Annotated in this window: 117 protein-coding genes and 1 riboswitch (2 of these 118 only partly in view); of the genes, 55 read left to right on the forward strand and 62 right to left on the reverse strand. The window is 69.6% G+C overall.

Features of this window, described 5'->3' with window-relative positions:
* Positions 1-716, forward strand: the 3' portion of a protein-coding gene (locus AB0I43_RS27210; protein ID WP_356974886.1) for a crotonase/enoyl-CoA hydratase family protein. Its footprint begins 61 nt before the window's first position; 716 of the gene's 777 nt are visible here — the last part of the coding sequence; the start codon falls outside the window, past its left edge; the stop codon is at positions 714-716.
* Between the two features lie 66 nt (positions 717-782).
* On the opposite strand, the gene AB0I43_RS27215 is transcribed toward AB0I43_RS27210, so the two are convergent.
* The gene (locus AB0I43_RS27215) at positions 783-1,199 is read right to left on the reverse strand and encodes a VOC family protein (RefSeq protein ID WP_356974884.1); all 417 of its coding nucleotides are present in this window, start codon (positions 1,197-1,199) and stop codon (positions 783-785) included.
* Positions 1,200-1,376: 177 nt separating this feature from the next.
* On the opposite strand from AB0I43_RS27215, the gene AB0I43_RS27220 reads away from it, so the two are divergent.
* Entirely contained in the window at positions 1,377-2,372 is a 996-nt protein-coding gene (locus AB0I43_RS27220; protein ID WP_356974883.1) for a sigma-70 family RNA polymerase sigma factor, read from the forward strand.
* A 135-nt stretch (positions 2,373-2,507) separates the two neighbouring features.
* Here the strand turns inward: AB0I43_RS27220 and fadD8 are convergent, their stop codons facing one another.
* The gene (gene fadD8, locus AB0I43_RS27225; RefSeq protein ID WP_356975271.1) at positions 2,508-4,115 is read right to left on the reverse strand and encodes a fatty-acid--CoA ligase FadD8; all 1,608 of its coding nucleotides are present in this window, start codon (positions 4,113-4,115) and stop codon (positions 2,508-2,510) included.
* 49 nt (positions 4,116-4,164) lie between these two features.
* Entirely contained in the window at positions 4,165-5,199 is a 1,035-nt protein-coding gene (locus tag AB0I43_RS27230; protein ID WP_357432800.1) for an LLM class F420-dependent oxidoreductase, read from the reverse strand.
* 180 nt (positions 5,200-5,379) lie between these two features.
* On the opposite strand from AB0I43_RS27230, the gene AB0I43_RS27235 reads away from it, so the two are divergent.
* The 4 genes from AB0I43_RS27235 to AB0I43_RS27250 are packed head-to-tail and all read left to right on the forward strand — an operon-like array spanning position 5,380 to position 8,927.
* Entirely contained in the window at positions 5,380-6,303 is a 924-nt protein-coding gene (locus AB0I43_RS27235) for an OB-fold domain-containing protein (RefSeq protein ID WP_357432881.1), read from the forward strand.
* A gap of 13 nt (positions 6,304-6,316) precedes the next feature.
* A complete protein-coding gene (locus tag AB0I43_RS27240; RefSeq protein WP_356974881.1) occupies positions 6,317-7,351 on the forward strand; it encodes a thiolase domain-containing protein in 1,035 nt (344 codons plus the stop codon).
* Positions 7,348-8,514 carry a thiolase domain-containing protein gene (locus tag AB0I43_RS27245; protein ID WP_357432801.1) on the forward strand — a complete coding sequence of 389 codons (1,167 nt, stop codon included), beginning with the start codon at positions 7,348-7,350 and terminating at the stop codon, positions 8,512-8,514. Before AB0I43_RS27240 ends, AB0I43_RS27245 begins: the two co-directional genes overlap by 4 nt.
* Positions 8,511-8,927: a nuclear transport factor 2 family protein gene (locus AB0I43_RS27250; protein ID WP_356974878.1), complete on the forward strand. Its 417-nt coding sequence runs from the start codon at positions 8,511-8,513 to the stop codon at positions 8,925-8,927. Before AB0I43_RS27245 ends, AB0I43_RS27250 begins: the two co-directional genes overlap by 4 nt.
* Positions 8,928-8,976: 49 nt before the next feature.
* Here the strand turns inward: AB0I43_RS27250 and AB0I43_RS27255 are convergent, their stop codons facing one another.
* Positions 8,977-10,242: a cytochrome P450 gene (locus tag AB0I43_RS27255; protein ID WP_357432802.1), complete on the reverse strand. Its 1,266-nt coding sequence runs from the start codon at positions 10,240-10,242 to the stop codon at positions 8,977-8,979.
* Positions 10,243-10,450: 208 nt separating this feature from the next.
* Between AB0I43_RS27255 and AB0I43_RS27260 the strand changes: the two genes are divergently transcribed.
* Together AB0I43_RS27260 and AB0I43_RS27265 are read left to right on the forward strand one after the other, a co-directional pair.
* Positions 10,451-11,614: a steroid 3-ketoacyl-CoA thiolase gene (locus tag AB0I43_RS27260; protein WP_356974876.1), complete on the forward strand. Its 1,164-nt coding sequence runs from the start codon at positions 10,451-10,453 to the stop codon at positions 11,612-11,614.
* A 361-nt stretch (positions 11,615-11,975) separates the two neighbouring features.
* Positions 11,976-12,392, forward strand: a complete 417-nt coding sequence (locus AB0I43_RS27265) for a helix-turn-helix domain-containing protein (protein WP_011207048.1) — start codon at positions 11,976-11,978, stop codon at positions 12,390-12,392.
* 361 nt (positions 12,393-12,753) lie between these two features.
* Here the strand turns inward: AB0I43_RS27265 and AB0I43_RS27270 are convergent, their stop codons facing one another.
* The 5 genes from AB0I43_RS27270 to AB0I43_RS27290 form a co-directional block, all read right to left on the reverse strand.
* A complete protein-coding gene (locus AB0I43_RS27270; RefSeq protein WP_357432803.1) occupies positions 12,754-13,785 on the reverse strand; it encodes a hypothetical protein in 1,032 nt (343 codons plus the stop codon).
* Positions 13,782-14,297 carry an ImmA/IrrE family metallo-endopeptidase gene (locus AB0I43_RS27275; RefSeq protein WP_356974873.1) on the reverse strand — a complete coding sequence of 172 codons (516 nt, stop codon included), beginning with the start codon at positions 14,295-14,297 and terminating at the stop codon, positions 13,782-13,784. Before AB0I43_RS27275 ends, AB0I43_RS27270 begins: the two co-directional genes overlap by 4 nt.
* 11 nt (positions 14,298-14,308) lie before the next feature.
* On the reverse strand, positions 14,309-15,625 hold the full coding sequence (locus tag AB0I43_RS27280) for a hypothetical protein (RefSeq protein WP_357432804.1): 1,317 nt from the start codon (positions 15,623-15,625) through the stop codon (positions 14,309-14,311).
* A 193-nt stretch (positions 15,626-15,818) separates the two neighbouring features.
* The gene (locus tag AB0I43_RS27285; RefSeq protein ID WP_356974870.1) at positions 15,819-16,739 is read right to left on the reverse strand and encodes an SDR family oxidoreductase; all 921 of its coding nucleotides are present in this window, start codon (positions 16,737-16,739) and stop codon (positions 15,819-15,821) included.
* Positions 16,740-16,768: 29 nt separating this feature from the next.
* Positions 16,769-17,548, reverse strand: coding sequence for an SDR family oxidoreductase (locus AB0I43_RS27290; protein ID WP_356974868.1), 780 nt, complete (start codon positions 17,546-17,548; stop codon positions 16,769-16,771).
* Between the two features lie 66 nt (positions 17,549-17,614).
* Between AB0I43_RS27290 and AB0I43_RS27295 the strand changes: the two genes are divergently transcribed.
* The 6 genes from AB0I43_RS27295 (at position 17,615) to AB0I43_RS27320 (ending at position 21,765) form a co-directional block, all read left to right on the forward strand.
* On the forward strand, positions 17,615-18,379 hold the full coding sequence (locus AB0I43_RS27295) for an enoyl-CoA hydratase family protein (RefSeq protein WP_356974866.1): 765 nt from the start codon (positions 17,615-17,617) through the stop codon (positions 18,377-18,379).
* 5 nt (positions 18,380-18,384) lie between these two features.
* Complete coding sequence (locus AB0I43_RS27300) at positions 18,385-19,260, forward strand: CoA-transferase (RefSeq protein ID WP_357432805.1); 876 nt, start codon at positions 18,385-18,387, stop codon at positions 19,258-19,260.
* The gene (locus AB0I43_RS27305) at positions 19,257-20,015 is read left to right on the forward strand and encodes a CoA-transferase (protein WP_356974863.1); all 759 of its coding nucleotides are present in this window, start codon (positions 19,257-19,259) and stop codon (positions 20,013-20,015) included. Before AB0I43_RS27300 ends, AB0I43_RS27305 begins: the two co-directional genes overlap by 4 nt.
* On the forward strand, positions 20,012-21,097 hold the full coding sequence (locus AB0I43_RS27310; protein ID WP_357432806.1) for a nitronate monooxygenase: 1,086 nt from the start codon (positions 20,012-20,014) through the stop codon (positions 21,095-21,097). The genes AB0I43_RS27305 and AB0I43_RS27310 overlap by 4 nt, the downstream gene beginning before the upstream one ends.
* Before the next feature lie 123 nt (positions 21,098-21,220).
* Positions 21,221-21,502 carry a type II toxin-antitoxin system prevent-host-death family antitoxin gene (locus tag AB0I43_RS27315; RefSeq protein ID WP_357432807.1) on the forward strand — a complete coding sequence of 94 codons (282 nt, stop codon included), beginning with the start codon at positions 21,221-21,223 and terminating at the stop codon, positions 21,500-21,502.
* A 17-nt stretch (positions 21,503-21,519) separates the two neighbouring features.
* Positions 21,520-21,765, forward strand: coding sequence for a Txe/YoeB family addiction module toxin (locus AB0I43_RS27320; RefSeq protein ID WP_357432808.1), 246 nt, complete (start codon positions 21,520-21,522; stop codon positions 21,763-21,765).
* Positions 21,766-21,774: 9 nt separating this feature from the next.
* Here the strand turns inward: AB0I43_RS27320 and AB0I43_RS27325 are convergent, their stop codons facing one another.
* Positions 21,775-22,530, reverse strand: a complete 756-nt coding sequence (locus AB0I43_RS27325; protein WP_357432809.1) for an SDR family oxidoreductase — start codon at positions 22,528-22,530, stop codon at positions 21,775-21,777.
* A 101-nt stretch (positions 22,531-22,631) separates the two neighbouring features.
* On the opposite strand from AB0I43_RS27325, the gene AB0I43_RS27330 reads away from it, so the two are divergent.
* Positions 22,632-23,615, forward strand: coding sequence for a helix-turn-helix transcriptional regulator (locus AB0I43_RS27330; RefSeq protein WP_357432810.1), 984 nt, complete (start codon positions 22,632-22,634; stop codon positions 23,613-23,615).
* Here the strand turns inward: AB0I43_RS27330 and AB0I43_RS27335 are convergent.
* The 5 genes from AB0I43_RS27335 to AB0I43_RS27355 all read right to left on the reverse strand — a co-directional run bounded on the left by AB0I43_RS27335 (position 23,599) and on the right by AB0I43_RS27355 (position 28,448).
* On the reverse strand, positions 23,599-24,780 hold the full coding sequence (locus AB0I43_RS27335) for an acetyl-CoA C-acetyltransferase (RefSeq protein ID WP_356974856.1): 1,182 nt from the start codon (positions 24,778-24,780) through the stop codon (positions 23,599-23,601). The genes AB0I43_RS27330 and AB0I43_RS27335 overlap by 17 nt on opposite strands.
* 18 nt (positions 24,781-24,798) lie before the next feature.
* Positions 24,799-25,437, reverse strand: a complete 639-nt coding sequence (locus tag AB0I43_RS27340; protein ID WP_356974855.1) for a TetR/AcrR family transcriptional regulator — start codon at positions 25,435-25,437, stop codon at positions 24,799-24,801.
* A 51-nt stretch (positions 25,438-25,488) separates the two neighbouring features.
* On the reverse strand, positions 25,489-26,211 hold the full coding sequence (locus AB0I43_RS27345) for a hypothetical protein (RefSeq protein WP_357432811.1): 723 nt from the start codon (positions 26,209-26,211) through the stop codon (positions 25,489-25,491).
* Positions 26,212-26,463: 252 nt separating this feature from the next.
* Entirely contained in the window at positions 26,464-27,258 is a 795-nt protein-coding gene (locus AB0I43_RS27350) for an SDR family oxidoreductase (protein ID WP_356974853.1), read from the reverse strand.
* Positions 27,258-28,448, reverse strand: a complete 1,191-nt coding sequence (locus AB0I43_RS27355) for an acyl-CoA dehydrogenase family protein (protein WP_357432812.1) — start codon at positions 28,446-28,448, stop codon at positions 27,258-27,260. The genes AB0I43_RS27350 and AB0I43_RS27355 overlap by 1 nt, the downstream gene beginning before the upstream one ends.
* Positions 28,449-28,557: 109 nt before the next feature.
* Here AB0I43_RS27355 and AB0I43_RS27360 point away from each other — a divergent pair, with 109 nt between their 5' ends.
* The 6 genes from AB0I43_RS27360 (at position 28,558) to AB0I43_RS27385 (ending at position 35,162) form a co-directional block, all read left to right on the forward strand.
* On the forward strand, positions 28,558-30,138 hold the full coding sequence (locus tag AB0I43_RS27360) for a FadD3 family acyl-CoA ligase (RefSeq protein WP_357432813.1): 1,581 nt from the start codon (positions 28,558-28,560) through the stop codon (positions 30,136-30,138).
* Between the two features lie 49 nt (positions 30,139-30,187).
* Positions 30,188-31,114, forward strand: a complete 927-nt coding sequence (locus tag AB0I43_RS27365; protein ID WP_356974849.1) for an enoyl-CoA hydratase — start codon at positions 30,188-30,190, stop codon at positions 31,112-31,114.
* Complete coding sequence (locus tag AB0I43_RS27370; RefSeq protein ID WP_357432814.1) at positions 31,115-32,257, forward strand: acyl-CoA dehydrogenase family protein; 1,143 nt, start codon at positions 31,115-31,117, stop codon at positions 32,255-32,257.
* Positions 32,254-33,285, forward strand: coding sequence for an acyl-CoA dehydrogenase family protein (locus tag AB0I43_RS27375; protein ID WP_356974845.1), 1,032 nt, complete (start codon positions 32,254-32,256; stop codon positions 33,283-33,285). The genes AB0I43_RS27370 and AB0I43_RS27375 overlap by 4 nt, the downstream gene beginning before the upstream one ends.
* Positions 33,282-34,334 carry an acyl-CoA dehydrogenase family protein gene (locus AB0I43_RS27380; RefSeq protein WP_357432815.1) on the forward strand — a complete coding sequence of 351 codons (1,053 nt, stop codon included), beginning with the start codon at positions 33,282-33,284 and terminating at the stop codon, positions 34,332-34,334. The genes AB0I43_RS27375 and AB0I43_RS27380 overlap by 4 nt, the downstream gene beginning before the upstream one ends.
* Positions 34,335-34,412: 78 nt before the next feature.
* Positions 34,413-35,162, forward strand: a complete 750-nt coding sequence (locus AB0I43_RS27385; RefSeq protein WP_356974841.1) for a DUF427 domain-containing protein — start codon at positions 34,413-34,415, stop codon at positions 35,160-35,162.
* Positions 35,163-35,279: 117 nt separating this feature from the next.
* On the opposite strand, the gene AB0I43_RS27390 is transcribed toward AB0I43_RS27385, so the two are convergent.
* Together AB0I43_RS27390 and AB0I43_RS27395 are read right to left on the reverse strand one after the other, a co-directional pair.
* Positions 35,280-36,611, reverse strand: coding sequence for a hypothetical protein (locus AB0I43_RS27390; RefSeq protein ID WP_357432816.1), 1,332 nt, complete (start codon positions 36,609-36,611; stop codon positions 35,280-35,282).
* A gap of 153 nt (positions 36,612-36,764) precedes the next feature.
* Positions 36,765-37,676, reverse strand: coding sequence for an AraC family transcriptional regulator (locus AB0I43_RS27395; protein ID WP_357432817.1), 912 nt, complete (start codon positions 37,674-37,676; stop codon positions 36,765-36,767).
* 96 nt (positions 37,677-37,772) lie between these two features.
* Between AB0I43_RS27395 and AB0I43_RS27400 the strand changes: the two genes are divergently transcribed.
* Both AB0I43_RS27400 and AB0I43_RS27405 read left to right on the forward strand, forming a co-directional pair.
* The gene (locus tag AB0I43_RS27400; RefSeq protein ID WP_357432818.1) at positions 37,773-38,819 is read left to right on the forward strand and encodes a saccharopine dehydrogenase NADP-binding domain-containing protein; all 1,047 of its coding nucleotides are present in this window, start codon (positions 37,773-37,775) and stop codon (positions 38,817-38,819) included.
* Between the two features lie 82 nt (positions 38,820-38,901).
* Positions 38,902-39,432 (forward strand): hypothetical protein, encoded by a 531-nt coding sequence (locus AB0I43_RS27405; protein ID WP_357432819.1) that lies wholly within the window; start codon positions 38,902-38,904, stop codon positions 39,430-39,432.
* A 57-nt stretch (positions 39,433-39,489) separates the two neighbouring features.
* Here AB0I43_RS27405 and AB0I43_RS27410 read toward each other — a convergent pair whose 3' ends face one another.
* Together AB0I43_RS27410 and AB0I43_RS27415 are read right to left on the reverse strand one after the other, a co-directional pair.
* On the reverse strand, positions 39,490-39,819 hold the full coding sequence (locus AB0I43_RS27410) for a hypothetical protein (RefSeq protein ID WP_356974833.1): 330 nt from the start codon (positions 39,817-39,819) through the stop codon (positions 39,490-39,492).
* Positions 39,819-41,024, reverse strand: a complete 1,206-nt coding sequence (locus AB0I43_RS27415; protein WP_356974831.1) for a Rieske 2Fe-2S domain-containing protein — start codon at positions 41,022-41,024, stop codon at positions 39,819-39,821. The genes AB0I43_RS27410 and AB0I43_RS27415 overlap by 1 nt, the downstream gene beginning before the upstream one ends.
* 198 nt (positions 41,025-41,222) lie before the next feature.
* On the opposite strand from AB0I43_RS27415, the gene hsaA reads away from it, so the two are divergent.
* From hsaA to hsaB, 4 genes are read left to right on the forward strand one after another with little or no spacing between them, the layout of a single operon-like run.
* Positions 41,223-42,392, forward strand: coding sequence for a 3-hydroxy-9,10-secoandrosta-1,3,5(10)-triene-9,17-dione monooxygenase oxygenase subunit (hsaA, locus tag AB0I43_RS27420; RefSeq protein WP_356974829.1), 1,170 nt, complete (start codon positions 41,223-41,225; stop codon positions 42,390-42,392).
* 11 nt (positions 42,393-42,403) lie between these two features.
* Positions 42,404-43,315, forward strand: a complete 912-nt coding sequence (gene hsaD / locus AB0I43_RS27425) for a 4,5:9,10-diseco-3-hydroxy-5,9,17-trioxoandrosta-1(10),2-diene-4-oate hydrolase (RefSeq protein WP_357432820.1) — start codon at positions 42,404-42,406, stop codon at positions 43,313-43,315.
* Between the two features lie 46 nt (positions 43,316-43,361).
* Positions 43,362-44,273, forward strand: a complete 912-nt coding sequence (gene hsaC, locus AB0I43_RS27430) for an iron-dependent extradiol dioxygenase HsaC (protein WP_357432821.1) — start codon at positions 43,362-43,364, stop codon at positions 44,271-44,273.
* Positions 44,270-44,842, forward strand: a complete 573-nt coding sequence (hsaB, locus tag AB0I43_RS27435) for a 3-hydroxy-9,10-secoandrosta-1,3,5(10)-triene-9,17-dione monooxygenase reductase subunit (RefSeq protein WP_357432822.1) — start codon at positions 44,270-44,272, stop codon at positions 44,840-44,842. Before hsaC ends, hsaB begins: the two co-directional genes overlap by 4 nt.
* A 40-nt stretch (positions 44,843-44,882) precedes the next feature.
* Here hsaB and AB0I43_RS27440 read toward each other — a convergent pair whose 3' ends face one another.
* Positions 44,883-45,122, reverse strand: coding sequence for an acyl carrier protein (locus AB0I43_RS27440; RefSeq protein ID WP_357432823.1), 240 nt, complete (start codon positions 45,120-45,122; stop codon positions 44,883-44,885).
* A 90-nt stretch (positions 45,123-45,212) separates the two neighbouring features.
* Here AB0I43_RS27440 and AB0I43_RS27445 point away from each other — a divergent pair, with 90 nt between their 5' ends.
* Positions 45,213-45,623 carry a hypothetical protein gene (locus tag AB0I43_RS27445; protein WP_357432824.1) on the forward strand — a complete coding sequence of 137 codons (411 nt, stop codon included), beginning with the start codon at positions 45,213-45,215 and terminating at the stop codon, positions 45,621-45,623.
* Positions 45,624-45,632: 9 nt separating this feature from the next.
* Here AB0I43_RS27445 and AB0I43_RS27450 read toward each other — a convergent pair whose 3' ends face one another.
* A complete protein-coding gene (locus tag AB0I43_RS27450) occupies positions 45,633-46,358 on the reverse strand; it encodes a Sir2 family NAD-dependent protein deacetylase (RefSeq protein ID WP_356974819.1) in 726 nt (241 codons plus the stop codon).
* Between the two features lie 116 nt (positions 46,359-46,474).
* Here AB0I43_RS27450 and AB0I43_RS27455 point away from each other — a divergent pair, with 116 nt between their 5' ends.
* Both AB0I43_RS27455 and AB0I43_RS27460 read left to right on the forward strand, forming a co-directional pair.
* Positions 46,475-46,708 (forward strand): DUF433 domain-containing protein, encoded by a 234-nt coding sequence (locus AB0I43_RS27455; protein ID WP_356974817.1) that lies wholly within the window; start codon positions 46,475-46,477, stop codon positions 46,706-46,708.
* The gene (locus AB0I43_RS27460) at positions 46,705-47,070 is read left to right on the forward strand and encodes a DUF5615 family PIN-like protein (RefSeq protein ID WP_357432825.1); all 366 of its coding nucleotides are present in this window, start codon (positions 46,705-46,707) and stop codon (positions 47,068-47,070) included. The genes AB0I43_RS27455 and AB0I43_RS27460 overlap by 4 nt, the downstream gene beginning before the upstream one ends.
* Here the strand turns inward: AB0I43_RS27460 and AB0I43_RS27465 are convergent.
* From AB0I43_RS27465 to AB0I43_RS27485, 5 genes are all read right to left on the reverse strand, one after another.
* Positions 47,067-47,570: a hypothetical protein gene (locus tag AB0I43_RS27465; RefSeq protein WP_357432826.1), complete on the reverse strand. Its 504-nt coding sequence runs from the start codon at positions 47,568-47,570 to the stop codon at positions 47,067-47,069. The two genes, AB0I43_RS27460 and AB0I43_RS27465, sit on opposite strands and share 4 nt — an antisense overlap.
* 103 nt (positions 47,571-47,673) lie before the next feature.
* Positions 47,674-48,720, reverse strand: coding sequence for a 4-hydroxy-2-oxovalerate aldolase (dmpG, locus tag AB0I43_RS27470; RefSeq protein WP_356974813.1), 1,047 nt, complete (start codon positions 48,718-48,720; stop codon positions 47,674-47,676).
* Between the two features lie 12 nt (positions 48,721-48,732).
* Complete coding sequence (locus AB0I43_RS27475; protein WP_356974811.1) at positions 48,733-49,638, reverse strand: acetaldehyde dehydrogenase (acetylating); 906 nt, start codon at positions 49,636-49,638, stop codon at positions 48,733-48,735.
* Between the two features lie 22 nt (positions 49,639-49,660).
* Positions 49,661-50,446 (reverse strand): 2-keto-4-pentenoate hydratase, encoded by a 786-nt coding sequence (locus AB0I43_RS27480; RefSeq protein ID WP_356974809.1) that lies wholly within the window; start codon positions 50,444-50,446, stop codon positions 49,661-49,663.
* 1 nt (position 50,447) lies between these two features.
* Positions 50,448-52,055, reverse strand: a complete 1,608-nt coding sequence (locus AB0I43_RS27485; protein ID WP_357432827.1) for an FAD-binding protein — start codon at positions 52,053-52,055, stop codon at positions 50,448-50,450.
* A 105-nt stretch (positions 52,056-52,160) separates the two neighbouring features.
* Between AB0I43_RS27485 and kstD the strand changes: the two genes are divergently transcribed.
* Positions 52,161-53,843, forward strand: coding sequence for a 3-oxosteroid 1-dehydrogenase (gene kstD, locus AB0I43_RS27490; protein WP_357432828.1), 1,683 nt, complete (start codon positions 52,161-52,163; stop codon positions 53,841-53,843).
* 80 nt (positions 53,844-53,923) lie between these two features.
* Positions 53,924-54,784, forward strand: a complete 861-nt coding sequence (locus tag AB0I43_RS27495; protein ID WP_357432829.1) for a MaoC/PaaZ C-terminal domain-containing protein — start codon at positions 53,924-53,926, stop codon at positions 54,782-54,784.
* 46 nt (positions 54,785-54,830) lie between these two features.
* Here the strand turns inward: AB0I43_RS27495 and AB0I43_RS27500 are convergent, their stop codons facing one another.
* Together AB0I43_RS27500 and AB0I43_RS27505 are read right to left on the reverse strand one after the other, a co-directional pair.
* Positions 54,831-55,613 (reverse strand): hypothetical protein, encoded by a 783-nt coding sequence (locus AB0I43_RS27500; protein ID WP_357432830.1) that lies wholly within the window; start codon positions 55,611-55,613, stop codon positions 54,831-54,833.
* Between the two features lie 35 nt (positions 55,614-55,648).
* Positions 55,649-56,449 (reverse strand): hypothetical protein, encoded by an 801-nt coding sequence (locus AB0I43_RS27505; protein WP_357432831.1) that lies wholly within the window; start codon positions 56,447-56,449, stop codon positions 55,649-55,651.
* 79 nt (positions 56,450-56,528) lie between these two features.
* Between AB0I43_RS27505 and AB0I43_RS27510 the strand changes: the two genes are divergently transcribed.
* The gene (locus tag AB0I43_RS27510) at positions 56,529-57,320 is read left to right on the forward strand and encodes a hypothetical protein (RefSeq protein ID WP_357432832.1); all 792 of its coding nucleotides are present in this window, start codon (positions 56,529-56,531) and stop codon (positions 57,318-57,320) included.
* Here AB0I43_RS27510 and AB0I43_RS27515 read toward each other — a convergent pair.
* From AB0I43_RS27515 to AB0I43_RS27545, 7 genes are all read right to left on the reverse strand, one after another.
* Positions 57,304-57,765, reverse strand: coding sequence for a hypothetical protein (locus AB0I43_RS27515; RefSeq protein WP_357432833.1), 462 nt, complete (start codon positions 57,763-57,765; stop codon positions 57,304-57,306). The two genes, AB0I43_RS27510 and AB0I43_RS27515, sit on opposite strands and share 17 nt — an antisense overlap.
* Positions 57,762-59,036 carry a DUF58 domain-containing protein gene (locus tag AB0I43_RS27520; RefSeq protein WP_357432834.1) on the reverse strand — a complete coding sequence of 425 codons (1,275 nt, stop codon included), beginning with the start codon at positions 59,034-59,036 and terminating at the stop codon, positions 57,762-57,764. Before AB0I43_RS27520 ends, AB0I43_RS27515 begins: the two co-directional genes overlap by 4 nt.
* On the reverse strand, positions 59,033-60,028 hold the full coding sequence (locus AB0I43_RS27525) for a MoxR family ATPase (protein ID WP_356974792.1): 996 nt from the start codon (positions 60,026-60,028) through the stop codon (positions 59,033-59,035). The genes AB0I43_RS27520 and AB0I43_RS27525 overlap by 4 nt, the downstream gene beginning before the upstream one ends.
* Positions 60,029-60,038: 10 nt before the next feature.
* Positions 60,039-60,533, reverse strand: coding sequence for a hypothetical protein (locus AB0I43_RS27530; RefSeq protein ID WP_356974790.1), 495 nt, complete (start codon positions 60,531-60,533; stop codon positions 60,039-60,041).
* Complete coding sequence (locus AB0I43_RS27535) at positions 60,530-61,444, reverse strand: DUF4129 domain-containing protein (protein WP_356974788.1); 915 nt, start codon at positions 61,442-61,444, stop codon at positions 60,530-60,532. Before AB0I43_RS27535 ends, AB0I43_RS27530 begins: the two co-directional genes overlap by 4 nt.
* 160 nt (positions 61,445-61,604) lie before the next feature.
* On the reverse strand, positions 61,605-62,558 hold the full coding sequence (zapE, locus tag AB0I43_RS27540) for a cell division protein ZapE (protein WP_357432835.1): 954 nt from the start codon (positions 62,556-62,558) through the stop codon (positions 61,605-61,607).
* Between the two features lie 74 nt (positions 62,559-62,632).
* Positions 62,633-63,070, reverse strand: a complete 438-nt coding sequence (locus tag AB0I43_RS27545) for an NUDIX domain-containing protein (protein WP_357432836.1) — start codon at positions 63,068-63,070, stop codon at positions 62,633-62,635.
* Between the two features lie 118 nt (positions 63,071-63,188).
* Here AB0I43_RS27545 and AB0I43_RS27550 point away from each other — a divergent pair, with 118 nt between their 5' ends.
* Positions 63,189-64,292, forward strand: a complete 1,104-nt coding sequence (locus AB0I43_RS27550) for an agmatine deiminase family protein (protein ID WP_357432882.1) — start codon at positions 63,189-63,191, stop codon at positions 64,290-64,292.
* Between the two features lie 115 nt (positions 64,293-64,407).
* On the opposite strand, the gene AB0I43_RS27555 is transcribed toward AB0I43_RS27550, so the two are convergent.
* The 6 genes from AB0I43_RS27555 to AB0I43_RS27580 all read right to left on the reverse strand — a co-directional run bounded on the left by AB0I43_RS27555 (position 64,408) and on the right by AB0I43_RS27580 (position 71,330).
* Positions 64,408-65,583: a lipid-transfer protein gene (locus tag AB0I43_RS27555; RefSeq protein WP_357432837.1), complete on the reverse strand. Its 1,176-nt coding sequence runs from the start codon at positions 65,581-65,583 to the stop codon at positions 64,408-64,410.
* Positions 65,580-65,990 carry a MaoC family dehydratase gene (locus tag AB0I43_RS27560; RefSeq protein ID WP_356974780.1) on the reverse strand — a complete coding sequence of 137 codons (411 nt, stop codon included), beginning with the start codon at positions 65,988-65,990 and terminating at the stop codon, positions 65,580-65,582. Before AB0I43_RS27560 ends, AB0I43_RS27555 begins: the two co-directional genes overlap by 4 nt.
* Positions 65,987-66,898, reverse strand: a complete 912-nt coding sequence (locus AB0I43_RS27565; protein WP_357432883.1) for an OB-fold domain-containing protein — start codon at positions 66,896-66,898, stop codon at positions 65,987-65,989. The genes AB0I43_RS27560 and AB0I43_RS27565 overlap by 4 nt, the downstream gene beginning before the upstream one ends.
* A 67-nt stretch (positions 66,899-66,965) precedes the next feature.
* Positions 66,966-68,135 carry an acyl-CoA dehydrogenase family protein gene (locus AB0I43_RS27570; protein WP_357432838.1) on the reverse strand — a complete coding sequence of 390 codons (1,170 nt, stop codon included), beginning with the start codon at positions 68,133-68,135 and terminating at the stop codon, positions 66,966-66,968.
* Positions 68,120-69,184 (reverse strand): acyl-CoA dehydrogenase family protein, encoded by a 1,065-nt coding sequence (locus AB0I43_RS27575; RefSeq protein ID WP_357432839.1) that lies wholly within the window; start codon positions 69,182-69,184, stop codon positions 68,120-68,122. The genes AB0I43_RS27570 and AB0I43_RS27575 overlap by 16 nt, the downstream gene beginning before the upstream one ends.
* Positions 69,185-69,200: 16 nt before the next feature.
* The gene (locus AB0I43_RS27580; RefSeq protein ID WP_357432840.1) at positions 69,201-71,330 is read right to left on the reverse strand and encodes an acyl-CoA dehydrogenase family protein; all 2,130 of its coding nucleotides are present in this window, start codon (positions 71,328-71,330) and stop codon (positions 69,201-69,203) included.
* A gap of 142 nt (positions 71,331-71,472) precedes the next feature.
* Here AB0I43_RS27580 and kstR point away from each other — a divergent pair, with 142 nt between their 5' ends.
* From kstR to AB0I43_RS27610, 6 genes are all read left to right on the forward strand, one after another.
* Positions 71,473-72,120 (forward strand): cholesterol catabolism transcriptional regulator KstR, encoded by a 648-nt coding sequence (kstR, locus tag AB0I43_RS27585; RefSeq protein ID WP_356974776.1) that lies wholly within the window; start codon positions 71,473-71,475, stop codon positions 72,118-72,120.
* 390 nt (positions 72,121-72,510) lie between these two features.
* Positions 72,511-75,081: a trehalose-phosphatase gene (otsB, locus tag AB0I43_RS27590; RefSeq protein ID WP_357432841.1), complete on the forward strand. Its 2,571-nt coding sequence runs from the start codon at positions 72,511-72,513 to the stop codon at positions 75,079-75,081.
* Positions 75,082-75,270: 189 nt separating this feature from the next.
* Positions 75,271-76,155: a zinc ABC transporter substrate-binding protein gene (locus AB0I43_RS27595; protein WP_357432842.1), complete on the forward strand. Its 885-nt coding sequence runs from the start codon at positions 75,271-75,273 to the stop codon at positions 76,153-76,155.
* Between the two features lie 5 nt (positions 76,156-76,160).
* Complete coding sequence (locus AB0I43_RS27600) at positions 76,161-77,036, forward strand: metal ABC transporter ATP-binding protein (protein WP_356974772.1); 876 nt, start codon at positions 76,161-76,163, stop codon at positions 77,034-77,036.
* On the forward strand, positions 77,036-77,902 hold the full coding sequence (locus AB0I43_RS27605; protein WP_356974770.1) for a metal ABC transporter permease: 867 nt from the start codon (positions 77,036-77,038) through the stop codon (positions 77,900-77,902). The genes AB0I43_RS27600 and AB0I43_RS27605 overlap by 1 nt, the downstream gene beginning before the upstream one ends.
* Before the next feature lie 26 nt (positions 77,903-77,928).
* Positions 77,929-78,138 carry a hypothetical protein gene (locus tag AB0I43_RS27610; RefSeq protein ID WP_356974768.1) on the forward strand — a complete coding sequence of 70 codons (210 nt, stop codon included), beginning with the start codon at positions 77,929-77,931 and terminating at the stop codon, positions 78,136-78,138.
* 3 nt (positions 78,139-78,141) lie between these two features.
* On the opposite strand, the gene AB0I43_RS27615 is transcribed toward AB0I43_RS27610, so the two are convergent.
* Positions 78,142-81,681: a BTAD domain-containing putative transcriptional regulator gene (locus AB0I43_RS27615; RefSeq protein WP_357432843.1), complete on the reverse strand. Its 3,540-nt coding sequence runs from the start codon at positions 81,679-81,681 to the stop codon at positions 78,142-78,144.
* A 222-nt stretch (positions 81,682-81,903) separates the two neighbouring features.
* Here AB0I43_RS27615 and AB0I43_RS27620 point away from each other — a divergent pair, with 222 nt between their 5' ends.
* Positions 81,904-82,305 (forward strand): hypothetical protein, encoded by a 402-nt coding sequence (locus AB0I43_RS27620; protein ID WP_356974764.1) that lies wholly within the window; start codon positions 81,904-81,906, stop codon positions 82,303-82,305.
* 48 nt (positions 82,306-82,353) lie between these two features.
* Here AB0I43_RS27620 and AB0I43_RS27625 read toward each other — a convergent pair whose 3' ends face one another.
* Entirely contained in the window at positions 82,354-82,875 is a 522-nt protein-coding gene (locus AB0I43_RS27625) for a hypothetical protein (RefSeq protein WP_356974762.1), read from the reverse strand.
* Positions 82,876-83,097: 222 nt separating this feature from the next.
* On the opposite strand from AB0I43_RS27625, the gene AB0I43_RS27630 reads away from it, so the two are divergent.
* Together AB0I43_RS27630 and AB0I43_RS27635 are read left to right on the forward strand one after the other, a co-directional pair.
* Positions 83,098-84,267 (forward strand): acyl-CoA dehydrogenase family protein, encoded by a 1,170-nt coding sequence (locus AB0I43_RS27630; RefSeq protein WP_356974760.1) that lies wholly within the window; start codon positions 83,098-83,100, stop codon positions 84,265-84,267.
* Between the two features lie 42 nt (positions 84,268-84,309).
* Entirely contained in the window at positions 84,310-85,119 is an 810-nt protein-coding gene (locus AB0I43_RS27635; protein WP_356974758.1) for an enoyl-CoA hydratase/isomerase family protein, read from the forward strand.
* A gap of 4 nt (positions 85,120-85,123) precedes the next feature.
* On the opposite strand, the gene AB0I43_RS27640 is transcribed toward AB0I43_RS27635, so the two are convergent.
* From AB0I43_RS27640 to carD, 6 genes are all read right to left on the reverse strand, one after another.
* A complete protein-coding gene (locus AB0I43_RS27640; protein WP_356974756.1) occupies positions 85,124-85,402 on the reverse strand; it encodes a DUF4190 domain-containing protein in 279 nt (92 codons plus the stop codon).
* A gap of 60 nt (positions 85,403-85,462) precedes the next feature.
* Entirely contained in the window at positions 85,463-86,443 is a 981-nt protein-coding gene (gene rlmB / locus AB0I43_RS27645) for a 23S rRNA (guanosine(2251)-2'-O)-methyltransferase RlmB (RefSeq protein WP_356974754.1), read from the reverse strand.
* A gap of 5 nt (positions 86,444-86,448) precedes the next feature.
* Positions 86,449-87,891: a cysteine--tRNA ligase gene (gene cysS, locus AB0I43_RS27650; protein WP_356974752.1), complete on the reverse strand. Its 1,443-nt coding sequence runs from the start codon at positions 87,889-87,891 to the stop codon at positions 86,449-86,451.
* 112 nt (positions 87,892-88,003) lie between these two features.
* Positions 88,004-88,468 (reverse strand): 2-C-methyl-D-erythritol 2,4-cyclodiphosphate synthase, encoded by a 465-nt coding sequence (gene ispF, locus AB0I43_RS27655; protein ID WP_356975265.1) that lies wholly within the window; start codon positions 88,466-88,468, stop codon positions 88,004-88,006.
* 2 nt (positions 88,469-88,470) lie between these two features.
* Positions 88,471-89,262: a 2-C-methyl-D-erythritol 4-phosphate cytidylyltransferase gene (ispD, locus tag AB0I43_RS27660; RefSeq protein WP_356974750.1), complete on the reverse strand. Its 792-nt coding sequence runs from the start codon at positions 89,260-89,262 to the stop codon at positions 88,471-88,473.
* A 3-nt stretch (positions 89,263-89,265) separates the two neighbouring features.
* Complete coding sequence (gene carD / locus AB0I43_RS27665) at positions 89,266-89,754, reverse strand: RNA polymerase-binding transcription factor CarD (RefSeq protein ID WP_040686206.1); 489 nt, start codon at positions 89,752-89,754, stop codon at positions 89,266-89,268.
* 420 nt (positions 89,755-90,174) lie between these two features.
* Here carD and AB0I43_RS27670 point away from each other — a divergent pair, with 420 nt between their 5' ends.
* Together AB0I43_RS27670 and radA are read left to right on the forward strand one after the other, a co-directional pair.
* Positions 90,175-90,864, forward strand: a complete 690-nt coding sequence (locus AB0I43_RS27670) for a hypothetical protein (protein WP_356974748.1) — start codon at positions 90,175-90,177, stop codon at positions 90,862-90,864.
* Positions 90,865-90,949: 85 nt separating this feature from the next.
* A complete protein-coding gene (radA, locus tag AB0I43_RS27675; protein ID WP_356974746.1) occupies positions 90,950-92,371 on the forward strand; it encodes a DNA repair protein RadA in 1,422 nt (473 codons plus the stop codon).
* Here the strand turns inward: radA and AB0I43_RS27680 are convergent.
* Positions 92,368-93,036, reverse strand: coding sequence for a hypothetical protein (locus AB0I43_RS27680; RefSeq protein WP_356974744.1), 669 nt, complete (start codon positions 93,034-93,036; stop codon positions 92,368-92,370). The two genes, radA and AB0I43_RS27680, sit on opposite strands and share 4 nt — an antisense overlap.
* Before the next feature lie 103 nt (positions 93,037-93,139).
* The gene (locus AB0I43_RS27685) at positions 93,140-93,763 is read right to left on the reverse strand and encodes a carbonic anhydrase (protein WP_356974742.1); all 624 of its coding nucleotides are present in this window, start codon (positions 93,761-93,763) and stop codon (positions 93,140-93,142) included.
* A gap of 96 nt (positions 93,764-93,859) precedes the next feature.
* Here AB0I43_RS27685 and AB0I43_RS27690 point away from each other — a divergent pair, with 96 nt between their 5' ends.
* On the forward strand, positions 93,860-94,726 hold the full coding sequence (locus tag AB0I43_RS27690) for an A/G-specific adenine glycosylase (protein WP_356974740.1): 867 nt from the start codon (positions 93,860-93,862) through the stop codon (positions 94,724-94,726).
* On the opposite strand, the gene AB0I43_RS27695 is transcribed toward AB0I43_RS27690, so the two are convergent.
* Positions 94,723-95,463 (reverse strand): alpha/beta hydrolase, encoded by a 741-nt coding sequence (locus tag AB0I43_RS27695; RefSeq protein WP_356974739.1) that lies wholly within the window; start codon positions 95,461-95,463, stop codon positions 94,723-94,725. The two genes, AB0I43_RS27690 and AB0I43_RS27695, sit on opposite strands and share 4 nt — an antisense overlap.
* A gap of 108 nt (positions 95,464-95,571) precedes the next feature.
* On the opposite strand from AB0I43_RS27695, the gene AB0I43_RS27700 reads away from it, so the two are divergent.
* From AB0I43_RS27700 to AB0I43_RS27715, 4 genes are all read left to right on the forward strand, one after another.
* Positions 95,572-95,883, forward strand: coding sequence for an antibiotic biosynthesis monooxygenase (locus AB0I43_RS27700; RefSeq protein ID WP_356974737.1), 312 nt, complete (start codon positions 95,572-95,574; stop codon positions 95,881-95,883).
* 68 nt (positions 95,884-95,951) lie between these two features.
* A riboswitch (cobalamin riboswitch) is annotated at positions 95,952-96,108 on the forward strand.
* Positions 96,109-96,136: 28 nt separating this feature from the next.
* Positions 96,137-96,331 (forward strand): CbtB-domain containing protein, encoded by a 195-nt coding sequence (locus AB0I43_RS27705; RefSeq protein ID WP_356974735.1) that lies wholly within the window; start codon positions 96,137-96,139, stop codon positions 96,329-96,331.
* Entirely contained in the window at positions 96,322-97,095 is a 774-nt protein-coding gene (locus AB0I43_RS27710; protein WP_356974733.1) for a CbtA family protein, read from the forward strand. The genes AB0I43_RS27705 and AB0I43_RS27710 overlap by 10 nt, the downstream gene beginning before the upstream one ends.
* 35 nt (positions 97,096-97,130) lie before the next feature.
* Positions 97,131-97,628 (forward strand): hypothetical protein, encoded by a 498-nt coding sequence (locus tag AB0I43_RS27715; protein WP_357432844.1) that lies wholly within the window; start codon positions 97,131-97,133, stop codon positions 97,626-97,628.
* Between the two features lie 47 nt (positions 97,629-97,675).
* On the opposite strand, the gene AB0I43_RS27720 is transcribed toward AB0I43_RS27715, so the two are convergent.
* The 4 genes from AB0I43_RS27720 to AB0I43_RS27735 all read right to left on the reverse strand — a co-directional run bounded on the left by AB0I43_RS27720 (position 97,676) and on the right by AB0I43_RS27735 (position 99,641).
* Positions 97,676-98,116, reverse strand: a complete 441-nt coding sequence (locus AB0I43_RS27720) for an OsmC family peroxiredoxin (RefSeq protein WP_356974730.1) — start codon at positions 98,114-98,116, stop codon at positions 97,676-97,678.
* Positions 98,117-98,207: 91 nt separating this feature from the next.
* Entirely contained in the window at positions 98,208-98,654 is a 447-nt protein-coding gene (locus AB0I43_RS27725; protein ID WP_356974728.1) for an SRPBCC domain-containing protein, read from the reverse strand.
* Between the two features lie 17 nt (positions 98,655-98,671).
* Positions 98,672-98,992: a multidrug efflux SMR transporter gene (locus AB0I43_RS27730; protein WP_356974726.1), complete on the reverse strand. Its 321-nt coding sequence runs from the start codon at positions 98,990-98,992 to the stop codon at positions 98,672-98,674.
* A 1-nt stretch (position 98,993) separates the two neighbouring features.
* Positions 98,994-99,641 carry an NAD(P)H-dependent oxidoreductase gene (locus tag AB0I43_RS27735; RefSeq protein ID WP_356974724.1) on the reverse strand — a complete coding sequence of 216 codons (648 nt, stop codon included), beginning with the start codon at positions 99,639-99,641 and terminating at the stop codon, positions 98,994-98,996.
* Between the two features lie 97 nt (positions 99,642-99,738).
* Here AB0I43_RS27735 and AB0I43_RS27740 point away from each other — a divergent pair, with 97 nt between their 5' ends.
* On the forward strand, positions 99,739-100,332 hold the full coding sequence (locus AB0I43_RS27740; protein ID WP_356974722.1) for a helix-turn-helix domain-containing protein: 594 nt from the start codon (positions 99,739-99,741) through the stop codon (positions 100,330-100,332).
* Positions 100,333-100,382: 50 nt separating this feature from the next.
* Here the strand turns inward: AB0I43_RS27740 and AB0I43_RS27745 are convergent, their stop codons facing one another.
* Both AB0I43_RS27745 and AB0I43_RS27750 read right to left on the reverse strand, forming a co-directional pair.
* Complete coding sequence (locus tag AB0I43_RS27745; RefSeq protein WP_356974720.1) at positions 100,383-101,231, reverse strand: ABC transporter permease subunit; 849 nt, start codon at positions 101,229-101,231, stop codon at positions 100,383-100,385.
* Entirely contained in the window at positions 101,228-102,184 is a 957-nt protein-coding gene (locus AB0I43_RS27750) for an ABC transporter ATP-binding protein (RefSeq protein WP_356974718.1), read from the reverse strand. Before AB0I43_RS27750 ends, AB0I43_RS27745 begins: the two co-directional genes overlap by 4 nt.
* A gap of 111 nt (positions 102,185-102,295) precedes the next feature.
* Between AB0I43_RS27750 and AB0I43_RS27755 the strand changes: the two genes are divergently transcribed.
* The 4 genes from AB0I43_RS27755 (at position 102,296) to AB0I43_RS27770 (ending at position 105,478) form a co-directional block, all read left to right on the forward strand.
* The gene (locus tag AB0I43_RS27755; protein ID WP_356975263.1) at positions 102,296-103,660 is read left to right on the forward strand and encodes a histidine kinase; all 1,365 of its coding nucleotides are present in this window, start codon (positions 102,296-102,298) and stop codon (positions 103,658-103,660) included.
* 49 nt (positions 103,661-103,709) lie between these two features.
* On the forward strand, positions 103,710-104,372 hold the full coding sequence (locus AB0I43_RS27760; protein WP_356974716.1) for a response regulator transcription factor: 663 nt from the start codon (positions 103,710-103,712) through the stop codon (positions 104,370-104,372).
* A gap of 78 nt (positions 104,373-104,450) precedes the next feature.
* Complete coding sequence (locus AB0I43_RS27765; protein WP_356974714.1) at positions 104,451-104,705, forward strand: hypothetical protein; 255 nt, start codon at positions 104,451-104,453, stop codon at positions 104,703-104,705.
* A complete protein-coding gene (locus tag AB0I43_RS27770) occupies positions 104,702-105,478 on the forward strand; it encodes an LLM class flavin-dependent oxidoreductase (protein WP_356974712.1) in 777 nt (258 codons plus the stop codon). The genes AB0I43_RS27765 and AB0I43_RS27770 overlap by 4 nt, the downstream gene beginning before the upstream one ends.
* 74 nt (positions 105,479-105,552) lie before the next feature.
* On the opposite strand, the gene AB0I43_RS27775 is transcribed toward AB0I43_RS27770, so the two are convergent.
* The 4 genes from AB0I43_RS27775 to AB0I43_RS27790 form a co-directional block, all read right to left on the reverse strand.
* Positions 105,553-106,215, reverse strand: a complete 663-nt coding sequence (locus AB0I43_RS27775; protein ID WP_356974711.1) for a hypothetical protein — start codon at positions 106,213-106,215, stop codon at positions 105,553-105,555.
* Positions 106,216-106,421: 206 nt separating this feature from the next.
* Positions 106,422-108,977, reverse strand: a complete 2,556-nt coding sequence (locus AB0I43_RS27780) for an ATP-dependent Clp protease ATP-binding subunit (RefSeq protein ID WP_356974709.1) — start codon at positions 108,975-108,977, stop codon at positions 106,422-106,424.
* 335 nt (positions 108,978-109,312) lie between these two features.
* Positions 109,313-109,948, reverse strand: coding sequence for an anthrone oxygenase family protein (locus AB0I43_RS27785; protein ID WP_356974707.1), 636 nt, complete (start codon positions 109,946-109,948; stop codon positions 109,313-109,315).
* A gap of 136 nt (positions 109,949-110,084) precedes the next feature.
* Positions 110,085-110,443 carry the 3' portion of an FHA domain-containing protein gene (locus AB0I43_RS27790; RefSeq protein WP_356974705.1) on the reverse strand. The gene runs 232 nt beyond the window's last position, so 359 of the gene's 591 nt are visible here — the last part of the coding sequence; its start codon lies off the right edge, out of view; the stop codon is at positions 110,085-110,087.

A 110,443-nucleotide genomic window follows, 5' to 3' on the forward strand; every position in this document is an offset into this window, starting at 1 on the left:
AGGCGCGCAACGCTCTGTCCGCCGAGATGATGGCGATCATGCGCGACGCGTGGGACCAGGTGGACGAGGACACCGACATCCGCGCGGCCATCCTCACCGGCGCGGGCGGCACGTTCTGCGCGGGCATGGATCTGAAGGCGATGTCGGCCCGGCATCCCGGGGACAACGAGTCCAGCTTCGACCCGGCCAACCTGCCGGCGCTGCTCAAGGGCCGCCGCCTGACCAAGCCGCTGATCGCGGCCGTGGAGGGCGCGGCCATCGCCGGCGGCACCGAGATCCTGCAGGGCACCGACATCCGGGTCGCCGCCGAGAGCGCGAAATTCGGTGTCTCCGAGGCGCGCTGGGGCCTGTTCCCGCTGGGCGGCTCGGCGGTGCGGCTGGCGCGCCAGATTCCCTACACCGTCGCCGCCGAAATCCTGCTCACCGGACGGCACATCACCGCCGCCGAGGCCAAGGAGTACGGACTGATCGGGCACGTGGTGCCCGACGGCACCGCGCTGGACAAGGCGCTGGAGCTGGCCGGGCTGATCGCGAACAACGGCCCGCTCGCGGTGCAGGCGATCCTGCGCACGCTGCGCGAGACCGAGGGCATGCACGAGCTGGACGCGTTCCAGATCGAAGCCAAGATCGGCATGACGGTGTTCCGCTCCGCCGACGCGAAGGAAGGCCCGAAAGCCTTCGCCGAGAAGCGCAAGCCGAACTTCACCGGCGCATAGAAAATCCCGGCGAACGCCGGGACCCACCGCAGTTGGGTCCTGGCTCTCGCCGGGATGTTTCTCGGATCAGGCGGCCTGGTAGGCCATGTAGAACGGCTCCCACTGGTGGCCGTCGGGATCGATGAAGGTGCGCCCGTGCATGCCCACCTGCGCCTCCTCGGCCCGCTTGTCGGCGTTGACCTCCTCGGTGCCGCCCGCGCCCAGCGCCGCCCGGGTGAGCGCGTCGACCTCCTCGGCACTGCCCAGCGCCAGCGCGTAGGCCGCGGCGGTCGCGGTGACGGTATCGGCGATGGGACGCTTGGTGAAGGTGGTGAAGAAGTTCTTCGTCAGCAGCATCAGGCAGATGTTGTCGTCGACCACGATGCAGGCCGCGTTCTCGTCGGTGAAATCGGCGTTCACCGTCCAGCCCAGTGCCTCGTAGAAGGTCTTGGACCGGTTCAGGTCGTCGACCGGAAGGTTGATGAAAATCATCTTGCTGCTCATGTTCTCGTCCTCTCGAGCACGGCGGGCGGGTTCGCAAGTAAGGACGGGCGGTTGCGCCGGAACTCATCGCTCCCGATGAATGATCTTGAAAGTCGCAGGTGAGGGCACCCGCCTGCGGACGGATTCGGGCATATTGCCCTCTGTGGTTTGTCGGTGGGCTGTGGCATCGTGACAGCCATGAACGACTCGGCCAGATCCGCCACCCTCACCCCCGACGTACTCGCGTCGTTCGAGGGGCACAGGCGCGAGCTATGCGCCTACGCGTACCGCATGCTCGGTTCCTCGTTCGAGGCCGAGGATGCCGTGCAGGAGACATTCACCCGCGCGTGGAAGTCCTACGATTCCTTCGAGGGCCGCGCGAGTCTGCGCTCCTGGCTCTACCGCATCACCACCAACGTCTGCCTGGACATGCTGGACGGCCCGCAGCGCCGCGCCCGCCCGATGGATCTCAACGGTCCCGGCAGCCCCGATTCCCCGCTGCCGCCGCCGCAGCCGGATTACGTCTGGATCGAGCCGATCCCCAACGCCCTCGCCTTCGGTGCGGATCCGGCCGAGCACGCCTCCACCAAAGACACGCTGCGCCTGGCCTTCGTCGCCGCCTGTCAGCATCTGCCGGCCACCCAGCGCGCCATCCTGATCATGCGCGAGGTGCTGCGTTTCTCGGCCAGCGAGACGGCCGAGGCGCTCACCATGTCGCCGGCCTCGGTGAACAGCGCGCTGCAGCGCGCCCGCGCCACCATGTCGAAGGTGCAGCCCAGCGATTTCGACGATTTCGACGAGAGCGACGAGAACCAGCGCAAGCTGGTCAACGATTTCGTCTCCGCCTTCGAGGCCTACGACATGGACGCGCTCACCACGCTGCTGAAAGCCGATGTGGCGCTGTCCATGCCGCCGTTCGACCTGTGGGTGTCGGGCCCCGCCAATGTCGCCGAGTTCATGCTCGGCACCGGCAGCGCGTGCAAGGGCTCGAAGATGATCCCGCTGGAGGGCGCCAACGGCCACATCGCCTTCGGCCACTACAAGCCCACCGACGAACCGGGCGTGTACACGCCGTGGTCGATCACCGTGCTCGAACTCGACGGCGACCACATCGCCGGGCTCAACTTCTTCCTCGACACCGAGAAGTTGTTCCCGCTGTTCGATCTGCCCATGGAGTACCGCGAGAACGCCTGAGCGTCCCGCCTCCGGAAAGCCGAATCCGCCCCGTCCTGGCTCGAGACGGGGCGGATTCGCACGGGTGGCCCGACCACCAAGCCACCCGCAGTTCGTGGGTCAGGCCGCCGCGTTCGAGCGGCCTGCGAGCGGTCGCTACGCGATGCCGAGGCGCTCGTTGGCGAGCACCCGGATCGCCTTCTTGTCGGGCTTGCCCAGGCCGGTCAGCGGCAACTGCTCGACGACGACGTAGTGCTTGGGCACCTGCACCGAGCCCTTGCGCTGCTTGACCGTCTGCGAGATCTCGTCGGTCACCTTCGCCACCGCGGCCTCGTCGGCGGCGACCACCGGATCGAGCACCACGACGGCGGTCACGGCCTCGCCCCACTGCGGGTCGGCCACGCCGACCACGGCCACGCCGAGCACGCTGTCGTGTTCGGAGACAACGTCTTCCACCTCGCGCGGGAAGACGTTGAACCCGCCGGTGACGACCATGTCCTTGCTGCGGCCGACGATGTGCAGGAAGCCGTCCTCGTCCTGGCGGGCCAGATCGCCGGTGCGCAGCCAGCCGTTCTTGAAGGTCTCCGCGGTCACCTCGGGCAGGTTCAGGTAGCCCGCCGCCAGCAGCGGTCCGCTGACACAGATTTCGCCGACCTCGCCGGGCGCGACCACGTTGTCCTCGCCGTCGATCAGCGCCACCCGCAGCGCCGCCGAGGGCCGCCCGCAGGAGGTGAGCCGCTCCTTGTCGTGCTCCTCCTTGCCCAGGTAGCTGATCGCCATCGGCGCCTCGGACTGGCCGAAGTACTGCGCGAAGATCGGGCCGAACTTGTCGATGGCCTGGGTCAGCCGCTTCGGGTCGATGGCCGAGGCGCCGTAGTACACCGTCTCCAGCGAGGACAGGTCCCGCTTGTCCACGTCGGGATGGTCGAGCAGCGCGTAGATCATCGACGGCACCAGCATGGTGGCACTGATCTTGTGCTCCTCGATCGCCTTCAGCACCTCGCCGGCGTCGAAGCGCGGGACCACGATGCATTCGCCGCCCAGCAGCACGACCGGCAGGAAGAAGGCCGCCCCGGCATGCGAAAGCGGTGTGCAGATAAGGAATTTCGGCCGCTTGGGCCATTCCCACTCCGACAGCTGGATCTGGGTCATGGTGGCCATCGCCTGCGCGGTGCCGACCACGCCCTTGGGCTTGCCGGTGGTGCCGCCGGTGTAGCTCACCGAGATGACGTCGTCGGGCCGCAGTTCCACGGCCTCGACCGGCGCGGCCTCGTGCTTGGCGACCTCGGCCAGGAAATCCACACCGACATCGGACAATTCGTCCGGCACCGGACCGAACACCAGCACCTTGGTCAGGCCCTCGACCCGGTCCACCAGGTCGCGGGCGCGCTGCACGAACATCGGCACCGGATCCAGGATCAGCGTCGTAATGCCCGCGTCCGCAAGCACATACGCGTGATCGTCGAGTCCGCCGATGGGATGCAGGGCGGTGCGGCGGTGGCCGCGGACCTGCCCGGCGGCGATGGTGAACAGCACCTCGGGGCGGTTCAGCGCGAGAACGCCTACCGGATCACCGGTTTCGATGCCGTTGGCCTCGAACGCGGCGACGTAGCGGCTGATGGCGTCGAGGACGTCCGCGCCGGTGAGCACGGTGTCGCCGAGCGTGACCACCGGGCTCTTGCGGTGCCGCCGCAGTCCGGCGAGCAGGCTGAACCCGTTGTGCACCGGCATCCGCAACAGGGTATCGGGATCGATTGTGGTCATCGTCACCTCAATGAATCTAGAACGTGTTCTATCAATGAACAAGGGGCAGTCAGGCGGCGAGCGCCGCCAGCTCGTGCACCTGGGCGGCATCGGCCGCCGAGACCAGCATCATGGTGACGCCCGCCGCCTCCCAGACCTTGATCTGCTCGCGCACGTGGGCGGCGTCGCCGATGATCGCGGTGTCGAGAATGAGCTCGTCCGGGACCACCGCGGCGGCCTCGGCCTTCTTGCCCGAGAGGAAGAGCCGGCCGATCTCGTCGACCTCGCGCTCGTACCCCATCCGCTTGTAGACCTGGGCGTGGAAGTTCTGCTCGGGCGCGCCCATGCCGCCGATGTAGAGCGCCATGATCCAGCGCATCCGCTCCAGCTCGCTCTTCGGATCGTCGGTGACCACCACCTGGCAGCTGGCCGCGATCTCGAAGGTCTCGCGGGTGCGGCGCGCGCCGGCCCGGGCGAAGCCCTGATCGAGCCAGTCGTTGTACATGTTCGCCAGCCGCGGGGCGTAGTAGATCGCCAGCCAGCCGTCGGCGATCTCGGCGGTCAGCGCCACGTTCTTCGGGCCCTCCGCGCCCAGCCAGATCGGCAGATCCGCACGTAGCGGGTGCACGATCGGCTTCAGCGGCTTGCCCAGGCCGACCGAACCCGGCCCGGTGTAGGGCAGCGGATAGTGCGAGCCGTCGTTGGTCACCGGGGCCTCGCGCGCGAGCACCTTGCGGATGATGTCCACGTACTCGCGGGTGCGCGCCAGCGGCTTCTCGAACGGCTGCCCGTACCAGCCCTCGACCACCTGCGGGCCGGAGACGCCGAGCCCGAGCACCGCCCGGCCGCCGCTGAGGTGATCGAGCGTGAGCGCATGCATGGCGGTGGCCGCCGGGGTGCGCGCGGAGAGCTGCACCACCGAGGTGCCCAGCCGGACCCGCTCGGTCTGCGACCCCCACCAGGTGAGCGGGCCGAACGCGTCCGAACCCCAGGATTCGGCGGCGAAGACGGCGTCGAACCCCGCCGCTTCCGCCGCGGCCACCAACTCCCCCGCGTTCTGCGGCGGCTGTGCCATCCAATAACCGAGCTGCAAACCGAACTTCACGGCTGACCTCTTTCCGGCCCCTGCCTCCGGGCCTGTCGTCTACACCACATCTTGCCAGCAGAATAAGAACCTGTTCTACTCGATGTCGTAAGCAAGGGGAATAGTCCATCCGGCACTGATGCGGATGAGAGAGGGTTGGAATTGAACACCGCCCCGGATGTATTGAGCGCACCGCTTCGGATGAAGTTCGACTACACACGCTCGGTCGGACCCACCATCGGCAAATTCCTGACCGGCCTGCGCGACCATCAGGTGATCGGCGTGCGCGGCTCGGACGGACGCGTGCTGGTGCCGCCGCCGGAGTACGACCCGGTGACCGCCGAACCGCTGACCGAATTCGTCGACCTCGCCGACATCGGCACCGTCGAATCCTGGAGCTGGGTGGCCGACGTGCTCCCCGGCCAGCCGTTCGATCGCCCCTTCGCCTACGCGCTGATCCGCCTCGACGGCGCCGACACCACCCTGCTGCACGCGGTGGATGTCGCCTCCCCACAGGACATTTCGGTCGGTCAGCGCGTGCGCGCCCGCTGGGCCGCCGAGACCACCGGCAGCATCAAGGACATCGTCTGCTTCGAGCCCGGCGACACCTCCGCCGCGCCCGCCGCCGCGCCCGCGAGCCAGGAGCCGATCACCGGCATCGTCACGCCGGTCGACATGCTCTACAGCCACAACGCCTCCCCGCAGGAGACCGTCTACCTGCGCGGACTGGCCGAGGGCAAGCTGCTGGGCGCGCGCTCCAGCGCCGGAGACAAGGTGTACTTCCCGCCGCGCGGCGCCAATCCGACCAACGGGTTGCCGACCAACGACTACGTCGAGCTCTCCGATCACGGCACCGTCACCACCTTCTGCATCGTGAACGTGCCGTTCATGGGCCAGCGCATCAAGCCGCCGTACGTGGCCGCCTACGTGCTGCTCGACGGCGCGGACATCCCGGTGCTGCATCTCGTACTCGGTTGCGAGGCAAGCGAAGTGCGCATGGGCATGCGCGTGAAGGCGGTGTGGAAGCCGCGCGAGGAGTGGGACTTCACCCTGGCGAACGTCGACCACTTCGAGCCTTCCGGTGAGCCCGACGCCGAATACGACACCTACAAGCATCACCTCTGAGAGGCCGCGAACGTTGACTGACCACTCCACCGACATCGCGGTCGTGGGATTCGCCCACGCGCCGCACGTGCCGGAGACCTTCGGCACCACCAACGGTGTCGAGATGCTGGTGCCCTGCTTCCAGCAGCTCTACTCCGATCTCGGCATCACCAAGTCCGACATCGACTTCTGGTGCTCAGGTTCCTCCGATTACCTTGCCGGGCGCGCGTTTTCGTTCATCTCCGCGGTCGACGCGATCGGCGCGGTGCCGCCGATCAACGAGTCGCACGTCGAGATGGACGCGGCCTGGGCGCTCTACGAGGCGTTCGTGAAACTCAAGTCGGGCCAGGCGCAGACCGCCCTGGTGTACGGCTTCGGCAAATCCTCGGCGGGCACGCTGCGCCAGGTCCTGACCATGCAGCTCGACCCCTACACCGTGACACCGCTGTGGCCGGATTCGCACGCCATCGCGGGCCTGCAGGCGCGGGCCGGCCTGGCCGCGGGTCGCTGGACCGAGCGGGATATGGCCGCGGTCGCGGCCGGCGCGAGCGGTGACGTCGAATCCCTTTTGGCGACACCGTATGTGGCCGATCCGCTGCGCGCGCACGACATCGCGCCGATCACCGACGGCGCGGCCGCGATCGTGCTGGCAGTGGGCGAGCGCGCCAAGGAACTGGCCGAGCGCCCGGCCTGGATCACAGGGATGGCGCACCGCGTCGACACCCCGATGCTCGGCGCCCGCGACCTGACGGTCTCCCCCTCCACCACCGCGGCCGCGCAGGCCGCCACGGGCGGGGACACCTCCGGATTCGATATCGCCGAACTGCACGCGCCGTTCAGCCATCAGCAGTTGATCTTGGCCGAAGCGATCGGACTGAAGCCGGAAACCACCGTCAATCCCTCCGGTGGCGCACTGGTAGCAAACCCGATGTTCGCCGCCGGATTGGAGCGTATCGGCTTCGCCGCGCGGGCAATTTTCGACGGCTCGGCACACCGCGCACTCGCGCACGCCACCAGTGGGCCGGCGCTGCAACAGAATCTGATTACCGTCCTGGAAGGCACCCGATGAGCTTCCCCGCCGCGGTGCTGGGCACCGGCCAAACCCATCACGTGACGAAACGATCCGACGTCTCCATGTCGGGCATGTGCCGCGAAGCCATCGATCGCGCGCTCGAAGATTCCGGCCTGACGATGGCCGACATCGACGCCGTCGTCGTCGGCAAGGCACCGGACATGTTCGAGGGCGTCATGATGCCCGAGCTGTTCATGGCCGACGCCCTCGGCGCGACCGGAAAGCCGCTGCTCCGGGTGCATACCGCCGGCTCGGTCGGCGGCTCCACCGGCGTCGTCGCGGCCAACCTGGTGCAGGCCGGCGTGCACAAGCGCGTGCTCGCGGTGGCCTGGGAGAAGCAGTCCGAATCGAATGCCATGTGGGCGCTCTCGATTCCGGTGCCCTTCACCATGCCGGTCGGCGCGGGCGCGGGCGGCTACTTCGCCCCGCACGTGCGCTCCTATATCCGCAGGTCGAACGCACCCGGTCACATCGGCGCACTGGTCGCGGTGAAGGACCGGCGCAACGGCGCCAAGAACCCGCTCGCCCACCTGCACCAGCCCGACATCACCGTCGATCAGGTGCTGGCCTCGCAGATGCTGTGGGACCCGATCCGCTTCGACGAGACCTGCCCGTCCTCCGACGGCGCCTGCGCCATCGTCATCGGCGACGAGGACGCGGCCGCCGAGGTCGAAGCCACCGGCAAGAAGGTGGCCTGGGTGCACGGCACCGCGATGCGCACCGAGCCCACCACCTTCGCCGGTCGCGACCAGGTGAATCCGCAGGCCGGCCAGGACGCGGCCGCCGCGCTGTGGAAGGCCGCCGGCATCACCGATCCGCTCGAGGAGATCGACGCCGCCGAAATCTACGTCCCGTTCTCCTGGTTCGAGCCGATGTGGCTGGAGAACCTGGGCTTCGCCGCCCAGGGTGACGGCTGGAAGCTGACCGACAAGGGCGAGACCGAGATCGGCGGCAAGATCCCGGTGAATCCGTCCGGTGGCGTGCTCTCCTCCAATCCGATCGGCGCGTCCGGCCTGATCCGCTTCGCCGAATCGGCCAAGCAGGTCATGGGCCGGGCCGGGGACTACCAGGTCGAGGGCGCGCGCAAGGCGATGGGCCACGCCTACGGCGGTGGCTCGCAGTATTTCTCGATGTGGGTCGTGGGATCGGAGAAGCGATGACCAACGAAGAGCATCCGGCCCGGGTCGCGGGCCGCGCGTCGCAGGCCGCCGTGCGCGGCCGGGACAAGGACGCCTGGGTGGCGCTGTTCGCCGAGGACGGGATCGTCGAAGATCCCGTCGGCCCCTCCGGATTCGATCCGGAGGGCAAGGGCCATCGCGGCCACGCGGCCATCGCGGCGTTCTGGGACATGTCCATCGCCAAGACCGACTCGATCGAGTTCCTCTTCGACGACTCGTTCGCGTGCGGCCACGAGGTCGCCTACGTCGGCCGCATCCGCACGCTGTTCTCCGGGCAGCAGCTCGACGCCGAGGGCGTGTTCACCTACAAGGTCGACGACGCCGGGAAGATCGTGGCGCTGCGCGCGTTCTGGGAGACCCAGCGGGCGGCGGCCACGCTGAAGCTGGTCGACTAGCCGGTACCTGAAAAGGCCCCGAACCTGCGGGTTCGGGGCCTTTCGTAGCTCAGTGCGCGACCGGGCAGCCGCCGCTCTTGGTCTTGTAGTCGACCGGGAACTCCTTAATGCCGTTCAGCCAGCCCGAACGCAGCCGCTGCGGATCACCGAGCTTGGTGATGTCGGGCAGGTGATCGGCGACGGCATTGAAGATCAGCTCGATTTCCAGCCGGGCCAGGTTGGCCCCGATGCAGAAGTGCGCGCCGGTGCCACCGAAGGACAGGTGGTCATTGTTCTTGCGCAGGATGTCGAACTTCTCCGGATTCTCGAAGGCCGTCTCGTCGAAGTTGGCCGAGCGGTAGAGCATGACCACTCGCTGCCCCTTCTTGATCTGCACTCCCCCGAGCTCGGTGTCCTCGAGCGCGGTGCGCTGGAAGGAGGTGACCGGGGTGGCCCACCGGATGATCTCGTCGTAGGTGGTGGCCGGACGTTCCTTCTTGAACAGTTCCCACTGCTCGGGGTGATCCAGGAACGCCATCATGCCGTGCGTGATGGCATTGCGTGTGGTCTCGTTGCCCGCGACCGCCAGCATGATCACGAAGAAGCCGAATTCTTCCGGCTTGAGATGGTCGCCGTCGATGTCGGCCTCGATCAGCTTGGTGACCAGATCATCGGCCGGGCACTCCTTGCGCGCGGCGGCCATTTCGTAGGCGTAGCCCAGGATCTGGGTGGTGGAGGCGAGCGGGTCGACGTCGGCGTATTCGGGGTCGTCATAGCCGGTCATCTCGTTGGACCACTGGAACAGCTTCATCCGGTCCTCCTGCGGCACGCCGATCAGATCGGCGATGGCCTGCAGCGGGAGCTCGCACGAGACCTGGGTGACGAAGTCGCCCGCGCCCTCTTCGGCGGCGCGCTTGACGATATCGGCGGCCCGTGCGGACAGTTCGGCCCGCATCCCGTTGATCACGCGCGGGGTGAAGCCGCGGGAGATGATCTTCCGCAGCTTGGTGTGCTCGGGCGCGTCCATGTTCAGCAGCACCACGCGCTGCATCTCGATGTTCTCGCGCGGGATGTCGTCGTTGAACCGTGGCAGGGCGGTGTTCTCGGAACTGGAGAAGACGTCGCTGCGCCGCGAGACCTCCTTGACCTCGGCGTGCTTGCTGACCACCCAGAATCCGTCGTCGTGGAATCCGCCCACCTCCGGAGACTGCGGGTTCCACCACACCGGAGCGGACTTGCGAAGCTCGGCGTACTCCTCGACCGGGACGCGCTGGGCGTAGATGTCCGGATCGGTGACGTCGAACCCTTCGGGCAGATCAGGGCGAGTATGAACCACCAGATGTCTCCTTCGACAGTGTGGATCTGGCGGCGCTCACTAAGCCCTGCGTGGTTACACAGGCTTCCGCCTCCGGGCTCTGAGCTCACGCCGCGAACTGCAACACGTTCTACACTCATTGCAGCACAGGCGGTATTACTAGTAAAGAAGTTCCATAGGACCGCCTATCACGCGTTCCAGTTTTCCTGTCCCGAACGGAAGGTTCGACATGGGCACACCCGTCATCGTCGAGGCAGCTCGCACCCCCATCGGCAAGCGCAAGGGCTGGCTGTCCGGCCTGCACGCCGCCGAACTCCTCGGTGCCGCACAGCGCGGAATTCTCGACAAGGCGCACCTGGACCCGGCCTTGGTCGAGCAGGTCATCGGCGGCTGCGTCACCCAGGCCGGCGAGCAGTCCAACAACGTCACCCGCGTCGCCTGGCTGCACGCCGGACTGCCGTGGCAGGTCGGCGCGACCACCATCGACGCCCAGTGCGGCTCGGCCCAGCAGGCCAATCACCTGATCGCCGGCCTCATCGCCACCGGCGCCATCGACGTGGGCATGGCCTGCGGCGTGGAGGCGATGTCGCGGGTTCCGCTCGGCGCCAATGTCGGCGAGCACGCCGGCCCGCGCCGGCCCGCCTCCTGGAACATCGACCTGCCCGATCAGTTCGGCGCGGCCGAGCGGATCGCCAAGCGCCGCGGCCTCACCCGCGCCGACGTCGACGAGTTCGGCGCCCGCTCGCAGCGCCTGGCCGCCCAGGCCTGGGCCGAGGGCCGCTTCGATCGCGAGGTCCTGCACGTCACCGCGCCCGCGGTCGACAAGGAGGGCAACCTCACCGGCGAGAAGCTCGAGGTCAGCCGGGACCAGGGCCTGCGCGAGACCACCGTCGAGGGGCTGGCCAAGCTGAAGCCGGTGCTCGAGGGCGGCATCCACACCGCCGGTTCCTCCTCGCAGATCTCCGACGGCGCGGCCGCGGTCCTGCTCATGGACGAAAACGCAGCGCAGCGAGCGGGATTGCGCCCGCGGGCCCGGATCGTCACCCAGGTGCTGGTCGGCGCGGAGCCGGAGTACCATCTGGACGGCCCGGTGCAGGCGTGCAGTCGCCTGCTGGAGCGCTCGGGCATGAGCATCGGCGATATCGATCTGTTCGAGATCAACGAGGCGTTCGCCTCGGTCGCGCTGTCCTGGGCGGCCGTGCACCAGCCCGACATGGACAGGGTGAACGTCAACGGCGGCGCCATCGCGATCGGTCACCCGGTCGGCTCCACCGGATCCAGGCTGATCACAACGGCTTTGCACGAGCTCGAGCGCACCGGCAAGAGCACCGCGATGATCCTGATGTGTGCCGGTGGCGCGCTCTCGACCGGCACCATCATCGAGCGTCTCTAGGCTTCAACCCTTTTCGATCCGGTTTGTTGAACGTTCATCCCAGAAGGTCCAAAACGTGTCGTACGCCACACAATCGGCGGTACAGAGAACTAGATGAGATGTCAGCTATCTTGCGGCTATCATTGGTCCGTCGCGGAAGACCTCTGCGACGGGCCAGAACCGGTGCTCACCACGTCTCCACCAGAGACCTTGGGGTGACCCGCAAACGCTACGGTCCCAGTCACTTCACTCGAGGCATACCTAGAAGCTTCAAGGAAATCCGGAATCAGGCGTAGGTTTTCAGTTACTGAGCCGCTAATATCAATGATACGTATCCGAGATAACGACTGTTAGTACAGCGAAGGGAATTGGGCGGCTCACAATGGCTGATTTCGCGGCGCGGCTGAACAAGCTGTTCGAAACCGTGCATCCCCCGGGGCGCAAGCCGCACACCAACGCGGAGGTTGCGGCTGCGCTGACAGCCTCCGGGCATCCGATCTCGAAACCGTATCTCTCGCAGTTGCGGTCGGGACAGCGGACGAACCCATCGGATGAAACGGTGGCTGCACTGGCCAAGTTCTTCAAGGTCAAGCCGGACTACTTCTTCAACGACATCTATGCCGCCAAGATCGATCACGATCTGGAGCTACTGTCCCAGCTGCAGGGCTACGGACTGCGGCGGTTGTCGAGTAGAGCGTTCGACCTGTCCGAAGAATCGCAGAACCTCCTCACCTCGATGGCGGAGAAACTTCGGGCCAGCGAAGGCTTGCCTGAAATCCCGCCGGACGGAACGGAATAGGACTGTAAGGTCACCGCTCCGACGGCCGTCGGGGGCGTCGGCGGTGGTGTGTGTGGCGGGCTCCCCTGGGGTGCCCGACGTGTTACCCATGTGCGAACTCAGTTGGCCAGGGGGGTATGCGTCGTAGCAGCTGAGTCCGGCTCGGCCTTAGGCCGTGCCGGATTTTCTGCTGCCCGGCTGATGATGTCGAAGCGCGCGAGCGCCGGGGGTGAATTCGGCGCGGCGCGGTACCGGATCGCGAATCTTCTAGGCAGACAGCACAGTTTCGAACATTGCGCCGTCGCCGATTCCAGCGCATGAATCAGACCAAATGGGTTGTTTTCCGGCAAACTCACTACAGATGTACTTGCAGATGAAATCGTCACCCGTGTGCGGAGTTTCGCGCCGGCTCCGGCACCCCGCTGTAAGCGTCGAAGGAACGCGCGATCGCCTGCACCCAGCCGCGCGGGCTGATACCCTCCGGCGGCGCGATCCAGCGTGAGTCGCACACGATGTCGCCCAACGGATTTCGGGCCCACTCCGCCACCAGATCGGCACGCTCGACGATCGAGACCGGCGGCTTGCCCGCCGCCATCAGCTCCACGCCGCCGCCGGATTGCAGATACAGCGCGTCCATGATCTGGGCGACCTGATCCGAAGCCTTGAGCTGAGTGGAGGTTCCGGTCTGATCGTGCGCGAGCACCTCGGGAAAACGGCCGATCATCAGCCGGTGCAGCTCGCGGATCTGGCGCAGCAGCACCCGGGCCCGGATCCACAGCTCCACCACGATCCAGATGGCGCCGAAGGCGATGAGCAGCGCGGCGATCTCCCACACCGGCCAGCCCCACGCGGGCAGGCCCGGCGCCGGCCGCGGCGCGTCGATCACCGCGCGCCGAATGTTCAAGGCGGACAGGACCGCAACGACAGCGGTGCCGGTCGTGTAGAGGGCGATGCCACGGCCCAGCGTGGTCCAGTCCAGGTTGCGAACACCGGTGACGATGATGAACAGGCAGGCGAGCACCACGTACACCCAGCCGAAGGTGTAGGACCAGGCGAGCGCGACGAGCACCGTGCCCACCCCGGCGGCGTAGAAATACGACGCGATGCGCCCCAGGTTCCGCCGCGAGACCACCGGCCACGCCGCGGCCGCGACCACCGAGGTGGCGGTGCCGAACAGAATCCAGGCCGACACCACGACGCCGTCGGAGAGCAGGCCCGCGTGCAGCCCGCCCGGCAGCAGATTATCGATGGCCAAGGCGATTTCGGGCACGGCGACGGTGGCGCCGAGCGCGACCGCGGCGACCGCGACCACGATCGCGACCCGGGCCGTGGTCGCCGGTTTGACCAGCACCCGGCCGACCCGGGCACCGGCGGCCATCCAGACCAGCATGGCGGTCAACCACAGCGTCATCATCCGAGTGCCTCGTCGAATCGAAGGACCGAGACGCCTGCGCCCCGGGTGTTGAACACGCGCAGCCTGGTCATCAGCATGGCCGCGAACGTCTCCGCCTCCCATTCGGCCTGTTCGTCGGCGCCGTCGTCGAGGATCTGCTGATGCGCGCGCTGGCTGAGCATGTAGGCGATCAGGTCATCGCTGGCTTCCAGCGTGACCTCGGGGGCGGGCGCCCCCTCGTGGTCGAAGATGATGTGGCCGAGTTCGTGCGCGAGGGTGTGCTCGCGGCTGGGCAGCAGCGCGGCCAGCACGATCACGTCCCGGTCCGGATAGAGCCGCCGCTGCCCGCACACGCCGGGACCCAAATGAGCACTGGCGATTTCGATCTCGCGGCGCCGCTCCCGGGCGATCGCCTCGACCACCTGATCCAGCGTGCAGGCGTCGAAATCGGCGGCGACCGCGCACACCGCGTCCACCGCGGCCGCGACCCGGCGGTAGGACCGCGCGCTGTTCTGAGTCTTGCTCTCGCTCATGCCCCCGCCCCTCACGACCTGGGTCCGAAGAACTCGGCGCGCGCCGCGTCGATGCGCGCCTGTGCCGCCGACGCGCTCTGGAAACTCACTGCGCCGGAACCGGTTCCGGCCAGGGCGAGGGCGATCAGGCCGCCCACGACGGTGAGCACGTTCGGTTCGGGCAGGCCGTCGTTCGCCGACGTCGGCCGCACGTCCGGATTCGGCTTCGCCGGGGCCACCGGCGGCGCGGGCGGCGGCGGTGGCGGTGCGGGCGGCGGAACCTGTTGCGGCGCAGGCGCGGCCACCACCGGCAGCGGCAGTGGCGGGACCACGGGCGCGGGCACCGACGGCGCGGGCGGAATCACCATCGGCACAGCGGGCGGCGCGGGGACCGGCACCGGGGGGATCGGAATCAGCAGCAGCAGAAGCGGAGTCGCGGAACCGACCGCGGCCGAGCCGACGGCCGCCGAACCCACGGCGGCGGAACCGACCGCCGCCGAACCGGTGCCGAACAGGGCCGAGCCGGTGCCCAGCAGCGCGGAGCCGGTGGCGGCCGAGCCGGTGCCCAGCAGAACGCCGAGACCGGCCGAACCGGTGCCGAGGGCAGCCGAACCGGTACCCAGGCCCAGCGCCAGCCCGGCCGAACCGGTCCCGAGCACCGCGCCCAGACCCGCGGAACCGGTCCCGAGGATGACGCCGAGGCCCGCCGAACCGGTGCCGAGGCCCAGCGCCAGCCCCGCCGAACCAGTTCCCAGGCCCAGCGCCAGCCCGGCCGAGCCGGTCCCGAGGACCGCGCCCAGCCCCGCGGAGCCAGTGCCGAGGGCGAGACCGAGACCGGCCGAACCGGTGCCGAGACCAGCGGAGCCGGTGCCGAGGACCGCACCCAGACCCGCGGAACCGGTGCCCAGGGCGAGACCGAGACCGGCCGAGCCGGTGCCGAGCGCGGCGGCCGAACCGGTGCCGACGGCCGCCGAGCCGGAGCCGAGAATGACGCCGAGACCGGCGGAGCCGGTGCCGAGCAGAGCGCCGAGGCCGGCCGAGCCGGAACCGACGGCGTTCGTCGGCGGGATGGGGGGTTGGGCCACGTCGGTGGGAGCGACCGGGCTCGGGGCCTGCTGCCCCGGAATCGTCATCGGCGTCCACTGCTCGGCGATCTCGGGCCCGGTGGGCTGCTCGGGGCAGCCCGCGCTGAGCGAACAACCCGGCTGCGCCAAAACCTCGGTGCGGGACGGCGTTTCAGGTCTCGCGCGGCCGTCCGGCTGCGCCAGGGCGGCGACGGGGCCCAGTAGCGCGAACCCGGAAACCAGCCCGGCTACCGCGACAACCCGCATCGTGCGACCAATGGCCATGCGCCAGCCTTCCCCTTCATCACATACAGCGCAGCTCTCCTGCCCGGTCGCAACACTCTCCGGGACTTATACGGACGAGACATAAGGGTACTTGCCGTCACGATCTTGCGCACAGGGGACGGGGTAAGTGGGCGACCGGACGCAGCGAAAAGCCCCGCATCCGAACTCGGATGCGGGGCTCGCGCGGTCGGACTCAGGCGCCGTAGACCGGCTCCGGAGTCACCGCCTTCGCGAGCAGTTCCTTGACCACCGGGCCGAGCTCGGCGGGCTCCCAGCGGGCGCCCTTGTCCACGGCCGCGCCGTGCCGCCAGCCGTCGGCCACCGCGACCTTGCCGGCTTCGACCTCGAAGGTGCGGCCGGTGATCCCGGCCGACTCCGCGCTGCCCAGCCACACCACCAGTGGCGACACGTTCTCCGGCGCCATGGCGTCGAAGCCGCCGTCCTCCGGCGCGGCCATGGTCTCGGCGAAGACGGTTTCGGTCATCCGGGTCCGCGCGGCCGGGGCGATGGCGTTCACGGTGACGCCGTAGCGGCCGAATTCCGCAGCCGCGGTGAGGGTCAGGCCCGCGATGCCGGCCTTGGCGGCACCGTAGTTGCTCTGGCCGACGCTGCCCTGCAGGCCGGCGCCGGAGCTGGTGTTGATGATGCGGGCGTCGACCGGATTGCCCGCCTTGCTCTCCGCGCGCCAGTATTCGATCGCGTGCCGCATGGTGGCGAAGTGCCCCTTGAGGTGGACCCGGATCACCGCGTCCCACTCGTCCTCGGACAGGTTGGCCAGCATCCGGTCGCGCACGAAGCCGGCGTTGTTGACCAGCACGTCCAGGCGGCCGAAGGTGTCGACCGCGGTCCGGATCAGCCGGCGCGCGCCGTCCCAGTCCGCGACGTCGTCGCCGTTCACGACGGCCTCGCCGCCGAGCGCCTGGATCTCCGAGACCACCTGCTGGGCCGGGGTCTCGGCGGTGGCTTCGCCGTTGAGCGCGGAGCCGATGTCGTTGACCACCACCTTGGCCCCCGCCGCGGCGAAGGCCAGCGCGTGCGCCCGCCCGATGCCGCGACCCGCGCCGGTGACGATGACCACGCGCCCGGCGCAGATCCGGTCGTTGACTTCAGCCATACCTGTTGTCCCTCTTTCGTCTTCGAGCTTCAGCTGTGTTCGGCCGTGGCGGCCGCGAGGAAGGCGGGGCGTTCGCCGCCGCCGTGCACCAGCAGCGTCGCGCCGCTGACATAGGCGGCCAGCGGGGAGGCCAGGAACGCGGCGCAGCGGCCGATGTCCTCCGGGCGGGCCATCCGGCCGAGCGGAATGGTCCGCGCGACCGCGTCGATGCCGTCGCGGTCGCCGTAGTGCAGTTCGCTCAGCTCGGTCTCCACCATCCCCACGATCAGGGAGTTGACCCGGACCTTCGGGGCCCATTCCACCGACAGCGACTGGGTCAGGCTGTCGATGCCGGCCTTGGCCGCGCCGTAGGCCGCGGTGCCCGGCGAGGCGCGGTGCCCGCTGACGCTGGAGACCATGACGATCGAGCCGCCGTCGGGCTGCTCCTGCATCACCGCGTTGGCGATCTGCGAAACCAGCAGCGGAGCAAGCAGATTGAGTTCCACAATCTTCGCGTGGAAGTTCTTCGAGGCGTTCGCGGCCAGCGCGAAGGGCGCGCCGCCCGCGTTGTTGACGACATGATCGAGCCGGCCGTGCGTGCCGACGATGCGCTGCACCAACTCGGTGACGGAGTCCTCGTCGCGCACATCGCAGGGCAGATAGTCGATTTCGCGCCCGTCGTGCGCGACCGGCGCCTCGGCCGGGCGGCGCGCGCAGGCGACGACGGTCGCCCCCGCCGCGAGGAAGGCCTTGCTCACTCCGGCGCCGACGCCGCGGACACCGCCGGTGACGAGAACGACGCGGCCGGACAGGTCGATTTCGAGAGGCACCGTGCTAACCTACCAAGCAACTGCTTGCTTCGGCAATGTGCCTGACAAAGAACGATGGGACATTCGATGGGGATCAACCGTCACACCGAAACCGACGGCGTCGAAGTCGTCACGGTCGACTATCCGCCGGTCAACGCCCTGCCTTCGGATGGCTGGTTCGCCCTGGCCGACGCGGTCCGCGAAGCCGGGCGCGATCCCGGGACCCGCGTCGTCGTGCTGCGCGCCGAGGGCCGCGGATTCAACGCGGGCGTCGACATCAAGGAGATGAACGAGGATGTCGGCCACACCAAGCTGATCGCCGCCAACCACGGCTGCTTCGAGGCCTTCGCCGCCGTCTACGACTGCCAGGTCCCCGTGGTCACCGCCGTCAACGGCTTCTGCCTGGGCGGCGGCATCGGCCTGGTCGGCAACTCCGATGTCATCATCGCCTCCGACGACGCGACGTTCGGCCTGCCCGAGGTGGATCGCGGCGCGCTCGGCGCGGCCACCCACCTGGCCCGGCTGGTCCCCCAGCACCTGATGCGGACCATGTTCTACACCGCGGGCAAGCTCACCGCCCAGCAGCTGCACCACTACGGCTCGGTCTACAAGGTGGTGCCGCGCGCCGAACTCGACGCCGCCGCCATGGAAGTCGCGAAGAACATCGCGAACAAGGACGGGCGCGTCATCCGCGCCGCCAAGCGCGCGCTCAACGGCATCGACGTGCAGGACGTGCACCGGTCCTACCGCTACGAGCAGGGCTTCACCATGGAGCTCAACCTCGCGGGCGTGGCCGACGAGATCCGGGCCCGGTTCGACGACGATCTGGCCGCACAGAAGAAGGGGAACTAGAAGCCATGCGCGACAAGCGAATGTCGCTCGACGAGGTGGTCGGCGAGCTGCGCAGCGGAATGACCATCGGCCTCGGCGGCTGGGGCTCGCGGCGCAAGCCGATGGCCCTGGTGCGGGCGCTGCTGCGATCGGACGTCACGGATCTGACCGTCGTTACCTACGGCGGCCCCGACCTGGGCCTGCTGTGCTCGGCGGGCAAGGTGCGCAAGGCCTACTACGGCTTCGTCTCCCTGGATTCCGCGCCGTTCTACGACCCCTGGTTCGCCAAGGCGCGCACCGGCGGCGAGATCACCGTGCGCGAGATGGACGAGGGCATGGTCAAGTGCGGCCTGCAGGCCGCGGCGGCCCGGCTGCCGTTCCTGCCGATCCGCGCCGGGCTGGGCTCGGCCGTCCTGGACTTCTGGGAGGGCGAACTGAAGACGGTCGCCTCGCCCTACCCCACCGACGGCAAGACCGAGACCTTGGTCGCCATGCCCGCGCTGAATCTGGACGCCGCCTTCGTGCACCTGGATCTCGGCGACAAGCACGGCAACGCCGCCTACACCGGCGTCGACCCGTACTTCGACGACCTCTACGCCCTGGCCGCCGAACGCCGCTACCTGACGGTGGACCGCCTGGTGGAGACCGAAGAACTGGTGAAAGCCGTTCCGCCGCAGTCGATCATCCTCAATCGCATGCTGGTCGACGGTGTGGTCGAGGCCCCGGGCGGCGCGCACTTCACCTTCTCCGGCAGCTACGGCCGCGACGAGAAGTTCCAGCGGCACTATGTCGAGGCCGCCAAGACGCCCGAATCGTGGGCCGAGTTCAAGGCGCGCTACCTGGACGTGTCCGAGGACGAATACCAGGCCGCCGTCCGCGCTTTCGCCGAGGAGCAGAAGTGACCAGCACAGAGACCATCACCCGGGCCGAGGTCTGCGTCGTCGCCGCGGCCGAGATCTTCCGCGGCGCGGGCGAGATCATGGCCAGCCCGATGTCCACCGTCACCACGATCGGCGCGCGACTGGCCCGGCTCACCTTCGAACCGGATCTGCTGCTCTCCGACGGTGAGGCGCTGTTCTTCGCCGAGGTGCCCGCGATCGGCGGCAAGGCCCCGATCGAGGGCTGGATTCCGTTCTCCAAGGTGTTCGACGTGGTCGCCTCGGGTCGCCGTCACGTCGTGATGGGCGCCAATCAGATCGACCGGTACGGCAATCAGAACCTGTCGGCCTTCGGTGCGCTGCAACAGCCGTCGCGGCAGATGTTCGGCGTGCGCGGCGCGCCGGGCAACACCATCAACCACGCCACCAGCTACTTCGTGCCCAAGCACACCGCGCGCGTGTTCTGCGAGACCGTCGACATCGTCTCCGGCGTCGGCTACGACAAGATCGATCCGGAGAACCCGGCCTACCGTTTCCATCACCTGCACCGCGTGGTGTCCAACCTGGGCGTCTTCGATTTCGGCGGCCCCGATCACACCCTGCGCGCGCTGTCGCTGCATCCCGGTGTGGCGGCCGCGGAGGTCGCCGAGAACACCTCGTTCGAGATCGCGGGTCTGCGCGAGGCGGGCGAAACCCGGTGGCCCACCGAGGAAGAGCTGCGGATCATCCGGACCGTGCTGGATCCGAAGGGCTTCCGGGAGAAGGAGGTGCAGGCATGACGGGACGGCTGCGGACGCCACTGACCGAGCTGGTCGGCATCGAGCATCCGATCGTGCAGACCGGGATGGGCTGGGTCGCCGGGCCGGGCCTGGTCTCGGCCACCGCCAACGCGGGCGGCCTGGGCATCCTGGCCTCGGCCACCATGACCTTCGCCGAACTCGAGGCCGCGATCGCCAAGACCAAGGCGCAGACCGACAAGCCGTTCGGCGTGAACATCCGCGCCGACGCCACCGACGCGCCCGAGCGCATCGAGCTGCTGATCCGGGAAAAGGTGAAGGTGGCCTCCTTCGCCCTCGCCCCGAAGAAAGAACTCATCGCGCGCCTGAAAGACGCGGGCGTGGTGGTGGTTCCGTCCATCGGCGCGGCCAAGCACGCGGTGAAGGTGGCTGCCTGGGGCGCGGACGCGGTGATCGTGCAGGGCGGTGAGGGCGGCGGCCACACCGGGCCGGTCGCCACCACCCTGCTGCTGCCCTCCGTGCTGGACGCGGTGGACATTCCGGTCGTGGCCGGCGGCGGGTTCTTCGACGGCCGCGGCCTGGCCGCCGCGCTGTCCTACGGTGCGGCGGGCGTGGCCATGGGCACCCGCTTCCTGCTCACCCAGGAGAGCAGCGTGCCCGAGGCGGTGAAGCGCGAGTACCTCGCCCGCGGCCTGCAGGACACCGTCGTCTCCACCAAGGTCGACGGCATGCCGCACCGGGTGCTCAACACCGAACTCGTGCAGAAGCTCGAGCATTCGGGCCGGGCGCGCGGCTTCGCGGCGGCGGCGGCGAACGCGCTGAAGTTCAAGGGCATGACCGGCATGAAGTGGTCGACCATCGTCAAGGACGGCCTGGCCATGCGCAAGCACAAGGACCTGAGCTGGTCCCAGGTGATCATGGCCGCCAACACCCCCATGCTGCTCAAAGCCGGTCTGGTCGAAGGCAATACCCAGGCCGGCGTCCTGGCCGCCGGCCAGGTCACCGGCATCATCGAGGACCTGCCGACCGTCCAGGAACTCATCGACCGCGTCGTCGCCGACGCCCTCGAACGCATCAGGGCGGTCGGCGCACTGCCCGTCGAGGCGACGGCGACCCACTCCTGAGTCAGCGCACCGGGCGCCGTCGGTCTACCCGGACCGGCGGCGCTCTTCGTTATCAAGTACGCGATCAAGTACTGAGTTGATACCCTGGGTAGGTCGCTACCGACGCCGGAGAGGAAACTCGTTATGCAGGCAATGCACCAGAGCGCCGCACGTGAGAACTTCGCGGCGGTCCTCGATGCCGCAACCGAGGACAACGACGAAGTAATCATCACCCGGTCCGGCGGCAAAGGATCCGCAGTGGTGATTTCACTGGCGGAGTACAACTCGATGAAGGAGACTGCCCACCTGCTCGGCAACCCCGCGAATGCCGCATGGCTGGCCAAGGGCATCGCGCAGTATCGCGCGGGTGAGGGCGAGGCACGGGAGCTGATCGAGGTCGAAATGCCCGGGGACCTCGATCAATGACCCGGAAGGTGATCTTCATGAGTACCGGATGGGCAGACTACAAATCCTGGCTCGCCGATGACCGCCGCATGGTCGGGAAGATCAATCGCCTGATCGACGATATCGTGCGCAACGGCAATGCCGAGGGAATCGGCAAGCCGGAGCCGCTGCGCGCGAATCTATCCGGATTCTGGTCTCGGCGCATCGACCAAGAGCACCGCCTGGTCTACGTGGCCACCGACAACGATGTATCGATCATCGCCTGTCGGGGCCACTATGAATGACCAGGGCCGCTACCAGGGCAGGCGGCCGTAAACCGTGTCGTTCTCGGCGCCCCAGCGATAGCCCCAGAGCTGGCCGGTGGGGCCGTCTTCGGGGAGCGTGGCCAGGGCGACGCTGACCTGCGCGCCCTGCTCGGCGGTCCGGAAGCCGGTGTTGCCGTTGAACTCGGTGGCGCAGTAACCGGGGTTGGCGGCGTTCACCTTGATCGGGGTGTCCCACAATTCCTTGGCGTACATGGCGGTGACCATGTTCAGCGCGGCCTTGGAGGCCGGGTAGGAGATGGCGGCGGCCGACCACATCGGGCTGGTCCGATCCATCAGGAAGCCGATGGATCCGACTTCGCTCGACACCTGCACTATGCGAGCCGCCGGGGCCGCGAGCAGCAGCGGGAGCATGGCGTTGGTGATCGTGACGATGCCGAAGACGTTGGTCTCGAAGACTTCTCGCATCCGGTCCACGTCGGTCTCCGACGGCTTGTCGAAGGCTCCGCCCGAGATCCCGGCGTTGTTCACCAGGACATCGAGGCGACCGTAGTCGGCGTCGATCTTCGCGGCGGCCTGTGCGATGGACTCGGCGTCGGTGGCATCGATGCGGAGCGGATGCGCGTCGATACCCTCCGCGCGGAGTTTTTCCGCGGCCGCGGCCCCACGCTCGACATCCCTTGCCCCGACCAGCACGGTGTACCCGCGCTCGCCGAGCTGCCGCGCGGTTTCGTAGCCGATACCCCGGTTGGCACCGGTGATGAGGGCGATCTGCTGTGTTGTCATGGGCTCGAGCCTGGCACCGGAAAACCGGCCGCGGGAGGACCATTTCAGCCTGGTACAGGCTGTACCACGCTGGGCCCGGCCCGATATCCGATACTGAATTCATGACCGATCGGGCCGAGCTGGCGAAATTCCTGACCGCGCGGCGGGCCCGGCTGCGCCCGGCCGAGGTCGGGCTGCCCGAGAGCGGCCGACGACGGACGCCGGGCCTGCGCCGCCAGGAAGTGGCCCAGCTCGCCGGGATCTCGGTGGATTACTACATCCGGATGGAACAGGCCCGCGGCGCGAAGCCCTCGCGCCAGGTGCTGGCCGCGGTCGGCAGGGCGCTGATGCTCAGCACCGACGAACGCGAGTATCTGTTCCGGATCGCCGGGGAGAACCCGCCGACCGCCGGTGGCCCGAATAGGGCCATCTCGCCCTCGACCCGGGTGCTGCTCGACAACATGACCGTGCCCGCCTACGTGGTGGACGCCTGCTACGACATCCTGGCGTGGAATCGGATGGCGGTGCCCTTCATCGGCGATCTGGCCGCCGTCCCGGAGACGGACCGGAACATGATCCGCTGGATGTTCCGGCTCCCCGACGACGCCGAGCCGTGGTCGTCGCCCGCCTCGGTGGACTTCGCCCGCTCCACCGTCGCGGATCTGCGCGCCGTCTACGCGCGCTACCCGGGCAATCCGGCCCTGGCCGCGCTGGTCACCGAATTGCTCGGCCTCTCCGGCCGTTTCGCGCAGATGTGGTCCGAGCACGATGTCGAGGTGCGGCGCGGGCATCACAAGAAGATCCGCCATCCCGAGTTGGGCGAGCTCGAATTCGACTGTCAGGTGCTCTACATCTCCGACAGCGATCAGCGGATCATCGTGTACTGCCCGGAGCCCGGCTCCCCCACGGCGACGGTCTTCGCGGCGATCGCCGCCTCGATCACCCCGGCCGCGCCCGGAGCGATGTGCGCCGCACCGGACCACGCGGGGATTCCCGGCAAGGGCGTGAACGCCTCCACCCTGGCCGCCTTCGGCCCGGCGGCCGCCCGGCCGGAGAGCGCGGCGCTGCCCGCGCCGCGCCCCGCGACCGTCAGAGACGCTCGATGATGGTGACGTTGGCGGTGCCGCCGCCCTCGCAGATGGTGAGCAGGCCGTAGCGGCCGTTCACCCGCTCCAGCTCGTTGAGCAGCGTGGCGAACAGCTTGGCGCCGGTGGCGCCGAGCGGATGGCCGAGCGCGATCGCGCCGCCGTTGACGTTCACCTTCTCCGGGTCGATGCCGGTTTCCTTGATCCAGGCCAGCACCACCGGGGCGAAGGCCTCGTTGATCTCGGCGACGTCGATGTCGTCGATGGACAGGCCGGTCTTCTCCAGCGCCCACTTGGTGGCCGGGATCGGGCCGGTGAGCATCATGATCGGGTCCGCGCCGCGGGCGCTGACGTGGTGCACGCGGGCACGCGGCTTCAGGCCGTACTCCCGCACCGCCCAGTCCGAGGCGAGCAGGGTGGCGCTCGCGCCGTCGGAGATCTGACTGGCCACGGCGGCGGTCAGCGAACCGCCCTCGGCGAGCACCTTCAGACCGGCCATCTTCTCCAGGCTGGTCTCCCGCGGGCACTGATCGATGGCGAAATCGCCGACGGCGACGATCTCGTTGTCGAAGCGGCCGTTCTTGATCGCGTCGCGGGCGCGGTCGTGGCTGCGCAGCGCCCACTGCTCCATCTCCAGCCGGCTGATGCCCCACTTGTCGGCGATCATCTGCGCGCCGTTGAACTGCGACACCTCGCCGGTGCCGTAGCGGTGATCCCAGCCCTGGGCGCCGACGAAGGGCGAATCGAATCCGTACTCCTTGCCCGCGAGCATGGCCGCGGAGATCGGGATCGCGCTCATGTTCTGCACGCCACCCGCCACGATCACCTCGGCGGTGCCGCTCATGATGGCCTGCGCGCCGAAATTGATGGCCTGCTGCGAGGATCCGCATTGCCGGTCCACGGTGACGCCGGGGACGTCCTCGGGGAAGCCGGCGGTCAGCCAGGCGGTGCGGCCGATGTTGCCGGCCTGCGGGCCGATGTTGTCGACACAGCCGACGATCACGTCGTCGACCTGGGCCGGGTCGATCGGGCTGCGGTCCAGCAGGCCCTTCAGCACGGCCGCGCCGAGGTCGGCCGGATGCACGGCGGCCAGCGCCCCGTTCTTCTTGCCGACCGGGGTGCGCACGGCGTCGATGACGAAGGCGTCCCGGACGGGGGCGTACGGGCGGCGGGTGGGTGCAGACATGGAGAGCTCCAAACGGATCTAGCTGACGGTGAGGCCGTCGAGCACGATGGTGAGGTACTGCTTGGCGAGGTTTTCGACGGTGATGGGCCCGCCCGGCTGATACCACCGGACCGCGACCCAGACCGTGTCCCGCAGGAACCGGTAGGCCAGTTCGACGTCGAGTTCGGCCCGGAAGCTGCCGTCGGCGACGCCGTTGGTGAGCACCCGGTGCCAGAGTTCGCGGAATTCGTTGTTGTATTCGTCGATGTAGGCGAAGCGGTCGGAGCCGCGCAGGCGCTTGGCCTCGGCCTGGTAGATGGCGACGGCGGCGTGGAAGTGGTCGAAGGATTCGTAGGAGGCCAGCACCAGCGCCTCCAGGGTGTCGCGCGAGCTCAGGCCGGCGGCGACGATCTCCCGGTAGCGGCCGAACAGGTCATCGAGGAAGCCGCGCAGGATCTCGTCCACCATGGATTCCTTGGAATCGAAGTGGTGGTAGAGGCTGCCGGATAGGATTCCGGCCGCATCGGCGATATCGCGGACGGTCGTGGCGCGCAGCCCGCGCTGGGCGAACAGATCGGCCGCCAGCAGGAGCAGTTCGTTGCGCCGTGCCGATTTCGAGACATCTGCTGATTTCGTGGCGTCAGGTGCGGTCACATAGGTGATCGTACAACCAAGCATTTGCTTGGTCTAGGGCGGCACGCATCACTCCCGCTCGGAGATCGTCCGGGATCAGCGGAAGGAATAGCGCAGCGGCGAGGAGACCGAGAGGTCCGCGAGTAGTCGATCGCAGATGACGACCGGCGAGATACCCGCCCGGGCCAGGCGCGCGACCAGCGCCAATCGTCGTTCGGGGCTGTCCCATTCGACGGTCAGCGGCCCGCGGCCCGGGCCCGCGTCGACCGTCGCCAGCACGCGCGGCGGACCGTTCGGGGTGGGTTCCTCGACGAGCTTGAGCACCATCCCGCGCTGCCACGCGTGGTAGGTGTCCATGTCGGCGCCGATCACCAATTTGTCGGTGGCCGCGCACAATCCCTGCGCGATCTCGTCGGCGAAGGCCACGCGATCGAAATGGAACTGGCGGCAGCGGCGCACGACCTCGAGCAGGTCGGCGCGCACCTCGCGCATCAGCGCGGCCTGCTGGTGCCGGCGCTCGTCTTGTTCGGAGGGCCGGTGTTCGAGGCCGATGCGCCGTGCGCGATCATGATCGCGCTGCATGTCCGCACGGAGTGCACCGCGCGGATCGCGCGCGACTTCGCCCTCGTCGACCGCGTATTGCTCGAGGATCTGCACGGCGCGGGTGGCGGTGGCGCGCTGGGAACCGTGGTCCATGAGTTCGGCGCCGAGTGTGAGCGCGGCGAGGACCATGCTGTCCAGTCTTCGCCTGGCCAGCACGACTTCGCGCACCAAATCGAGTTCCAGTTGTTCGCGGGCATGTGGGCGATCCAGGCCCATAGCCATCGCCCCTCACGGGAGTTTGCGGGATCCGACCACAACCAGCATGGCACACGAAAGCCGCCGACACGCAATGGTTTTTCCGCTGAACAGAAGCCCGTATGCAGCGCAAATAGCGGATGTAGGTAGGCGTTCGCACTCTTGCGCGGGATCGTTGCCGGGTCGCTGGATGACGGACAGCAGGCGCACCGGGCGACCGCACCCGGCGCATCCGCCGGGCCCGGCCACCCGCCGCGAGCAACCGCCGCCGGGTCAGGCGCGCTGGCTGCTGATCGAGACCACCTCGCCGGTCAGATACGTCGTGTAATCGCTGGCGAGCATGGCGATTGTGGCCGCCACCTCCCAGGGTTCGGCGGCCCGGCCGAAGGCCTCGCGTTCGGACAGGGTGTCCAGCAGTTCGGTGGAGGACACCTTGTCGAGGAACGCATGCCGAGCGATGCTCGGCGAGACCGCGTTGATCCGCACCCCCAGTTCGGCGGCTTCCACCGCACTGCACCGGGTCAGCGCCATGACGCCGGCCTTGGCCGCCGCATAGTGGGCTTGACCGTACTGCGCCCGCCAGCCGAGCACGCTGGCGTTGTTCACGATGACCCCGCCGTGCCCGGCCTCGCGGAAGTAGCCCAGCGCCGCGCGGGTGCAGCGGAAGGTGCCGTTGAGCGTGATGTCCAGGACGCGGTCCCACTGCTCGTCGGTCATGTCGACCACCGGCGTCTCGCCGCCGAGCCCGGCGTTGTTGACCATGATGTCGACCCGGCCCAGCGCCGCGGCGGCACCGCGCACCAGCGCGTTCACCTGCTCGGTGCTCTGCACGTCGCACGCGATCGCCGCGACCCGGCGCTCCGGGAACTCGCCCTTGAGCTCGACTTCGGTTTCGGCGAGCCGCCTTTCGTGCCAGTCCGAGACCACCACGTCCGCGCCCTCGGCGAGCAGCCGGCGGGCGGTGGCCGAGCCGATGCCGGTGCCGGCGGCGGCGGTGATGACAGCGGTGCGTCCGGTGAGCAGGCCGTGGCCGGCGACCGGCTGCGGCGCGACGGAAAGATCAGGCATCAGCGAGCCTCTCGCGGCAGACCGAGCACACGCTCGGAGATGATGTTGCGCTGCACTTCGTTCGAACCTCCGTAGATCGTGTCGGCACGGGTGAACAGATACATCCGCTGCCATTCGTTCAGGTCGTCGTTGTCGTCGGCGATCAGGCCCTGCGGCCCGAGCACCGCCATGGCCAGTTCGCCCAGGCCGCGATGCCAGTTGGCCCACAGCAGCTTCGAGACCGAGGCCTGCCCGCTGTCGTCCACCTCGGCGCTGGCCATGGTGCGGATCGCGTGCGCGCGCATCACCCGCAGGCCGACCCAGGCGCGATCGATCCGGTCCGCGATCAGCGGATCCTCGGCCGCGCCGGTGCGCCGGGCCAGCGCCTCGACGGCGGCGAGCTCCTGGGCGAAGCGGATCTGCTGCCCCAGCGTGGACACCCCGCGCTCGAAGGCCAGCGTGCCCATCGCGATGCGCCAGCCCTCCCCCGGCGCGCCGATCACCAGATCGGCGGCGGTGCGGGCGTTGTCGAAGAACACCTCGTTGAATTCCGAGGTGCCGGTGAGCTGGATGATCGGGCGCACCTCGATGCCCGGCTGGTTCATCGGCACCAGCAGATAGGACAGACCCTTGTGCCGGGCCGAGCCCTTCTCGGTGCGCGCGATGACGAAGCACCAGTCCGCGACGTGCGCCAGCGAGGTCCAGATCTTCTGGCCGTTGATCGACCACTCGTCACCGTCGAGGTGCGCCGAGGTGCTGACCGCGGCCAGGTCCGAACCGGCCCCCGGCTCGGAGTAGCCCTGGCACCACAGCTCGGTGACATTGCGGACGCCGGGCAGGAAGCGGTCCTTCTGTTCCCGGGTGCCGAAGGCCAGCACGGTCGGGCCGAGCAGTTCCTCGCCGACGTGCGAGACCCGGGCGGGCGCGTTGGCCTTGGCGTATTCCTCGTGGAAGATCACCTGCTGGCGCACGGTGGCGTCGCGGCCGCCGTATTCCGCGGGCCAGCCGAGGCAGGTCCACCCGGCCGCGGCCAGGTGCCGGTCCCAGGCGAGCCGCTCGTCGAACGCCTCGTGCTCGCGGCCGGGGCCGCCGAGTCCGCGCAGCGCCCGGAATTCGCCGTTGAGGTTCTCTTCCAGCCACGCCCGCACTTCCACGGAAAAGGCCGCATCCTGTGCGGCGGTACTGGAATCTGAGGTCTGGATCGCAACCACGACGGTAGGATAACCTACCAAGCACTTGCTTTGTTAGCCTCTAGACGTAGCGACTTGCCGGTCGCTCGAAAAGGTCAGCGGAACGGCCCAGCGGACGGTGAGGACAACCGTGACAACCCCTGCACAGACGACCCCGATGGCACTGCACGACGCCGCACGGACCTACGGCAGCGCGCCCGCGCTCGCCGACGGCTCGGTCCGGCTGGACTGGAATCAGTTGCTCGCGGCGGTCCAGGAGGTGGCCTGCGCGCTGATCGCGCGCGGCCTCCAGCCCGGCGACCGCGTCGCGATGTGGGCGCCCAACACCTATCACTGGGTCGTCGCCGCGCTCGGCGCGCACTATGCCGGTGCGGCGCTGGTCCCGTTGAACACCCGGTATGTGGCCGAGGAAGCCGCCGACGTCCTCACCCGCGTGCACGCCAAGGCCCTGTTCATCGCCGGCCCCTTCCTCGGTCGCGACCGGCTGGCCGAATTGCGCGCGGCGACACCGGCGCTGGACATCGAGACGATCGTGGTCATCCCGGTGGAACCCGGGACCGCGGTGGAATCGGATGCGCGGGTGCTGGACTGGTCGGCGCTGACGAGCATCGCCACCCTGGTCTCGGTGGCCGACGCGCAGAAGCGGGCCGAGGCCGTCGCGCCCGACGACCTGTCCGACATCCTGTTCACCTCCGGCACCACCGGCCGCAGCAAGGGCACGCTGGTCGCGCACCGGCAGGCGCTGAGCGTGGTCCGCGGCTGGGCCGAGTGCACCACCCTGACCACCGACGACCGCTACCTCGTGGTCAGCCCGTTCTTCCACAACTTCGGTTACAAGGCCGGCATCCTGTCCTGCCTGGTGACCGGCGCGACCATCGTGCCGCAGGCGACCTTCGACGTGCCCCAGACCATGCGGCTGGTGAGCGAGGAGAAGATCACCGTGCTGCCCGGGCCGCCGACCATCTACCAGACCATCCTCGACTTCCCGGACCGCGCCGATTTCGACCTGAGCAGCCTGCGCGTCGCCGTCACCGGCGCCGCGGCCGTGCCGGTGGTGCTGGTCGAACGGATGCGCTCGGAACTCCGATTCGGTGTCGTCATCACGGGTTACGGCCTGTCCGAGGCCGCCGGTTTCGGCACCATGTGCCGGGTCGACGACGACGCGGAGACCATCGCCACCACCTGCGGCCGCCCGATCGCCGACTTCGAACTGAAGCTCAGCGACGCGGGCGAGGTGCTGCTGCGCGGCCCGAACGTGATGCTCGGCTACCTCGACGACCCCGAGGCCACCGCCGCCACCATCGACGCCGAGGGCTGGCTGCACACCGGCGACGTCGGCACCCTGGACGAGCGCGGCTATCTCAAGATCACCGACCGGCTCAAGGACATGTACATCTCCGGCGGTTTCAACGTCTACCCCGCCGAGATCGAGCAGGCGCTGTCCCGGCTGGACGGCGTCGCCGAATCCGCGGTCGTCGGCGTGCCCGACGAACGGATGGGCGAGGTCGGCAAGGCCTTCGTGGTGCGCAAGCCGGGCGCCGCGCTCACCGCGGACGACGTGCGCGCGCACGCCACGACCGTGCTCGCCAACTTCAAGGTGCCGCGCTTCGTCGAGTTCCGGGACGAGTTGCCCTACAACGCGTCCGGGAAAGTGCTCAAGCGGCAGTTACGCGGCGAGAGCTCAGCGCCCGGAGGCGGTAGCGCAGCGTGACCATGGCGGGCGTAGTGAGCGCCGCAATCAGATACTGCGAGGAGAACAAATGACCGAGGGTGTGCCCGATGAGGGTGACGTCGTCACCTATGAGGTGCGAGGGCGGGTCGCGGTCGTCACGCTGAACCGGCCGGACTACCGCAACGCGCAGAACTCCGTGATGACCTACGCCCTGGACGCTGCCTTCGAGCGCGCCGTCGAAGATCCCGAGGTCGGGGTGATCGTGCTGGCGGGCAACGGGAAACACTTCAGCGCGGGCCACGACATCGGCACGCCGGGCCGCGACCACCACGTGCGGTACCCGAACAAGGCGGCGCTGTGGTGGGACCACGTCGACCGGGCCGGCGGCGACCAGCGCTTCGCCCGGGAGACCGAGGTGTACCTCGGCATGTGCCGGCGCTGGCGCGAGATCCCGAAGCCGACCATCGCGATGGTGCAGGGCGCCTGCATCGCGGGCGGGCTGATGCTGGCCTGGGTGTGCGATCTGATCGTCGCCGCCGACGACGCGTTCTTCTCCGATCCCGTGGTCCGCATGGGTATTCCGGGCGTCGAGTACTTCGCCCACCCGTGGGTCATGGGCCCGCGCGCGGCCAAGGAGTTCCTGTTCACCGGCGACCGGTTCGACGCCGCGCAGGCCAAGGAGTGGGGCATGGTCAACCGCGTCGTGCCGCGCGCCGAACTCGAATCCGAGACCTTCGCGCTGGCCGAGAAGATCGCCGCCATGCCGCAATTCGGCCTGGCGCTGACCAAGAAGGCGGTCAACCAGGCCGAGGACCTGATGGGCCTGCGCTCCGGCATGGACTCGGTGTTCGGCCTGCACCACTTCGCGCACGCGCACAACGCCGAGGTCGGCGCCGACTCGCTGGGCGGCATGAACGCCAAGTCGATGAAGGCCACCGCGACCACCCCGGCGAACGCACCAACCGCCACCGTCACCCCGGCGAACGCCGGGGTCCAGGGTTCCCAGGAGAGTTGAGTGGATCTCGATTTCGACCAGGCGACCCAGGAATTCCAGCGCGAAGTCCGCGAATTCCTGGCCGCCAACAAGCCGGCGGCCCCGCTGCCCTCGATGGACACCAAGGCCGGATTCGAGGCGCACCGCGACTGGGAGCGCACCCTCGCCGACGCCCGCCTGTCCGTGGTCTCCTGGCCCGCCGAATTCGGCGGGCGCGACGCCTCGCTGCTGGAGTGGGTGCTCTTCGAGCAGGAGTACTACGCCGCGGGCGCACCGGGCCGGGTCAGCCAGAACGGCATCTTCCTGCTCGCGCCGACGCTGTTCGAGCACGGCACCCCCGAGCAGTTGGAACGCATCATGCCGCGGATGGCACGCGGTGACGACATCTGGGCGCAGGCCTGGTCCGAGCCGGAAGCGGGCAGCGACCTGGCCGGCATCCGCTCCACCGCGCGCCGCACCGACGGCGGCTGGCTGCTGAGCGGGCAGAAGACCTGGAGCTCGCGAGCGGCGTTCGCGGACTGGGCGTTCGGCCTGTTCCGCAGCGACCCGGAGGCCGAGCGGCACCGCGGGCTCACCTACATGATGTTCCCGCTCAACGCCGAGGGCGTCTCGGTGCGCCCGATCCCGCAGCTGGACGGCGAACCCGGTTTCGCGGAGATCTTCCTCGACGACGTGTTCGTGCCCGACCAGGACGTCATCGGCACCGTCAACGACGGCTGGCGGGTGGCGATGAGCACCTCCAGCAACGAGCGCGGCCTCTCGCTGCGCAGCCCCGGCCGCTTCAGCGCGACCGCGCAGCGGCTGATCGAACTGTGGCTGGAGACCGGCGACCGCACCAACACCGCGCAGCGGGACGCGGTGGTCGACGCCTGGCTCGGCAGCGAGGCCTACCGGCTGCACACCTTCGGCACCGTCACCCGGCTCAACGAGGGCGGCAAGCTCGGCGCGGAATCCTCCATCACCAAGGTCTTCTGGTCCGAGCTCGACATCGCCATGCACGAAACGGCCCTGGATGTGCTGGGCGCCGCGGGCGAGCTGGCCGGGCCCTGGACCGACGGCTATCTGTTCTCGCTGTCCGGCCCGATCTACGCCGGCACCAACGAGATCCAGCGCAATATCATCGCCGAGCGGCTGCTCGGACTACCGAGAGGGAGCAGCCGATGAGGTTCGCGCTCAGTCCCGAACAACTCGACTTCGGCACCAGCCTGCGCAAGCTGCTCGACGCCGGGCAGACGCCCGCCGCGGTGCGGGCCTGGGCCGCCGGTGACGCGCGTGCCGGGCAGGCCCTGATCCGGCAGCTCGCCGGCTCCGGGGTGCTCGGGCTCGGCGTCGACGAGGCGCACGGCGGGGTCGGCGCGGAGCCGATCGATCTGGTCGTCGCGTTCCTGGAGATCGGCCGGGCGGGCGTGCCGGGACCGCTGGTCGAGACCGCGGCCGCGATTCCGGCGCTGCTGCAGGCACTTCCGGACCAGGAACTGGCGCAGCGCTGGCTGCCCGGTCTCGCCGAGGGCACGGCGCTGGGCTCCATCGCCTTCGCCGCGCCGGACCAGGACCCGGTGGTGCTCGACGCCGACATCGCCGAGGTGGTGCTGGTGGTGGACGGCACCGAGCTATGCCGGGCCGAGCACCAGACCCTGGTCCGCTCGGTCGATCCCGCGCGGCGACTGTTCACCGTGCGCCCGGGCGAAGCCGTCGCCGAGGGCGAGGCGGTGGCCGAGGCCGCCGCCGTCGCGTTCGACACCGGTGCGCTCGCCGCCGCCGCCCAGCTGCTCGGCGCGGGCCGCGCCCTGCTGCATCAGGCGACCGAATACGCCAAGCAGCGCAAGCAGTTCGGCAAGCCGATCGGCGAGTTCCAGGCCGTGAAGCAGAAGCTGGCCGACGTGCTGATCGGCCTGGACCTGGCCGAACCGCTGCTCTATCGCGCCGCGCTGACCCTGCGCGCGGGCACCCGCGCCCGCGACGTGTCGGCGGCCGTGCTCACCTGCGGCGACGCCGCCTACGCCGCGGCCCGTGCGGCCTTGCAGGTGCACGGCGCGATCGGCTACACCGCCGAATACGACCTGTCGCTGTGGCTGACCAAGGTGACCGCGCTCCGCTCCGCCTGGGGCACCCCGGATCTGCACCGCTCCCGCATCGCCCGCGCGCTGCGCGACGAGGTCATCCAGGACCGGGCCGTGCGAGGTGAGCCGTGACCAGCCCCGAACACCAGGAGTTCACCGCCTCGATCCGCGCCCTGCTCACCAAGCACGCGGGCAGCGCGGCCGTGCGCGCCGGCTACGACTCCGAGGCGGGTTACGACACCGCCCTCTGGCAGCGGCTCTGCGAGCAGATCGGTGTCGCGGCGCTGGCGATCCCGGAGGAGTACGACGGGATCGGGGCCTCGGTGCTCGAATCCCTGCTGGTCGTCGGCGAATTGGGGCGCACGCTGTCCGACGTGCCGATGCTGGGTTCGGCGGTGCTGGGCGCGCAGGCGGTGCTGCTCTCCGGTGACGCCGAGGCGTGCGCCCGGCTGCTGCCCGGTGTCGCCGACGGCAGCCGCACCCTGGCGGTGTGCTGGGCGGGGGCGCGCGGCTGGGACGATTTCGGCGTCCGGGCCACCGGCGAGACGCTGAGCGGCACGGCGCATTACGTGCTGGGCGCGCACGCGGACACGCTGCTCGTCCTGACCGCGGCGGGCTTGTTCGAGGTCGCCGCCGACGCCGCCGGGGTCACCCGGCGCGCGGTCGCCACCATGGATCCGACCCGCAAACTCGCCGAGATCACCTTCGACGGCGTGACCGGGCAGCGGCTCGGCGCCGCGGATCCCGTGGAGCTGGCGGCGCGACTGCGCGAGATCGGCTGGGCGGCAGTGGCCGCCGAGCAGGTCGGCGCGATGGAGCAGTGCCTGGAGACGACGGTCGAGTACAGCAAGTCCCGGGTGCAGTTCGGCCGGGCGATCGGCAGCTTCCAGGCGCTCAAGCACCGCATGGCCGACATGTACGTGCTGCTGGAGTCCGCGAAGTCCGCCGCCTACGCGGCCGCCGCCGCGGTCGCCGAGCCCGGCCCCGCGACCGCCGAGGACGTGTGGGCGGCACGCGTGCACTGTTCGGAGGCGTTCACCCACATCGTGGCCGAAACCGTGCAGCTGCACGGCGGTATCGCGATCACCTGGGAGCACGACGCGCACCTGTTCTTCAAGCGCGCGCACGGTGACGCGCAGCTGTTCGGGCAGCCGAGCCGTCCGCTGACACCGGCGCGCTGACGGGCGGCCCGGGTTCGGCCACGCGACCGAACCCGGGTGCGTCCCGTGCTGTCGCGGGCAGGCGTACGGTCGGGAGGTATGAGTGATCCGACAGGCCCGGTCCGGGTCGAGACCAGTCCGAAGCGGGTCCGGGTCTACCTCGGCGGGCACCTGATCGCCGACACGCTGCGCGCGGCGCTGGTGTGGGAGCACCCGCACTACCCGACCTACTACCTGCCCGCGGTCGATCTGCGCGCGAAACTCGAGGCGAGCGGCCAGGTCTCGCACTCCCCCGCGCTGGGCACCGGCACGGGGTACGACGTGGTCGTCAACGGCATCACCGCGGAGAACGCGGCACTGCGCTACCACGAATCGCCGGTCCCGGGCGTGAACGAGCTGGTGCGCCTGGAGTGGAACGCGATGGACTCCTGGTTCGAGGAGGACGAGCCGGTCTACGTGCATCCGCGCGACCCGTACTCCCGGGTCGACATCCTGGCCAGCACCCGGCACGTGCGGGTGGAGATCGACGGCGTCACCGTCGCCGATTCGCACGCGCCGCGCATGCTGTTCGAAACCGGGCTGCCGACACGGTATTACCTGCCGCTCACGGATCTGCGCATGGACCTGCTCGAGGTGTCCCCGACGCGTACCAGTTGCCCGTACAAGGGCAACGCGGAGTATTGGACGGTGCGCGTCGGCGACAACGAGTACGTCGATTACGTGTGGATCTATCGCACGCCGGTGCCGGAGAGCCAGAAGATCCAGGGCCTGGCCTGCTTCTACAACGAGAAGGTCGACATCTACCTGGACGGCGAATTACAGGAACGCCCGCACAGCCCGTTCAGCTGAGCCCGGGGTGATCCCGACGCCGGGCGAATCCGGCACGCGGCAGACCACTCTCGGCCGAGATCGCGCACCCGCCGGACGGGCCGCCCGCCTCCCGCGAGGTGAGCGGCCCGCCGGCGTTCAGGACTCCGGCAGCGGCGCGGCCTGCTCGAGGGTCCGCGCAGGCGGTGCGGCCAGCCACGGGAAAACCGGGGCCAGCTGCTCGGACAGATCGCTGATCGCGACCGCCTCACGCACCCGCGCTTCGGCCTCGGTGATCGGCTTGACCACCGCGTTCTGCAACTTCAGGGTGTTGTAGGCGTTGACGCTCGCCGCGATGCCGACCGGAACGCCCAGCAGCAGGCTGCCCGCCGTGGTGCCGACGACGCCGAGCAGCGCGGCGCCGGCGAGGCAGCCGCCGAGCGTGCCGGCCGCGATGCCCGGAATGGACGACAGACTGCCCGCTCCCGCGCCGCCCAGGAAACCGATGAGGCACCCGGCCGTGAGACCGACCGCGCCGCCGATCAGTCCGCCGATGCTGACCGCCAGCGCGAACTGGGTGCTGACCGCGCTGATCGCCGCGTTGCGATCCTCGGCCTTCTGCACCTCGGGATTGTCCGAGCTGTCGTCGATCTCACGGTTGGCCGAGAGCGGAACCGTGTCCGGCACCTCGCAGATCGGCGCGGGCAGTTCGTCGGCGCTGCGCGCGGCCGCGATGTTCTCGGCCGTCAGCTGGGAGACCGGCACCGTGCCCACCGGGCACGGCACCGCCGCGTTCGGCCAGATCGCCATCGGCGAACCGAAGGTCAGGGTGTTGCCCAGCAGGTAGCGCCCCTGCGCGTCCAGCACCTGGAAGTTGTTGATCGCCTGCCAGCGCCGCTCGCCCTCGGGCCCCGGCATGAGGTGATCCGGGTCGTCGCCGGTGCCCGGGGCCTGCACCGTGACGCTGCCCATCGGCGTGTTCAGGAAGGCGGAGCTGTCGCTGAGGTCGCCGGTGTAATCCCAGCCCGGCAGCGGCGAAACCTGCACTCGGGACAGGCCTTCGCGCACCGCCTCCTCGTGCGGCGTATCGCCCGGCAGTACCTCGGGCAGCGGCGGCGGGATCTCCTGGCCGAAGGGCACATGATGCAGACCGTCGCCCTCTTCACCGGCCAGCAGCCGGCCCTGGCGGTCGCGGACCTGGAAGTGCTCGCTGCCGACGAAGGTCACCGCGACATCCGGGCCGTAGATGGTCGAGACGCGGTTGTAGGCGCTGCTGCGCAGGTGGATGCCGGGCAGCAGTTCCCAGTCGTCCTGCCCGCACAGCGGGTCGCGCGGCGGGACCGGGTCGTCCGGGTTACCCCAATCTTCCAGTGGCGGACAGTCGATCGCCTCGGGGCCGGTGATCGGCGGCACCGCGTGCGCGGGGGCGGCGGCGATGCCGACGGCCGCGGCGGTCAGCGCCGCGATACCGATGGCCGGGACAATTCTCAACGGAACCTCGCATCCATTACGCGGTGGGAAATACCTGCGGCGGAACGAACGGCAAAACCGGAGAAACAATTGCAGGGCAGAAATTGCCGAGGCGATCGAATTCGTTGCCCCGGCATGCCCTCTGACCTGGTGACGGTACCGTACGGCCCGACGTCAGACGGCGATCAACGGGGGTTTGTCCTCGGCGCGTCGGTATTGTCCTGGCGCGAGGCCGTATTCACGCTTGAAAGCCTTGGCGAATGCGAATTCGGAGGTGTATCCGACCTTCCGCGCAATGGCGGCCAGGCCGTCGCCGGTTTCCCGCAGCAGTTTCGCGGCGGTGAGCAGCCGCCAGCGCGTCAGGTAGGCCAGCGGCGGTTCGCCGACGGTGGCGGTGAAGCGGCGCGCGAGGGTGGCGCGCGAGACCCCGGCGCGCGCACTGAGTTCGGGCACCGTCCAGGCCCGGGCCGGGTCCTCGTGGACCGCGCGCAGCGCGGCGGCGACCGCGGGATCGGCGAACGCGCCCGCCCACCCGGTGCCGCCCTCCTGCTCGTCGAACCAGGCTCGCAGGATGTAGAGCAGCATGGTCTCGAGCAGCGTGGGCACCACGGCGTCGCTGCCCAGCCGGGGCTCGGTGAGCTCGGCGGCCAGCAGCTCCACCGCGGCGCGCAGCGTCGGGTGCTCGCCCAGTCGCGCGGGGAAATGGATGAATTCGGGCAGCTCGTCCAGCAGCGGATGGCTGCGCTGCCGGCCGAGTTCGTAGGCGCCGCACAGCAGCAGGGAACGCGCGCCGGGCCCGATGATCTCGCGCGGCTCACCCGGTTGCGCGAGTTCGGTGACCGCGCTGCCGAGTTGGTCGACCAGATCGTGGTCGGCGCCGCGCGGCATGAAGACGACATCGCCGACACCGAGCGCCAGCGGCTCGCCGCCCGGCGGAATGAGCTGGCACGAGCCCTGCAACACCACATGGAAACCCGCGCCGGGGACGACGGGATAGCGCCGGCCCCACGGGGCGTGGCGGACGAACATGCCCGAGGCCGGGTGGCCGGTGCGGATGGCCGCGATGGTTTCACTGAGGATGTCCACACGGTCACCATACAGTGTTTCCTATGAGTGTTACTGACATATTTATGAGCGAAATAGCCATTCATGTGCTCATGAATTCGCCATAACGTTCATCCCATGACGAACCCGAACTCCCCCGCCACCATCGCGATCTACGGCGCCAACGGCGTCACCGGCGGCTACATGCTTACCGATCTGCGCCGCCGCGGCCTCACCCCGATCCTGGTCGGCCGCGACGCCGCCCGCCTGCGCGCGGCCGCCGATGCCGCGGGACTCCCCGACGCCGACATCCGAGTCGCCGACCTCACCGATCGCGACGCCCTGGTCACCGCGTTCACCGGCGCCGACGTGGTGATCAGCAGCCTGCCCGCCTACGTGGACAACGGCGAAGCCGTCCTCGCCGCCGCCATCGACGCCCGCGCGCACTACGCCGATGTCTCCGGCGAACAGCTGTTCCTGCGCACCGTTTTCGACGACTACGACGCACGCGCCCAGGCTGCCGGGGTCACCGTGATCTCCGGTATCACCGACAGCAATCTGTCCGGCGACCTGCTCGCCCATCTCACCTCGCGCCGGGTCCAGGGCCCGGCCGAGATCGAGATCAGCCACCTCAGCAAGAGCGGCGGCAACGGCTCCAAGGGCAGCGCGAAGACCGTGTTCGCCAGCCTGGACTGGTTCAGCAACGGTGGCTGGCACTACGCGGACGGCGAATTCCACACCGGCGCAACGGCGAAACGCTCCGAGATGGTGTTCCCAGGTGACACCGAACCCACCCCGGTAGCGAAGTTCCCGCAGCCGCCCGTGCTGTCGATTCCACGCCACTCCGACGTCGGCTTCGTCGAGGGCGTGGTGGCCACCCGCATCCTCGCGAACCTGAGCGGCTTCACCGCCGAGCTGATCGAGTCGCTGCCCGATGCTCCGAGCGAGGATCTGCGCTACGACCTGGTCGTGGACGCCTACGGCGTCGACGGCGCGAAAGTCCGGGGCGTCGTCAGCGGACTGCACTCCTACCGCGATTCGGCGCTGATGGCGGTGGAGACCGCCGTGCGCCTCGCGGGAGGCGGCACCCGGCCGGGCGCGCTCGCTCCGGCGGAGGCGTTCGACCCGGCCGGCTTCCTCGATGCGCTCGCCGAGCACGGGATCACCTGGCGCCTCGAGTCCTGAATAGAGGATTGCCGATCGATGACCGGCTCCTATACTGCAAGGACAACCCCTGCGACCGAAGCCTCCCTCGAAGGAGGGCGCCATGGCTGACCCGACGCACACCAAGGTTTGTCTGACCTGCCGCGAGTATCCCGATCCCGCGCTGGCGATCTTCCTCGCTCCCGAGCCCCTGGTCCGCGGCGGCTGCGTCCTGCATCTGGTGGAGCAGGTGCCCGTCGGCGCGGCCGGGGCGCGGGAGCTGGCCGGAGAACTCGCCCGGATCATGCAGTCCCAGGTCGACCCGGCCAGTTCCGTACGGGCCGAGTTCCGCGCCTTCGCCACCGGCCGGGCCGATGCCGCCCGCACCCGATCGGTGCTGCACGACCACCTCATCAGCGATCCCGACCCGGTCGGCCTGGACGCCGCCGACCCCGACGAGCTGACCAGGCTGGCCGCGCTCCCCGAACATCCGCTCGGCCCGCGCCGGGTCGACGACTTCCAGGATTACGCCGTGCGCGCGGCCATGCTCGCGGTCTACCGCCACTTCGAGGTGGACCAGCGCATACCGGTCCTCTACCACGGTCACGCGGACCCTTCGACCGGCTGGCTCGCCCTGCGCGCCGGCTCGGCGTAGCGCACACGAAAGGCCCCGCACCCGAGGGGGTGGCGAGGCCTTTCCGTGTTCCGGCGGCTACTTCGGGATTTCGACGACGCCCTCGTCGACGGCCCACTGGATCGTGCGCTCGAGATCGGCGCAGGATTCGGGCCGGTGCGGATGACTCTGGGTCGGACCGAGTTTGGCGAAGACCGGGCAGCGGGCGGCCGGGTCACCGGTCCACTGCACCGAGGTCTGGTGCGCGGAGTACTTGCGCACCAGGACTTCGCTGGCACAGGTCTGACACTTGAGCGGCGTCATGCCGTCGTCCAGGTAGCGCTGTTTGTCGACCACGGTCTGGGCCTGCACCTCGGCCCGCCGTTCCGGCTGATCGGCAAAGTCGGGTGCTTTGGCCCACCGAATCATCAGACACCCGCCTCCGCTTGATCGGACTGTGCCGCTTCTTCTTCCGCCCGCCGCCGCAGGTTCTCCGCGACCTCGGCCTCCCAGGCGATGTTCGCCTTGGTGGTGTCCACCTCGAACTCGAAGCGGTCGGTGGACTTCGGATTGACGTCGGCGAGGTCCACGTAGAACTGGTCGTACCAGCGGCGCAGCTGGTAGACCGGGCCGTCTTCCTCGCAGAGCAGCGGGTTTTCGACCTTGGACTTGTGCTTCCAGATCTCCACGTCGCCGAGGAAGCCGACGTTGATGCCCTCCATCATCTTCTCCGCGAGCTTCTGCCCGCCCGCGTCGTCGAGGCCGGCCGGCTTCTCCGCGGTCAGGCCCCACATCAGCATGAAGGAGTCCTGCGAGACCGGGTAGTGGCAGTTGATCAGCATCGTCTTGACCTCGAACCCGCCGTAGCTGTTGATCAGCGAGTTGAGCATCCAGGACGGACCGTAGTAGGAGGCCACCGACTCCAGCAGCACCTCGCCGTACTTCTGGGTGCCGATGTCCTGCCGGTTCTTCGACTCCAGGAACTGGGTGGCGACGTGGCCTTCGAAGACGTTCTTGAAGAACGTCGGGTAGGCGAAGTGGATGTAGAAGAAGTGCGCCATATCGACCACGTTGTCGATGATCTCGCGGCAGTTGGCGCCTTCGATCAGCATGGTGTTCCACACCCACGGGGTCCAGCGTTCGCCGAGTTCCTCGCGCCCGCTGCCGTCTTCGTTGGTGTAGGCGCCGTCGATGTAGGGGATGGTGACCCCCTCCTGCGGCGGATTGCCCTCGTGGTCGTTCCAGACGAACAGCTGCCCGTTACGCTCCAGGGTGGTCCAGGATCGAGTGCGTGCCAACGGCGGTACGCGCTTGCCGTACGGGATGGCCGTGCATTTGCCGTTGGCGCCCCAGCGCCAGTCGTGGAACGGGCAGGCGATGTCGTCGCCCTTGATCGAGCCCATGCTCAGATCGCCGCCCATGTGCCGGCAGTAGCCGTCCAGCACATGCAGTTCGTCCTTGCTGTCGGCCCAGATCACGAGCTTGGTGCCGAAAGCCTGCACCGAGTGCGGCTTGCCGTCACGGAACGATTCGGCCAGACCGAGGCAATGCCAACCCCGCGCATAACGGGTAGGCACGGAGCCCACATCGAGCTCCCGAACCTTGCCACCGCTCCCCTTGGGGGTAACTGCCATCGCGATTCCTCCTCCTTCTGTACTAGAACACGTTACAAAACGAGCGGGCTTCACGCCAGCGATCTGGCCCACTTCCTGGGGATCCTTGATCAGCGGCTATTGTGGATACCTGTTCTCGACAGAAATAAGAACCTGTTCTAGTCTCAGAGGCAAATGACTACCGGTAACCAACCCGACCAGGCAGGAGCAGGTCTCGAGATGACGCAAGAAGTGACCGACAAGGTCGAAGCACTGTTGCCCTTCCTGCGCGAGCAGGCTCAGGCGGCCGAGGACCTGCGCCGCATTCCCGAAGAAACCATGAAGGCGCTGCAGGGGACCGGCTTCTTCAAGATCGTGCAGCCCAAGCAGTGGGGTGGCTACGCCGCCGACCCGGTGATCTTCTACGACACCGTCCGCAAGATCGCCAGCGCGTGCGGCTCCACCGGCTGGGTCGCGGGCATCCTCGGCATCCACAACTGGCACCTGGCGCTGTTCAGCCAGCAGACCCAGGAAGAGGTGTGGGGCAACGACACCGAGGTCCGCATCTCCTCCTCCTACGCCCCGATGGGCGCGGGCACGGTCGTCGAGGACGGCTCGGGTTACCGCGTCAGCGGCAGCTGGGCCTGGTCTTCCGGTTCCGACCACGCCGACTGGACCTTCGTCGGCGGCCCGGTGATCAAGGACGGCCGTCCGGTCGACTTCGGCAGCTTCCTGGTCCCGCGTACCGACTACCGCATCGACGACGTGTGGAATGTGGTGGGGCTCAAGGGCACCGGCTCCAACACGCTGGTGGTCGAGGACGTCTTCGTGCCGCGGCATCGCTTCCTCAGCTACAAGACCATGAACGAGCTGAAATCGCCTGGCCTGGAGCAGAATACCGATCCGCTCTACAAGATGCCCTGGGGCACCATTCATCCCAGCACCATCACCACCCCGATCGTCGGCATGGCCTACGGCGCCTACGCCGCCCACGTCGAGCACCAGGGCAAGCGCGTGCGCGCCGCCTACGCCGGCGAGAAGGCCAAGGACGACCCGTTCGCCAAGGTCCGCATCGCGGAGGCCTCCAGCGATATCGACGCGGCCTGGCGTCAGGTGCGGGGCAACATCACCGACGAGTACGGCTACCTGCTGCGCGGCGAGGAGATCCCGGTCGAGCTGCGGCTGGCCGCGCGCCGCGACCAGGTGCGCGCCACCGGCCGCGCGATCGCCTCCATCGACAAGCTCTTCGAGAGCTCGGGCGCCACCGCGCTCGCCAACGGCACTCCGCTGCAGCGCTTCTGGCGCGACGCCCACGCCGGGCGGGTGCACGCCGCCAACGATCCCGAGCGCGCCTACACGATGTTCGGCTCCGGGGAATTCGGGCTGCCGATCACCGACACCATGTACTAGGAGGGGATTTCGTGACTTCGACGGTGGAACTCACCTACGAATCGACTTCGCGTTTCGCGCAGGTCCGCCCGGATCTGCAGCTGCATTATCACGAGGCCGGCGTCGGCAACGGGCCGACGATCGTGCTGCTGCACGGCGGCGGGCCCGGCGCCTCGTCCTGGTCGAACTTCGCGCGCAACATCCCGGTGCTGGCGCAGGATTACCACGTGCTGGCGGTGGACCAGCCCGGCTTCGGCAAGTCGGACAAGCCGGTCGACCATCCGCAGTACTTCTCGCACAGCGCGTCGGCGCTGAAAGATCTGCTCGACCATCTGCAGATCACCGATCGCGTGCACCTGCTGGGCAATTCGCTCGGCGGCGGCGCGGCGGTGCGGTTCGCGCTGGACTACCCGGACCGCGCCGGCAAGCTGGTGCTGATGGGCCCGGGCGGGCTGAGCGTCAACGTGTTCGGGCCCGACCCGACCGAGGGCGTGAAGAACCTGGCGAAGTTCAACTACGAACCGACCCGGGCGAACCTGGAAGCGTTCCTGCGGATCATGGTCTTCGACCAGAAGCTGATCACCGAGGAACTCATCGACGAGCGGTTCGCCGCCGCGAGTACCCCCGAGTCGCTGGCGGCGACCCGGGCCATGGGCAAGTCGTTCTCGGGTCCCGACTTCGAGCTCGGCATGCTCTGGCGTGAGGCCTACAGGCTGCGCCAGCCGGTGCTGCTGATCTGGGGCCGCGAGGACCGGGTGAATCCGCTCGACGGCGCGATCGTGGCCACCAAGATGATCCCGCGGGTGCAGCTGCACGTGTTCGGTGGTTGCGGCCACTGGGCGCAGCTGGAAAAGTTCGACGAATTCAATCGTCTCGCAACCGATTTCCTCGCCGGGTCCCGCCCGCGGGGTGATGTCGGGCCCGGAGGCGGTAGCGCAGCGTGACCATGCAGGGCCCGGAACCCCGCCCGTCAGATTGGGAGAAGTAGGAATGGGCAACATCAAGTCGCTCGGGTACATGCGCATCGAGGCCACCGATATGGCGGCCTGGCGCGAATACGGGCTCAAGGTGCTCGGCATGATGGAGGGCAGCGGCGCCGATCCGGACGCCCTCTACCTGCGGATGGACGATTTCGCCGCCCGTCTGGTGATCATCCCCGGCGAGCAGGACCGGCTCCTGGTTTCCGGCTGGGAGGTCACCGATCGCGCTGGGCTGCAGGAACTTCGGGAGATCCTGGCGAAGGCGGACGTGTCCTTCACCGAGGGCACCAAGGAGGAGCTCGCCGAACGCCGGGTCGAGGGGATGATCCGCTTCCAGGACCCGTCCGGCAACACGCTGGAGGCGTTCTACGGCGCGCAGTACCTCGGCCGCCGGTTCGTCAGCCCCTACGGCCACAAGTTCGTCACCGCCGAACAGGGCCTCGGGCACGTCGTGCTCACCTGCACCGACGACGCCGCGGCCCAGGAGTTCTACCAGGGCGTGCTCGGCTTCCGGCTGCGCGACTCGATGCGGCTGCCCCCGCAGCTGGTCGGCCGCCCCGCCGACGGCGATCCGGCGTGGCTGCGGTTCTACGGCTGCAACCCGCGCCACCACTCGCTGGCGTTCCTGCCGCTGCCCAACCCGACCGGCATCGTGCACCTGATGGTCGAGGTGGAGAGCTCCGACGACGTCGGCCTCGCCCTCGATCGCGCGCTGCGCAAGAAGGTCAAGATGTCGGCGACGCTCGGCCGCCACATCAACGACAAGATGCTGTCGTTCTACATGAAGACGCCCGGCGGCTTCGATATCGAATTCGGTACCGAAGGGCTGGAAGTCGAGGACGATCTGTCCTGGATCGCCCGGGAGTCCACGGCGGTGAGCCTGTGGGGTCACGACTTCTCGATCCAGGCTCGCCAGCAATGACCGAACCCACGGCCGAGATCGATCCGCGCGCGTTCCGTAATGTGCTGGGGCAGTTCTGCACCGGCATCACCGTCATCACCACCTTCGACGGTGACGGTGCGCCGGTCGGCTTCGCCTGCCAGTCCTTCGCCGCGCTGTCGCTGGACCCGCCGCTGATCCTGTTCTGCCCCACCAAGAACTCGCGTTCCTGGGCGGCGATCGAGCAGGCCGGCAAGTTCTGCGTCAACGTGCTGGCCGAGGAGCAGCAGGCCGTGTGCGCCCGCTTCGGTTCCCGCGAACCCGACAAGTTCGCCGGAACCCCTTGGCACACCTCCGAATTGGAGGTCCCGGTCCTCGACGACTCGCTGGCCACGATCCAGTGCACTGTGGACAGCGTCGTCGACGGCGGCGATCACTACATCGTGATCGGCCGTGTGCAGGCCCTGTCGGAGTCCACCGACTCCGGCAGGCCCCTGCTCTTCTACCGGGGGCAGTACACCGCGATCGAACCGGAGAAGACCACGCCCGCGCCCTGGCGCGCGGACCTGGATCACTTCCTCACGACCACCACGCTCGACACCTGGTTGTGAGCCCGAACGGCCGGGAGCCACGCGCTCCCGGCCGTTTCGCTCATGGCACCCGGGCCACCACATAGCCGACGATGTCGCCGACCGTGCGCCACCCGGCCGCGTCCTGCTCCGGAATCTTCACCCGGCATCCGTCCTCGATCCGCACGATGACCTCCACGATCTGGAGCGAATCCAGCCCGAGATCCTCATTCAGGCGGCTGTGCGGCTCGATCTCGCCCGGCGGACGCCCACTCTGCTCGGCGACGATCGCCCTGATTCGCTCCACGGTCTCCATGGACATATGCGCAACCCTCCCAGTGGTTCTCGCTGTCGAACCTACCGCCCGTAAAAGTGCTCATTCGATGCGCACTTTGCCCGTCATGCTGAATCCATGGAACAGCTCGACAACGCCCCCGTCCTCACCTGCGCCGACGCCGCCGAATGGGAATCCTGGCTGGCCGCCAACCACGCCACCGCCCCCGCCGTCTGGATCCTGATCGCCAAGAAGAACTCCACCGAGCGCTCCCCCACCATCACCGAAACCCTCGACGGCGCACTGTGTTACGGCTGGATCGACAGCGTCCGCCGCACCCACTCCCCCGACTACTACCTCCAGCGCTACTCCCCGCGCCGCCGGCGCAGCCCCTGGTCGGCCATCAACGTCGCCAAGGCCGAAGCCCTCATCGCGGCCGGCCGCATGCGCCCCGCCGGGTTCGCCGCCATCGCAGCGGCCAAGGACGACGGACGCTGGTACGCGTCGGCGACCGCTACTCCACGTCCGGCGGTAGCGGCTGCCCGCTGACAGCCTCCGTCAGATGCGCGCGAGCAGGGCGGGCAGGGCGGTGCCGATCGGTTCGCGGATGACCTCGTCGGCGAGGTCGTCGTAGGGGGTGGGTTCGGCGTTGACGATGATCAGGCGGGCGCCGTGCTGGGCGGCTACTCCGGCGAGGGAGGCGGCGGGCTGGACCTGCAAGGTGGTGCCGACGGCGACGAAGATCTGGGCGGCCTGGGTGATGGCGATGGCTTGGGACAGCACTTCCGAATCCAGCGATTCGCCGAACATGATCGTCGCGGCCTTGAGGATGCCGCCGCACTCGCGGCAGGGCGGATCGGGTTCGCCCGCCTCGACGCGTTCCAGGGCGGCGGCCATGGTCGTCCGGTCACCGCATTCGGTGCACACGACCGAGCGCGCGGAACCGTGCAACTCCAGCACCTTCCGATCCGGCAGCCCGGCCATTTGGTGCAATCCGTCGACGTTCTGCGTGATCACCCGCAGCGGCGTGCCCGCGCGCGCGAGCTCCACCACCGCTCGATGCGCCGCGTTCGGCCGCGCCCGCCACGCCGGACTCGCCTGCCGCATCAGCCACGACCTACGGCGAATCTCGCTGTCCCCCATATAGAACTGATACGTCACCAACTTCTCGGCCTCCGGATCCCGCCGCCACAACCCCTGCGGCCCGCGGTAATCCGGAATCCCCGAGTCCGTCGAGATCCCCGCCCCACTCAGAATCGCCACCAGTGGACGCCCAGCACTCATACCGCGAGGCTACGCACCCCGCCGCCCGTCGGTCACCCGCATTTCCCTCAGCACCCGCACTCTGAACTGCTTGTTCGCCCACCGACTTGTCCCCGGAGAGGACTAAACTGTCCACTGTGTCCAACCTCGGCCGCATCACCTCAGACCCTGACATCTGTCATGGCAAGCCCGTCGTGCGCGGTTTGCGCTACCCCGTCGAGATGTTGCTCGAGCTGCTCGCCGCCGGGATGAGCATCGAGGAACTGCTCGATGACTATCCCGACCTCGAGCACGAAGATATCCTCGCGGCGCTCGAGTACGCTGCGCTCGTGACGGCCAGGAAGACGACCATCCCCTTCACCGCGGCGTGAGGTTCCTCGTCGACGCGCAGCTACCGCGCAAGCTGGCGACTTTCCTCGCCGAGACCGGGCATGACGTCGTCCACACCTCGGAGCTCGATCAGGGCAACCGCACACCTGACAGCTCGATAGCCGAGATCGCCGACCGAGAAGGCCGGGTCGTCGTCACCAAGGACAACGACTTCTGGATCGGGCATGTCCTCGACGGCTGTCCGTCGCACCTGCTCATCGTCACAACCGGCAATATCGCCAACCGTCAGCTGATCGAGCTCTTCGCGCAACACCTGGACGAGATCCTCTGCCTCTTCGGCGAGAGCGTGGTCGTCGAACTCGGCCGCGACCAGCTGATTTCGCGTGTAGAGCGCACCGACTAATTCGGAGTTGCCGGAAGTACTTCCCACAGTCGAGAGTCGGCGGCATCGTTCCAGGCGTGGAGTTGGAAGGCCGGGTCGCGGAGTTCGCGACGGGCCGGGAGGCCGGGGCCGACGTGGGCGATGGAGAGGGTCGCGGTGCGGGCGCCGAGGGGGTCCTGTTTCAGGGTTCGGGCGATGGTGGTGGCGAGGGGGATCAGGTCGGCGGTGGTGGGGAGGCAGAGGTCGAGGGAGAGGTCGACGAGGGTGGGGGTGGTGGGTGAGATGGCCGAGCCGCCGGAGGCGATGTGGGCACCGGGTGGGAGGTCGATGGCGGACATGAAGGTGTAGAGGGGCCAGTCGTTGATCATCTGCGGGCCGGTGGCCGCATTCCCGGTGCAGGGCAGCTCGGGCGGATTGGCGGTGGTGTCGGCGGGCGTTCGACATCCCAGGAGGAGCAGCGAGCCCGCGGCCGCTGCGGCAGCACTTCTCGGCAGACGATTTCCGCTCGGCAAGAACGCCATTGCCCCTCCTTCGACCGAAGCCCGTTCGACAGTATCGTGTCGAACCCGCCACACGGCACAGGGCCGCGCCCGGAGATGGACGCGGCCCTGCGGGGAAAGACGCTCAGGCAGAAGCCTTCTCACGCTGCAGCTCCAGCGCGATATCGATGAGCTGATCCTCCTGCCCGCCGACGAGCTTGCGCTGCCCCGCGCGCACCAGCATCTCCGCGGCCGAGACCCCGTAGCGCTCGGCCTGGCGTTCGGCGTGGCGCAGGAACGAGGAGTAGACGCCCGCGTACCCCATCATCAGGGCCTGGCGGTCGAGCAGGCATTCGGTGGGCATGGCGGGGCGGACGACGTCTTCGGCGGCGTCGGTGACGGCGAAGAAGTCGACGCCGGTCTTGACGCCGAGCTTGTCGCAGACGCCGATGAACGCCTCGACCGGCAGGTTGCCCGCGCCGGCGCCGAAACGTCGTGCGCTGCCGTCGATCTGGGTCGCGCCCGCGCGCACGGCGTACACCGAGTTGGCGACCGCGAGACCGAGATTCTCGTGCCCGTGGAACCCGACCTGGGCGTCGTCGCCGAGCTCGGCGACCAGCGCGGCCACGCGATCGGTGACCTGCTCCAGCACCAGCGCGCCCGCCGAGTCGACGACGTAGACGCACTGGCAGCCGGCGTCGGCCATGATGCGGGCCTGCTTGGCCAGCTTTTCCGGGGTGGTGCTGTGCGCCATCATCAGGAACCCGACGGTCTCCAGCCCCAGTTCCCGGGCCAGCCCGAAGTGCTGGATGGAGACGTCGGCCTCGGTGCAGTGCGTGGCGATGCGGCAGATCGAGCCGCCGTTGTCCTGGGAGATCTTGATGTCCTCCTTGACGCCGACGCCGGGCAGCATCAGGAAGGCGATCTTGGCCTGCTTGGCGGTCTCGGCCGCGACCTTGATCAGCTCCTGCTCCGGGGTCTTGGAGAACCCGTAGTTGAACGAGGAGCCGCCCAGCCCGTCACCGTGGGTGACCTCGATGACGGGCACGCCGGAGGCGTCCAGGGCGGCGACGATGTCGCGCACCTCGGTGACGGTGAACTGGTGGCGCTTGTGGTGCGATCCGTCGCGCAGCGAGGTATCGGTGACGCGGACGTCGAGCTCGCCCGAGTAGGGCTTCAGCACAGTGGTCATCGGTGAAACTCCTTACACCCGGGCGGAAATGATCTGGTCGGCCAGTACTTCGCCGACACGGGTGGCGGCGGCGGTCATGATGTCGAGGTTGCCCGCGTAGGGCGGCAGGAAGTCGCCCGCGCCTTCGACCTCGACGAAGATCGACACCTTCGCCATGCCGCCGGAAACCAGCGACGGGTCGTCGAACTGCGGCTCGTTGAGCAGCCGGTAGCCGGGCACGTACTCCTGGATCGACTTCTCCATCTCGTGGATGGAGGCGGCGATGGCGTCGCGGTCGGCGTCCTCGGGGATGGCGCAGAAGATGGTGTCGCGCATGATCATCGGCGGTTCGGCCGGGTTCAGGATGATGATGGCCTTGCCGCGCTTGGCGCCGCCGATCGTCTCCACGCCCTTGGAGGTGGTCTTGGTGAACTCGTCGATGTTGGCGCGGGTGCCGGGTCCGGCCGACACCGAGGACACCGACGCCACGATCTCGGCGTACTCCACCGGCACGACCCGGGAGACGGCGGCGACCATCGGGATCGTCGCCTGCCCGCCGCAGGTGATCATGTTGACGTTCGGCGCGTCGGCCAGCGTCGCCAGGTTGACCGGCGGGATGACGGCCGGGCCGACGGCGGCCGGGGTCAGGTCGACGGCGCGGATACCCGCGGCCTCGTACTTCGGCGCGTAGGCCCGGTGCACGTAGGCGGAGGTGGCCTCGAACAGCAGGTCCGGCTTCTCCGGCAGCGCCAGCAGCCAGTCCGCGCCGTCGGCGGAGGTTTCCAGGCCCAGGCCGCGGGCCCGCTTCAGGCCCTCGGAATCCGGGTCGATGCCGATCATCCAGCGCGGCTCGATGTTCTCCGAGCGCAGCAGCTTGTACAGCAGGTCGGTGCTGATGTTGCCGGAGCCGACGATGGCCGCGGTGACTTTGGTGGTCACGACTTTCTCCTACAGGTCGGGGTCAGCTGAAACGCAGACGGACGGAACCGAGCCCGGCGAACTCGGCATGGAAGCTGTCGCCGGGGTGGGCGTCGATGGCGCGGGTGCAGGAGCCCGGCAGCACGATGTCGCCGGCCTTCAGGCGCACCCCGAAGGAGGCGACCTTGCGGGCCAGCCAGGCCACCGCGATCACCGGGTCGCCGAGCACGGCGTCGCTGCGCCCCTCGGCGACGACCGCGCCGTTCTTGGTGAGCACGGCGTCGATGCCCTTGATGTCGATGTCCTTCGGCGCCACCCGTTCCGGGCCGAGCACCCATCCTGCCGAGGAGGCGTTGTCGGAGATCGTGTCGCAGAGACCGATCTTCCAGTCCTTGATCCGGGAGTCGATGAGTTCGATCGCGGGCGCGTAGGCGACGGTGGCCGCGAGCACGTCCTCCTCGGTGCAGTCCGCGCCGGGCAGGTCCGCGCCGAGCACGAAACCGACCTCCACCTCGACCCGCGGGAACAGGTACTGCGCGGCCTCGACCGGCTTGTCCTCGTACACCTCCATGGTGTCCAGCAGGTGCCCGTAGTCGGGTTCGTCCACGTTCATCATCTGCTGCATGGCCAGCGAGGACAGGCCGACCTTGTGCCCGATCACCTTCGCGCCGCTGTCCAGCTTGCGCCGGATGTTGATCAGCTGGATCTCGTAGGCGTCGACCACGTCGATCTCGGCGTGCCGGGCGACCAGCGGATCGATGGCCACCCGATCGCGTTCGGCGACTTCGAGTTCGTCGGCCAGTTGGATTCGTACCGCATCGGACAGCACGCTAGTTTCCTTCCAGTTCGAGGACCGCGGCCGCGTGCGCGCCCGCGCGCCGGCCGGAGAAGATGCAGTCGGCCAGGGACAGGCCGCTGACATAGGAATCCGAGCAGATGCCGACGGCGGTGCGTCCCGCCGCGTACAGACCCGGAATATCGTGTCCGGCTTCGGATTGCACCGCGCCGGTGTCCTCGTCGACGACGACGCCGCCGAGGGTGAGCATCGGGCAGGGGTTCATGAGGCTGGGCTTGATGCCCACATCCAACAACCAGAACGGCCCGCTGCGTACGGATTTGGTGAACTCGGCCGGTTTCCCGACCGGATCCGGGCGGCCCTCGGCGATGGCGGCGTTGTGCTCGTTCACCGTCGCGCGCAGCCCGGAGGGATTGATGCCGGCCTTGATCGCGGCGGCCTCGATGCTGTTCTCCCGGATCGCGCCGCGCCGCATCACCTCGAACTGGGCGCGCTGGAACCAGGTGCCCTGATTGCCGATCTGGGCGATGGCGGTGCGCATGAGGACGTCGTCGACGAGCAGCCAGCCGCGGCCGTCGTGCTCGGCGATCAGCTTGCCGCCGACGGCGGCGCCGTAGCGGGTCTCGTCGATGACGCGGTGGCCCCGGGCGTCGACCAGCACCGCGCCGGTGAAGGCGCTGGGCGGCAGGATGAAGCGCCAGGCCGAGATGTTGCCCATCCGGTCGGTGGCGGCGCCGGCCTGGCGCGCCATCCGGATGCCGCTGCCGTCGTCGCCGGTGGTGCCCAGGCTCAGACCGTTGCGGAACTGCGGGCCGTGCTCGGCGACCATGGCGCGGTTGGCGATGAAGCCGCCCGCGCTGACGATCACGCCGCGGCGCGCGTGCACGCGCAGGGTGGTGCTGTACCGGCGTTCCAGCCGGGCCATCCGGCGCTCCAGGAGTTTGCGCAGCGGCGGGTAGTAGATGCCGGGGTTGGCGGCCATTTTCGCCATCCGGGTGTAGCGGTCGCGGACCGCGCCGGGGGCGTCGCGCAGCGAGCGGCATTCCGCGCCGAGGACGGCGCCGTTGTCGTCGGTGATCAATCGCGTGACCTGCGTGAGGGTTTCCACGTGCACGCCGTGCCGGGAGGCCGAGGCGGCCAGCGGCCCGGTGAGCATGCGGCCGGAGATGCCCGGGCCCTTGACGCGGTGCCCGCGCTGCTTGGGCTCGGCGACCGCGCGGCCGAAGCCCGACACCTCGCTGCCCGAGTAGTACAGGTAGTAGCTGTCGTTCGGATAGGAGGTCTTGTACGGGCACAGCGACGCCTCGAACGGCACGCCGTGGCCCTTCAGCCATTCGATCATCGCCGGGCTCTGATCGACGAAGCGGCGCAGCGTATCCGGCTTCACCGCGTCGCCGACCTCGCGTTCCAGGTACGCGAGCATCTGCTCCGGGGTGTCCTCGACGCCCCCCTCGCGCTGCACCGAGGTGCCGCCGCCGGCATAGATGATGCCGCCGGAGATCGAGGACGCGCCGCCGCCGGCGAAGCGCTCCAGCACGAGCACCTGCGCGCCCGCGGCGGTGGCTTCCAGCGCGGCGGCCGCACCGGCGGCTCCGTAGCCGACGACGACGACGTCGGCGGTGAGGTCCCATTCGAGGCCCATGTACTAGCTCCGGATCTGAAACTGAAACGAGTTTCTCGGCAAGTGGTACGCCTTAGTAGGTCTTCTGCCACTCAACATAGACCAAAGGCGCGTTCATTCTATAACGTGTTCTACATGACTGATCGGGAATACGACGTCGTGGTGGTCGGCAGCGGGGCTGCCGGCATGACCGCCGCGCTCACCGCCGCGCACCACGGGCTCAAAGTGGTGATCATCGAGAAGGCCGCGCACTACGGCGGGTCCACGGCCCGCTCCGGCGGCGGCGTCTGGATTCCCGGGAACAAGGCGCTGAAGGCCTCGGGCCGTCCCGACGACCGGGAAGCGGCGCGCACCTACCTGCACAGCATCATCGGTGACGTGGTGCCCAAGGAGCGGATCGACACCTACATCGACCGGGGCGCCGAGGCGTTCGACTTCGTGCTCGATCACACGCCGCTGCAGATGAAGTGGGTCCCGGGCTACTCCGACTACTACCCCGAAGCACCCGGCGGCCTGGGCGAGGGCCGCTCCAGCGAACCGAAGCCGTTCAACGCCAAGGTGCTCGGCGCGGAACTGGCCAACCTGGAACCGCCCTACGCCAAGGCCCCGCTGAACGTCGTCGTGATGCAGGCGGATTTCGTCCGGCTCAACCTGATCAAGCGCCACCCCAAGGGCATCGCCCGCGCCATGCGGGTCGGCGCGCGCACGTACCTGGCCAAGTGGACCGGCAAGCACATCCTCGGCATGGGCCAGGCCATCATCGCCGCCATGCGCAAGGGCCTGATGGACGCGAATGTGCCCGTCCTGCTGAACACTCCGCTGACCAAGCTGGTGGTGACCGACGGCAAGGTGACCGGCGTCGAGGCCACCCAGAACGGCGAGACCGTCACCTTCACCGCGCGCCTGGGCGTCGTGCTGGGCAGCGGCGGCTTCGAGCACAACGCCGAACTGCGCACCAAGTACCAGCGCCAGCCCATCACCACCGAGTGGACCACCGGTGCGGCCGCCAACACCGGCGACGGGATCGTCGCGGGCATGGAGGCCGGCGGCTCGGTCGACTTCATGGAGGACGCGTGGTGGGGGCCGACCATCTTCAAGGGCGGCAAACCGTGGTTCGCCCTGGCCGAGCGCAACCTGCCCGGCACCATCATGGTCAACGCCGACGGTAAGCGTTTCGGTAATGAGTCCGCTCCTTACGTCGAGGCCGTGCACACCATGTACGGCGGCGAATACGGGCAGGGTGCGGGGCCGGGCGAGAACATTCCCGCCTGGCTGGTGTTCGACCAGCGCTACCGCAACCGCTACATATTCGCCGGGCTGCAGCCGGGCCAGCGGATTCCGTCCCGGTGGATGGAAAACGACTACATCGTCAAGGCCGACAGTCTCGAGGAATTGGCCGGGAAGATCGGGGTGCCGGCCGCGAACCTGGCCTCGACCGTGGAACGGTTCAACGGCTTCGCCGCGCACGGCACGGACGAGGACTTCGGGCGCGGCAACAGCCACTACGACCGGTACTACGGCGATCCGACCGTGAAGCCGAACCCGTGCCTGGCCGCGCTGGTGCAGGGGCCGTTCTACGCGGCCAAGATCGTGCCCGGCGACCTCGGCACCAAGGGCGGCCTGGTCACCGACACCGCTGGCCGGGTGCTGCGCGAGGACAAGACGCCGATCGAGGGTCTCTACGCCTCGGGCAACTGCTCGGCGCCGGTGATGGGTCACACCTACGCCGGCCCCGGCGCCACCATCGGCCCCGCGATCACCTTCGGCTACCTGGCCGTCAAGGACATCGTCGAGCGCAAGCAGGCCTGATCCCGCGCACCGGGCGCGCGGTTGCCCTGCCGCGTGCCCGGCCAGCAGGATCGATCCACACGCATCCCCAAGGAGCAGTCATGCCCATCGATCTGAACGCCGCGCTCGGCGCGGAGATCCCCGGCCGCGAATTCGCCTGGTCCGCGAGCGATGTCCAGCACTACAACCTGGCGCTCGGCGCCGGCGCCCGCTGGACCGAGCCCGCCGAACTGCGCTACCTGCACGACCAGGAACCGCAGGTGCTGCCCTCGTTCGCGACGGTCGCGCCCAGCTTCCACGAGACCGATCCGCCCAAAGTCCAGTTCACCGGCATCGATATCGACCTGGCCAAGGTGGTGCACGGCAGCCAGGAGATCGTCGTGCACCGGCCGATTCCGGCCGCCGGCAAGGCGAGCACCGTCGGCCGGGTCACCGATATCTGGGACAAGGGCTCGGCCGCGATCGTCTGGCGCGAGGACACCGTCACCGGTTCCGACGGCGAACCGCTGTGGACCGCGCGTTCGTCCATCTTCGCCAAGGGCGAGGGCGGTTTCGGCGGTGAGCGCGGCCCGAGCACCAAAGCCGAACTCCCGGATCGGGCGCCCGATTTCGAGGTCCTGACCCCGACCCTGCCGCAGCAGGCCCTGCTCTACCGCATGTGCGGTGACCGCAACCCGCTGCACTCGGATCCCGAGTTCGCCCGCGCCGCTGGCTTTCCGAACCCGATCCTGCACGGCCTGTGCACCTACGGCCTGGTCCTGAAAACCGCCACCGACACCGCCCTGGACTCCGACGCCGCCCGCGTACGCGGCTTCCGCGCCCGCTTCGCCGGCGTCCTCTACCCGGGCGAGACCATCCGCACCCGGATCTGGCGCGGCGACGGCGAACTCACCATCGCCGCCTCGGTCGTCGAACGCGACGACGCCCCGGTCCTCGGCGACGTCGTCCTCACCTTCCAGTAACCGGCCACGGGCCGCGACCGGAGTACCCCGGCCGCGGCCCGTCCCGCTATCCGGGCAATTCCAGCGGGAACAGAAATTTCTCGCCGAAGATATGCATCCACAGGCGTTCACAGAAGTAGCCGTGCACGGGTGAACCGAACGCGGCCTGCCGCAGCCGCACCAGCGCCCGTTCGGAGACCTTCTCGACCAGGTGACTGCGCACCGCGAAGATCGCACCGTAGCTGTGGGTGCCGACCAGATGCTGCGCGGCGAGCTCGGCGATGTCGGGTAGCTCGCACATCTCCAGGAAGTGGGCGCACATATTGACGCCCTCGGGCAGGCGGTGCAGTTCCCGGTAGGTCCGGCCGATGCCCTCGGCGCCGCTGTCCACCCATTCCAGCGGCTGAAAAGTATTGAGCGAGAACAGTTCCGTGCGGACCCGCGCCCCCGGCACGAGGGACCGCTCCGGCGTCAGCAGCAGCGGCGGCGGATAGCCGATCGACTCCTTCCAGCACCAGGACAGCGGCTGCACGTCGGCCCAGTCCGCGTGCGCGGCCAGCAGCGGCAGGAAATCCGGGCTGTGCTCGAACGGGTCGCCCTGGCTGAACACCGTGAATTCGCCCGCGCCCGGGCCGTGTTCCAGCAGATGCGTCAGATAGGAATCCGATTCGCGACCGGCGTTCCGCAGCGCGACGAAACTGTCCGCCCGCGCGCGCACCGCGGCCGAGACCGGACCGGCGCCCTTGTCGTAGATGTGCACCCGGAAGCTGTCGGGCACGTCGAGCACCCAGTCCAGCGGCTCCAGGTAGCGCGCGATCACCAGATCGTGCACAGCGGTTTCGGATCCCATCCGTCCCCTTCGTTGTTCGGATAGTGAACGCGCGACTACCCGCGCGCGGCGGCCTGTTCCGGCAGGACCAGCGGGAACCGGAAACTCTCACCGAAGATATGCATCCACAGCCGTTCACAGACGTAGCCGTGCACGGGCGCACCGGTCGCCGCCTGGCGCAGCCGCACCAGCGCGCGCTCGGGGACCCGCTCGATCCGCTGCTTGCGGACCGCGAAGATGGCGCCGAGGCTGGCCCGGCCGACCAGATGCTGGGCGGCCTGCTCGGCGATCTCCGGCAGCTCGCACATCTCCAGGAAGTGGGCGGAGATATTGGTGCCCTCTGGCAGCCGGTACAGCTCCCGGTACCCGCCACCGATCGAGTCCGGCCCTTTCCCCACCCATTCGAGGGGATGAAAAGTGTTCAGCGAGAACAGTTCCGGACGCACCCGCAGGCCCGGGACGATCGAACGTTCGGGCGTGAGCAGGGTGGCCGGCGGGAACCCGATGTGCGCCTTCCAGCACCATGACAGCGGCTGCACCTCGGTCCAGCTCGCGTGCAGCGCCAGCAATTCGAGGAAGTCCGGGCTGTGCTCGAACGGGTCGGCCTGCGCGAAGACGGTGAACTCACCGCTGCCCGGCCCGTGTTCGAGCAGGTGGGTCAGGTAGGTGTCGGCTTCGCGTCCCTCGTTGCGCAGCCCCACATAGGTGTGCGCCCGCTCGCGCACCGCCGGAGGCACCGGCTCGGCGCCCTTGTCGTAGACGTGCACCCGGTAGGCGTCGGGCACCCGCGTCAGCCAATCCAGCGATTCGTTGTGCCGCGCGATCACCAGATCGTGCACGGCGGTATCGGATGCCATCCGAACGTCCCCCTCCGAAAAACCTGCTGCGAGGATCCTACGAGAGCGGGGGTGCGGGTGCTGCGGCTACCGTTGGCGGGTGGCTGTCGACGGTTCCGTGCGGCCGGCTGTGCCCGTGCCCGGGTATGCCGGGCTCGTTGTGCTGGCTGTGGTTCTGGGGGCGGGGTTCGTGGTGGGGCCCTGGGTGCTGGCGGGGGCGCCGGGGAAGTTCGCGGACGAGGGGGCGTTGCGGGCGACGGCGCGGGCGGGGTTCGAGGAGTATTGGCGTTCCGGGCAGCGGGAATTCACGCCGGAGCTGGCGGCGGTGGTCGATTTCTGGTTCCGGTTCCATGTGATCAAGGCGGTCAACGCGGGGTTGCTGCTGCTCGTGCTGCTGGGGCTCGGTGTGCTGCTGTGGCAGCGGTTTCTGCGCAGCGGCGGCGTGGTGACCGCGGCGGGCGGGGCGGCCGGGATCGGTTGTGCGCTGTTCGCGCTGGTCCTGGTGCTGGTGAACGCGCAGGGGGCGGTGGCGCCGTTCGCCGCGCTGTTCCCGATGCTGACCGGCAGCACGCTGGAACCGGCGCGGGCACCGCTGGCCGCGGGCGGTCCGCGACCGCCGGGCCTCGCGGCGATGGTTGCGGATTTCGCCGCCTACCACCTGGCGATGGCGGTAGCCGCGGGCTGCGTGGCCGCGGCCACCGCCGCGCTGAGCGGCTGGCTGTGGCGGCGCTGCGCCCGGATCGCCGACCGGCGAACCAGGCTGGTGCTCGGTGCGCACGGTGCGCTCACGGCCGTGGTGGCGGTGGCCGCGATCGTGCTCACGGTCGCCAACGCGACCAACGCGGCCGACCCGGAAGCGGGCCTGCTGGCGCTGCTCAGCGGCGGCTGGTGAGGGGGTCCGCGGGCTCGGCGGCGCGCTTGCGCATCGTGACCCCGTGCAGCACCAGGGTGTAGAGCAGGATCACCAGAATCGGAGCGGCGACGGGCGCCCACGCCAGGTGCAGCGGGGTGAAGGCGGCGGCGACGGCGCACGCGGTGAACAGCACCGCACCCGCCACCGAGGGCACCGTGGTCGGCACGACCCCCGCCGGGGCGGTGACGGTCGCCGTGTTCAGCAGATAGGTGGTCGCGACCAAACCCGTTGCGGCGGCGGTCAGCACGGCCGTGTCGGCGAAGGCCAGCACGCCCGCCGCCAGCAGCACCGCGCACACGGCGGCCGGGCGGAACCACCACCCCGCCGCCACCAGCACGATCGCGGGCACGGCGGCCCACGGCAGCACCAGCGCGACCGCCAGCACGAGCAGCAGGCCGGAGAGCACGGCCAGGAATCTGGTCATCGGCGCACCCGGGCGGCGCGGCGGTGCTCGGGAATCAGGCGCATCACCTGGTCCAGGCGCGCGTCCTCGGGCCAGGCGACGATGTCCACGCCGACGGTGCCCATGTCGCGATACATCGACGAGCGCTCCAATTGCCACATGCGCGCGAGGGTTTCGTCGAGCCCGTCGCGGAAGGGCGTGCCGCGCAGCACGTCCACCACCACGACGACGTGCCCGCGCTTGCGCAGATCGATCAGCGCCAGCGCGAACTGGGTGTCGAGCAGGGTGGAGAAGGCGATGACGATGGCGCCCAGCGGCACCGCCGCGTGCGGCGCCAGCGTGCCGGTGGTCGGAATGTGCTCGTCGCCGACGCTGAGCACGGCGTCGATGATCCGGTAGAACTGGCGCCGGCCGATGTCGGGCCGCAGCCAGCGCGGCTCCCGGCCCAGGCAGACGACGGCGGTGCGGTCCCCGGCCTGCAGGGTGGACTGCACGACCTGCGCGGCCCCGCGCACCGACAGTTCCAGCGAGTCGGTGGCGGGCCCCGGCGCCTGCTCCGAGGTGTCCACCAGGACGACGACGTCCGCGGACCGGTTGGTCAGCCGCTCGGTCACATAGAGCCGCCCGCGCCGCGCGCTCACCGGCCAGTTCACCAGGCGCAGTTGGTCGCCGGGCGCGTACGCCCGGATGTCGGCGTACTCCACGCCGGGCCCGTGCTTGCGGGTCAGGTGGGTGCCCAGCCGCTCCGGCAGCTCGGTGCGCGGCAACCCCATCAGCTGCGGATCGGTGATCGGATAGACGTAGAGCTCGCCGGCGGGCAGCACCACGGTGGCGATCGCCAGCCCCGCCGGATTGAGCGCGGAGACTCGGACCGCGGCCGGATAGCGGCCCCAGCGGTCGGCGGTGAGCGCCAGGCGCAGCGCGGCCGGCGCGACCCCGGAGTCACTGGCCTCCTCGACCGTGAGGCCCAGCCCCGGCGCGCCGACCGGCTTCAGGCGCAGCAGCGCGTGCCCGCTGTCGACGAAGGCGGCGACGGTCAGCACCACCTCCTCGGTCTCGAAGCAGCGCAGCGTGCCGCCGCCGTCGACCTGGATGCGGGTGCGCGACTGCTGCCAGGGCGCGGTCGCCAGCACCCCGAGCAGCGGGGCGGCGAACACCACCAGCTGCCAGCGTCCGAGCGCCACCGCGCCGCACAGCGCCGCCGCCGCGCAGATCGCCAGCATGTACACCAGTGGCGCGGGCCGCCACCGTAATTCGGCTTCGATCGTGGCGGTGGCGTCGCGGTGCCTCATGTGCCCGGCGGCGGATAGGCGGCGGACTGGGCGGAGGTGGCGGCACGCGGGACGGGCAGCCGCCGCAGCAGCTCGGAGATGACGTCCTCGCCCCGGATCCGCCGCACCCACATCTCGGGCCGCAGCGTGATCCGGTGCGCCATCGCGGGCACCGCGAGCGCCTTGACGTCCTCGGGGATCACGTAGTCGCGCCCGAGCAGCAGCGCCCGGGCCCGCGACATCTGCACCAGATCCAGTTCCGCGCGCGGGCTCGCGCCGACCTCCACCTGGGGATGCCCGCGGGTGGCCGCGGCCAGTGCCACCACGTAGCTCACCACGTCCGGGTGCACGGTGACGAACTCGACCGACTGCCGCATCTCCATCAGCCCGGCGGCGTCCACCACCTGCCCCACCTGCGGCGGCACCGCCCCGCGTTCCAGGCGCCGCCGGATCATCTGGGTCTCGTCGGCCTCGGACAGGTAGCCCAGCCGCAGCTGGATCGCGAACCGGTCCAGCTGGGCTTCGGGCAGCGGATAGGTGCCCTCGTACTCGATCGGATTGTCGGTCGCCAGCACGATGAAAGGCTGTGGCAGCAGGAAGGTTTCGCCGTCGATGCTGACCTGCCCCTCGGCCATCGCCTCCAGCAGCGCGGCCTGGGTCTTGGGCGGGGTCCGGTTGATCTCGTCGGCGAGCAGCACGTTGGTGAAGACGGGGCCGCGCCGGAAGTTGAACCGCCCGGAGTTCATGTCGTAGATGGTGGACCCGAGCAGGTCGGCGGGTAGCAGGTCGGGCGTGAACTGCACCCGGGTGAAGTCCAGTCCCAGTGCGGCGCTGAAGGATCGGGCGATCAGGGTCTTGCCCAGCCCGGGCAGATCCTCGATCAGGACATGCCCGCCGGACAGTACGGCGATCATGATGAGCTGCATCTCGTCGCGTTTGCCGACGATCACCCGGGATAGCTCCCGCAGGATCGCATCGCTGCGCTGGACCGTGAGGTCCAAAGGCATCGTCATTTCGTCACTCTCACATTCGCTGCAGTCGGCGCAGGATCTCGTCCAGCGCCGCCCGTCCCGGTGCGCGCGTCGTCTGATCGCGCAGTGCCGAGTTCGCCGGATCCACCCAGCGCCACAGATCCGCGCCGAATTGATGTTTCCCGGCGGCCTCGATGGCCTTGCGGTTCTTGGCAACCCGCAATCCAGCCGACAGTTCGAATTCCTTGGCGAGCAATGGCCGCAGGTGCCGGTCCCAGTCGGCCCGGGTGCCGTCGGCGCGGTCGGCGAGCATCTGTGCCCGGGCCTGCCAGCGGCCCAGCATCTCGGCGGGGCCGTTGTCGATGTCGCCGGGCGCGGGTGCGGGCTCCGGCGACCGGTCGCGCAGCCGCCAGATCAGGGTGACCGTCAGCGCCAGCACCGGGAGGCCGGTGAGCGCCAGCAGCGCGCCCCGGGCCTGGGCCAGGGTGATCGCCTCGAACAGGAGGACGACCGCGATCGCGGTCGCCACCACGGCGGTCCGGTTCATGCCACGACCTCCCCTTGCAGATCGGCGAGCACGATCCGGAGCAGCTGTTCGGCGCGCAGGCGCTGCCACTCCAGCATGTCGTGCGGGCTGAAGCGGGCCTCCTCGAACAGCGCGACGAGCTCACGGGCCGAGGCGTCGTGCAGCGCACCGTGTTCGAAGGCGCGCGCGAGCACCTCCATCGGAGTGTCCGAGGCCAGCGGCGCGGCGGCGCGATCGAAGGCCAGGCCGCGTTCCATCGCCAGGTAGCAGGCGATGATCGCGGTGCGCGCGTCCTGACCGGGCGCGTTCATCGCGGCCAGGCCCATTTCGGCGGCCCGGGCCAGCGAGTCGGCCGGGGTCGGGCCGTTCGCGGTCGCCGGGATCTGGGTCTCGGCCGGCTTGCGGCGCGCGGTGACCGCGACCACCAGCAGCCCGGCCACGGCGACCACGACCAGCACGATCGCGGCGACGGTGGCCAGCAGCAGCGCGGTACCGGTCAAAGTGTCCGGCGTTCCGGCAGGTTCGGCCATCCCGGTGGCGCCCGGATCGGCCGTGCCGGTGACCGGGCTGGGCGGCGCCGGCTCGCTGGGCGGCGCGGCGCGGCCGAAGCCGAGATAGAAGACCGCGGTGGACACGGCGATCAGCACGCCGAGGCCGGCCAGCACCGCCAGCACGATCAAACCGATCCGCCCGAGCCGCCACTGGCCGCGTTCGGTCTCGCGCTCGGGTTCGGGCAGGGACAGCGGCAGCCGATGCTGGCTGGCGATCACGCCGGCCAGCAGGATGACCACCGATACGGTGAGCAGTACCGGCATCAGCGCGACGGCCACCGCGGATTGCACCGCGCGGCCGTTGCCCGGCGGCCCGGCGCCCGGGATGTAGCCGCGGAGTGCGACGGCGACCAGCACGAGCAGCGCGATCGACACGATCACGCGTACTACCGCCGTGCGCGCACGGACCACCCCATTACCACCAGTTCTTCGACCACCTGAATCAGGCACATAGTTACATGCCGGGCGGTCCGCTCGGAGGCGAATCGGCGAGTTCGAATTACCAACGCCGCGGAGAATATTGGGGCTTGCTACTTCCAGGTTACCGACATTGCCCGACTGGGACAGCCGGAATTTGTGACAGTTCACCAAGGCGGCTGTGCGTACGCGCCAAATCGGGCACGCCGTGCACAGATTCGACCAGTTCCGCGAGCGGAACGCGGGCGATCACGGTCAACGGCAGATCGGCGTCGTAGAGCACATCGATCACATTCACCCATCGCATGACCCAGTCCATCGGCACCGTCGCCAGCGCCGGCACCGCGCACACCGTCCAGGATCGGAAACGCGCCACCAGTTCCACATAGTCGGCGGCCGAGGTCGGGGCACCGCAGAGCCCCGCGAAATCGAACGTGACCGTGCTGCCCGCGATAATCCGGGCCCGCACGGTGCGCCCGCCGACGGTGAAGTGGACCGAACCCGGCGCGGGGTCCGCCGCGACCAGATATCGCCCGGAGGCGAACCCCGTGCCGCCCTCGTGCGGCAGGGTGCGGTAGTCGAGCGCGCCATCGAGCGCCAGCACGTCGAGACGGTCGAGGATGCGCGCGATGGTGGGCTCGAATCGCTCGTGGAACAGCGGATTCGGCAGCAGGCCCGACGGCGGGTAGTTCGAGGTGACGACCAGCGTGACGCGGCGGGCGAAGAGCGCGTCCAGCAGGCGGGCGAGCAGCATCCCGTCACCGATGTCGTGCACGTGGAACTCGTCGAAGCACACCAGCCGCGCCGAGCCCAGCAGGCGGTCGATGCCGTTGTCGATCGAGCCCGCCTCGTGCGCGGCCGTGTGCAGCCGGGCGAAGAAGTCGTGGAAATGGAAGCGCCGCTTCCGGTCCGAGGCGACGGCGGCGTAGAAGCGGTCCATCACCATCGTCTTGCCCCGTCCGGGGCGGCCGTGCAGATAGACGCCCCGGCCGTGCCGGGCCGGGCGGCCGTGCCGGTCGAGCAGTGCGGTCAGCCGCAGCAGCGCCCGCTGCTGATCGGCGTCCAATTCGATGCCCACCCCCTCAGCTGTAGCCGATCGACCGGGCTCGCAGACAGGGATCGTGATGTTGTCCACAGCCGTGCACAGCCGGCTCAGTGCCACCCGCGCTCGCCGTAGCCGACCCCGGTATGGCGGGCGCGGATGCCCGCCAGGGAGTAGGCGATGATCTCCGGCTCCGGCAGGCGACTCAGCGGAAACCATTGCAGCCCATAGGATTTGTCCGGCTCCCGGTTGACCGGCTCGCCGCTCCACCGCCGCACCTCGAAGAACAGCCCGAGCCGCGCTTCCCGTCCCGAACCGACCACGTGCGCGGTGTGGATGTGATGCAGATCCACCGGGTCGATCAGCACGCCGATCTCCTCGCGCGCCTCCCGGGCGGCGGCGGCGCTGGCGGACTCCCCCGCCTCCAGCTTCCCGGCCGGCAGGTGCCACAGTCCGTCGAACTCGTCGTCGCTGCGGCGCTTGGACAGCAGCAGTTGCCCGTCGCGGATCAGCAGCACGTGCACATCGACGATATGGCGGTCGGTCATCGGACTCCTCTCGGACGCCGAACGCGCGGGCCGTCCAGCGGAAGCACGGAGCGGGACGGCCGCCGGGCTAGAGTCACCGGCACAGCAGATCGTCGGAGCCATCGAGATGGAGAAGCTCATGTCCCGCGGTTCGTTCTCGCCCACCTTAGCCGGGTCCCGATCACTCGCCGCCACAGTGTCCGCAGGCGAATCTCCCAGTCCACTCCCCCAGCCCTCCGGCGCCGGCCGCCGCTTCGGCGCCGAATGGGAGCCGCACACCCGCACTTTCATGTCCTGGCCGGCCCGCGAGGACGTGTGGGGCGGCTACCTCGACGATGTCCGCTGGAACATCGCCGAACTCGCGCGCGCGATCGCCTACTACGAACCCGTGGTCATGCTGGCCCGCCCCGAGCAGGCCGACGCCGCCCAGCGCGCCTGCGGCAGCGGCGTGCAGGTGGTCGCCCTGCCGGTCGACGATCTGTGGGCCCGCGACACCGTCCCGGTGTTCGTGCGGGAAACCGTGGGCGTGGTCGGCGTGGATCTGAACTTCAACGGCTGGGGCGGCAAACAGCCGCACGACGACGACACCCGCATCGGCCGGGAACTGCTGTCCCGCTGCCGGATTCCGCAGGTGCGCGCGCCGTTCGTGGCCGAGGGCGGCGCCCTGGAGTCCGACGGCGCGGGCACCCTGCTGGTCACCGCGAGCGCGCTGGTCAACGACAACCGCAACCCCGGCAAGACCCGCGAGACGCTGACCGCCGAGCTGCGCGCCACCCTCGGCGTCGAACAGGTCGTCTGGTTCGACGGTGTGCCCGGCGAGGACGTCACCGACGCGCACGTGGACTGCCTGGTCCGGTTCGTCGCACCCGGAATCGTCGTGCTGGACACGGCTTTTCCGAACACCCCGGACGATTCCTGGTCGCGGTCGGCGGCGCAGGCGCGCGCGGTGCTCGCCGAGGCCGTGGACGCGCGCGGGCAGCGCTTCGAGGTGATCGATCTGCCGCGTCCGGATCCGGCGGTGATCACCGGCGGTGGTGACGAATTCGTCGCCAGCTACGCCAATTTCTACATCGCCAACGGTGCGGTCTTCGTGCCCCGCTTCGGGGATCGGAACGCCGACCAGCGGGCCCGCGACATTCTGGGCGAGCACTTCGCCGACCGCGAGATCGTGCCGGTCTCGATCGACGAGATCGCGGCGGGCGGCGGCGGCATCCACTGCGCCACCCACGACCAGCCCGCCTGACCCCCGCCCGCACCTCTCGTCATCCCGGCGAACGCCGGGACCAGGGACACCGACGCCACGCCTGACGCTGGGTGCCCGGCATTCTCCGGAACGACGAGAAGTGCGCGGCGTCAACTCAATTCGTAGTCAGCACCAGCCCCGAGGTGGGCACCCCGGTACCAGCCGTGACGACGATGTCGGTCAGCCCCTCGACCTGATTGACCGAGGTGCCGCGGATCTGGCGCACCGCCTCGGCGATCCCGTTCATGCCGTGGATGTAGGCCTCGCCGAGCTGCCCGCCGTGCGTGTTCAACGGCAGCCGGCCGCCGATTTCGATCGCGCCGTCGGCGATGAAATCCTTGGCCTCGCCGCGCGCGCAGAACCCGAGTTCCTCCAGCTGCATCAGCACGAACGGGGTGAAGTGGTCGTAGAGGATCGCGGCCTGCATATCCTCCGGCCGCAGGCCGCTCTGGGCCCACAGCTGAGCACCGACCAGCCCCATTTCCGGCAGCCCGGTCATGGCGTCGCGGTAGTAGGACGTCATGACGTACTGGTCCGCGCCCGAGCCCTGCGCGGCGCCGGCGATGAGCGCCGGTCGCCGCGGCAGATCCCGGGCCCGCTCCGCGCTGGTGACGACCAGGGCGACACCGCCGTCGGTCTCCTGGCAGCAGTCCAGCAGGTGCAGCGGCTCCGCGATCCAGCGCGAGGCCTGGTGCTCCTCGAGCGTGATCGGCTTGCCGTGGAAGTGCGCGGCCGGATTCACCGCGGCGTGCTTGCGGTCGGCCACCGCCACCCGGCCGAAATCCGCACTGGTGGCGCCGGATACGTGCATGTAGCGCCGGGCCACCATGGCCACCTGGGCCGCGGGCGTGCCCAGGCCGTGGGTGTAGGAGAAGGCGTTGTCCACCCCCGAGGAGGTCGGGTTCGCGCTCGCCAGGTGGGTGGCGAACTGCCCGAAGCGATTTCCCGATCGCTCGTTGAACGCCCGGTAGGCCACCACCACGTCGGCGACGCCGGTCGCCACCGCCATCGCCGCCTGCTGCACGGTGGCCGCCGCCGCGCCGCCACCGAAGGGGATGTTGGAGAAGAACTTCAGGCTCGGGATGCCCGCCGCCCGCGCCACCGCCGCCTGGGTGTTGGTGTCCATGGTGAAGGTGGTCAGGCCGTCCACGTCGGCGGGCGTCAGGCCCGCGTCGGCCAGGGCGGCGGTGACGGCCTCGGCGGCCAGGCGCAGTTCGCTGCGCCCGGAGTCCTTGGAGAAATCGGTGGCGCCGATGCCGACGATGGCGGCCTTGCGGCTCAGACCGGTCACGCGGCGGCCTCCTGCATCCGGATGACGGCCTGGGCCGTGATGTGGTCGCCGAGGCTGTCCCGGCCGGTCACCTCGATGGTGATGTCACCGTCGTCGATCGCGGTGACCGTGCCGGACAGCGTCAGCGTGTCGTTGGCGTAGAGCGGCACGCCCAGGCGCAGCGCGAGGGATTTCACCACGGTGCGCGGGCCCGCCCAATCGGTGACGAACCGCTGCACCAGGCCGGTGTCGGTGAGGATATTGACGAAGATGTCCTTGGAACCGCGCTCGACCGCCTTGTCCCGGTCGTGGTGCACGTCCTGGAAGTCGCGGGTGGCCAGCGCGGTGCTGATCACGAAGGTCGGATCGGCGTGGATCACCAGCTCGGGCAGCACGGTCCCCACCCGCACCTCGGTAGTCGCGGTCACTGCACAACCTTCCAGTACGGCACGACGTTGTCCTCGTCGAGCTTGTCGAACCCGGCCTCGACGGCCAGCCCGATCGTGACGTCCGCGGGCGCGATCCCGCGTAGTTCGCCCAGCATGCGCACGCCCTCCGCCAGCTCGACCAGCGCCACCACATAGGGCAGCTGCCGCCCGGGCACCTTCGGCGCGTGATGCACGACGAAGCTGAAGACGGTGCCGCGGCCGGAGGCCACGACGTAATCGGTCTGCACGTCCTTGTCCTGCCAGAGCGCGGGCACCGGCGGATGCTGCAGCGTGCCGTCGGGCCGCCGCTGAATCCGCAGCTCGCCGAGCTTGGTTCCGTCCCAGAAGAATTCGGTGTCCTTGGACACCATCGGCCGCACCCGCTTGGCGAGATCGTCGGCCGCGACCGTCCCGGGCGCGGGCGCGGCCTTCTTGCCGGTGCCGGGGATGAACTTCAGCAGGCGGAACAGCATCTCGGTGACCAGCTCGTCGCCGACGTACCACTTGGTCCGGTAGGTGACGAACCAGCCCTCGCCCAGCCCGGTCCGCTTGGGGCCGAACATCTCGTCGAGCTGGCTGGTGACCTGCACCCGCTCGCCCGGCCGCACGTAGCGGTGGTAGATCTGCTCGCAGTTGGTCGCGACCACGGAGGTGAACCCGGCCGCGTCGAGCAGTTCGTTGGTCGAGGTCATCGGGTCGTCGTCCGGGCGCGCGCCGTTCAGGCCCAGCATGGTCCACACCTGGGCCATGGCGGGCGGCGCCACGATGCCCGGGAAACCGGCCGCGCGCGCCGCGTCCTCGTCGACGTAGACCGGGTTGGCGTCGCCGAGCGCCTCGACCCAGTTGTTGATCATCGGCTGGTTCACCGGGTCGCGGGCCAGGCGCGGCGCGCTCTCGCCCGCCGCCATGATCTTCTTCCCGGCGGCCTGAATCGCCTCCGGTGCACTACTTTCCGGCACGCCGGTCTCCTTCGGGTTAGCGGGGTACCTTGGGCAACTGCAGTCCGGCGGTCGCGACGAGTTCGCGCATGACCTCGTTGACGCCGCCGCCGAAGGTGATCACCAGGTTCTGCTTGGTGCGCCGGTCCAGCCAGGTGAACAGCTCGGCGGTCTCCGGGTCGGCCGCGTCGCCGTAGCCGCCCACGATCTCCTCGGCCAGCCGGCCGGCCTCCTGCACCGCCTCGGTGGAGTAGACCTTGGTCGCCGACGCGTCGGCGATCACGCCCATCGGATCGTCGGCGGCGCTCTCGGCCTTGGCCGCGACCTGCCAGTTGAGCAGCTCGTTGAGCCGGGTCATGGCATGGATGCGCCCGAGCGCGCGCTGCACGTCGGGCTTGCCGAGCAGTCCGCGCGGCTGGGCCCACTCCCGGACCCGGTCGTAGAGCTGTTCGATCTTGCCGGAGGGCCCGAGGCCGACCCGCTCGTGATTGAGCTGGGTGGTGATCAGCTTCCAGCCCCGGTTCTCCTCTCCGACGAGCATGTTCGCGGGAACGCGGACATTGTCGAAGTAGGTGGCGTTGGTGTGGTGGGCGCCGTCGCAGGTGATGATCGGCGTCCAGGAGTACCCCGGGTCCTTGGTATCCACGATCAGGATCGTGATGCCGCGGTGCCGCGACTCCGTGCTGCCGGTGCGGCAGGCCAGCCAGATGTAGTCGGCCTCGTGCGCGCCCGTGGTGAAGGTCTTCTGCCCGTTGACGATCCAGTCGCCGTTCGCGTCGCGCGCCGCCGAGGTGCGCAGCGCGGCCAGGTCGGTGCCGGCGTCGGGTTCGGAGTAGCCGATCGCGAAATGGATTTCACCGGAAAGGATTCCGGGCAGGAACTTCGCCTTCTGCTCCTCGGTGCCGAAGCTCTGCAGGGTCGGGCCCACGGTCAGCAGCGTCACCAGCGGCAGCGGCACGTCCGCGCGCACCGCCTCGTTGTAGAAGATCTGCTGCTCCAGCGCGCCGAAACCCTGGCCGCCGTACTCCTTCGGCCAGCCGACACCGAGCCAGCCGTCGCGGCCCATCCGGCGCACCACCTCGCGGTAGGCGTCGCCGTGCCGGTTCTCCCGCATCTCGGCCTCTTCCTCGGGAGTCACGAGACCGGTGAAATAGGAACGCAGTTCGTTGCGCAGCCGACGCTGCTCGCTGGTCAGATCGATGAACATCTGGCTCCCAATCGGTCGAGCCGGAACGACGCGCCGCCGAGCCAGCGGGCGAGGTCCTTGGCCTGTGAGTAGTAGCGGTGCATCGAGTGCGTGACGTCGACGCCGATGCCGCCGTGCAGGTGATGGCACTTCTGCATGGCGGCGGGCAGTTCCGAGGCCACGGTGTAGGCCAGCACGTCCAGGTCGTCGTCGATCCGCTCCTGGTGCGCCGGGCTCGGATCCGGCTGGGCCAGTGCCCAATTCGCCGAGACCGCGGCGACGTGCAGGGTGCGCGAGACCACGTAGAGGTCGGCGATCTGCTGGGCCACCGCCTGGAACTCGGCCAGCGGCCGGTTGAACTGGCGGCGGGTGCGCAGATGCTCGGCGGTGAGCACCAGCGCGCCCTTGAGCAGGCCGTCCGCGACGGACCCGATCGAGGCGACCGCGACCCGATGTAGTTCGCTGAGCCCGCCGGGCAGCAACTGCTCGACCGGGATCACGACCTCGTCCAGGCGCACCGAGCACTCCGGCATGCCGCCCGAGACCGGCGAGGGCAGCCGGGTCACGCCCGCGGCGTCCGCGTCGACCAGCGCCAGACCCGAATTCGTCGGGATCAGCAGCCAGCGCGCCTCCTCCGCGTAGGGCACCGCGACCTTGTGGCCGCTGATCCGGGCGACATCACCCTCGACGACCGCGGTCGTCTCCGGCTTGACCACGAACGGCGCACCCGGCTCGTTCAGTGCCACCGTCAGCACCGCGCCCTTGGCGATCTCGGGGAACACCCGGTCGGCGACCTGGTCCGGCAGGGCCGCGAGCAGGGGTAGCAGCGCGAAACCGAGCGTGGGCAGCGCGGGCACGGCGACCGCGTCGGTGGCGAGCTCGGTCAGCATGACCGAGATCTCCGGCAGCCCCATGTCGTCGCCGCCGAAACGCTCCGGCAGCGCGACCGTCAGCAGCCCGCTCTCGACCAGGCTCGGCCACAGCGTGTAGTCGCGCGCCGCTTCCCGCTCCAGCAAACTCACGACGACCTCGGCTACCGCGTCCGGGCCTTCGTCCCTGGTGAAATCCATTGTTGTCTCCAGTTGCCTAGCTGTCCGCGTCGCGCGGCAGGCCGAGAATCCGCTCACCGGCGACGGTCAGCAGAATCTGCTCGGTGCCGCCGGCGATGGACAGACAGCGGGTGAGCAGGAATTCCTTGACCACGTCGGTGTCCTGGCCGCCGGCGATACCGGCCGCCTCCACCGCGTATTCGGCCACCGCCTGGCGGTGCCGCACGCCGACCAGTTTGCGCACGCTGCTCTGCGCGCCGGCGTCACCGCCGGCCAGGGTGCGCACCAGCGCGCGCTGTTCCAGCAGCAGGCCCGCGATGGCCTCGGCGACGAAGCCACCGAGGCGGTCGTTGTGCAGTTCCGCCCCCGGGCCCGAAGCCGGCAGCTTGGCGACGAGTTCCTCGAGCACCGGCCCGATACCGTTGCCGCCCATGGCGATCCGCTCCGCCGACAGCGTGGAACGGGCGATCTTCCAGCCGTTGTTCACCGCGCCGACCAGGCAGTCGTCCGGGACGAACACCTCGTCGAGGAACACCTCGCTGAAGCGCGCCTCCCCGGTGATCTGGCGCATCGGCCGCACGTCGACGCCCGCCGCGTGCATGTCGACCAGGAAGTAGCTGATGCCGCGGTGCTTGGGCGCCTCGGTGTCGGTGCGGGCCAGGCAGATGCCCCAGTTCGCCGTGTCGCCGAGCGAGGTCCACACCTTCTGGCCGTTGAGGACCCAGCCGCCGTCGACCCGCTTGGCCGTGGTGCGCAGCGCGGCCAGGTCGGAACCGGCGCCCGGCTCGGAGAACAGCTGGCACCAGATGACCTCCTCGCGCAGCGTCGGCCAGGCAAAGCGTTCGACCTGTTCGGGGGTGCCATGCTGGAGTAGCGTGGGAATGGCCCAGCCCGCGACGGCCAGGTCCGGCGCCTGCAGGCCGTGCTTGCGCAGCTCCTCCGAAATCACCAGCCCGGTCATGGGATTCGCGCCGCGCCCGTAGGGCGCGGGCCAGTGCGGCATGGCCAGCCCGGCTTCGACGATGGCCGCGCGCTGCTCGTCGACCGGCAGCGCGGCGATCGCGGCCACCTCGGCGGCCAGCCCCTGGGCCCGATCGGTGTCCACCTCGGCCGCGGCGAAGACCTGATCCGCGCCGGTGGTGCGGCGCTGCCCGGCCCGGGTCAGCTCGGTGACCCGTGCGCGCCAGCGCGCGGAGCCGCCGAGCAGCGCGCGCAGGGCGGTGGCCCGGCGCAGGTAGAAGTGCGCGTCGTGTTCCCAGGTGAAGCCGATACCGCCGAGCACCTGGATGCAGTCCTTGGTGGTCTCGACGGCCGCGTCCAAGGCGATCGCGGCGGCGCTCGCGGCGGCGATCGGCAATTCCGCGCCACCGTCGTCCACGGCCGCGGCGGCGTCGGCGGCGACGGCGCGAATGAGTTCGGTGCGGCACAGCATCCATGCGCAAATATGTTTGAGCGCTTGGAAAGATCCGATTTTGCGGCCGAATTGCTCACGCACCTTGGCGTATTCGACGGCGGTCTCCAAACACCAGCCCGCGAGGCCCGCCAGTTCGGCGGTGGCGAGCACGACGGCGAGGTCCTCGACGGCGTGCGGCGTGGCGAAGACCCGCTCGGCGGGCACCTCGACGTCGGCGCAGTGCACCCGCGCCAGCGGGGTGGCGGGGTCGAGCGCGGTCAGGGCTTCCACGCGCAGACCGGTGGCGTCCGGCGGCAGCAGGCACCAGCGCGGGCCGTCGGGGGTCCGCACGCCCAGGAGCACCGAAGTGCCTGCGGCAGCGCCGAGTACCGAATTCCAGGAACCATTGAGCAACACGGAACCGGATGCAGCGAGTACACTCGGCTCGTCGAGTGCGACTCCGCACGGCATGTCCTCGTCGAGGGCGCCCGCGGTGATCAGGTTCGCCAAAGCCGTTGCCAGTACGGGTCCGCCGACCAGATCATGTGCCGCCTGTTCGACCAGCACGGCCAGATCGGTGACAGACCCACCGGCGCCACCCGCGTCCTCGGCGACCGCGACCCGGAAGATCCCGAGGTCGGCCAGCGCGGGCCAGTAGGCGCGCCAGGAGTCCGCGCCCTGGTCTCGCATTGTTGCAATTGGACGTACCGTTCCGGCCCATCCACGCATCGACTCCTGGACGGCTTTATGCTCGTCAGTGGTGGCGATGGTCACACTCCGTACCGCCTTTCCGGCGTGACTCCCACACCTAGAACATGTTCTAATATCCTAGCCCGGCGGAAGTCAAGAGACGTACCCTCCTCCGGGACGCACCGCGCAGTTGACGTAACGACGTTTCCGGAAAGGACTTTCACCCATGGCCAGTCCATCCCGATCGCAAGCCGCCGACAACTCCGCGCGGCCCGCGACGGTGAGCACGCTCAGCGAGGACGAACTGAGTTCGGCGGCACAGCGCGAACGGCGCAAGCGGATCTTGGACGCGACGCTGGCACTGGCCTCCAAGGGCGGATACGACGCGGTGCAGATGCGCGCCGTCGCCGAACGCGCCGACGTCGCGGTGGGCACGCTCTACCGGTACTTCCCCTCCAAGGTGCACCTGCTGGTCTCGGCGCTCTCGCGCGAGTTCGAGCAGATCGAAGGCAAACGGCGCCAGCTTGCCGGCGAGACGCCCCGCGAGCGCATGCACCTGCTGCTCACCTCGATCACCCGGATGATGCAGCGCGACCCGCTGCTCACCGAGGCCATGACGCGCGCGTTCATGTTCGCCGACGCGTCCGCGGCCGCGGAGGTGGACCGGGTCGGCAAGGTGATGGACCGGGTGTTCGCCCGCGCCATGAACGACGGCGATCCCACCGAACGCCAGCTCGCCATCGCCCGGGTCATCAGTGACGTGTGGCTGTCCAATCTGGTGGCCTGGCTCACTCGGCGGGCCTCTGCGACCGATGTCACAGATCGGCTCGAACTGACCGTTGATCTGCTGCTCGGCGACCAAGCCGGAAAATAGCCCGGCCGCCGATCGGGCGGTAGAAAACCACCGATGGCCCCGTGGCCGCACACCCGTGCGGCGGCGGGGCTACCGTGGTTTTATGCCGCCCGAACTACACAACGGCAACCAGACCGCGAACCATAATGTCCGGCAAAGCGACTCAATTCCGGCAAAACCGCCGAACCACCGAAGTTGTTGCACCGGCGCGGATGTCTTCGATCTTGGTTGCCGGCCGCGACACGCCCAGCTTGCTGGTTACCGGCGGGTTACCTGCTTGTTAACTGGGGAAATCCGTTTCCGCACACACAAAGCTGCTGTCGCACGCCAGCGGGCTGCCGTGCGGCAAATTCAACACAGTATTGTTCTGCCCGCCCCCGTATTAACTCCTCCGATCACTAGGTTGGATGCGTGAGCGCACAGGATCTGCCACAAGAACTTCGCCGTGCCTTGTCCACGGTCGCGCGGGAGCCACGGCTCTTGGTCGCCTCGGATTACGACGGGACCATCGCGCCTATCGTTTCCGACCCTACAAAGGCGTATCCGCACCGGGAATCGGTGAGCGCGCTACGCGCTCTCGCCGGCCTGAGCGGTACCACCGCCGCCGTCATCTCCGGTCGCGCGCTGCGCGACCTCGCCGCGCTGTCCCGGCTTCCGGTCGAGGTACAGCTGATCGGTAGTCACGGTTCGGAATTCGACGTGGGCTTCGTGCACGCGATCGACAACGACGCCAAACAGCTACTGCAAGAAGTACAGACGTCGCTGACCCAGATCGCCGAGCACAATCCCGGCGCGTCGGTCGAGGTGAAGCCGGCCAGTGTGGCCCTGCACGTCCGCAACGCCAGCCCCGAAATCGGCCGTCGCGCACTGAATTCCGTGCGCCAGGGCGCGGCCTGCTGGGTCGGCGTGCAGACCACCGAGGGCAAGCAGGTCATCGAACTGGCCGTGATCCCGACCGACAAGGGCACCGCGCTGGACACCATCCGGCACCAGGAGGGCGCGACCGCGGCGGTGTTCTTCGGCGACGACGTCACCGACGAGAAAGCCTTCCGGGTGCTGTCCGGGCCGGATGTCGGCATCAAGGTCGGCGAGGGCGAGAGCCTGGCCCGGTTCCGCGTGGAGAGCACCGAAATGGTCTCCAAGGCACTGGCTTTCCTGCTCGAGGAGCGCCGCACCTGGCTGGCCGGCGCCAGCGCGCCGCGGATCGAGCGGCTGACCATGCTGGCCAGCCCGCGCTCGGTCGCCCTGCTCACCCCCGACGCCAACGTCACCTGGTTCTGTCACCCGGAGCCGGATTCGGCGGCGGTGTTCGCGCACCTGCTCGGCGGCCCGCAGGCCGGCCAGTTCGCCATCGCGCCCGAGCGCCCCGGCCTGCCGCTGTCGCAGCGCTACGTGGACGGCACCATGACCGTCGAAACCCGTTGGGCGAGTTTGGGAGTCATCGACTACCTGCCGCACGACGTGTCCCAGGACCGGACCGACCTGACCCGCGTCATCACCGGCGACGCCAAGGCCGTCGTCACCTTCGCGCCGCGGCCGGAATTCGGCCAGGTGCCGGTCAGCATCGAATGCGAGCCGACCGGCCTGCGCGTGCTCGGCACCAACGACCCGATGGTGCTGCGCTCCCCCGGCGTGGAATGGCGGATCGACAGCGACGGCACCCACGATGTCGCGACCGCGGTCGTGGACCCCTCGCGCGGCCCGATCGTGCTGGAACTGCGCTGCGGCACACAGGATCTCGCGCCCGCGATGACTCCGGAGACGCAGCGCAGGCAGCTGGCCGAGCAGTACTGGCAGAAGTGGGCCACCGAGCTCGAATTGCCCTCGCTCAAGCCGGATCTGATGAAGCGCTCGGCGCTGACGCTGCGCGGGCTGGTGCACGCCCCCTCCGGCTCGATCCTCGCCGCGGCGACCACCTCGCTGCCCGAGGACATCGGCGGCGTGCGCAACTGGGACTACCGCTACTGCTGGCTGCGCGACGCCGCGCTGACCGCGCAGGCGCTGGTCACCCTCGGCTCGCTCGGCGAGGCCGAGAACTTCCTCGGCTGGGTGCACCGGGTGCTCGAGACCCTGCCCGGCCCGGAGCGGCTGCACCCGCTCTACACCATCTACGGCGAGACGCTGCCGCCCGAGGCCGTCATCGACCAGCTGCCCGGCTACGCCGGCTCCCGCCCGGTGCGCGTCGGCAACGCCGCCAACATGCAGGTGCAGCTGGACGTCTTCGGCCCGATCGTGGACCTCATCGCCTCGCTCGCCCACGGCCGCGAGCACAAGGGCGTCACCGATCCGGCCCAGGTGCTGCCGGACGCCGACTGGGAGCTGGTGCACGCCATGTGCTCGGCGGTGCAGCGGCGCTGGACCGAGCCCGACCACGGCATCTGGGAGATCCGCGGCAACCCGCGTCATCACGTCTACTCGAAGGTGATGGGCTGGCTCACCCTGGATCGGGCGATCACGCTGGCGCAGAAGTTCGACCGCGCCATCGATCCGGCCTGGGTCGAGCTGCGCGAGACCATCGCCGAGGAGGTCAAGACCAAGGGCTGGAACGACGAGGTGCAGTCCTACACGGCGGCCTACGACGGCACCGACCTGGACGCGGCCACCCTGCACATCGGCCTGAGCGGTCTGATCGACCCGTCCGATCCGCGGTTCGCCGCGACCGTGGTGGCCACCGAGGCCGAACTGCGCAGCGGGTCCACGGTGTACCGCTATCACCACGACGACGGGCTGCCCGGCGGCGAGGGCGGGTTCCACCTGTGCGCGGCCTGGCTGGTCGAGGCGTACCTGCTGATCGGCAAGCGGTCCGACGCGGAGGCGCTGTTCGCGCAGCTGGTCGACGTGGCGGGCCCGACCGGCCTGCTCAGCGAGGAGTACGACCCGGTCGCCGAGCGGTCGCTGGGCAACCACCCGCAGGCCTACAGCCATCTCGGCCTGCTGCGCTGCGCCCAGTTGCTGGGCCAGCCCGCCGACGTCCTGGTCTGACCCCGGCAAACCCCACGAACCGCCACGTTCGGCCCCGCGGCCGGGCGTGGCGGTTCGGCGTGGCAGGGGCAGTACTAGGGCGGCGGCTAGGCGGTTATCGATTTGCGGTGCCCTGGTAAAGTTAAATGGTAACGGTTTCCATTATGATCTAAGCCACTAGTAGATCCAGCCCCGCCCAGGAGTACCCGCGTGAGATCCCGCCTTTCCCTGCAGCTGACCGGCCTCGCCGTAGGGGTGGCGACCGCGCTGACCCTGACGGCCTGCGGCGACTCCGAGAACGCGTCGGGCAAACCGAACGTCGTGGCCTCCACCAATGTCTGGGGCTCGATCGCCGCCACCATCGCGGGCCCGGACGCCGAGGTCTCCTCGATCATCACCGACCCCGCCGCCGATCCGCACTCGCACGAGACCTCCGCGGTCGAGTCCGCCCGGATCAGCGATGCCGACCTGGTCGTCTACAACGGCGGCGGCTACGACGAATTCATGACCAAGGCCGTCGAGGGCAGACAGCAGAAGACCGTCGAGGCGTTCGCCGCCCGCATCGACCAGAGCGACGAGAACGAGCACGTCTGGTACGACGTGGAAACCGTGAGCGCGGTCGCCGACCGGATCGCCGCCGCCCTCGGCGAGATCGACGCCGACCGCAAGCAGGCCTACGCCGAGCGCGCCGCCACCTTCAAGGCCGAGTTGAGCGCCATCTCCGCCATCACCGGCCAGATCGCCGCCCAGCATCCCGCCACCCCCGTGCTGCAGACCGAACCGCTGGCGCACTACCTGCTGCTCGACGCCGGCGCGGTCGACCGGACCCCGCACGAGTTCCAGGAGGCCGTCGAGCAGGAGACCGATCCCTCGCCCGCCGCCGTCGCCGCGACCCGGGACCTGCTCACCGCCAAGCAGGTGCGCGCCCTGATCTACAACATCCAGACCGAGGACAAGATCACCAAGGACCTGCGCGGCCTGGCCGGATCGAACGGCACCGCGGTCGTCGAGGTGACCGAAACCCTGCCCGTGAACGCCGATTACGTCCAGTGGCAGACCAAGAACGCCGAGGCGCTCGCCTCCGCGCTGCGGTAACCGCCATGAACAAGACAGCCGCGCTGCCCGAGACCACCGAGCCGGCCCCGGCGGCCCCGGCCGTCGTCCGGCTCGACGGCGCCACCCTGTCCTTCGGCCCGCGCACGCTGTGGGACGGCCTGGATCTCGAGGTCACCCCCGGCGAATTCATCGCCGTGCTGGGGCCCAACGGGTCCGGCAAGACCTCACTGCTGCGCGTGCTGCTCGGGCAGCTGGCGCTCAGCTCCGGGCACGCCTCGATCGCGGGTTCGCCCGCGCGCCTGGGCAATCCGGCTGTCGGCTACATCCCGCAGCAGAAGACCATCGACGCGGGCGTGCAGCTGCGCGGCGTCGACCTGGTCGGGCTCGGCGTCGACGGGCACCGCTGGGGCCTGGGCTGGCGCGGCCGGGGCGAGCGCCGGCGCAAGGTGGCCGCGGCCATCGCCGACGTCGGCGCGGAGCGCTTCGCGAACGCGCCGCTGGAAACCCTGTCCGGCGGCGAACAGCAGCGGCTGCGGGTGGCCCAGGCCCTGGTCGGCGACCCCGAGGTGCTGCTCTGCGACGAGCCGCTGCTGTCCCTCGACCTGGCCAACCAGCGCCTGGTCTCCGAGCTGATCGATCGCCGCCGGCGCACCCACGACACCGCCGTCCTGTTCGTCACCCACGAGATCAATCCGATTCTGCCGCTGGTGGATCGGGTGCTGTACCTGGTGGACGGGAAGTTCCGGATCGGGACGCCGGACGAGGTGATGACCTCCGAGGTGCTCTCCGAGCTCTACCGCACCCAGGTCGACGTGCTGCGCGTCCGCGGGCGGCTGGTGGTGGTCGGCACCGGCGACGCCATGGACGCGCTCGGCGCGGGCGGGGCCGAGCACTGCACCGCCGACAAGGTGCGGCTCTGATGGACAAACTCTCCGGCGTGCTGTCCAAGGTGTTCGATTTCTCCACCACCGCGCACCTGCTGACCTACCCGTTCGTGCTGCAGGCGCTGCTGGCCGCGGCTCTGCTGGGCCTGCTCTCCGGCGCCATCGGGCCGCTGATCGTCAGCCGGCAGATGTCGTTCGCCGTGCACGGCACCAGCGAGCTGTCGCTGACCGGCGCGGCCGCGGCGCTGCTCGCGGGCATCGGCGTGGGCGTCGGCGCGATCTTCGGCTCGGTGGTCGCGGCCGTGCTGTTCGGGCTGCTGGGCAGCAAAGCCCGCGAACGCGATTCGGTGATCGCGGTGATCATGTCCTTCGGGCTCGGGCTCTCGGTGCTGTTCCTGTGGCTCGGGCCCGAACGCGCCGGATCGAAGTTCTCCCTGCTCACCGGGCAGGTGGTGAGCGTCGGATACAGCGGGCTGGCGCTCCTGATCACCTGCACGGTCGCGGTACTCGCGGTGCTCGCGGCGGTCTACCGGCCGCTGCTGTTCGCCTCGACCGATCCGGAAGTGGCGGTGGCGCGCGGAGTTCCGGTGCGCGCGCTGTCGGTGGTGTTCGCGGTGCTGCTCGGCGTCACGGCCGCCTTCGGCGTCCAGATCGTCGGCGCGCTGCTGGTGCTCTCGCTACTCATCACGCCCGCCGCCGCGGCGGCCCAGCTCACCGCGAGCCCGGCCCGCGCCACCGTGCTGGCGATCGTCTTCGCGGAGATCGCCGCCGTCGGCGGCATGCTGCTCTCCCTCGCCCCGGGCGTCCCCGTGTCCACCTTCGTCACCACGATCTCGTTCGCGATCTACCTGATCTGCCGCGTCGTCGGCTCCCGCCGGCGCCAACTCGCCCGCGCCCGCTGACCCCGCGCGTCGATTACTGTGGCGGCGTGGGGTTTACGGAATTCGCGGCCGGCGACGTCGTCTATTTCCCGGCGGGGCCGTTCACCGGGGTCTGCGGCGTCGTGCGGGAGGTGCACGCCCGGGCGGGCGAGCTGCGCATCGAAGTCGGCGAGGGGCTGCGGCACCGGGAAGGCGGCGTGCTGCACGAGCGGCGGCACCGCATGACCGTGGGATTCGACGAGGTCGAGTTGATCTAGGCGCTACAGCTCGTTCAGTCGCTCGAGTGCTCGGTCGCGTGGCAGGTCCGCGCCGCGTCGGTACGCCCGGTGGTACTCCTCCGGCCCCAGACGCTCCGTCAGCTGCCGGGTCAGCGTGACCAGGAGCGGTTCGCCCGCGTCGAAGGCGCCGCGGAGGGATTCGGCCAGGCCCAGCGCGGTGGCCGCGGCCGCCGGGTCGTGCTCGAGCAGCAGCAGTTCGGCGAGCAGTTCCGCCGTGTGGGCGATGCCGGCGGACTGTCCCCAGGCCGATTGACCCGCGATCGTGCGCCGCAGCAAGGCGCGCGCGCCGGAGGCGTCGCCCGCCGCCAGGCGATTCGCCATGCGGGCGCCCGCGATCAGGTCGGCGGCCATGTCACCGGGCAGGTACAGCCGATCCGCCATCGCCGCCAGTTCGTCCACCGCCGCCTCGGCCGCGGCAAGGTCGCCGGCCCGGCGGTGCAGGTCGGCCAGGCTGAATCGGATCTCGGCGGCCAGCCGCCGGTGGCCGAGCTCCCCGGCCCGGTGCCGGACGGCCTCGATATCGCGGCGCGCTCCCGGCAGATCGCCGCTGCGCAGCCGCTCGGCGATCAACAGGGTGCGGTTCTCGAAAAGGTCTGCCTCCCCGCCCAATTCGGCGCTGAGGGCCACCCCGCGCTCGAAACAGGCGATGGCGGCGGCGTGCTCGCCGCGCAGCGAATGCGCGCGGCCGATCGCCAGCAGCGACATCCCCAGACCCCAGCGGTCACCCACCACCTCGAATTCGCGCAGCGCGGCCGCACGGGCGGGTGCGCCGGTGTCGAGATCGCCCCGCTCCGAGTGCACGTGATCGCGCATCCACAGGGCGCTGGCCCGTACCCAGGAATCCGGCGAACGCGACGCCGATTCCAGCAGCCGTGCCCCCACCGCGGCCGCACCCGCGGAATAGGCGAGCTGGGCGGCCACCATCAGCAACGCAGGGTGATAGTTCAGCGCACCGGCGGAGGCGCAGTCTTCGAGCAGAGCGCCGACCGAACCGGACTCGGGGAGCGGTCCGGCCGAGTCGGCGGCGAGATCACCGCCGGCACCGGGCCCGGCAACCGGTACCGCCACACCGTCGGCGGCAAGAGTGAGGCCCGGACCGACCTCGGCGACCAACCCGACAGGATCGGCAGCGCTGGTCCGACCGACCTCGGCGACCGGCCCCACACGATCGGCAGTACTGGTCCGACCGACCTCGGCGACCGGCCCCGCACGATCGGCAGCGCTGGTCCGACCGACCTCGGCGACCGGGCCAACACAATCGGCAGTACTGGTCCGACCGACCTCGGCGACCGGCCCCACACGATCAACAGCGCTGGTCCGACCGACCTCGGCGTCGGGCTCCGCCGCCTGGTCCGCGCGGGCACCGGTCTGACCGGCCGCGGTCGCCGGCGCACCGGCCAGCAGGCGGATCAGGCGCAGGGCCTGCCGGGTGCGCTCCGGCAGCGCGTCCGCCAGGGCGAGCGCCTGGCTCAGGGCGGCGTCGAACTGGGTGGACATGCCCCGCACTCCCCAGTACCAGAACATCGCGGTCACGAAGCGGGCCGACAGCTCCGCGCTCGCGCGGACCGGCGCGGAACGCAGTGCGGCGACCAGGTTCTCGTGCTCGGCGTCGAAGACCGCGAGCGCGCGGAGCTGGTCGCCGGTGCGCAGCAGGGGCTCGTGCGCCTCGGCCACCGTCAGGTAGTACTCGGCGAAGGGCAGCGCGAGATCGTCACCCGCGGCGGCGAATCGGTCGGCCGCGAAAGCGCGGATGGTCTCCAGCATGCGGTATCGCCCGGCCTCGGAGACCTCGACCACGGATTTCTCGACGAGCGCGCCGAGCACGTACACCACGTCGTCGGCGGGCAGCGCGGCGTCGGCGCACACGGCCTCCAGCGCGGCCGCCGTCGCGCCGCCCGGGAACCGCGAAAGCCTGCGCGCCAGTACACGTTCCGGTTCATCGAGCAGATCCCAGCTCCACTCGACCAGCGCGAGCAGGGTGCGCTGCCGCGGCAGCGCGGTCCGGCTGCCCGAGGTGAGCAGGCGGAACCGGTCGTCGAGCCGGCGGGCGATCTGGTCCACGGGCATCGAGCGGAGCTTGGCCGCGGCCAGCTCCAGGGCCAGCGGCACGCCGTCGAGGCGACGGCAGATCTCCAGCACCGGCTCCACCGTGCGCTCGTCCAGCACGAAATCCGGACGCGCCGCCACGGCGCGGTCGACGAACAGCCGCACCGCGGGCGCCGCGGCGGCCTGCGCCGAATCCGGTGTCCCGCCGGGAGTTTCCAGCGGGCCCAGCGGGAACACCGATTCGCCGGTGATGGCCAGCGCCTCCCGGCTGGTGGCCAGGATCCGCAAGTCCGGCAGCGCTTCGAGCAGCCGGTCGGCCAGCGCCGCGGCCTCCTCGACGAGGTGTTCGCAGTTGTCCAGCACCAGGATCGCCTCACCCACGTCGAGCAGGCCGAGCAGGCGTTCGAGCCCCGGCACGCCGCCGTCCGGAGCGCGCTGATCCCGCGACCCGATCGCGCCGAGGACCGCGTCGGTCAGTTCCGCGGCGTCGCGCACCCCGGCCAGCGCGACGAACCACACCCGTCCCCGCCGCGCCGCGCGGTGCCGTGCGACCACCTCGGCCGAGAGCCGGGTCTTGCCCGCACCGCCGGGCCCGACGATCGTCACCAGCCGGGCCTCGCCCAGCAGCGCGGCCACGCGCGCCAATTCGGTGTCCCGGCCGACAAAACTGGTGCGCTGCACCGGGATCCGGCTGGCCGCCGGATCGGGAGCGGCGGCCGTCGCGCGGCCGACCGGCCGGTCGAGCTCGCCGCGCAGCAGCGCGAGATGCACCTCGCGCAATTCCGCCGACGGATCGACGCCGAGCTCGTCGCTCAGGTGCTCGCGGACCCGCTCGTACACGGCCAGCGCGTCCGCCTGCCGCCCGGCCGCCGCCAGCGCCCGCATCCGCAGCCCCGCCAGGCGCTCACTCGAAGGGCGTTGCGCCCCGGCCGATTCGAGATCCGCCAGCACCTCGGCATGCGCACCGGACCGCAGCTCGGCATCGAAGCGATCCTCGGCCGCCCCGGCCCGCACATCCTCGAGCCGCGCGGCGGCCGCCTCCGCGAACGGCGCTTCGCGTACGTCGGCGAGCGCGGGCCCGCGCCACAGTTCCAGCGCGTTCCGCAGGACCGAGGCCGCCGCCTCCACCCGGCCCGCGGCCAGATCCCGCCGCCCCTGCCCGGCCAGCTCCTCGAAGCGGTGCGCGTCCACATCTCCGGGCTGTACCGGCACCCGATATCCGCCCGGGGTCAATTCGACCGCGCCCACCTCCCGCAGCGCCCGGCGCAGGCGCGACACCAGCGCCTGCAACGCTCCCGGCGCGTCGGCCGGCGGCTGCTCGCCCCACAATCCGTCCACCAGCGCGTCCACCGAGACCGGCCGCCCCGCCGCCAACGCCAAGCGCGCCAGCAGCATCCGCACCCGGACGCCGCCGACCTCCACCTGCACCCCGTCGTCGCCGTACACGGCGACGGGCCCGAGCAATCCGATCCGCACCCGCACAGCCTTCCAGAGGATCGCCGCCCTGCCGCAACGCCTACCTGAAAGACCGCCGGCATCGGCGATCGGGCCGAAACTCGGCGACCCGGAATCGGAGTTCCGCGACACGCGAACGAGAAGTCGCGCGAGCCGGTGGTTGCGCGCCCGGATTGATATCTTGAGCCGCCGTCCACGGGCACGGACGGAAATCCATCGGCTGATCGAGAATCGGGAGTGGGTATGCGGCGCGCTTTCGCCCTGGTCGGGTTCGTGGTGCTCGGGGTGGTGGTCAGCGGATTGATCAATACCGGAACGGCCGCCGCGGCGGTGCCTTTCACGGATCCGCGCTACGGCGTGTATTTCGGACTGCTGCTGAATCACGAAGAGACGGTCGCGCTGAGTAATTCGCAATTGCCGAAACAGCTCAACGACACCTATATGTCCGGGGCGCGGGTGGCGATTCTGGATGTGGACGCGGCCGAGCACGACGAGAACGTTCCGATGATGGGACTGCCGCGGGAATCGCTGCCGGAGGTCGTGCGCGCGGCCGCCGCCACTCCGGCGGGCATGTTCGGGTTCACGGTGGTCAATCCGATGCTCAACGACGGCCGGGTGCTGCGGGTGATCGCGATCGTGGAATAGCGGAAAGGCCCGGCGCTCGGTGCGAGCGCCGGGCCTTCCGTTTGCGCGCTAGGCGGTGATCAGGGCGATCAGCACCAGCAGCGAGCCGCCGAAGACGATGGTGTGGCGAGCGTAGGTGAGGTGCTTCATCACCCAGCGCGGGAACGCGTTCTCGGCGGCGGCGAGAAAGGCCGCGACGTCGATGCGCGCCAGCTCCGGATCGCCCTTCTTCGCGAAGGCGGCGGTGACGCTCGGGACGGCGGTCAGGTTGCTGTAGATGATCAGCACGTTGGCCAGTACGACGATGCTCTGGAAGACCCACGAGAGCGTCTGGCCCCAGTCGCTGCCGGCCAGGTTCAGGGCCGCGGCGGCAAGCATCAGCAGCGCGAAGGAGACCGGGGCCCAGGTTTCGTGGCCGCTCGCGTCGAAGCGCAGGCCGTTCTCCTCGAGCACCTCCGGGCGCACGCCCTGACGGGTCAGCTCCCGGTCCGCGGCGGCCTTGGCGTCACCGCCGAAGCGGTGGCGCACCAGCGGGATGCTGACGAAGGCGAGGGCGATCAGGATCTGGGCGATGGCGGCGGCGGTGAACATGGCGGGTCTCCTCGGGTGATTCTCGGCGGGGCCGCTGGGGCCCGCGCTCTTGCTGATCCCTACGGTGCCCAGCCGCGCCGACAGCGCCCCGACAGTGCGCTGACAGCGACCGACAGCGCAGGTGGGAGCCTCGCGCCACACAGTGATGGCAGCCGCCTTCAGTCTTGCCCGCCGGGTTTCGTATGCTGGCCACAAACGCCGCCGAACGAATGGTGACCACCGATGATCGACTTCTCGCTCCCCGCCGACCTCACCGCCGAACGCGACCGCGTCCGGCAGTTCGTCATCGACAAAATCGTTCCGTTCGAGAAGGACCCGCGCCTGACCCCGCACGGGCCCGACGACGACCTGCGCCAGGAACTCGTCGAGCTGGCCCGCGCGGAGAAGCTGCTGACCGTGCAGGCCCCGCTGGAATTCGGCGGCCGCGGCCTGACCCACGTCGAGCAGGCGGTGATCTACGAGGCGGCGGGCTGGTCCACCCTCGGCCCCGTCGCCATGAACTGCGCCGCACCGGACGAGGGCAACATGTATCTGCTCTCCAAGATCGCCAACCCCGAGCAGATCGAACGCCACCTGGTGCCCGCCGTCAACGGCCACCAGCGCACCGTGTTCGCGATGACCGAACCCGACGGCGCGGGCTCGGATCCGAACCAGCTGACCACCGAGGCCGTCTTCGACGGCGAGAACTTCACGATCAACGGCCGCAAATGGCTGATCACCGGCGCGAACGGCGCGAAGACCTGGATCATCATGGCCCGCGTCGCCCCGAATCCGCATGTCCCCGAGGGCCCGACGCTGTTCCTCACCGACGGCGATCAGCCCGGCATCATCATCGAACGCACCATGAACACCATGGACCGCAACTACGTCGGCGGCCACGGCGTGGTCCGCTTCGAGAACCTGACGCTGCCCAAGTCGGCGCTGCTCGGCGAGACCGGCCAGGCGCTGCGCTACGCCCAGCTGCGGCTCGCCCCCGCCCGGCTCACGCACTGCATGCGCTGGCTCGGCGCGGCCGAACGCGTGCAGAGCATCGCGGTCGACTACGCCAAGACCCGCACCGCCTTCGGCAAGCCGATCGGCGAGCACGAGGGCGTGTCGTTCATGCTGGCGGACAACGAGATCGCGCTGCACCAGTGCCGGCTGACCATCTGGCACGCCTGCTGGCTGATGGACCAGGGCCACAAGGCCCGGCACGAGAGCTCGATCGCGAAGTCCTATGTCTCCGAGGAGCTGTTCAAGGTGGCCGACCGCTGCGTGCAGGTGCTCGGCGGCATCGGCATCAGCGACGAAACCGTGGTGGAGATGATCTTCCGTGACATGCGCGCGTTCCGCCTCTACGACGGCCCCACCGAGGTGCACAAGTACGCGATCGGCCGCCAGGTTCTGCGCTGACGCCTACTCGCGGTCTCCGCGACCCGGCTACCATGCTGTGTCATGAGTTCGGAACTGCTCGTCGATGTCTCCGCGGGCATCGCCGTGCTCACGCTCAACCGGCCCGCCCAGCAGAACGCCGTCACCCCGGCGATGGCCGCCGAACTGAGTGCGGCACTGCACCGCTGCGACGCAGAGGACGCGATCCGCGCGGTGGTGATCACCGGCACGCCGCCCGCGTTCTGCGCGGGCGCCGACCTGTCCAACCGCACCGGCGAGGTCAGCGCGACCATCGACCCGCCGCCCTGGCAGGTCCGTAAGCCGGTGATCGCGGCGGTGAACGGGCACGCCGTCGGCATCGGCCTGGCCCTGGCTCTGCAATGCGACCTGCGCTACATGGCGCGCGACGCGGTGTACGGCCTGAGCCAGGTGCGCCGCGGCGTACTCGCCGACGGCTACGCGCACTGGACGCTGCCGCGGCTGGTCGGCATGGCCAACGCGGCCGACATCATGCTCACCGGGCGCACCTTCGACGGCGAGGAAGCCAAGGCGATGGGCCTGGCCAACAGCTGCCTGGAGGCCGGCGAGGTGCTGCCCACCGCGCTCGCGGTCGCGCACGACCTGGCCAACGGTTCGGCCCCGCTCCCGGTGGCCCTGACCAAGCGACTGCTGTGGGAGGGGCTCGGCATGAGCCCGACCATGGTGGGCCAGTTGGAAACCGACCTGAACCGGCGCGTCGCCGAGAGCATCGACGGCGGCGAGGCGATGGCCGCGTTCCATGAGCGCCGCCAGCCCAATTGGACCGGCAGCATCAGCACCGAGTGGCCGGCCTGGGAGCCCCGATCCGGCTCCGACCGGCCCGTACTGGACTGACGAATCAGGCGCTGCCGCGCAACGCGATCAGGATGAACAGGATCGCCATGATCACCATCAGAACGGTGCCGACGATCCCGAGCGTGTAACCGACCACCACCTGGGCGCGCCCGCCGAAGGCGCCGCCGGACGCCTCGATCTGATCGAGTGCGCGTTTGCCCAGCGCCCACGCCACCGGGCCGAGCGCACCGCAGCAGAAGATGCTGGCGGCGCCGAGAAACAGCACCGTCGTCGCATGCGGATGCTCAACGGGCTGCCCAATCGGGACCTCGGGTATCACCACACTCCGAATTCTACGGTGACGCGGGCGATTTGCCGCCCAACCCGCTAACCCGATTCGCGATCAAACGCGACGCTGGCGCGCCACCTCGGAGAGCACGACGCCCGCGGCGACCGAGGCGTTCAGCGATTCCACCGGCCCGGCCATCGGAATGCTGAGGATGGCGTCGCAGGTTTCGCGGACCAGGCGGGACAGGCCCTTGCCCTCGGAACCGACCACGATGACGGTGTCCACACCGCCGTCGAAGGTGTCCAGGCTGGTGTCGCCGCCGGCGTCCAGGCCGATGATCTGATAGCCCTTGGACGCCCAATCCTTCAGCGTGCGAGTCAGATTCGTGGCCCGCGCGACCGGCAGCCGCGCGGCCGCGCCGGCGCTGGTGCGCCAGGCCACGGCGGTGACGCTCGCGGTGCGGCGGGACGGGATCAGCACGCCCTGGCCGCCGAAGGCCGCCACCGAGCGGACGACGGCGCCGAGATTGCGCGGGTCGGTGATGTTGTCGAGCGCGACCAGCAGCGCCGGCTCACCCGAGGCGCGCACCCGGTCCACCAGATCGTCGGGGTGGGCATAGCGGTACGGCGGAACCTGCAGGGCGACGCCCTGGTGTAACCCGTTGGCGCTCAACCGATCCAGGTCGGTGCGCGGCACCTCGAGGATCGAGATGCCGTTGTCGGCGGCCAGCTTCACGCTCTCGGTGAGCCGGTCGTCGTTCTCGGTGCCGACCGCGACGTACAGCGCCGTGGCGGGCACGCCGGCGCGCAGGCACTCGACGACAGGATTGCGGCCGAGCACCAACTCGGGGCCGTCGTCGCCCTTGCGCGTGCTCGGCCGCCCGGCCGCACCGCGCGCGGCGGTCTGCGCCTTGGCGGCCGCCTTCTTCGCCAGCGCAGCGCGTTTGGCCGCGGGGTGCTTGGTGCGCGCCTCCGCGGGCGGGGTGGCGCCGCGGCCCGCGAGCCCGCGCCGGTGCTTGCCGCCGGAACCGGCGACCTGCCCCTTCTTCGTGCCGGTCTTGCGAACGGCGCCTTTACGCTGCGAGTTTCCTGCCATTGCTGTTACTTGGCCTTTCGTCGGGGGCGGCGGGCCGACGCGTCGGCGGGGTCGGTGGAGCTCTGTGTGCCCAGCGACCATTCCGGACCGTTGGGTGTGTCGGTCACTTCGACGCCGGCGGCGATCAGACGGTTCCGAGCCGCGTCGGCGCTCGGCCAATCCTTGTCCGCGCGGGCCTGCTGGCGGCGCTCCAGTTCGGCGCGCACCAGCACGTCCAGCGCGTCCATCGCCGCCGAGGAATCCTCGGGGGTGTGCCAGTGCGGGTCGAGCGGGCAGACGCCGAAGATGTTCAGCATGGCCCGGACCTGGCCGCAGTACTCTCTGGCGGCGTCGAGGTGGCCCGCGTCCAGCGCCTTGTTGCCCTCGCTCATGACCCGGTGGATCTCGGCGAGCGCGCGCGGCACCGCGAGATCGTCGTCCATTGCCTCGGCGAAGGCGTCGGTCCACTTGCCGACCGGTACCTCGCCCGCGCGCTCGATCACCCGGTGCACGAAAGCCTCGATGCGCTGGTAATCCAGCGCGGCGTCGTTGAGCGCCTTGTCCGAGTACTCCAGCTTGGAGCGGTAGTGCGCGCTGCCGAGATAGAACCGGAGTTCCACGGCGCGAACGCGTTTGAGCACATTGGGCACCGAGAGCACATTGCCCAGCGACTTGGACATCTTCTCCCCGCCCATGGTCACCCAGCCGTTGTGCAGCCAGTAGCGGGCGAACGCGTCCCCGGCCGCCTTGGACTGCGCGATCTCGTTCTCGTGGTGCGGGAAGACCAGATCCATTCCGCCGCAATGGATATCGAATTCCGGGCCGAGGTAGGCCTCGGCCATCGCCGAGCACTCCAGGTGCCAGCCGGGCCGGCCGGCGCCCCACGGCGAGGGCCAGCTCGGCTCCCCCGGCTTGGCGGCCTTCCACAGGGTGAAATCGCGCGGGTCGCGCTTGCCCTGGCCCGCGCTCTCGCCCTGGTGCACGTCCTCGAGCTTGTGGCCGGAGAGTTCGCCATAGGCCGGGTAGCTGACCACGTCGAAGTAGACGTTGCCCTCGGAGGCGTAGGCGTGCCCGCGCTCGATCAGCCGGCGCATCAGCTCGACCATCTGGGTGATGTGCCCGGTGGCCCGCGGCTCGACCGACGGCGGCTGCACGCCCAGCAGGCGGTAGGCCTCCTGGAACGCCCGCTCGTAGGTGGCGGCCCACTCCCACCAGGGACGGCCCGCCTCGGCGGCCTTGTTCAGGATCTTGTCTTCGATATCGGTGACATTGCGGACGAACAGCACGTCGTAGTCGTGCGCCTGCAGCCAGCGGCGGAGCACGTCGAAGGCGACTCCGCTGCGCACGTGCCCGATATGCGGCTCACCCTGCACGGTGGCGCCACACAGGTACACCGACGCACGTCCGGGGACCAGGGGCGCGAAATCGCGCAAGGTCCGCGTGGCGGTGTCAAAAAGGCGCAGAGTCACGGCATTCGATCCTAGTCTGTGTTCTTTTTCCGACGACTACGGCATCGGGAATGGTCGCCGCTCCGGTACACACGCTGTTTCGCGCGATATCGAAGCGCGGGTCGAGCGGGGACTAGCGACTACAGAGCAAAGCGGTGGCAATTGCGGCGATACCCTCGCCGCGGCCGGTCAGCCCCAGGCCATCGGTGGTCGTCCCGGAGACGGAAACCGGTGCGCCGAGCAGTTCGCCCAGCGTTTCTTGCGCCTCGGCGCGCCGCGGACCGATCTTCGGGCGATTCCCGATCACTTGTACAGCCGCATTGACAACATCAAATCCAGCGTCGTCCAAAAGTCGCCGGACTTCTTTCAGCATGGCGGCGCCGGAAACGTTCGCCCATTCGGGGCGGCCGGTGCCGAAAACCGCGCCGACATCACCCAGCCCGGCGGCCGAGAGCAGGGCGTCGCACAGCGCGTGCGCCGCGACGTCGCCGTCGGAATGGCCCGCGCAGCCGTCCTCGCCGTCGAACAGGAGACCGGCCATCCAGCACGGGCGGCCGGGTTCGATCGGATGGACGTCGCTGCCGATTCCCACGCGCATGGTCACGACACCCCGCCTGTCACCCGGTCGGCAACCCCGCTCTGGGTGGACCGCAGTTTCTCGGCGAGCAGCAGATCGAGCGGCGTGGTGATCTTGAATGCCAGCGGATCGCCGGGAATGGTGCGGACCTTCGCGCCGAGTAGCTCGACCAGGCCCGCGTCGTCGGTGGTGTGCACGTCGAGCGCGTAGGCCGCGCGCAGCAGTTCGGCGGAGAAACCCTGCGGGGTCTGGACAGCGCGCAATTCGGCGCGGTCCGGCGTGCCGGTGACCAGGCCGGTCGCGTCGACGGACTTGATGGTGTCGACGACGGGCAGGGCGGGCACTACCGCCGCGTGCCCGGCGCGCAGCTCTGCGGCGACCCGGGCGATCAGATCCGGCGGGGTGAGCGCGCGGGCGGCATCGTGCACCAGGAAGTAGGCGGCGTCGGGCGCTGCGGCGATACCGGCGCGCACCGAATCGGTGCGTTCGGAGCCGCCGACGACGACCTGCACCGCGCTGCGCGGGAGAAATCCCCCACACCCGCCGCGCTGTGCGGACGACTCGCGGGCGCCCCCGCGGGGATCGAAGGCCGGCAGCAGGGCGACTGCGGCCTCGACCAGCTCCTCGGGGACCATGACGATGATCCGGTCGACCGCCCCCGAAGCGATCAGACCGTCGACGGCCAGTCGGACCATAGGCTTGCCGCCGACCTCGACGAACGCCTTGGGTGTGGTTTCACCCAGACGCACGCCGCGACCGGCGGCAGGAACCAAGGCAACGACGGCTGCGCCGTTGTCGGAATTATCAGTGCTCACACGTCAGGACGCTGCGGCCAGAACCTCGTCGAGCAGCGTCTCGGCCTTGCCGTCATCGGTGCCTTCGGCGAGCGCGAGCTCGCCCACCAGGATCTGACGCGCCTTGGCCAGCATGCGCTTCTCGCCCGCGGACAGCCCGCGATCCTGCTCACGGCGCCATAGATCGCGAACGACCTCGGCCACCTTGTTCACATCGCCGGAGGCCAGCTTCTCCAGGTTGGCCTTGTAGCGGCGCGACCAGTTGGTCGGCTCTTCGGTATGCGGCGCCCGCAGCACCTGGAAGACTCGGTCGAGACCCTCCTGGCCGACGACATCGCGCACGCCGACGTATTCGGCGTTCTCCGCAGGAACGCGAACCGTCAGATCGCCCTGTGCGACCTTTAGGACCAGATACTCTTTCTGCACACCCTTGATGGTGCGAGTCTCGATTGCTTCGATCAGCGCCGCTCCGTGGTGGGGGTAAACGACGGTGTCTCCGACCTTAAAAATCATGTGTCCCGTGCCCCTTTCGATGTTCACAGTTTAACATGCGACTCGGTAACGGCGCGATCAACTGTGCAGGTCAGGGCCACAACGAGCATTACCCGGGGGTTGACAGAACGGACACGGTGTGCATTACGTTGTGCCACAACAAGATATCCGCACGCACATTCCCCGCCCAGCCCCCTGAACCCTTCCGGCAGCCGCACGGCAACCGGATCCGGAGGTAGCGAACCGTTATCCAAAGGATGCCCGGCGCCCGGGCGCGGCAAACGGTTCGTGCGCGGAGTCATCGGCGCAACACAACCCGACATTCGGCGGTGTGGACACAGCTACTACGCTTCTGCCCTACTACTCTCTGTAGCGGAGTGAGGCCGGCCGCTGGCGACTGCTTGCAGGTCGCTCGAAATGATCGGACATGGAGGACAACCCGTGACTGCCCTGAATGCTGTGAACCGTCGCATGGTCGCGGTAGCCGCACTCGCCGCGAGCGCGGCCCTGACGCTGGCCGGTTGTAGCGCGGGCCAGATCTCGCAGACTGCCGACCAGGTCGCCGCGATCAACGGCAACAGCGCCGACGTCGAGAAGATCGCGCTGCGCAATGTGCACATCGTGTTCCCCGGCAACGGCTACACCAACGTCAAGGGCGAGAAGGCGCTGATCGCGCTCTCGATCGTCAACATCAGCGAGTCCGTCACCGACGAGCTCACCAGCGTCGACACCGACCTGGGCCCGGTCAAGATCACCCCGCCCGCCGGGCAGTCCACCATCGTGCTGAAGCCGCAGCAGAGCGTGCTCGTCGCCGCCCCGGCCGGCACCGCCGCCGCCTCGCACGGCGGCGACACCCACGAGGGCGACTCGCACGGCGCCCCGACCAGCACCGCCGCCCCGACGAGCACGGCCAAGCCGGCCGCCGACGACCCCGCGGCCACCCCCGCGCAGATCGAGATCACCGGGCTGACCAAGGACGTCAGCCCCGGCCTGACCTACAAGGTCCGGTTCAACTTCAAGAACAACGGCACCGTGGTCGTCGACGTGCCGGTCGACGCCGCCCACGCCGAGCGCGAGGTCAGCGACAAGTCCGGCCCGGCCGAGGAAGGCCACGGCGGCGGCGGGCACTGATCCCCCGCTCCCGAGCTCTCGAAGGCCGTCGCATCCCGGGTGCGGCGGCCTTCGTTTTGTCGGTGCGGCTCCGTAAGGTGCGCGTGTGGCCAAGACCAAGCCGATCTTCCGGTGCTCCGCCTGCTCGCACGAGGTAGCCAAATGGGTGGGCAAGTGCCCCGATTGCGGCGCCTGGGGCTCGGTGGACGAGGTGGTGGTCTCGGCCGCCGCCGCGAGCCCCGCCCGCCGGGCCATGCTGCCCAGCACCGCGGCCGCGCCCATCTCGGCGATCAATTCCACTGTCACGCAAGCCCGTTCGTCCGGCGTCAGCGAGCTGGACCGGGTGCTGGGCGGCGGCGTGGTGGCCGGCTCGGTGGTGCTGCTCTCCGGTGAGCCCGGGGTCGGCAAGTCCACGCTGCTGCTCGAGGTGGCCTACCGCTGGGCCAGCCAGCGCACCGAGACGGCGCTGTACGTGACGGCCGAGGAATCGGCGGGCCAGGTGCGGCTGCGCGCGGATCGCACCGGAGCGGTGCACGAGCGCGTGTACCTGGCCGCGGAATCGGACCTGTCGATCCTGCTCGGCCACGTCGAGCAGGTGCGCCCCACGCTGCTCGTCGTCGACTCGGTGCAGACCATGCTCGCGCCCGAGGTCGACGGCGTCATCGGCGGCACCACCCAGGTGCGCGCGGTGACCTCCGCGCTCACCTCGCTGGCCAAGGCCAGCGGCATCGCGGTGCTGCTGGTCGGTCACGTCACCAAGGACGGCAACATCGCCGGCCCGCGCACGCTCGAGCACCTGGTCGATGTGGTGCTGCAATTCGAGGGCGACCGCAACTCCACCCTGCGCATGCTGCGCGGCATCAAGAACCGCTTCGGCAGCGCCGACGAGGTGGGCTGCTTCGAACTGCACGAGGACGGCATCGCGTGCATCGATGACCCGTCCGGGCTGTTCCTGCACCACCGGACGGAGTCGGTGTCCGGCACCGCCGTCACGGTCGCCATGGACGGCAAGCGGCCGCTGGTCGCCGAGGTCCAGGGGCTCACCGTGGAGACCGAGATCCCGCAGCCGCGCCGCGCGGTGAGCGGCCTGGACTACAACCGCGTCGCCATGGTGCTGGCGGTGCTGCAGAGCCGCGCCAAGGTCTTCGTCGGCAAGCACGACGTGTACGCGGCGACGGTGGGCGGCATGCGGCTGGTGGAGCCCACCGCCGATCTGGCGATCGCGCTGGCGCTGGCGAGCGCGGTGGCCGAGGAGGCCCTGCCCGCGGGCTGGGTGATCCTCGGCGAGGTCGGCCTGGCCGGCGAGGTGCGCAAGGTGACGGGCATCGGCCGCCGGCTGGCCGAGGCCGAGCGGCTGGGCTTCACCGACGCGGTGGTGCCGCCGGGCACCGAGCGGCCGAAGGGCTCGAAGATGCGGCTGCACGAGGTGGCCGATCTCAGCGCCGCCATCCGGGTCACCGGGATACCGCGCGGCAGGCGCAAGGCCGTCAAGAAGGAGCCGCGGCCCGAGACGGTGCCCGCGTTCTAGGCGATGTTGAACGGCTCGGCCGCGCTGCGCACCGAACCCAGCTGCGCCACCACCGAATACGCGCCGGACTGCACCGGCACCCGGGCGCCCGCGCAGTTGGGCTGCGAGGTGGATCCGGACCAGGTCACCTGGAAGGCGGCCTGCTCGCCGCGGTTCAGCGTGCGCACGTCGGGCTGCCCGGTCGGGTAGCAGTCGGTGCTCGACCACAGCCGCTTCTGGCCGTCCAGCGAGTACACCGAGATCTGCTGCAGGCCCGAACCGACGTCGCGCGAGCACGCGGTCGCCGAGATGTTGGTGATGACGATGCCGAACACCGGCTGTTCGCCGGACTTGTAGGTCGGCTGCTCCACGGTCACCTTGACCGCCAGCGACTGATCCGAGCACTGGCCCTGCGCGACGGGCGTCGCGCTGCTCGGCGCCGCCGAGGAAGGCGTGCCGGCGGCCGCGGCGTCGGTGGTGAGCGGCGGCTTGGTCTCGCCCGACTTCTTGGCGGACTGAGCGGTGCTGACCGCGGCCGCCGCGGCGTCACCGGGCGAATTGCCGCCGCGGGCGATCATCACCGCGAGCCAGATGACCAGCGCTACCGCGAGGACCAGTACGCCGATGGCGAATACGCGACGACGCCAGTAGATCTCCGGAGGCAGCGGTCCATTCGGTTCCAGCACTACTCAAAGGTAAGGGCAGCGCTGGGCAACCGGTCTCTCCGACCTCGGCGTGTCGAGGCGAGACCGGTTGCCGCGTCAGCGAAGATCCGGCGCTTCGGCCTGCTCAGGCGGATTCGCCGATGTTGCCGACCACGCGATGCAGTTTGGCCTTGCCCTCGGCCAGCTTGTAGGTGACGCAGGCGATGGCGAGCTCGCCCTTCTCGACCCGGTCGGCGATGATCGCGGAGCGTTCGGCGAGCAGCCGGCTGGTCTCGACCACGTGCCTGGCCTCGAGTTCGTCGACCGTGGCCAGCCCTTCGCGGCGGCCGAGCAGGATGGACGGCGAGACCTTCTCGACGATGCTGCGAATGAATCCACCCGGCACCGCGCCGCCGTCGAGGGCGTCGATGGTGGCCTTCACCGCGCCGCAGCTGTCGTGGCCGAGCACCACGATCAGCGGCACGTTCAGTACCGCGACGCCGTATTCGATCGAGCCGAGCACCGAGCTGTCCACCACGTGACCCGCGGTGCGCACGACGAACATGTCGCCGAGCCCCTGGTCGAAGATCAGTTCGGCGGCGACGCGGGAATCGCCGCAGCCGAACAGGATGGCGGAGGGGTGCTGTCCTTCGACGAGTTTGGCCCGGTCGGCAGCCCCTTGGCTAGGATGCAACAGCGTTCCGCCGACGAAACGCTCGTTACCTTCGCGCAGAGACTTCCAGGCGCTGATCGGATTGGAATCAGGCATAGCGTCCATTGTGCACAAGGCAATGGGTTACCAACCAGTCCGCTGCGTTACAGCGCGGCAAATATCGACTCGCCGCGGCGCGGCAGGGATGGTGAAGTGATCGACGCTGAGGTGTTGCTGGATTGGTACACCGAGACCGCACGTGACCTGCCGTGGCGGCGGCCCGGCGTCACGGCCTGGCAGATCCTGATGAGCGAGATCATGCTGCAGCAGACCCCCGTGGTGCGGGTGCAGCCGATCTGGCTGGAATGGGTGGCGCGCTGGCCGGTGCCCTCGGCCATGGCGGCGTCCTCGCAGGCCGAGGTGCTGCGCGCGTGGGGCAAGCTCGGCTATCCGCGCCGGGCGCTGCGCCTGCACGAGTGCGCGCGGGTGCTGGCCGACGAGCACGGCGACGAAGTGCCGGCCGAGGTCGACGTGCTGCTCGGGCTGCCCGGCATCGGCGCCTACACCGCGCGCGCGGTCGCCTGCTTCGCCTACGGGCAGCGGGTTCCGGTGGTGGACACCAATGTTCGTCGCGTGGTGGCGCGGGCGGTGCACGGGCGGGCCGAGGCCGGCAATCCGTCGTCCCGGGATCTGCCGGAAACCGAGGCGTTGCTGCCCCTGGCCGTGGACCGGGCCGCGAAATTCTCCGCCGCGCTGATGGAACTCGGCGCGACCGTGTGCACGGCACGCAATCCGCAGTGCGCGAATTGCCCGCTGCCGCGCTGCGCCTGGGTCGAAGCCGGGCGGCCCGCCTCGGATTTCGTGCGCCGGGTGCAGAAATACGAGGGCACCGACCGCCAGGCGCGCGGCCGGCTGCTGGACGTGCTGCGCGCCGCCACCGGCCCGGTCGAGCGGGTGCGCCTGGACCTGGCCTGGACCCGCGATCCCGGTCAGCGCGACCGCGCATTGGACTCGCTGCTGGTCGACGGACTGATCGAGCAGACCGCGGACGGGCTGTTCGCGCTGGCGGGCGAGGGTTAGAGCACGCGCTGCAGGAATGCCTCGACTGCCACGCGGTACGCCTCGGGCTGATCGTCGTGCACCAGGTGCCCGGCGTCGGGGATCAGCCGGTATTCGGCATTCGGGTTGCGCGCGGCCATTTCGCGCATCTGGCCCGGCGGGGTGATGGTGTGCTCGCCCTCGACGAGCAGGACGGGCGCGCGCACCGCGCGCCATTCGGTCCAGAAGTCCCGGCCGCCCCACTCCTCGGAGATATCGCGGAAGGTGGCGACCGAGCCGTGTAATCGGTAACCGTCGGGGCCGTGCTCGAAGGAGTTCAGGAAATAGCGACCGGCGACCGGTCCGAAGAAATCCAGCACCGCGTCGGCGTCCGGGAACGGCTGCGGCCACGCTTCGATCATGGCGGCCCAGTCCGCGGCGGTGCGGCCCTGGAAATCCGGCGCGATGTCCTCCACGACGAGCGCGCGGACCCGCTCGGGATGCTGGGCGGCGAAGACCCAGCCGTGCAGCCCGCCCATCGAGTGCCCGATCACCACCATCGGTTCGGCGATGCTCACGGTGGCGGCGGTGAGGTCGGTGACGAAGGCCTCCGTGGTCAACTCCTCCGGCGCGGGCCGGCCGTGCCCGGCCGCGTCGAAGGTGTAGACGTGCCCGTATCCGCGCAGCCAATCCAGGTGATCGCCCCAGGTGCGCGCACTGCCCATCAAGCCATGTAGCAGCAGGATCGGCGTCCCGGCTCCGCCTTCGTCGTACAACACCGCCCAGATTCTGCATTATCCGAATCCGCGGCGCTCGCTACGCCCTCCGTGGTCCCGCTGCGCCACCGTCTCCGGGCGCTGGGCGCACGCCGCAAATAGACTCGCCTCATGGCTGTTGTGAAGATCAACGCGATCGAGGTTCCGGAGGGCGCGGGCCCCGAGTTGGAGAAGCGGTTCGCCCACCGCGCGCACGCGGTGGAAGGGTCGCCGGGGTTCCTCGGATTCCAGTTGCTGCGCCCGGTCGCCGGCGACAACCGGTACTTCGTGGTGACCCAGTGGGATTCCGAAGACTCCTTCGCCGCTTGGCGCGACGGGCCGGCGCGGGCCGCGCACGCGGGCAGCGGTGACCAGAAGCCGGTGTCGACCGGGGCCGCGCTGCTGGAGTTCGAAGTCGTCATGGACGTCTCCCCCAAGTCCTGAGTGCCTCGGCGAAATGCCCGGCACGCTGCGGCGCGCCGGGCATTCCCAGATAGCGGATACGCGTGTTGACGGCACCTGCCCACGCCTGTCACTCTTCGAGAGACAGACGCGAGGGTGATGCGGTAATCCGGTGTGAAGCCGGAGCGGTCGCGCCACTGTGATCCACGCACCGGGTGTGCCCAGGTGCCGGGAAGCCAGACACCGGCACCCATCGCACGGACCACCCGGGACGCGTATCCCGTAGGAGGAACTCATGGCCATCGCGCATACCCCCGCCCGCGCCACCGATTCGCTGGCAACCGTGCTCGTCACGGTGGGTGTCGTTCTGCTCGCACTGCTCACGCTCTACCTGGTCGGGTTCGACCAGGGGGCCATCTCGCGCAGCGGGATGTTCATGCATGAGCTGATGCACGACGGACGCCACCTGCTGGGGCTTCCGTGCCACTGACCGGTTCCCTGAAAGCTCTGCTCCTGCGCGGCCTGCTGGCCGGTCTGATCGCCGGCCTGCTGGCCGCCACGGTGGGCTACTTCGTCGGTGAGCCGAAGATCGAGGCGGCCATCGCGATCGAGGAGGCCGCCGCGGCGGCGGAAAACCCGGCCGCGGGCGGGCATTCGCACGGTGACGAGGAAGAGCCCCTGGTGAGCCGCACCGGTCAGAAGGCCGGGCAGTTCCTCGCGCTCGGTCTGGCCGGGCTCGCGCTCGGCGCGATCTTCGGCGCGGTCGCCCACTTCGCGCGGCGGCACACAGCACTGGCCGGACCTGTCTTCGCGATCGCGCTGGCACTCGGCGGCTGGGCCGCGATCGTCGCGGTGCCGTTCTTCAAATATCCGGCGAACCCACCCGCGGTGGGCGACCCGGAGACGATCAACGACCGCACCTGGCTGTGGGTGGCGGCCGTCGTCCTCGGCCTGGTCGCGGTCGGCGCGGGCGCCTTCGTCTACAAACTGCTGCGCACGCAGCTGAACAGCGTCCGGCTGATCGGCGGCGTCGCGGCGTTCGTGCTGATCGTGGCCATCGGGTACATCGCGCTGCCCGGCGTCGACGAGGTCAAGGCCGACTTCCCGCCGAGTCTGCTGTGGCAGTTCCGAGTGTCCTCGCTCGCGGTGTCCGCGACCCTGTGGGCCTGCTTGGGCCTGGTTTTCGCCGCGCTGACCGAATTCGCCACGCGCTCTAGCTCTCCCGTACGGGAAGAGGTTGCTACGGCGGGGTGATTCCCGTTCACACGGTGAAAGGCAGTGTCGGTGACATGACCGGCACTGCCTTTTCGCTCTGGCCCGAAAATCTTTCGCTCGCGCCGCTGCGCGCGCCCGCGCGGGCCCCGCGCGCGGTGGCGCTGGCCTTCGGTGCGCTCGTCGTCGCCCTGCTGGCCGGCGTCGCCGAGGCCCTCGCGCAGGCGGCGCTGCTGCTGGAGCGTTCCGAGGTCGATCTGGGCGACCTGGCGGTCGGCCTTGCCCTGCGCGGCGTGCTCTACCTGGTGGTGCTGGCGGTCGCGATCCGGATGACCTACGGCGACCGCTGGGCCCGCGTCGCGCTGACCGCCGGGATCGGCGTGCTCGGCTTGGCCTCGCTGCTGGTGGAACCGATCCGCGCCGTGCTCGCCGCCGACGAGGCGGCCGATCTGGTCGAGGGGATCACGGCGAGCGGCGTGGGCATCGCGACTTTCCGCGTCCTGCACGTGGCGGCGGTGCTGGTCGCGATTCCCGCGATGTACCACCGCACCGCGCGGCCTTATTTCCGGGCCTGACAAGGGTTCCGCGCGCGCCACCGGCCCGCGCGGAACCCCGCCCGTGGCTACGCCAGGGCCGCGTCGAGCGAGATGTTGTCGACGCCCGCCAGCGCCTTGCTCACCGGGCAGCCCGCCTTGGCGGCGGCCGCTGCGGCGGCGAACCCGGCGGCGTCCAGGCCCGAGACCCGCCCGCGCACGGTCAGTTTGATGTCGCTGATCCGGAAGCCGCCCGCGGCGTCCGGGCCCAGGGTGACATCGGCGGTCACGTCCAGGCTTTCGGGGGTGCCGCCCGCGTTGGCGATCTGCGCCGAGAGCGCCATCGCGAAGCAGGACGAATGCGCCGCGGCGATCAGCTCTTCGGGGCTGGTCGTGCCGTCGGCATCGTCGGCCGAGCGCTTGGGGAACGACACGTCGAACTTGCCGACGCCGGAGCTGGCCAGGTCGACCTGCCCGGAGCCGTCCTGCAGGCCGCCGGTCCAGGCGGTGCGCGCGGTACGTGTTGGCATCACGGTCCTTTCGAGAAGATTCGATCCGTCGCAACGAAACTACTCGCCGCGATCGGCCCGCGCGGCGATGTCGCACAACGCGGTGCGCGGCTCACGGCGCGGTGCGACGGTCCAGTTGCTCCAGCACCGCCGGCCACGCCGCCCGGTGCCGCTCGAGCGCGGCCTCGTTCGGAAAACCGGAGTGCCGCAGGCGAAGTCGGATACCGCGCGGCTGATGCACGAACTCGATGCCGACCACGGTCTCGGCGCCCTCGGTGCCCGCCGGACCGGTGACCCAGGTGAACTCCACGAGGCGTTCCGGACGCAGGCGCAGGAACCGGCCGTAGTGCGGGTGGCGGGTGCCCTCGACGTCGGTTTCGAAGTAGAACGGCTCGCCCTCCGCGGGCGTCATCCGCACCGAACCCGGCGCGGCGAACCAGATGTCGAAGCCCTGCGTCAGGGCCGCGTAGAGCAGGCCCGGGGACGCGGACATCACCCGTTCGACGGTGAGCTGGTGGGGTCGGTCGGACAGGTCCGGTATCCGAACTGGCTGATCCATTCGACCGACCCTACTCATCACTCCGGATTGGTGGCCCGGGCCAGCACGATCCCGCCCAGGATCAGCGCCAGCGACAGCATCCGGCCCGCGCTGAGCGGGTCCCGGTGCACCACGACGCCCAAGCCGATCGCGCCGATCGCGCCGATGCCGGTGAAGACCGCGTAGGCGGTGCCGACGGGCAGCGTCTGCATCGCCCGGGAGAGCAGATACACCGCGAGCGCTCCCAGGACGAAGCAGAGCAGCGTGGGCAGTGGCTTGGTGAAGTTCTCGGTCGGCTTGATGCTCTGCGACCAGAGGATCTCGACCAGCCCGGCGACGCCGAGGACGACCCAGCTCATCTCAATACTCCTTGCCCAGCCGGCGGGCCGCCGCCAGGGCGGCCCGATAGGACTCGTCGTGCTGCGCGCGCAGGTGCGCGAGCGCCGGATCCTGGCGCGCGTTGGCCAGTTCGGCGTTGACGAACACGGTGTCGGTGACGGCGAAGTGGCCCGCGAAGAAGTCGCGCAGGAACCGCTCCTGATAGTCGAACCGCTCCTTGGGCGCACCCGGCGAGTACGCGCCGCCCCGGGCCGTGGCCACGACGAATCGGGTGCCCGCCAAGGACATTCGCGGAAAGGTGATCTGGTCCAGCCAGGCCTTGAGCACGGCCGGGATCGAGTAGTTGTACATCGGGGTGCCGATGAGCACCACCTCGGCGGCGCGCACCTCGGCCAGCAGCGGCTCGACGATCGCCCAGGCGGCGCGCTGGGCGGGGGTCTCGGCGAGTTCGGGCAGGCGATCGAGGTCGGTGGCGCCCGCAGCGAGGACGCGGTCGCAGAGTTCGGTCCAGGCGGCGTCGAGGAACGGCGGCGGCGTGGCGGCGAGGTCCCGGTAGCGGTAGTCGCCGCCGGGGTGCTCGGCGCGCCAGGCCTCGGCGAACGCGGCGCCGATCTCGCGGCTGAGGGAGTTCGGACGGGCGCTGGCGTCGAGGTGCAGCAGGGCGGTCATGAGTTCCTCCATAAGTGGACGCTGTGTCCGTTTCATGATTACGCTAGAGCAAACCGGACGTTGCGTCCACTTATTCCCGGAGGCTACGGTGAGCGCTATGCACCCAGCGGATCGCAACCTGCTCGCCGAGGCCGCGCCGCCCGAACGCGCGGACGCGGCCCGCAACCGCGGCAAGATCCTCGCCGCCGCCGCGGACCTGTTCGCGAGCCGCGATCCGCGCACGGTCACCATGGACGACCTCGCGAAGGCCGCCGGCGTCGGCCGCGGCACGCTGTACCGGCGCTTCCCGACCGTCGCGGCCGTCGCGGTGTCGCTGCTCGACGAGCACGAGCGGGTCATCCAGGAGGGCCTGCTGCGCGGCGCCCCGCCCCTGGGCCCGGGAGCGTCACCCGGCGCGCGGCTGGCGGCCTTCTACGCCGCCATGGCCGAATTGCTGGACGGTCACGCGCATCTCGTGCTCGGCGCGGAGACCGGCAGCGCCCGGTTCGGCACCGGCGCGTACGGGTTCTGGCGCGCCCACGTGGCCGCACTGCTGCGCGCGGCCGACGTGCCCGAGGCGGAGTCGCTGCTCGAACCGCTGCTCGCGCCGCTCGCGGCCGAGGTCTATCTGGAACAACGGGCGCGGGGCCTCGGCCGGGCCGACATCACCGCCGGGCTGGCCCGGCTCGCACACGCCGTACTCGGCCCCTGACGCGGCGAACCGCCGGCGGACAGCTGTCCGCCGGCGGTTCCGGAGGCCGCTCAGACCAGATCGCGCCGGCGCACCAAACCCAGCGTGCCCGCCGCGAACAGCACCAGGTAGAGCGCCAGCACGAGCAGCGATTCGCCGCGCGACAGAATCTCCAGCACCCCGGGCGTGGCCGGGCCGTCCACGGTGCGCATCGCGCCCGCCAGTGAGCCCGCCGCGCTGCCCGGCAGATGATCGGTCACGGCTCGCAGCGGCCCGAACAGGCCCGACACCCCGCGCAGCAGGTTCTCCACCACCAGCACCCAGACCAGCCCCAGGCCCACGGCCAGGGCGGGCCCCCGGGCGAGCGTCCCGATCAGCGCACCCGCGAGCGTCCACATCCCCAGAATCATTGTGCCGGTGAGTATTCCGTTCAACGACTGGGTGAGCCCCGGCAGCGCGAGCGACTGGGACTGCGAGAGCGCGATCCCCGAGGCCACCGCGAGGTCGGCCAGGAAGGCGACGCAGACCAGGGCCACGACGACCGCGAGCAGGCTCACCAGCACGCCGCCGATCGCGGTGCGCCGCGACGGCCCCTGGGTCAGCACGGTCTTCCAGGTGCCCCAGCCGTAGCCGCTGCCCAGCACCAGCGCACCAAGGATGAGCATCAGCGCGCCGCCGAACATGGCCATGCCCTGGGTGAACACCTCCGGCACCGCCGCGGGCAGCAGCTGGCGCAGCAGTACGTCCTTCGGGAGTCCGTCCGACATCGCGCTGCGCTCGGCGCCGGTGTAGTCGAGATAGTTGAACAGGTAACTGAAGGTCAGGTTCAGCAGAATCCAGGTACCGAGGATGATCCAGAACGCGGGCCACTTGCGCAGCCGCAGCATTTCCGCCCGGGTACCGGCCATCAGGTCTCTCATCGCGCCGTCTCCCATTCGGTCAATTCGAAGAACACTTCTTCCAAGGACTTCTCGTCGACGCGCAGCTCCAGCAGATCCGCGCCCGCGCCGACGACCGCGCGCGCCACCCGCGGCGCGGCGTCCGGGCCCGCCTCGATCCGGACGCCGCCCGCCGTCAGCATCGCCGCACCGCCGAGGGCGTCGCGCACCGCCGGAAACGCCAGCTCCAGTGGCTCCGCGCGCAGCAACAGCGAAGCCCCGCCGCGCAATTCGGCCACCGTCGACTCGGTGCGCAGCACGCCGCCGGAGATCACCCCGACCCGATCGCAGATCTCCTGGACCTCGCTGAGCATGTGGCTCGACAACAGCACCGTGTGGCCGTCGCCGGCCAACGCCGTGATGAGCTCGCGCATCTCGGCCATGCCCGCCGGGTCCAGGCCGTTGGTCGGCTCGTCCAGGATCAGCAGATCGGGACCGCCGAGCAGGGCCGCGCCGACGCCGAGGCGCTGCTTCATGCCCAGGGAGTAGGTGCGGAATTTGTCGTCGGCCCGGTCGGCGAGGCCGACCCGGTGCAGGGCTTCCTCGACCGCCGCCGCCCCGAGCCCGCGATACCGGGCCAGGACGCGCAGATTGTCGCGACCGGACAGATAGGGGTAGAAGCCCGGACCCTCGATCAGGACGCCGATACGCCGCAGCGCCTCCGGATCGCCCGGCGCGCAGCCGAGCACCGACGCCGTGCCCGCGCTCGGGCGGATCAGGCCGACCAGCATGCGCAACGTGGTCGTCTTGCCCGCGCCGTTCGGACCGAGGAAGCCGTAGATTTCGCCGGATTCGACGCGCATGGCGACGCCGTCGACGGCCGTGTGGGCGCCGTAGCGCTTGGTCAATCCCTGGGTGACCACCACGGGATCCCGTTGCCGGGCCGCCGCGGGTCCGCCGCGTTCGCGGGAGTCGCTGGGTGCTGCTCTGTTCATGACTCGACCATCCGCCACGCCGAGCGCCGCCACATCCGCCGCGCGGCGAGGTTCGACATACGTACCGCGGCGCACGCCCAACGGCCCCGATCCGAATAGGCTGAGGGCGTGATGGCGCCGGACATTTCGAAACGTGGCTGGGTCGGCAATCCCAGCGTCGCGCAGCGGTTCCGCGACGGGCGGTGGTCCAGCGACGCCTGGGTCTGGGGCCTGGCACTGATCGTCGGAATCGTCCAGGTCATGGGCGGTCGCGGCGCGAATCTGGCGCAACCGGACTCGCGGGCGCTGGATTGGCTTGCCTACCTCCTCCTGCTGGCCGGTCCGATCGCACTGATCTTCCGCCGGCGCGCACCGATGCTGGTGCTCGGCGTCGCGCTCCTGGTGTGCGTCGTGTACCTGGCCGTCGGCTACGGCTACGGGCCGATCTTCCTGTCGCTGGTGGTCGCCTTCCTCACCGCCGCGACGGTCGGATCCCGTTGGTGGACATACCCGCTCGTGCCGCTGGGTTATCTCGCGCTGGTCTGGCCGGTGCCCGGCTGGTTCGGGCACGACACCAACGGCTGGCAGGTGTTCGGGATCTTCGCCTGGATGGCGCTGCTGGTCGGGCTCGCCGAGGGCATCCGGCAGCGCCGCGCCGTGCTGGACGCGCGCAGGCAGCGCGCCGAAGCCGCGCGCCGCGACGAGGAGGCGCAGCGCGAGCGGCGCGCCAGCGAGGAGCGCCTGGCCATCGCCCGCGAGCTGCACGACGTTCTGGCGCACAGTCTTTCACTGATCAACGTGCAGTCCTCGGTGGCGCTGGAATTGTTCGACCGCAAGCCCGAGCAGGCCGCCTCGGCGCTGACCGCGATCAAGAACGCCAGCAAGGAGGCGCTCGCCGAGGTGCACACCCTGCTGCAGACCATCCGCACCGGCGCTGTCGCCGAACCCGTTGCCGAAGAGGCGGATTCGTCGCTGGACGAGGTCGGCCAGCGGCGCATCGCCAGAGCCGCCGCCCAGGAGCGGCCCGTGGAACCCCGGCCCGCGCCCAGATCGCCCGCGCCGAGCATCGAGGATCTGGACACGCTGCTGCAACGCAGCCGCACGGCCGGCCTGCAGGTGGGCACCCGCATCATCGGCGAACCCCGGCAGCTGCCCAGCGTCATCGACGTGGCCGCGGCCCGCATCGTCCAGGAATCGCTCACCAATGTGGCGCGGCACGCGCCCGGCGCCGACGCCCTGGTCACCGTGCGCTACGCCGCCGAATCCGTCGACATCACCATCGACAACACCCGTCCGATCGGCAATCAGCCCCGCTCCGGGTTCTCCGGCGGCAACGGCATCGTCGGGATGCGCGAGCGCGCGCACGCCCTCGGCGGCGCGCTCACCGCCGGTCCCCGGCCCAGCGGCGGCTTCCGGGTCGCGGCCCGGCTGCCCATCGGTACCGGGGACCGCGCCCAATCCACCACCGCGAGCGGTCCGTCGGCGCAGGATAGGTGAGCCGGGCCGATTCCGGAGACGAGTCGAGCGGCCGGGCGCGGGAGGCATGGTGACGATACGAGTACTGGTCGCCGACGATCAGGCGCTGGTCCGGGGCGGCTTCGTCGCCCTGCTCAGCGCGCAGGACGACATCGAGGTGATCGGCGAGGCGGACAACGGCGAGCAGGCGGTCCGGATGACGCGCACGCTGGCCCCCGACGTGGTCCTGATGGACATCCGGATGCCGATTCTGGACGGCCTGGCCGCCACCCGCATGATCGCCGAGGATCCGCGCCTGGCCGAGGTGCGGGTCGTCGTGCTGACCACCTTCGAACTGGACGAGTACGTGTTCGAGGCCATGCGCGCGGGCGCGACGGGCTTCCTGGTCAAGCACACCGAGCCCGCCGATCTGGTCCGCGCCGTGCGGGTGGTGGCCGCCGGCGAGGCCCTGCTCTCCCCCGGTGTCACCCGCCGCCTGATCGCCGAGTTCTCCGCGCACGCCAAGCAACCCCCGCCGGCCGAATTCTCCGAGCTCACCGAACGCGAGCGGGAGGTGCTGGTCCAGGTCGCCGAGGGCCTGACCAACGCGGAGATCGGCGAACGGCTCTGCATGAGTCCCGCCACCGCGCGCACCCACGTCAGCCGGATCCTGATGAAGCTGGGCGCGCGCGACCGGACCCAGCTCGTCGTCATGGCCTACGAATCCGGTCTGGTGCGGCCGGGCTGGCAGTAGCGCGTACGCCGCGCGGCGTAGCGGAACTGCCGTCGCTGGTCCGATGTCGCGGGCGAGCCCCGCGACCAGGCTCGAAGCATGGACATTTTCGCTAGACCCGAGACCCTGGCCGTGCTGGCCGACCACTACGACGGCGGCTGGCAGCCCTGGCCGTTCTTCTGGATTTTCCCGCTGCTGCTCTGGGGCGGCTTCCTGCTGCTGGTCGTGTTCGGCCGCAGGCGGTTCCGGCGCGACAGCGGCGTGGGCGCGCTGCGCGCCGGCTTCGCCCGCGGCGAGATCACCGAGGCGCAGTACCGGGAGCGGCTGGCCGTGCTCGAGGAGAAGAAGCGATGAAATTCGGGCTCATCGTCGTGCCGCGCTCCGGAGCGGACTGGGTGCGCGCGGTGCGGGCGGCCGAACAGCAGGGTTACCGGACGGTGCTGCTGCCGGACACGCTGTACACGCCCTCCCCGTTCCCGGCGCTTGCGGCGGCCGCCGCGGTGACCAGCACGCTGCGGCTGCGGCCGAACGTGCTGGCGGTACCGCTGCGGCACCCGGACGCGCTGGTGCGGGAAGTGTCGGCGCTGCAACTGCTTTCGGACGGCCGGTTCGAACTCGGACTCGGAGCCGGGCGGCCCGACGCGGCGGCGGAGGCCGAAAAGCTCGGTATGCCTTGGGGTTCGGCCGCCGAGCGGCGCCGGCAGCTGCTCGACGCCGTGGCCGCGGTCCGCGCGCAGGTGGATCCCGCGCCGGACATCGTGGTGGCCGCGAGCGGAGCGCGCATGCTGGCGGCCGCGGCGGCGGTCGCCGACCGCGTCCTGCTGGCCGCGCCACCGCAGGCCACCGTCGCCGAGCTGGCCGAGATGGTGCGCGTCGTGCGCGACAACACCGATCGCGACCTCCGCTTCACCCATCAGCTGGTCGGGATCGGCGACCAGATCCCGCACTGGCTCGGCGCCCACCTCGGGCTGACCGCCGAGAGCCTGCACGGCTCGGCCGGGATGCTGGACCCGGCGAGCGCGGCCGAGGTGCTCACCGAGCGGCGGGAGCGGTACGGGATCGACGAGCTGATCGTCCCGGCCGAACTGGCGCGAGCCTTCGCGCCGGTCGCGGCGCGGTTCGAGTGATCCGACCGAAAAGGCCCGCCCGCACCGGATCCGGTGCGGGCGGGCTTTCGACCGGCGGACCGGTCAGCTGATCATCAGGGCAGCACCTGCGGGATGACATCCGGGGCGACGATGCCCACGATCGCGCCCACCGCGGCGGCGAAGAGCACATTGCCGACCGCGGCCAGCGGCAGGCAGGCGAAGTAGCCGACCACGAACGCGCCCAGCGCGGGCAGGCACACCACCGCGGCGATGCCCAGGCCGACCAGCGCACCGGCCGCGGCGCCGTTGAGCACCGGGTCGGGGTTCTGCGCACCCGGGTTGGTGGCGATGTTCTTCAGCTCGGCGCCGACCTCCGGCGACACCTGCGGGGTGACCACCAGGGTCTTGCCGTCCGCGGAGACCTGCGGCGTCAGCGGAATCGCGTTGCCCGCCACGGTCTTCAGCGTCAGTGGCAATTCGGAGATCTTGGCGCCGGTGCTGGACTCCAGGTTCACCGCGGCCGAATCCGCGGTCAGGCTGAACTTGCCGTTGTCCAGCACGGTGGAGATGGTCTTCAGATCCGGCGCGACCGTCGTCTTGTAGTCGAGCCCCTCGGCGGTGCCCGAGGCCGTGAGGCTCTCGGCCCAGCGCGCCTGCTGCGCGGCGTGATCGGTCGCGGACGCGACGCCCGCGCCGGCGAACGTCACCGCCACGGCCAGCGGCAGCACCCCCGTGAGCACCTTCCGGCCTGCGCGCAGCACTGTATTACGAAGCATTATCGGTTCCCTCCCGAACCCCGATCCCCCATGGAACCCCTTGTCCCCCAGTCGAATCGAAGTGTTGATACTGATATCGACAGGGATATTCTTAGTGCAAGATCACCAATCCGGTACAGCAATGTGACCAGCCACACACCCCGGCGCACGAAAAGGCCCGCCCCCGCTGTGAACAGCGGGGGCGGGCCTTTCGAACCGAGTATTTCCTACTCGCCGGAGGCGGCGGCTTCGCCTTCGCCGGCGGCGGTGAGGACGACCTCCGCGGCCTTCTCGTCGATGGTCGCCTTGGTCAGCTTCGCCCGCGGGGTGAAGGTGAACTTGGCGTTCTCGCCCGAGCCCTCGCCATCCCAGCCTTCGACATCGACGAAGACGGTCTGACCGGGGCCGATCTCGCCGAAGAGGATCTTCTCCGAGAGCTGATCCTCGATCTCGCGCTGGATGGTGCGGCGCAGCGGCCGGGCACCGAGCACGGGATCGAAGCCACGCTTGGCCAGCAGGGACTTGCCCTGCGCGGACAGCTCCAGCGCCATGTCCTTGTTCTTCAGCTGCTTCTCGACGCGGCCGATCATCAGATCCACCATCTGCACGATCTGCTCGCTGGTGAGCTGGTGGAAGACGATGACGTCGTCGATGCGGTTGAGGAACTCGGGGCGGAAGTGCTTCTTCAGCTCGTCGTTGACCTTGAGCTTCATCCGCTCGTAGTTCGAGCCCTCGGCGTTGGACTGGGCGAAGCCCAGGCCGACAGCCTTGGAGATATCCGAGGTGCCCAGGTTGGAGGTGAAGATCAGCACGGTGTTCTTGAAGTCGACCGTGCGACCCTGGCCGTCGGTGAGGCGGCCGTCCTCGAGGACCTGCAACAGGGTGTTGTAGATCTCCTGGTGCGCCTTCTCGATCTCGTCGAACAGCACCACGGAGAACGGCTTGCGGCGCACCTTCTCGGTGAGCTGGCCGCCCTCTTCGTAGCCCACGTAGCCCGGAGGGGCACCGAAGAGCCGCGATGCGGTGAAGCGGTCGTGGAACTCGCCCATGTCGATCTGGATGAGCGCGTCGTCGTCGCCGAACAGGAAGTTCGCCAGCGCCTTGGACAGCTCGGTCTTACCGACACCGGACGGGCCGGCGAAGATGAACGAGCCGGACGGACGCTTCGGATCCTTCAGGCCGGCGCGAGTGCGGCGGATGGCCTTGGAGACGGCCTTGACCGCATCCTCCTGGCCGATGATCCGCTTGTGCAGCTCGTCCTCCATGCGGAGCAGACGGGTGGTCTCCTCCTCGGTGAGCTTGAAGACGGGGATTCCGGTCCAGTTGGCCAGCACCTCGGCGATCTGCTCGTCGTCGACCTCGGCCACGACGTCCAGATCACCGGAGCGCCACTGCTTTTCCCGCTCGGCGCGCTTGGCGACGAGCTGCTTCTCCTTGTCGCGCAGCCGCGCGGCCTTCTCGAAGTCCTGCGCGTCGATCGCGCTTTCCTTCTCCCGGCGGGCGTCGGCGATCTTGTCGTCGAACTCGCGCAGGTCCGGCGGAGCGGTCATCCGGCGGATGCGCATGCGCGCACCGGCCTCGTCGATCAGGTCGATCGCCTTGTCCGGGAGGAACCGGTCGTTGATGTAGCGATCGGCCAGCGTGGCGGCGGCGACGAGGGCGCCATCGGTGATGGAGACCCGGTGGTGCGCCTCGTAGCGGTCGCGCAGGCCCTTGAGGATGTTGATGGTGTGCTCGACGGTCGGCTCGCCGACCTGCACCGGCTGGAAGCGGCGCTCCAGGGCGGCGTCCTTCTCGATGTACTTGCGGTACTCGTCGAGGGTGGTCGCGCCGATGGTCTGCAGCTCACCGCGGGCCAGCTTGGGCTTGAGGATCGAGGCCGCGTCGATGGCGCCCTCGGCCGCACCCGCACCCACGAGGGTGTGCAGCTCGTCGATGAACAGGATGATGTCGCCGCGGGTGTTGATCTCCTTGAGCACCTTCTTCAGGCGCTCCTCGAAATCACCGCGGTAGCGGCTGCCCGCGACCAGGGAACCCAGGTCGAGGGTGTAGAGCTGCTTGTCCTTGAGCGTCTCCGGCACCTCACCGTTGACGATGGCCTGCGCCAGGCCCTCGACGACCGCCGTCTTACCGACACCGGGCTCGCCGATCAGGACGGGGTTGTTCTTGGTGCGGCGGCTCAGCACCTGCATGACGCGCTCGATTTCCTTCGAGCGGCCGATGACCGGGTCGAGCTTGCCCTCCAGCGCGGCCTGGGTCAGGTTGCGCCCGAACTGGTCGAGCACCAGCGAGGTGGACGGGGTGCCCGTCTCGCCACGCGGGCCGGACTCGACCGGCTCCTTGCCCTGGTAGCCGGACAGCAGCTGAATGACCTGCTGGCGCACGCGATTCAGATCCGCGCCCAGCTTCACCAGCACCTGTGCCGCCACGCCCTCACCCTCGCGGATGAGACCGAGCAGGATGTGCTCGGTGCCGATGTAGTTGTGGCCGAGCTGCAGCGCTTCGCGCAGCGACAGCTCGAGCACCTTCTTGGCGCGCGGGGTGAACGGAATGTGCCCGGACGGGGCCTGCTGGCCCTGGCCGATGATCTCTTCCACCTGGCTACGTACACCCTCGAGCGAAATGCCGAGCGATTCCAGCGACTTCGCCGCGACGCCCTCGCCCTCGTGGATCAACCCAAGCAGGATGTGCTCGGTGCCGATGTAGTTGTGGTTGAGCATCCGGGCCTCTTCTTGGGCCAGGACAACGACACGCCTCGCGCGGTCGGTGAACCTCTCGAACATCGCTCCCTCACTCTCCTGCTCAAGCCTTCACTGGCGTCCGACGCTTCAGTGCATTCAACCTGTGGTCGTCAGCCTGCCATGAAGCCCGGGGGTTGCGGCCCCTGCCTCCCACTCTAGTTGGCAGGGGTACACGCCGCCTCCAGTCCACCCTATTGGTGACCAGCGACAGCACGGTCATTCACTCATAACGTGAGCGTTGCGAGTTTCGTTTCCGTCGCGGTTTTGCCGACAGCGAACACGCCCACCGCCCGCGCGAGCTCCCCACGCCGTGGTCAGCGTAGGGAGCGATCGGGCGATCCGGACCGGAACCGGCCGGAAAGTTGTCCGGCCGTTGTTCAGGCCGGGCCGTACTGCCCGCTGTTCTGCTGTGCGCTGAACGGCCGGGTCGGCGGGTTCTGCGGGTACTGCCCGCCCTGCGGCGCCGAGAACTGACCGGGCACCGCCGCGGTGGGCGCGGCCGCCACCTGGTTCCGGCCACTCTGGACGCCGGCCACGTACAGCGCCCCGGCCAGCACCAGGAACGCCAGCGTGTGCAGCACCGCGCGGACGATATTCCAACGCACCCAGGAGGATTCGAAATCCGCCCGGACCTGGGCCAGGTTCTGGATCTGGGCCGGGTCGCCCGCGGCGGCCAGCTGGTCGTTGAGCGGGACGTTCAGGCCCGAGGTGACCGCGAAGGCGACCAGGTTGAGCACCACGGCCACCGCGATCCAGACCAGGGTGGCGCGGTGATCCTTGCCCAGGTGCAGCGCGGCGGCCAGGACACTGAAGCCCAGCGTGCCCATGAAACCGATCATGAACCAGGGATTGATGATCACCACGTTGATCTTCTGCATGACGTCGACGATGGTGCGGTCGTCGGCCCGATTCAGCGCGGGCATCACCGAGATGGCATAGGCGTAGAAAACGCCGCCGATCAGGCCCGACGTCAGCGCGGCCGCCACCAGTGCGGCGATCCGGAGCGCATTCATAGAAATCTCCTACCTAGTGCCCGGACCTGGCCTTTTCATGCGGTCCGGCGATGACACAAGTCAACCGTTTCCGCACCGGACCAGCCATGGTCGAGGCGCTCGGCTACCTACGTCATCGTCCACGCGCGGAGCGTGGCTAGAGATCTCTATCAGAGATGAGGCCGCTCTGCAGGGCCAGTGCCGCCAACCGAACACGTTTTTGATTCTGCGGCAGATTCTCGACCCCGAATTTCGAGAACAGCACCCGCAGGTGGGTCTTGATGGCGTCGACGCTGAGGAAGAGTTCCTCGGCGATCTGCTGGTTGGAGGCGGGCGTCGCGAAGCCGGCGCCGTTCTTGTACGGGCGGCACAGCGCCACCAGCACCGAGCGCTGGGTGTCGGTAAGCGAGCGCAGCGTCGGCATGGTGGTGGTGGCGGTGCGGGTCGGATCGTCGGCGACGGCGCCGTAGTGCCGGAATTCCACCATCGAACTGCCGACGCGGATCTTGTCCCCCG

The organism is Nocardia sp. NPDC050435, assembly GCF_040655395.1.
In the GTDB taxonomy this organism is placed as follows: Bacteria; Actinomycetota; Actinomycetes; order Mycobacteriales; family Mycobacteriaceae; genus Nocardia.

Bases quoted from the DNA above. Each gene is read 5' to 3' on its own strand.
- AB0I43_RS27565 (WP_357432883.1), bottom strand. From the start codon at position 66,898: ATGGCGGCGGGCGAGAGCGCGCCGCGCCTGGCCCGCGACCCGGTGAAC.
- AB0I43_RS27270 (WP_357432803.1), bottom strand. From the start codon at position 13,785: ATGATGACGCTGTGGTTGACCGCCATGCTGGTCTGGATGGCCGCCGGT.
- hsaB (WP_357432822.1), top strand. From the start codon at position 44,270: ATGACCGAACCCACGGCCGAGATCGATCCGCGCGCGTTCCGTAATGTG.
- AB0I43_RS27765 (WP_356974714.1), top strand. From the start codon at position 104,451: ATGGACATTTTCGCTAGACCCGAGACCCTGGCCGTGCTGGCCGACCAC.
- AB0I43_RS27285 (WP_356974870.1), bottom strand. From the start codon at position 16,739: ATGGCTGAAGTCAACGACCGGATCTGCGCCGGGCGCGTGGTCATCGTC.
- AB0I43_RS27345 (WP_357432811.1), bottom strand. From the start codon at position 26,211: ATGGGCCTGGATCGCCCACATGCCCGCGAACAACTGGAACTCGATTTG.
- AB0I43_RS27215 (WP_356974884.1), bottom strand. From the start codon at position 1,199: ATGAGCAGCAAGATGATTTTCATCAACCTTCCGGTCGACGACCTGAAC.
- AB0I43_RS27385 (WP_356974841.1), top strand. From the start codon at position 34,413: ATGAGTGATCCGACAGGCCCGGTCCGGGTCGAGACCAGTCCGAAGCGG.
- ispF (WP_356975265.1), bottom strand. From the start codon at position 88,468: ATGCGCGTGGGAATCGGCAGCGACGTCCATCCGATCGAACCCGGCCGC.
- AB0I43_RS27295 (WP_356974866.1), top strand. From the start codon at position 17,615: ATGGGGATCAACCGTCACACCGAAACCGACGGCGTCGAAGTCGTCACG.
- AB0I43_RS27330 (WP_357432810.1), top strand. From the start codon at position 22,632: ATGACCGATCGGGCCGAGCTGGCGAAATTCCTGACCGCGCGGCGGGCC.
- AB0I43_RS27235 (WP_357432881.1), top strand. From the start codon at position 5,380: ATGAAGTTCGACTACACACGCTCGGTCGGACCCACCATCGGCAAATTC.
- AB0I43_RS27515 (WP_357432833.1), bottom strand. From the start codon at position 57,765: ATGACCAGATTCCTGGCCGTGCTCTCCGGCCTGCTGCTCGTGCTGGCG.
- AB0I43_RS27315 (WP_357432807.1), top strand. From the start codon at position 21,221: ATGCAGGCAATGCACCAGAGCGCCGCACGTGAGAACTTCGCGGCGGTC.
- AB0I43_RS27625 (WP_356974762.1), bottom strand. From the start codon at position 82,875: ATGTTCACCGCCGCCGCCATCGCCCAGATCCTGATCGCCCTCGCCTTC.
- AB0I43_RS27705 (WP_356974735.1), top strand. From the start codon at position 96,137: ATGGCCATCGCGCATACCCCCGCCCGCGCCACCGATTCGCTGGCAACC.
- AB0I43_RS27530 (WP_356974790.1), bottom strand. From the start codon at position 60,533: ATGAACCGGACCGCCGTGGTGGCGACCGCGATCGCGGTCGTCCTCCTG.
- AB0I43_RS27715 (WP_357432844.1), top strand. From the start codon at position 97,131: ATGACCGGCACTGCCTTTTCGCTCTGGCCCGAAAATCTTTCGCTCGCG.
- AB0I43_RS27365 (WP_356974849.1), top strand. From the start codon at position 30,188: ATGACCGAGGGTGTGCCCGATGAGGGTGACGTCGTCACCTATGAGGTG.
- AB0I43_RS27465 (WP_357432826.1), bottom strand. From the start codon at position 47,570: ATGGCGTTCTTGCCGAGCGGAAATCGTCTGCCGAGAAGTGCTGCCGCA.
- fadD8 (WP_356975271.1), bottom strand. From the start codon at position 4,115: ATGACCACAATCGATCCCGATACCCTGTTGCGGATGCCGGTGCACAAC.
- AB0I43_RS27415 (WP_356974831.1), bottom strand. From the start codon at position 41,024: ATGGCAGTTACCCCCAAGGGGAGCGGTGGCAAGGTTCGGGAGCTCGAT.
- AB0I43_RS27440 (WP_357432823.1), bottom strand. From the start codon at position 45,122: ATGTCCATGGAGACCGTGGAGCGAATCAGGGCGATCGTCGCCGAGCAG.
- AB0I43_RS27335 (WP_356974856.1), bottom strand. From the start codon at position 24,780: ATGTCTGCACCCACCCGCCGCCCGTACGCCCCCGTCCGGGACGCCTTC.
- AB0I43_RS27300 (WP_357432805.1), top strand. From the start codon at position 18,385: ATGCGCGACAAGCGAATGTCGCTCGACGAGGTGGTCGGCGAGCTGCGC.
- AB0I43_RS27605 (WP_356974770.1), top strand. From the start codon at position 77,036: ATGGACAAACTCTCCGGCGTGCTGTCCAAGGTGTTCGATTTCTCCACC.
- hsaA (WP_356974829.1), top strand. From the start codon at position 41,223: ATGACGCAAGAAGTGACCGACAAGGTCGAAGCACTGTTGCCCTTCCTG.
- AB0I43_RS27740 (WP_356974722.1), top strand. From the start codon at position 99,739: ATGCACCCAGCGGATCGCAACCTGCTCGCCGAGGCCGCGCCGCCCGAA.
- AB0I43_RS27700 (WP_356974737.1), top strand. From the start codon at position 95,572: ATGGCTGTTGTGAAGATCAACGCGATCGAGGTTCCGGAGGGCGCGGGC.
- AB0I43_RS27310 (WP_357432806.1), top strand. From the start codon at position 20,012: ATGACGGGACGGCTGCGGACGCCACTGACCGAGCTGGTCGGCATCGAG.
- AB0I43_RS27775 (WP_356974711.1), bottom strand. From the start codon at position 106,215: ATGCTTCGTAATACAGTGCTGCGCGCAGGCCGGAAGGTGCTCACGGGG.
- AB0I43_RS27275 (WP_356974873.1), bottom strand. From the start codon at position 14,297: ATGAGCGAGAGCAAGACTCAGAACAGCGCGCGGTCCTACCGCCGGGTC.
- AB0I43_RS27770 (WP_356974712.1), top strand. From the start codon at position 104,702: ATGAAATTCGGGCTCATCGTCGTGCCGCGCTCCGGAGCGGACTGGGTG.
- AB0I43_RS27525 (WP_356974792.1), bottom strand. From the start codon at position 60,028: ATGACGATGCCTTTGGACCTCACGGTCCAGCGCAGCGATGCGATCCTG.
- AB0I43_RS27320 (WP_357432808.1), top strand. From the start codon at position 21,520: ATGAGTACCGGATGGGCAGACTACAAATCCTGGCTCGCCGATGACCGC.
- AB0I43_RS27375 (WP_356974845.1), top strand. From the start codon at position 32,254: ATGAGGTTCGCGCTCAGTCCCGAACAACTCGACTTCGGCACCAGCCTG.
- AB0I43_RS27780 (WP_356974709.1), bottom strand. From the start codon at position 108,977: ATGTTCGAGAGGTTCACCGACCGCGCGAGGCGTGTCGTTGTCCTGGCC.
- AB0I43_RS27220 (WP_356974883.1), top strand. From the start codon at position 1,377: ATGAACGACTCGGCCAGATCCGCCACCCTCACCCCCGACGTACTCGCG.
- AB0I43_RS27545 (WP_357432836.1), bottom strand. From the start codon at position 63,070: ATGACCGACCGCCATATCGTCGATGTGCACGTGCTGCTGATCCGCGAC.
- AB0I43_RS27630 (WP_356974760.1), top strand. From the start codon at position 83,098: ATGATCGACTTCTCGCTCCCCGCCGACCTCACCGCCGAACGCGACCGC.
- AB0I43_RS27620 (WP_356974764.1), top strand. From the start codon at position 81,904: ATGCGGCGCGCTTTCGCCCTGGTCGGGTTCGTGGTGCTCGGGGTGGTG.
- AB0I43_RS27600 (WP_356974772.1), top strand. From the start codon at position 76,161: ATGAACAAGACAGCCGCGCTGCCCGAGACCACCGAGCCGGCCCCGGCG.
- AB0I43_RS27445 (WP_357432824.1), top strand. From the start codon at position 45,213: ATGGAACAGCTCGACAACGCCCCCGTCCTCACCTGCGCCGACGCCGCC.
- AB0I43_RS27405 (WP_357432819.1), top strand. From the start codon at position 38,902: ATGGCTGACCCGACGCACACCAAGGTTTGTCTGACCTGCCGCGAGTAT.
- carD (WP_040686206.1), bottom strand. From the start codon at position 89,754: ATGATTTTTAAGGTCGGAGACACCGTCGTTTACCCCCACCACGGAGCG.
- AB0I43_RS27260 (WP_356974876.1), top strand. From the start codon at position 10,451: ATGGGCACACCCGTCATCGTCGAGGCAGCTCGCACCCCCATCGGCAAG.
- AB0I43_RS27635 (WP_356974758.1), top strand. From the start codon at position 84,310: ATGAGTTCGGAACTGCTCGTCGATGTCTCCGCGGGCATCGCCGTGCTC.
- AB0I43_RS27520 (WP_357432834.1), bottom strand. From the start codon at position 59,036: ATGAGGCACCGCGACGCCACCGCCACGATCGAAGCCGAATTACGGTGG.
- AB0I43_RS27500 (WP_357432830.1), bottom strand. From the start codon at position 55,613: ATGGGATCCGAAACCGCTGTGCACGATCTGGTGATCGCGCGCTACCTG.
- AB0I43_RS27245 (WP_357432801.1), top strand. From the start codon at position 7,348: ATGAGCTTCCCCGCCGCGGTGCTGGGCACCGGCCAAACCCATCACGTG.
- AB0I43_RS27785 (WP_356974707.1), bottom strand. From the start codon at position 109,948: ATGAATGCGCTCCGGATCGCCGCACTGGTGGCGGCCGCGCTGACGTCG.
- hsaC (WP_357432821.1), top strand. From the start codon at position 43,362: ATGGGCAACATCAAGTCGCTCGGGTACATGCGCATCGAGGCCACCGAT.
- AB0I43_RS27720 (WP_356974730.1), bottom strand. From the start codon at position 98,116: ATGCCAACACGTACCGCGCGCACCGCCTGGACCGGCGGCCTGCAGGAC.
- AB0I43_RS27750 (WP_356974718.1), bottom strand. From the start codon at position 102,184: ATGAACAGAGCAGCACCCAGCGACTCCCGCGAACGCGGCGGACCCGCG.
- AB0I43_RS27745 (WP_356974720.1), bottom strand. From the start codon at position 101,231: ATGAGAGACCTGATGGCCGGTACCCGGGCGGAAATGCTGCGGCTGCGC.
- AB0I43_RS27250 (WP_356974878.1), top strand. From the start codon at position 8,511: ATGACCAACGAAGAGCATCCGGCCCGGGTCGCGGGCCGCGCGTCGCAG.
- AB0I43_RS27265 (WP_011207048.1), top strand. From the start codon at position 11,976: ATGGCTGATTTCGCGGCGCGGCTGAACAAGCTGTTCGAAACCGTGCAT.
- dmpG (WP_356974813.1), bottom strand. From the start codon at position 48,720: ATGACCACTGTGCTGAAGCCCTACTCGGGCGAGCTCGACGTCCGCGTC.
- AB0I43_RS27685 (WP_356974742.1), bottom strand. From the start codon at position 93,763: ATGCCTGATTCCAATCCGATCAGCGCCTGGAAGTCTCTGCGCGAAGGT.
- rlmB (WP_356974754.1), bottom strand. From the start codon at position 86,443: ATGGCAGGAAACTCGCAGCGTAAAGGCGCCGTTCGCAAGACCGGCACG.
- AB0I43_RS27730 (WP_356974726.1), bottom strand. From the start codon at position 98,992: ATGAGCTGGGTCGTCCTCGGCGTCGCCGGGCTGGTCGAGATCCTCTGG.
- AB0I43_RS27325 (WP_357432809.1), bottom strand. From the start codon at position 22,530: ATGACAACACAGCAGATCGCCCTCATCACCGGTGCCAACCGGGGTATC.
- AB0I43_RS27550 (WP_357432882.1), top strand. From the start codon at position 63,189: ATGTCCCGCGGTTCGTTCTCGCCCACCTTAGCCGGGTCCCGATCACTC.
- AB0I43_RS27450 (WP_356974819.1), bottom strand. From the start codon at position 46,358: ATGAGTGCTGGGCGTCCACTGGTGGCGATTCTGAGTGGGGCGGGGATC.
- AB0I43_RS27485 (WP_357432827.1), bottom strand. From the start codon at position 52,055: ATGGGCCTCGAATGGGACCTCACCGCCGACGTCGTCGTCGTCGGCTAC.
- AB0I43_RS27570 (WP_357432838.1), bottom strand. From the start codon at position 68,135: ATGTTCATCGATCTGACCAGCGAGCAGCGTCGGCTGCGCAACGAACTG.
- AB0I43_RS27280 (WP_357432804.1), bottom strand. From the start codon at position 15,625: ATGGCCATTGGTCGCACGATGCGGGTTGTCGCGGTAGCCGGGCTGGTT.
- kstR (WP_356974776.1), top strand. From the start codon at position 71,473: ATGGCCAGTCCATCCCGATCGCAAGCCGCCGACAACTCCGCGCGGCCC.
- AB0I43_RS27725 (WP_356974728.1), bottom strand. From the start codon at position 98,654: ATGGATCAGCCAGTTCGGATACCGGACCTGTCCGACCGACCCCACCAG.
- AB0I43_RS27755 (WP_356975263.1), top strand. From the start codon at position 102,296: ATGGCGCCGGACATTTCGAAACGTGGCTGGGTCGGCAATCCCAGCGTC.
- AB0I43_RS27495 (WP_357432829.1), top strand. From the start codon at position 53,924: ATGCCCATCGATCTGAACGCCGCGCTCGGCGCGGAGATCCCCGGCCGC.
- AB0I43_RS27575 (WP_357432839.1), bottom strand. From the start codon at position 69,184: ATGGATTTCACCAGGGACGAAGGCCCGGACGCGGTAGCCGAGGTCGTC.
- AB0I43_RS27400 (WP_357432818.1), top strand. From the start codon at position 37,773: ATGACGAACCCGAACTCCCCCGCCACCATCGCGATCTACGGCGCCAAC.
- AB0I43_RS27505 (WP_357432831.1), bottom strand. From the start codon at position 56,449: ATGGCATCCGATACCGCCGTGCACGATCTGGTGATCGCGCGGCACAAC.
- AB0I43_RS27350 (WP_356974853.1), bottom strand. From the start codon at position 27,258: ATGCCTGATCTTTCCGTCGCGCCGCAGCCGGTCGCCGGCCACGGCCTG.
- AB0I43_RS27735 (WP_356974724.1), bottom strand. From the start codon at position 99,641: ATGACCGCCCTGCTGCACCTCGACGCCAGCGCCCGTCCGAACTCCCTC.
- AB0I43_RS27340 (WP_356974855.1), bottom strand. From the start codon at position 25,437: ATGCTTGGTTGTACGATCACCTATGTGACCGCACCTGACGCCACGAAA.
- AB0I43_RS27410 (WP_356974833.1), bottom strand. From the start codon at position 39,819: ATGATTCGGTGGGCCAAAGCACCCGACTTTGCCGATCAGCCGGAACGG.